Source organism: Bacillus cereus group sp. MYBK216-1, assembly GCF_051916495.1.
Classification (GTDB): domain Bacteria; phylum Bacillota; class Bacilli; order Bacillales; family Bacillaceae_G; genus Bacillus_A; species Bacillus_A thuringiensis_K.
The window spans coordinates 1-115,343 of the sequence record NZ_JBQAGT010000008.1; the positions used below are offsets into that span (position 1 = coordinate 1).

Below are 115,343 nucleotides of genomic sequence, written 5' to 3' on the forward strand. Positions count from 1 at the left end.
CATAAAAGAATTAAGGCAAAATTAAAGGGTATGAGCCCAGTACAATACCGGGCTCATACCCTAGAGGCTGCCTAATGAAACGACCTGTCTAACTTTCGGGGGTCACTTCAACAGGGATACGGCTTTCTTTATAGGGAGATAAGGGATTAAAGAAATGATGAAGTCTTATCTCTTTTATATGAGTAAAGGGTCTAGAGTGAATGTTGTCCTTTTCATTATTTATTTAACTCCATTGCGACTTGTTTACCATTTACGAAAACCTCTACTACCGCTACTACAACTTCCATTACTTTTTTCATCTCTCATCTCTCCTTATTTTTTGTTTCATTTCTTACTCTCAGTATAAGGAAATACAGTAATTACAACTATCGAATTGGATGACAAGAGACTTACATTGTTGTAAGGATAATAGTTTAGTTTGTAATAAAGTGAAACTGTAATCAGTGGGGGGGGCTTACTGCCCGTTAATGCGGGGGAAATTTAATTCAAGGTTAAGATTCGGAATTTTCCGTTGTTTTGAACTATAATTAGAAAGAGGGGGGGATAATATGAAAAGAATTCTTGTTATTAGTGATATTCATGGAGAAATAGAAAAGTTCGAACAGTTGTTGAAAGAAGCTCAATATAATGCGAAAAAGGATCAATTAATCTTACTGGGAGATTATGTAGATCGTGGTCCAAATGCGCGTGCTGTAATTGAAAAGGTAAAAGGATTGAAAGAAGAGGGAGCACTCATTTTAAAAGGAAATCATGAAGATATGATGATTAAGGCGTTAACGACAAATGAGGAACGTTCATGGAACCATTGGGTAAAAAGAAATGGTGGAGATAAGACATTATATAGTTATGGATTTGTAGAAGAAGATATTGCGGTTAATGAGAAAGACTTCCAAAAACCGATTTTACAATCTTCTGTATTAGAGGAACATATAAAGTTTATTCAAGAATTAGATCATTACATTGAAACAGAAGAGTATATATTTGTACATGCTGGGGTTGAGCCGATGAAACGAGTTTCTGAATCTGAACCATATACGTTAATGTGGATCCGTAATGAATTTCATAATGGATATAGCGGTGAAAAGGTTGTTGTATTTGGGCATACGGAAACAAAGACGCTTCATAGTAGTGAGGATTGCGGAGTGTATTTTGGTAGTAATCGTATTATTGGAATTGATGGCGGGGCTGTGTATGGTGGCCAGCTAAATTGTTTGGAGTTGCCAAGTAAAAAGGTATATGTAATAAAAAATTGAAAGAGATAAGAGGAATCTTATTTCTTTCAATTTTTTATTAAGGTAAATTTAAGACAAAGTTTTTATAATAAAAATTCAAAATTTGAGAAGGAAATAGTTGAAAATGAAATTACGTAATATAACTACATTCTTTTGTTATGAAGAGAAGAAATGTAATAATAAATAGAATTGAACTATTTGATGGAAGGTGAGAGCATGCGCTTACTTGTAATAGAAGATACTACTTCGTTATTAGAATCTATCGTACAAATTTTGCGTGATGAATTTGAAGTAGATACGGCAATAAATGGAGAAGATGGATTGTTTTTAGCGCTTCAAAATATATATGATGCAATTTTGTTGGATGTGATGATGCCAGGGATGGACGGATTTGAAGTGATTCAAAAAATACGTGATGAAAAGATTGAAACACCAGTCCTGTTTTTGACAGCGAGAGATTCTTTAGAAGATCGGGTGAAGGGATTGGACTTTGGTGGAGATGACTATATCGTTAAGCCATTTCAGGCCCCTGAATTAAAAGCGAGAATTCGCGCTTTACTACGCAGAAGTGGTAGTTTAACAACGCAGCAAACAATTCGCTATAAAGGGATTGAATTGTTCGGAAAAGATAAAGACGTTCAAGTAGATGGACAAGGTATTAAGTTGACATTGAAACAATATGAGCTACTAGAGTATCTCATTCAAAATAGCGGGAAGATTTTAATGCGTGAACAAATTTTTGATCGTGTTTGGGGATTTGATTCAGATACGACAGTAGCGATTGTAGAAGTGTATGTGCATCATTTACGTAAAAAATTAGAGCCATTCGGTTATCAGAAAGATATTCAAACCGTTCGAGGTATTGGATATATATTAAAAGAACAATGAGAAAAGGAAGTATGTTTCAAAAGACACGCATTCGTTTGACTATAGTGAATTCATTAGTATTTATCCTATTAATAGGTATATTAGGCAGTATTATTTATTCATACACATATAAGCGTATTTATAATGAAGTGGATCAATCTATAAAAATGATGGCCCAGTATAGAGAGAAATTAGATGTTAAAATACCACCAAGAAAACGCATGGAGAATATCCAGATTGGAGATCCGCGAGTAACTAGAATAACTTGGAATGGGAAAATAGTGAAAATAGAGGGCGATAACCGTAAATACCGTTCTATTTTTGAAGAGAATTTGGAAAAGTTTTCTCCAAAAAAATTAGGGGAGTTACAAGATATTGAAGTACAAGGACGATATTTTAGAGCATTTTCGCTTCAAAAAGATGGAGAAATAGTTCAAATCGTGCGAGATATAACAGCGGAAGAAAGAATGTTAAATACTTTATTTTTAATCCTCGTTATAGGTTGTAGCATAGGAAGCCTCTGTGCGATAGGTATCGGCTTTTTCCTAGCTGGCAGAGCACTTGTACCTATTCAAAATTCATGGGAGAAACAGCAGCAATTCGTTTCTGATGCATCACATGAACTAAGGACACCGCTTGCAGTTATTCAATCAAAAACGGATGTGTTATTCCAATCACCATCCGCTACGATAGAAGAAAAAGCGATAGATATTTCTACAATTTCAAAAGAATGTAGGCGGTTATCGAAACTCGTTAGTAATTTATTATTGCTAGCACGTTCTGATTCTAATCAAATTGAGATGGATAAGAAAACATTTGAACTTGATAAATTGTTAGAAGAAATAGTAGCTCCATATAAAGAGATTGCTTCTTATCAAGAAAAAGAAATGATACTAAAAGTAGAACGTGGTGTATCTTTTATGGGGGATAGAGAGCGGATTCATCAAATGATGGTCATACTGTTAGATAATGCGATGAAGTATACAAACGAAGGTGGGCATATTCAAATCGATTGTACGCAAACGAGTAGTTCAATTCGTATACAGGTGAAGGATGACGGGATAGGAGTGAAAGAAGAAGATATTCCGAAATTATTTGATCGTTTTTATCAAGGAGATAAAGCAAGAAGTACGTCAGAAGGAGCTGGATTAGGTCTTTCAATCGCAAATTGGATTGTAGAAAAGCATTATGGAAAAATATCAGTAGAGAGCAGGTGGGGAAATGGCACTAGTTTTGAAGTGATTTTCCCTAAAAATCAAAAAATATAAGTAAGAAGACGATCTTGTTTTTACAAGGTCGTCTTTTTTAAAGGGAAAGTTAAGAAACTATTTATATTATGTATGGCATAAAGAACGTTCGTTACATGAAGAAGAGACTAGGTGTATGTGAGTGGATTTTATCAATCATAATGTTATCTCAAGCAGAGATGAGATGTATGTATAGTATTAAAAAAATTATGGGAATGCTGAAAAAGAAAGTGTAAGAGGGAGGAATTAATTTTGAAAAAGAAAATGATGATGGTATTCACTATTGGAGTAATGAGTTTAAGCATATTAGGGGGTGCCTCTCCTTCTGAAACACAAAAAGGAAAGACAGATTACACGCAGCGCAGTAAAGAACAATTGAACAATGGTAAGATACATGCAGTGCATACAGAAGAAAAAGCAGAGGAACTAGGTATTGAAACGGAAGGAAAAGAACAAATTACATTAGAAAAAGAAATTCATGAAACAGAAGTAGGAAGGGAAGCAGAGCAGTTAGGTATTTCGATTGAAGGAAAAGATGTTGGGACGCTGTCAGAAGAAATCTATGAAACAAAAGTAAAGCAAGAAGCGTTAAAGCTAGGTATATCTATAGAGAATACATCAATTGTAGATTTAATTACTCAAATTAATACGATTAAAATTAAAGATGAAGCAGATAAATTAGGCATTTCTACAGATGGAAAAGAAATCGAAGACATCGCGGAAGAAATCTACGGAACGAAAGTAAGAGAAGAAGCAGGAAAGTTAGACATTTCTCAAAAAGGAAAAGAAATTGAAGAGTTAGCACAAGAAGTGTACGAACAAAAAGTACAGGAAGAAGCAAAAAAATATCATATTGATTTGTACGGTAAAGATATATATCAAATATTAAAAGAAATTAATGAACAAAAGGTGCTACAAATGGCAGATGAGCTTAATATGGATAAAATGAATATGAATATTCAAGAGTTAGCGGAAAAGATAAAAAAAAATCAGCCTGAAAAAGGAAAAGAACTAAATTTTGTACCGATGATTAGAACGGATGCTGACGCATTTTATTCTTATTTAACGAATTAATAAGGGCGTGAAAGTGATAAGAAAATTGAAGTGGTATATATGTACAGCTTTACTAGGTGCAGCAATATGGAGTGTATATACAAATGGAATTCCAAAGTATGTAGAGAAGTTTACATTCTCAAATATACAAAGAGGAAAAGAAACGGAGTTTTGTAATAACGATGAAAAAGTCATCTTATCAAATGTTCCATTAATTCAGCAGTTACCAGAATTGGATAGAGGCTGTGAAGTGACAAGTTTAGCGATGATGTTACAATATGCTGGTGTTTCAGTGGATAAGATGACATTAGCAAATGAAATAAAAAAAGTTGATTTTATAGACGATGGTGTGCGCGGGAATCCGAATGAAGGATTTGTAGGTAATATTTATACATTTTCTGAATCAGGATATGGTGTATATCATGGGCCACTTTTTCAGTTAGCGGAAAAATATTTACCTAATAAAGCTGTAGACTTAACTGGGAAGAATATAGAAGAGATTTATAAGAGTGTAAAAGCAGGACAACCGGTAGTCATGATCACAAATGCAACATTTGCACCATTAGATGAAGATGAATTTACTACATGGAAAACAAATAGTGGAGATGTTTCTATTACGTATAATGAACATTGTATTGTACTTATTGGGTATGATCAGGAATCTGTATATATTCGAGATCCACTTGAGGATAGCTTAGATGTAAAAGTGCCGAGAGAAATCTTTGAACAGGCATGGGTGCAAATGGGGAGTCAGGCAATTAGTTATGTAAAGAACTCCAAATAAATTAGGAGGAAGAGTTTTAGTAAGATGACTATAAGGCGAAGGATAGAGATTGAAGATTATAAGAGAAATTTTTTAGAGTAGAAGCTGTTGAGAAATAAGAGAACTTTAGTATATATAATGCTAAAGTTCTCTTATTTTTATGATTAAAATCCTTATTAAGGAGTGAATATGTAAAAATGCATAATTGACGAAAAATTTACATGTTATCATTATATATTGTTTTATACATGTTAATTGTATAAAATGACACAAGTATCCACATTACATAAAGGAGGCTTATTATGCAAAAAATATTTAACGGGGTTAAATGTATGAGTATCAATAAAAAATTAATCATTTCATTTTTTATTATTTTAACTATACCAGGAATTATTATCGGTGGTGTTTCATATCAAACTGCCAAAACAAATTTTGAACATCAAATGACAGCTAAAGCAAAGGAGAATATTTCGATTTTAAATACTGTTATTTCTCAAAATATAGAAGAGAAATTTGTTGATGCGACGTACTTTGCAGACATCTTAACAGAGGATACATATCCAAATGGACAGGAAGAAATAGTAAGAACGAAGTTAGCACAATATATAAAGCTTCATCCAGAAGTAGAAGGTATTTATATTGGAACGCAGACGGGAAAGTTTATAAGAGAACCATTTATCCAAATGGCTGATGGGTATAATCCAACAGATAGATCTTGGTATAAAGAAGCACATGAAAATAAAGGGAAAGTAATTGTTACTGCACCATATCAATCAGCATCTACAAAAAATATGGTAGTGACCATTGCGAAAGAAGTAAAAGATGGTAAAGGTGTTATAGGAATTAATTTAAACTTAGATAACATCTTAAAAATTTCCAAAATGATTAACATTGGTGAAAAAGGTTATGCAGTTATTTTAGATCAAAATAAGCAAATTGTTAGTCATCCATCTAGAAAACCAGGTGCGAAAGTTACTGATCCTTGGGTTAAACCAATTTATGAAGATAAACAAGGAAATGTGTCTTATACAGAACAAGATGATAAAAAGAATTTAATCTTTGCAACAAATGAAAAAACAGGCTGGAAAGTAGTTGGAGTTATGTTCGATGAAGAAATTAACCAAGCTGCCAGTCCAGTGTTTTATAAGACTTTAATTGTTATTGCTATCGCTATTGCATTTGGTAGTGTATTAATTTATTTCATTACAAGGTCTATTACAGGGCCATTACGAAAAATAGCTGAATCAGCATATAAAATTAGTAAGGGAGATTTAACAGAGAAAATTACAATCCATTCTAAGGATGACATAGGGAAATTAGGGACTTCATTTAATGAAATGTCTACGTCTTTACAAGATGTTATTACCCAAATTAGCTTTTCAGCAGAACATGTCGCGGCATCGGCTGAGGAGTTAACAGCGAGCGTACAGCAAGCAAATGATGCGACAGATCAAATTACAATTGCAATGGAACAAGTATCAGGTGGGGCTGAATCACAAAGTCAAGGTGTTGAAGAAGGTGCGGCTACATTACAACAAGTAAATACAGCAATTCAAGATGTAACCGGAAGCGCAGAGTCAATTTCTATTTCCTCATTACATGCGAGAGAAAGAGCTGAAGAGGGAGAAGATTTAGTTGAACAAACTGCAAAACAAATGCAGTCTATTTCTAGGTCGGTATCCGAGTCAGATGCTATTATTAAACTTCTTGATGAGAAATCAAAGCAAGTAGGAGCTATTTCTGAAGCAATTCAAAACATAGCTACTCAAACGAACTTATTAGCTTTAAATGCGGCTATTGAAGCAGCAAGAGCAGGTGAACAGGGTCGAGGATTTGCTATTGTAGCAGATGAGGTTAGAAAATTAGCAGAGCAATCAGGAGAGTCATCTGGAGAGATTGCAAATTTAATTGCAGAAATTAAGGAGGATATTGAACATACTGTTAAGGCAATGGATAATGTGAATGGAGAAGTTCAACAAGGGCTTGATGTTGTAACAAAAACGAAAGTAAGTTTTACGGAAATTTTAAGTTCTACTACACATATTGTTTCTCAAGTTAATCAAATGGTAGAAACAACGAAGAGAATTGCTGGAGATGCAAATGAAGTGACAAATGCTATTGATGAAATTGCAGCGGCTGCAGAAGAAAATACAGCTAGTATGCAAAGTGTTGCAGCTTCAACAGAAGAACAGGTTAATTCAATGGAGGAAATTAGTTCAGCTTCGCAAAACTTAGCTGGGATGGCCGAAGAACTACAAGCGATGACTAGTAAATTTAAAGTATAATAACAGCAGATAAGTAAGGTGAAAATAATATCACCTTACTTATTTTTCTATTCAGCAATTAGGGGAGTCATTAACGGGATGAAAAAAAGAAAAAGACTATGGAATTTGTGGAAAACGATTACATTGTTAGTTTGTACAGTTGTAATTTTTTCTTTACTTGTGACAGATATATTAATTAGTCATAATGTAGAACGGGCGACGGAGGATAGCCAAGCAGAGAAAGCAAAAACAATTGCACACATTGTGGCGAATGATTCAATTGTAATCAATGGCTTGGTTGGGAAAGCGGATACTCCTGCAATCCAAACGTATACAAATAGGATATTAAAAAACACAGGTGTTCAATTTATTGTAGTTATGGACATGGATGGAATAAGAAAATCTCATCCAGATCCTCAAAAAATAGGTCATCATTTCATTGGTGGGGATGAAGGGCCTGCATTGAAAGGAAAAGAACATGTATCGTTAGCAGAAGGAACTTTAGGTATTTCCATGCGAGTATTTGTACCAATATTTTCTGAAACAGGTGAACAACTTGGAGCAGTGGCTGTTGGTATTTCAGCAGATAATGTAAAAGAGAGAGTTAAGGAAAGTAGACATATCATTTATATTGGTGTCGGAGTTGGGGTATTAGTCGGAATTATAGGAGCAATATTACTAGCTAGACATATAAAGAAAAGTTTATTCGGTCTTGAGCCGCACAGGATAGCAAAAATTCTTGAAGAAAGAAATACGATGCTACAATCTGTAAAGGAAGGTATTATTGCTGTAGATAAAGAGGCTAGAGTAACGTTAATTAATAATGAAGCGAAACGTCTATTTAAAAAAAGCGGACTTGAAGAAGATTTTATCGGTAAAGATGTTGAGTTGTATATGCCAAATTCACGTATAAAAGAAGTATTGAAAACGGGAGAAGTACAATTAAACGAAGAACAAAATATTTACGGAATTACGATTGTGACGAATCGAGTTCCTTTATATGTAAAAGGAGAAATAGTTGGTGCAATTGCAACATTTCGTGATAAAACAGAGATTAGAAAACTAGCAGAGGAACTAACTGGTATTAGACTATATGCAGAAGCATTACGGGCACAATCTCATGAGTTTATGAATAAGATGCATGTCGTATTAGGGCTTACACATATGAAACAGTATGAAGAATTACAGAAGTATATAAGCGGCATGGTATCAGAGCATCAATATGAAATTGGTGGAGTTATGAAAAGAATAAAAAGTCCAGTATTTGCTGGTTTTTTACTAGGTAAGCTCAGCTATGCTAGAGAGAAAAATATAAAATTAATTATAAGTGAAGATTCTTATATGCCGGAAATAGATGATGAAAGTATTACTCATGAACTTATTACGATTGTCGGAAATTTAATTGATAATGCATTAGAGGCAGTTACGAATTGTGAAAACAAGCAAGTTGAAGTTAAGATACAACATCGGGATATACTAACTATTACAGTACAAGATACGGGAAAAGGTATACAAGAAAAAGAAATAGAGGAATTATTTACGAAAGGTTATTCCACAAAGGGAGATAACCGCGGTTATGGTTTGTATCTTGTAAAAGAAAGTATACAGCGAATAAATGGGGAAATTCATATGCATTCATTAGTAGGAAAGGGAACAACGATAACGATTGAAATACCTAAAGGTAGGGATGAGAGGCAAATATGATTAAAGTTTTAATTGTAGAAGATGACCCGATGGTAGCAATGTTAAATACGCATTATTTAGAGCAAGTAGGAGGGTTTGAACTTGTTCAAGCAGTTAACTCAGTAAAGTCGGCGATAGAAATATTAGAGAAATCACGAGTAGATTTAGTATTACTTGATATTTTTATGCCTGAAGAGACTGGGTTTGAGCTTTTAATGTATATCCGGAACCAAGAAAAAGAAATCGATATTATAATGATTTCAGCTGTACATGATATGGGAAGTATTAAAAAAGCATTACAATATGGTGTAGTAGATTATTTAATTAAACCATTCACATTTGAACGATTTAAAGAGGCATTAACTATATATCGAGAAAAACTTACTTTCATGAAAGAACAACAAAAAATTAGTCAATCGGAATTAGATTCGTTAATTTTACAAAAAGAAAAAAGAGAGCCTACTGTCACTAAAGAGCTTCCGAAAGGTTTAACGAAGCAAACGTTGCAATTAATTTGGCAGAAGATCGAGTCTCTGAATGGAAGAGTATTTACAACAGATGAAATGGCACAATTAGTTGGAATTTCAAGAGTTTCTATTCGAAAATATGTAATGTTTCTGACTGACATTGGGGTGTTAGAAAACGAAATGATGTACCAACATGTGGGAAGACCTGTAAGTAAATTAAGATGTGTTGATCAAAAGAAAATAGAGTTTTACGTATAAGCGACTTAATATAAGTCGCTTATACTTTTTTTAATTACAAAATCAATTACAAAACTTACAAAAACTATTTTTACTATTGAAAGCGTTTTAATATTGTTATTAAGAAAACGAGGGGGTGCCATATGGGAATTCAAAAGAATGTGGAAGCGGTATCATTTTCTGAAGGAAATGAAGTACAAAGAGAATCTTTCGCTTCTAAAATTATGAATGTAAAAATCGGTGTTATACCTTTACCGTTATATGTAGTATTGGCTGCTATTATTTATGGGGCATCTGTATATAATAAATTGCCAGCAGATATGATTGGTGGATTTGCAGTTATTATGATCATGGGGATTTTCTTAGGCGATATTGGGATGAGAATTCCAATTTTAAAAAATATCGGCGGTCCAGCAATACTTTCGTTATTTATTCCATCATTACTTGTATTTTTTAACTGGATGAATCCAGCTTCAATGGAAGCTGCGACTATGTTAATGAAAAAATCGAACTTTTTATATTTATATATTTCTTGTTTAGTAGTCGGAAGTATTTTAGGAATGAACCGTAAAGTGTTAGTACAAGGTTTCGTTCGCATGTTTATTCCTTTAGTAGTAGGGACGTTAGCTTCTGTAGCAGTAGGATTATTGGTCGGTTCATTATTTGGATTTGAAATGAAGCAGACATTCTTCTTTATCATCGTACCAATTGTGAGTGGCGGTATCGGGGAAGGGATTTTACCATTGTCGCTAGCTTATAGTGATATTTTAAATGAATCATCAGCAACGTTTGTATCACAGCTTATTCCAGCAGCTATTATTGGAAATATGTTCGCAATTGTAAGTGCAGGGTATATGAAGCGTTTAGGTGAAAAGAAACCGGAGCTTAGTGGTAACGGTGTATTAGTGAAAACAGACAATCAAGCAGAATTATTAAAAGAACAAAATACAGAGAAACCAATTGACTTCTCATTAATGGGAGCAGGTTTATTAATTGCGTGTACGTTCTTCATCTTCGGAGGATTTGCTTCTAAGTTCATCGGTATTCCTGGGGCAATTATTATGATTTTCTCAGCGGCACTTGTGAAATACTTTAAATTAATGCCAGCAAAAATGGAGCAAGGAGCATTCCATTTATATAAATTTATTTCGAAGAATTTAACTTGGCCTTTAATGGTTGGATTAGGATTGCTGTATATTCCGTTAAAAGACGTAGCAGCAGTTCTTTCAGTAGGATATGTTGTTGTGTGCGCATCGGTTGTTCTTACAATGGTAGCATCAGGTTTTCTTGTAGGGAAAGTGATGAAGATGTATCCAGTTGAATCGGCGATTGTAACTGGATGTCATAGCGGTTTAGGCGGAACTGGAGATGTTGCTATTTTATCGGCTTCAAATCGTATGGAATTAATGCCGTTCGCGCAAATTTCGACTCGTTTAGGCGGGGCGGCAATGGTTGTAACGGCGACAATATTATTAAAGATGTTTTCATGATCAAACAAGCTAGCTATATTCATATAGCTAGCTTGTCAAATTAAGGGGAGATTATAAGTATGTTAGCAAATCAAATTAATGAAAGATCATTGTTATTGCATAAAGAATTAGTAGGGAAAATTGAAATTACAAGTAAAGTTGAGGTAAATTCAGCGTATGATTTAAGCCTGACGTATACACCAGGTGTAGCGGAGTCTTGTAAAGCAATTGCGGCAGATGAAGAAACAGTGTATGACTATACAGCACGTGGCAATATGGTGGCAGTTGTTTCAGATGGAACAGCGGTACTCGGCTTAGGAAACATTGGACCAAAAGCGGCTATGCCTGTTATGGAAGGAAAAAGTATTTTGTTTAAGAAATTTGCGAATGTAGATGCTTTCCCATTATGTTTAGGCACAACGGATGTAGATGAAATCGTTACCCTTGTAAAAAATTTAGAGCCTACATTTGCAGGGATTAATTTAGAAGATATTGCAGCACCGCGTTGTTTTGAAATTGAAAAACGATTAAAAGAAGAAACGAATATTCCTGTATTTCATGATGATCAACATGGAACAGCTATTGTCGTTTTAGCAGCTGTTATTAATGCATTAAAAGTTGTTAGCAAACAAATGGATAATGTGAAAATCGTTATTAACGGTGCGGGCTCGGCAGGAATTGCAATTGGAAAATTATTATTAAAGGCTGGTGCAAAGCACATTACGTTAGTTAGCCTAGAAGGTATTGTTTGTGAAGGTGAAACATGGATGAACGAAGCGCAAATTGAAGTTTCAAAAAAGACAAATCGTGAACATGTGCGTGGAACGTTAAAAGAAGCGATTCACCAAGCTGATATTTTTATTGGCGTATCTGCTCCTAACGTATTAACGAAAGAACTTGTGCAGACGATGAATGAGAAAGCAATTGTGTTTGCAATGGCTAATCCAATTCCAGAAATCTTCCCTGAGGATGCATTAGAGGCTGGGGCAGCTGTAGTAGGAACTGGACGCTCGGATTATGCGAATCAAGTAAATAATGTATTGGCGTTTCCCGGAATATTCCGCGGTGCGTTAGATGTGCGCGCAACTGATATTACAGAAGAGATGAAATTAGCGGCAGCATATGGGATCGCTAACATCATTACTGACGAAGAACGTAATGCGAATTATGTAATCCCAAATCCATTAGATAAAAGAGTTGTTCCAAGTGTTGCAGAAGCAGTAGCGAAAGCAGCTATTGATTCAGGCGTGGCGCAAATTACGAAAATACCACGTTATTAATAGCTAAAAGCAGTGCCTAAAAGGCACTGCTTTTTTGAGATAAGAAATCAAAATAATGAAGAAGTGTAGAATTATTTATGTTTCTTCACTATTTATTTAATTCCATTGCAACTTGTTTACCATTCACTAAAACCTCAGTTACTGCTACGATCACTTCTATCATTTTTTTCATCTCTCATCTCTCCTCGTTTCATTTCTTACTTTAAGTATAAGAGAAGAGAGATAATTCAACTATCGAAGTACATGACGTAGAAATTACATTGTTGTAAGAAAGTGGTTTATTTTTGTCACTTTACTCAGCAGTGATTACAAACTGATCATAATATTTTTCATTCACATATATATTTAATAACCATAATCCAGATGAAGGTAGTGACATAGTGAGAGGGAGTTCGTTTGTAGTAGAATCGATTGTATTTGAAGTAGTCCAAGTTTGTTTGGAAGTTTCTTTTTGAAAGAGTACTTGTGTCGGAGTTACAGATCCTTGTTTTAGCGCAATAATAGACAATTTTCCAGTTGGTATTTCAGAATCTAGAAAGTACCACATTATTTCATTTTGTTCATTTGCGATAATAGGATTATCAGCCATTGCGATTTTTCCTTCGACGCCTTTTAAAGGTATTTTTCCGTCTATGAATGAGGGGGCTTCTTCCCAATTTACATCTTTTAAAACACTAAGGTGAAAGAAGGAAGGTGCGTTCACTTGGGTGGATGACGTTGCGACAGCTTCAGTTTTAGATGCTTTTGAATCAGATTGTGCTTGTGTGCATCCAGTGATGAGAAAGGAGAGAAGTAGCATAGTTCCGATTTTTTTCATGGTGCCACACTCCTAGTTTTTATTGTTAGTGTAATTGTATTTGCTAGAAGGCGGGACAATTCCTTTAAAGTATAAAAAGAGGTCGTAAGTTTTGTACGACCTCTTTTGACATTTTTTATCCCGTAAAAGCCCGATTGGTGTAGGTTAATAATTAGTGGGAGATAGCCCCAACTAATTAAAGTTTCACATTATACTTGTTCAGTTGTATAGGGTGGTTCGGTTTCTTTTTGAGGCATCGTCAAAAAAATAACGGACAGAACGATACATACGCCGCCTAATAATTGATATGTTCCAAAAGATTCATTTAGCCAAGTGATTGAAACGATGGCAGCTACAAGGGGTTCAATGCTAGATAAAATGCTTGTTTCTGTTGCTGCTAAATATTTAAGACTACCGATATATAGAAGGAAAGAAAGGGTACCACTAATAATGATAAGAATAAGCATAGAAAAGGTTTTTAGTGTAAGAGTTTGTGAAAATTGATTCCACCCGAATGAACGATTATAAATAAGTAGTACAATTCCTCCGATTAACATCCCCCAACCAATTACTACAGTTGTCCCGCATTCTTTAATGAGAGAAGCCGGATGAAGGGTATAAAATGCAAATCCGATTGCTGTTAATAGTCCAAAAATAATAGCTTCTTTGGATAAAACAATATTTTCAATTGAGCCATTTGTAATAATAAAGTATGTTCCTATTAGCGCGGCTATAATTGCGAATAGTTGCATGGGAGCAGGGAATTTTCTTTGTTCAAATGCAACATACATGGTAATAAGAACAGGACCTAGAAATTGAAATAGCGTTGCTGTGACTGCATTACTAATATGAACCGTTTCGATAAAGGCGTATTGCGCACCAAGCATGCCGAGAATAGAGAAAATAATAAGTTGTATAGAATATCTAGGGTGTTTCCAAATTTGAAATATGTTTTGTTTCTTTATAAGTAAGAAAGACAAAATAAATATTCCTGCAAGCAACAATCGAATTGTTAAAAAATCAATTGAGGATACATTAGTATGCTGAAATAGCCACTGAATCATTGGACCAGATAATCCCCATAATGTAGCCCCTGTAATAATCATAATGAGTCCGATACGTTTAACATTGTTCATTATCATGTTTCTCCTCTCCAGTATTTGATTTTTTATGTGTGACATGATAAAAGGAATTATATATAACTTCTGGTACTGTAAAAAGTATCAGATTTTAGTTTTATTAAGGGGTCAGATATTATGTTAGAATTAACGCCTAATTTAAATATGAATAGTAAAAAGGCATTATATGTGCAATTGTATGAGTATATAAAAAAAGAAATTAAAGATGGATCGATTGTCCCTTTTACGAAATTACCAGCTAAGCGAAAGTTAGCGATACATTTACAAGTAAGTAAAAATACAGTAGAGGCAGCGTACGAACAATTACTTGCAGAAGGTTATATTGAGCCGATATCGAGAAAAGGTTATTTTGTATGCAAGATTGAGCAAATGGTTCATGTAGAGGATAGCGGAGAGAGAATAGAAGAAGTACCGTTTCAGGAGAAGAGTTATAAATTTGACTTTACACAAACAGGAATTGATACAAATGCTTTTCCATTCAATATGTATCGGAAAATTGTAAATGAAGTATGGCAGCCGCATAATAACGAACTTCTCTTTCTAGGACACCCTCAAGGGGAAGCGAGCTTAAGAGAAGAGATTACGAATTATTTGTATGAATCTAGAGGTGTGCGTTGTTCAGCTAGTCAAATTGTATTAGGAGCGGGAACACAAATATTAGTGAAACTATTGTTTCAATTGTTAAAGGGAAGCAATTATGCAGTTGAAAACCCAGGGTATCATAGGAAGATGGTTGTTTTTGAACAGGGAGAAGCAAGAGTCCAAATGTTATCTTTAGATAGAGATGGAATTTGTATTGCAGATTTAGAAAATAGCAATGCGAATGTTGTATTTGTTACACCTTCCCATCAGTTTCCAAATGGAATGATTATGCCTATTACGAGAAGGATGCAGCTTTTACAATGGGCAAAGAAAGAAGAGGGCAGGTATATTATTGAAGATGATTATGATAGTGAATTTCGCTATTCTGGAAAGCCTATACCGGCGCTGCAAGGGTTAGATACAGAGGGGAAAGTTATTTATATGGGGACGCTATCTAAAGCATTATTGCCATCGCTACGGATGAGCTATATGGTGTTGCCGAAGAAATTAATTAAAAAGTATCAACAGCAATATTTATTTTATACACAAAGTGTTTCAAGAATGGACCAAGAAGTGATTAGAAGATTTTTAAATGAAGGCTATTGGGAAAAACATATTCATAAAATGCGTGTCGTCTACCGAAAGAAGAGAGATCGACTTGTTTTTGAAATAGAGAAGTATTTCTCTAATCGTGTTGAAGTGATAGGAGAAGATTCGGGATTACACATTTTATTAAAAGTGCATAATGGAATGCGGGAAGAAGAATTAATTCAAGAAGCTGCGAAATATAGTATCAAAATATATCCTGTGTCTACGTACTATAAAGATGGTACGGCGCCTGAGAATGTAGTTTTGCTTGGGTTTGCGATATTATCAGAGGAAGAAATTGCGAAAGCGATTCAATTATTACACAAGGCATGGTTTACAAGAAAGTAAAAAACATCCTCCAAACATGAGGATGTTTTTTATTATTTATTTTCATCTAAGAATAAGACCATATGCTCTTCGTCCCAATATTGTCCGTTATATTTTAATGAACGTTCTTGTACACCGAATGTTTTAAAACCTAATGACTCATAAAGTTTTTTTGCTCCATCGTTGCCAACAACAACATCAAGCATAACTTGTTCTACTTCTAAAGATTTAGCAAGTTCAAGACATTCTTTAATAAGTGCTTTTCCTGCTCCAAGTCCGCGTGCTTTTGGAGAAACATATACAGAACCGATTTTAGCTTTATGTTCTTGTTTTACATATGGTTTCGTTTCCAGTGTTGCAACCCCGATTAATTTCCCATCTTTAAATGCACCTAGCGTATAGTTTTCATCTTGTGCTAATTTTTGTGCTTTATATTCAATCGCACACTCTTTATTAATAATATCTTCATAAGAAGAGCTGAATGCTTCAGGGTTTTGCTTTAATCCTTCTACGCGAAGTTCTAAGTAAATTTCTGCTTCGTCTTTTGTTAATACATGGATATCCAATTATATCACCCTCCAAATCTTTGACAAATGTATCTTTATTTTATATTGAAATAAGAATAATTTCAAAAGCTTAGCTTATATAAGCTGTTTTTATGAACAAAATAACACCAGTAGTGTTTACTACTACTGGTGTTTTCACACGCATATTATTCAAAAGGTATATCGATTATAAAGTTTGTTCCCGCTCCTAATTGGCTTGTTACTAGAATAGAACCGTTATGCAATTCTACAATTTCTTTTGCAACAGCTAGCCCGATACCTTTTCCGCCTGTAGCTCGTGTTCTGGATTTATCAACACGATAAAAACGGTCAAAAATATGCGGGATATCTTGTTCAGGAATACCTTCACCTTCATCTTGTACACTTATTGTAAAAGAATCTGTTTCCATGAGTACACGTATCGTAATGGATGTGTTTTCTGGCGAATGTTGATAAGCGTTGTGTAATAAATTTAACATAACTTGTTCCATACGTCTTTCGTCTATGCAAACTTCTAAATCATCTTTGCAATATACATGAAGTTGCATTTGCTTATTTGTTAATGTTGTTTTTGTTTTTTCTACCATTCGTTCTAAAAATGGCTGAAGAAGCACTTTTTGTTTTTTTATAACAAATTGGTGTTGTTCTAATTGTACAAGCATAAATAAATCTTGGACGAGATCGGTTACACTATCCGTTTCATCCTCAATGATTTGTAAGTATTCTTCTCGCTCCTCTTTTGTTAAAGAGTCTCTCTTTGCTACCTTCGCATAACCTTTCATATAGGTCAATGGAGTTAATAGTTCATGAGCGACACTAGCGAGAAATTCATTGCGCTCTTTTTTCATATACGTAAGTTCACTCGATAAATCTTCAATTGTTTTTGCTAAACTTCCGAGTTCATCATTTCGTTTAATACCTAATTGAATTGGCTTGTTTAATTTTGACATTTTTTCTGTCGCTCTCTTCATTTTTACAAGTGGTTCTGTAATAACGCGTGAAAAAACAAAGACAGAAATTGTTGTTAAAATAATTGTTAAAACGCTAATGATAAGAAATTGGTTCATGAGTTTAAGTAACATATTTTCTAGGAAAGATGTTTTTAATAACATATATAGCTTTCCTTGAAACTTTGTTGTGTTAAGTGGGCTTACTGCTGTGATGAACTTTGATTTTTTCCAGTTCCTTTCAACGACCAACCCGCCGTCTGGGACAGTTTCTGTTTTACAAGTAAGTTGTTTTTGCATATCTTTTGTTACGGGTTCTGAGGTGGAAATAATTTTGCCGTTATGGTCAGTAATAATGATAGCTATATCGGAGTTAGAAATTGATTCCGATTCAACTAAGTGTGCAGCCTCATTCGTAATATCGAACTCAGGGTACACAGGACGTTTAGGATTTTTATTATGTTCAGCGTGTTTCATTTCTTTATAATATTCATCCCGTCTCTCGCGGCTTTTAATTTTTTTACTATAGCGATTACCTTTCTCTAAAAGAGCATCTGTTTCCTCTTCAATACGTATTTTTGAAAGGCTTTTATAAAAAGATACGAAAGCAATTGTTTCAATACATAAAGCTAATATTAAAAAGTATGTCCCAATTTTAAGGGAAAGTTTACTCATTTTTTCACCATACCTTATCCATAATAAAGAGTCAGTGGTATACGATTTCCCACTGACCGAAGTAATTATTCACTTTTCCATTTATATCCGACTTTATAGACCGTTTCTAGGTAATCTTCAATCGGAAATCCTTTTTTGCGTAGTTTATCACGGATATTACGAATGTGTGAATCAATTGTTCTATATTCGATATCTGTTTCATAGCCCCAAATTTTTTCGATTAAATCATCTCGGCTATAAGCTCGGTTTGTATTTTGCAAAAATAGTCCGAGTAACGAAAATTCGATAGGAGTTAGCGAGATTTTTTCATCATAAACTGTGACAGTATGTTTCGTTTTATCCCACTCAATACCATTGAAACTAACAAAACCATCTTTTTTTGTACGGCGTAATATAGCCTCGATTCGTGCGACTAATACATGCTCATCAAATGGTTTTGTAATATAATCATCTGCGCCCATCGTGAGGCCTTTCACCATATCGTAGTTTTGGTTGCGAGCTGTTAACATAATGATAGGAACGTTGGAAATTTGACGGATTTGATAGCAAGTATCCCATCCATCCATACTTGGCATCATAACATCTAATAAAATAATATCGAATTCTTTTTGTTCGATTAAATTTAGTGCTTCAAGGCCAGAGGTAGCTTTCATGCAAAAATAGCCGCGAGGGCTTAAGAACAGATCTAATAATCGTAACATACGTTCTTCATCGTCTACTAATAAAATTTTTACCATAATCTTGTGCACCCCAAACTGTTCATTCTACTTATATAGTTTACATGAAAATAATAAAAAACTCTTTTTATGTGATTGAGTGGAAGAGTTATTTTTCGCTCAGAGTAATTGACATAAAAAATGCACTAGTTTTGCACAACTATTTTTTATAATAGAAAACGTAGCGACACAAAATACCCTATGTTGCGACATAACGTCATGTCATTTTATTTATAAAATGACAATTCCATTCTATTGTGTATGTGAGATAGAGAGGGTTTTCGTATTCACCTCGCATCGGATAAGAAAAATTTCCTATCTCACACTTTTTTTAAAAAGGAGATCATACACATGAATCCAAAAGAAGAAATTTCAAAAAAAGAAAAGCAAGATCGTAATACGGTTGTCATGTGCGTTGCCGTATCTATGGTTATTATTATAAGTTGCGTAAATAAAATTTTGGGGATTTTATAATATAAAAAAAGCTGATTGCTTCTTAAGAAGCAATCAGCTTTTTTCATTGTTAGGGGAGTATTTCTATTATGCCTTTCGAGAGGACTCCGTAAGTGAAGGTGGTGAGGTGAATCGAAAAAAATATTCTATTTTCAAAAAAAAGAGGGAACATACGTTCTTTTTTGCTATAATATCCTTAACAAGGGGGTGAATAAAATGACAAAGGAAAATCCATCAAACTATAAAACTCTTCAAATTTGGATTAAAAAAGGGCATCGTATGTATTCTTATTTTCAAGAATGTTGTCATAATGCTAAGAACATGTACAACACCACAAACTTTTATATACGTCAGGTGTACACTGGATTAACACAAGAAAAAGAGTTGCAGCCTTTGCAAAAAGAAGTTCTGGATAATATTCATAAAAATATTGGTAAGATGAATGACACACAACTTCTTGCCTATCAGAAGAAATTGGAAAAAGAGAATTTAAAGCCTAAAGAAGAACAGAAAGAGATTAAATGTAATTTGTTTTCAGAACCTAATTTTGAAAAACCTTATGTAGATTACAACTTTCTAGATGCACTATTTAAGGCTATGATTCAAAATGATTATCGAGCTTTGCCTACGCAATGTAGCCAGTCAATCATGAAAGGTTTGTTCCAAAATTGGAAATCTTTTTTTGCTAGTTTAAAAGACTATAAAAAGAATCCAAACAAATATGCTGGAATGCCTAGGATTCCAAAGTATATTCGTTCTTCTGAAAAAGAGATTCTGTATACAAACCAAGATTGCATCATTAAAAACGGTAGATTTTTAAAGTTTCCAAAGACGAAATTGCAATTAAATATTGGGAAACTAGGTTTCACTGAAGGTAAACTGAAACAAGTTCGTGTGATTCCAAAATACAATGAATATGTAGTGGAATTGGTAATTGATGTTCCTTCTGAACAACAAATGATTGAAGAGAATGCTCGTTATATGAGTATTGATTTAGGGATTGATAACCTTGCAACCATCGTAACAAACACAGGTATGAAACCTGTCCTTGTTAAGGGCAAACATGTCAAAAGCATAAATCAATATTACAATAAAATGAGGAGTCATTTTACAAGTATTCTTAGAAATGGAAAACAAACTAATAAAGGACCTTTTACTTCTAAAAGGATAGAAAAACTTCATCAAAAACGTTACTTGAAAATAAAAGATGTCTTCCATAAAGTTAGTCACCACATCGTAAAACTAGCTCAAGAAGAAGAAGTTTGTAAAATCGTTATTGGTCAAAACAAAAGTTGGAAACAAGAAACGAATATGGGAAAAAGAAATAACCAATCGTTTTGTTATATCCCGCATAATTTACTGATTCAAATGATTACATACAAAGCAAATGCTGTAGGCATTCAAGTTGTTGTAACTGAAGAATCATATACATCGAAAGCAAGTTTTCTGGATAACGACTTCATTCCAACGTATGGAGAAAATGACCAAAATACAACTTTTTCAGGAAAACGAATAGAGCGCGGCATATATCGTTCAGCAAATAAAACTTTAATTAATGCAGATGTAAATGCTGCGGCTAACATTTTACGAAAAGTAATCTCAAATGCATGGACAAATGGGATAGAGGGGTTAGGCATGAAACAGCTCGCTAATGTGTTAACTCCCCTGACGTTAATCATCCGTTAGGTCGAAACGTTAGAAACCCCCACTTCAAGCTTTGCTAAGTGGGGGAGTGTTCATATGATAAACCAAGGTAAAATTGCTAATCCAGAAGTTACAATTGCTGTAGTAAATATTAAAAGCATAGCTCGTTTGTTTTGTTTCATGTCACATTCTCCTCTACATATCAAGTACATGCGATCAGCGTGGGATGTAGTTCCCCACTGAGTAAAGTTTCACTTTATATTTTTAGTATAATGAATGGAAAGGTTTGGTACGATCGATAAAGGTGACATGAAGATTACATTGTTGTAATGAAAAAACATCTTTCTTATTAAGAAAGATGCTTTTGGAAAACTCCCCCACTGAGTAAAGTTTCACCTTATATTGAAGTATTAATCATTTAAGAACAGAACCATATGTTCCTCGTCCCAATATTGACCGTTATGTTTTAATGAACGCTCTTGTACGCCGTAAGTTTGGAAACCTAATGACTCATATAATTTTTTTGCTGCATCGTTACCAACTACAACATCGAGCATAAGTTGTTCTACATGTAATTTATCGGCATTTTCAATAATTGCTTTAATTAGAGCTCGTCCTGCTCCGAGACCACGTGCTTTTGGAGAAACAAAAACGGAGCCAATTTTTGCTTTATGTTCTTGTTTAATAAATGGTTTTGTTTCTAAAGTAGCGATACCAATTAAATCATTATCTTTGAAGACACCTAGAGTATACTTATCCGGATTGCTTAATCGTTTAGCCATAGCAGCCACAGGATTTTCATGTTTAAGAACATCTTCATAAGAAGAGCTAAAAGCTTCCGGATTCTTCGTTAAACCTTCCATACAAACTTTTAAATATATTTCTGCGTCCTCTGTTGTTAATAAGCGAATTTCCATAGTTGTAACCTCCCTGGTGGATTTCAAATAAATCCATTACTTTTATAAGATTGAGTATATGTTTTGTTAGTATTCTCTTTTAATTTGTAAAAGAATGAAAAGATATATGCTACAATGTTCTGTTTTAATTATGTAATGAAATTATATATTAACTTTGTTAACTATTCAAGTGTTTAATATGTTACATTTTTATAACTAAAATAACTCCTCGATTGAGGAGTTATTTTTTAAACATTGGATTGATAGCCATCAATTCGTTTTGGATGTGTGTAAATATTACAAGATTCATTTCTAATAAACCCTACGACTGTAATGCCTAAATCATGGGCAAGTTGCAATGCCAGTTTTGTTGGAGCGGATTTAGATAGAACAATTTCACATCCGATTTTTGAAACTTTGAGTAAAATTTCGGATGAAATACGTCCGCTAAATGCGATGATTTTTCCTTTAATCGATATATCGTTACGCAAACAATGACCATATATTTTATCTAATGCATTATGTCTTCCAATATCCATTCTTGATAGGAGGATATTGTTTCGATCACATAGCGCGGTATTGTGAACACCACCAGTTTGGCGAAAGGTAGTGGAAGATTGTTGTAAAGTATTCATTAAGTAAAAGCATTCTTCAGGAGTAATTTTTACATGTATATCATGTAAGTCTTTTGCTTTTGCTGCGTCGTTTACGAAAATAAAACCTTGTCTACCTTTTCCGCAGCAAGAAGTGATGTATCGTTTATTATATAAAGTTTGATAGAGCGGATTCACTTTTGATGATTTTACATGGACAATTCCGTTATCTTTTTGAACCCATAGTTCTTCAACATCTTTATAGGAAGAAATAATCCCCTCAGAAATTAAAAAACCAATTACCATATCTTCAATATAATTTGGTGTGCATACGACTGTTACATATTCTTCACCATTCAACTTAATAGTAATAGGAGATTCTGTAACAATCTCATCAAGCTGTTTTGAAAATGTACCAGATTGATAGCGTACAATTGTATAAGTCTCTTGCGTAGGCCCCATATTAAATTCCCCTTTTATATGTATTTCTCTCCCATATTTATCATAAAACAATGGAAAAAATAAAAACACCTATTAACAAGAAGATCACAGATTATTTTGGTTATTATTGTATATGTACGATATAATAGAACTGTAGAATAGTGATAATTTCAAGCTTTCGTAGTTATACCTTATAACATCTAGAATCGACTTCATAAGAAAGTATTTGGGTAGAGCGTTTCAAAAATATGTACAGTAATGCGATTTTGAAAACGGATTCATAATTGTTTTGTACAGTTGGTTGTAAGGAGAGGGGAAACTATGGCAGAACAGACAGTCCGTGTAACCGTCGATGGTAAAGAATTTTCTGCATCAGGTGAAAAGACGATACTACAATTATTTAACGAGAGTAATTTGGAACATCCTCAAATTTGTCATGTACCAGAAGTAGATCCAATTCAAACTTGTGATACGTGTATTGTAGAAGTAAATGGGAAGTTAATGCGTGCTTGTTCAACGAAATTAGAGAATGGTATGCATATTGAAAGACAGTCCCAGCGTGCAAAAGAGGCACAGACTGAGGCAATGGATCGGATATTAGAGAATCATTTATTGTATTGTACTGTTTGTGATAACAATAATGGTAACTGTAAAGTCCACAATACAGTACATATGATGGGGATTGAGGAACAGAAATATCCGTATGAGCCGAAAGTAAGTGCGTGTGAAGTGGATATGTCACATCCATTTTATCGATATGATCCAAATCAATGTATTGCTTGTGGGCAGTGTGTAGAAGTATGTCAAAACTTACAAGTGAATGAAACTATATCGATTGATTGGAGCTTAGACCGTCCACGTGTTATATGGGACAATGGTGTAAGTATAAATGACTCATCTTGTGTAAGTTGTGGGCAGTGTGTAACAGTATGTCCATGTAATGCGTTAATGGAAAAAACAATGCTGGGTGAAGCTGGATTCATGACAGGATTGAAACCGGATGTGTTAGACCCGATGATTGATTTTGTAAAGGATGTAGAACCTGGATATAGTAGTATTTTAGCAGTTTCAGAAGTAGAGGCTGCGATGCGTAAGACGAAAGTGAATAAAACAAAAACAGTTTGTACATTTTGTGGTGTAGGTTGTTCATTTGAAGTATGGACGAAAGACCGCCACATTTTGAAAGTACAGCCTGTTTCAGATGCGCCGGTTAACGGTATTTCCACATGTGTAAAAGGCAAATTTGGATGGGATTTTGTAAATAGTGAAGATCGCATTACGAAGCCATTAATTCGCCAAGGAGATATGTTTGTTGAAGCTTCATGGGAAGAGGCTCTTGAAGTTGTTGCATCCAATATGCAGCATATTAAATCAGAATATGGAAGTGATGCATTTGGATTTATTTCTTCTTCGAAAGTAACGAATGAAGAAAATTATCTTATGCAAAAACTAGCCCGTCAAATATATGGAACGAATAATGTAGACAACTGTTCCCGTTATTGTCAATCTCCAGCAACAGACGGTTTATTTAAAACTGTCGGTATGGGCGGGGACGCTGGAACAGTGAAAGATATTGCGGAAGCAGGCCTTGTCATTATCGTTGGAGCAAATCCAACAGAAGGACATCCTGTACTTGCAACGCGTGTAAAACGTGCACATAAATTACATGACCAAAAATTAATTGTGGCGGACCTTCGTAAACATGAAATGGCAGAGCGTGCGGATTTATTCATTCATCCTCGCCAAGGAACTGATTACGTATGGCTCGCTGGTATTACGAAATATATTATTGATCAAGATTGGCACGATAAAAAGTTCATAGCTGAAAATGTGAAGAATTTTGATGAATATAGCAAAATGGTAGAAAAGTATACGCTTGATTATACAGAAGAAATCACGGGGATTTCGAAAGAAAATCTGAAAGAAATGGCTCGTATGGTATATGAAGCAGATGGTACTTGTGTGCTTTGGGGAATGGGTGTAACGCAAAATACGGGAGGAAGTACAACTTCAGCAGCAATTTCAAATCTATTGCTTGTTACGGGTAACTATCGTCGTCCTGGTGCAGGAGCATACCCATTACGCGGACATAATAACGTACAAGGCGCTTGTGATATGGCAACATTACCAAACTGGCTTCCGGGTTACCAAGCGGTTTCAGATGATGCGCTCCGTGCGAAATTTGAAAAAGCATACGGTACTACAATTCCGAAAGCACCAGGCTTAAATAATATTGCAATGTTACTTGCGGCAGATGAAGGAAAACTGCGTGGTATGTATGTTATGGGTGAAGAAATGGCTTTAGTAGATTCGAATGCCAACCATGTACAACATATTTTAGCGAATTTAGATTTCCTTGTTGTTCAAGATATGTTCTTATCGAAAACAGCTCGTTTTGCTGATGTTATTTTACCGGCAGCACCAAGCTTAGAAAAAGAGGGAACATTTACGAATACAGAGCGCCGTATTCAAAGATTATATGAAGTATTGAAGCCGCTTGGTGATTCAAAACCAGACTGGTGGATTTTACAAAAAGTAGCTCGTGCACTTGGCGGGGACTGGAATTATGAAAGTCCAAGTGAAATCATGGATGAAATCGCATCGCTTGCACCTTTATATTCTCAGGCAACATACAATCGTTTAGAAGGATGGAATAGTTTATGTTGGGGTAGCCATGATGGTAGCGATACACCGCTATTATATGTGCATGGATTTAACTTCCCAGATAAACTAGCTCGTCTATCATTAGATGAATGGGTACCACCAGTTGTAGCGCCAGATGAGTATGATTTACTTTTAAATAATGGACGTATGTTAGAACATTTCCACGAAGGAAATATGACGAATAAATCGGCTGGTATTTTATCTAAAGTATCTGAAGTGTTCGTTGAAATCTCGCCTGAACTTGCCCTAGAGCGCAATGTGAAAGATGGTGGCCTTGTAGAATTAGCATCACCATTTGGGAAAATTAAAGTACAGGCACTTGTTACAGATCGTGTAACGGGGAAAGAGCTATATTTACCGATGCATGCAACGGTAAATGAAGAGGCAATCAATATTTTAACTGGAACGGCGACAGATCTTTATACGTGTACACCAGCGTACAAACAAACGATGGTAAAGATGCGTGTACTACGTGAAAAAGGGAATCGTCCGTTACCATCTTCAAACCCGAGAGATAAAAAGCGTAATCCGCAAAACGGTGTTGAAATCGAGCAAAAATGGCAAAGAAAACAATACGTATCACTTGTGGACTAGGGGGCGGAGATAGTGGCGAAAGAAATTACTATAATTAAAAAGAAAGTTGTAACAGAGGAAGAACAGAAACAGCAATTAGCAGATGAACTTCTAAATGAGCTATCTAATAATCGTGAAGCAGTAGAAGAAACGATGCAGCTTTTAGCACAGTTGCAGAAGGCTGGTATATTAGATGCAGCGATTAGTTTACTTGCTGCGAAGGAAGATGTTTCAAAAATCGCTGTGGAGCAATTAAATCGTGAACCAGTTAAAAATGCACTCAACAATATGATGGGGGCAGGAGAAGCGTTATCTTCAGTTGACCCAGAAATAACGAAGCAAATTACGTCCAGTTTAGTTACAGGATTGCAATTTGCAACAGATGAATTAAATAGTGGTAAAAAAACAAAAGTGATGGATTTCTTTAAAGTATTAAAAGATCCAGATATCAATAGAGCTATTACATTCGGTTTTAGTTTCTTGAAAGCATTTGGACAAGGGCTAGAGAAAAAATAGAATAAATGAAAAAGTGATGGGAAGTAGCCATCACTTTTTTCATTATATGTATAAGAGTGTTCATGTTAAGCGGAATATATTATTATTAAAAAGATGGATTAGAACTGGAAATATGGAATCCATCTCAAATATCGTTTTAGAATGTGGAGGAATATATGCAACACCGTAAAAAACTATCTATACCAGGAGTAATAGGACATTCCTTTCAAACAGTTAAATTTGCTTTTTGGAATGTATTAACTTTTCAACTTGCTTATAAATTATTAGCAGCGATTGTGTTTGTTCCACTATTTGGAATCATTTTTAATAAGTTATTGTATTTTGGTGGTTATGCAAATGCGACAAATGATGAATTATTAGCGTTTTTAAAGACGCCTTATGGGATCTTAGCAATCGTAATTTTATCATTGTTAGCACTGTTTCTTATCTTTACAGAATTTGCGGTGCTTATTATTATTTCGTATTTCGCTCATAAAAGACAGAAGGTGAAATTACGTCCGATTTTATATAAAACGGTAACGTATTTACCTACTCTTTTCACATATTGCTTACCAGGATTTATTTTATATGCTGTCGTATTGTTGCCTCTTTTAAATATGGGATATGAAACGGCATTAATCCCACAAATTCAAATTCCTAACTTTATTACAGGAGAACTGTTTAAGACAACGATGGGACAAGTTGGTTATTACACGTTCTTTGCTGTAGTCGCGTATTTGAATCTTCGATGGATTTTCGTTCTACCTATTGTTGTTTTAGAGCAAAAACCATTTCGCGTGGCAGCACGTAAAAGTGCAACTTTAGTAAAGGAAAGCTTTTTTAAAGTACTATTCTTTTTAGTAGGGTTTTTTATTTCAATTGGAATTGTATATGTCGTGTTTTTAGGAATATATTTATTGTGTCTATGGGGTGTTTATGAATTTACAAACCCGAAAGGAACATTTGCATTATTAGCTGAATCAACGATTTCTGTATTTTTAACGAGCACATTGTATTTATTCAGCTTTATCGTGACGCCATTTTATATTATGGCGATTACGCGATTATACTTACAAAAGGTACCGGTTGAGGATGTTTTATTAGAAGAAGGATTAGATTATTCGAAAACGAAAGCAGATAAATGTTTCTTCCAAAAACATCGTTGGAAATTTATTGGCGTATATATTGTAGGGATTATTACTGCGGGAATGGTAGTTGCCTTCATTGTGACCTTTATTACAAACACATATAAAGAGCCAATTATTATGGCTCATCGTGGTTATATTTCAAAAGGTGTAGAGAATACGAAAGAAGCTGTGCAGGGAGCTATTGATGCGAAAGCAGATTATGCTGAAATTGATGTACTGCAAACGAAAGACGGTGAACTAGCAGTTATACATGATTTGAAGCTAAAACGTCTTGCCAATGCTAATGTTCATGTTTCGGATTTAACGATGGACGAGTTAAGACAGCTTACTCTTAGTCAAGATGGGTTTTCAGGACAAATAAGTACACTTGATGAAATCATTAAGCTGGCTAAGGGAAAAATCAAACTTAATATTGAAGTGAAGCTTCATGGTGGCGAAAAAGATTTTGTAAATAAAGTATTAAAAACGATTAAAGATAATGAATTTGAGAAGCAATGTGTTATTCAAACGTTACATTACCCGCTTATTAAAGAGTTTAAGCGTGCAAATTCAGATATAAAAGTCGGATATATACTGTATGCAAGTAGAGCCAACTTAAAGAATGTGAAGGCTGACTTTTACGTAGCAGAAGAATATATGTTAAATAAGAAGCTAGTAAAAGAAGCAAGGAAGTTAAACAAGCCAATTTACGTATGGACGGTAAATGATATGGAAAGTTTAAAGGGATATTATAAATTAAACGTAGATGGTATCATTACCGACTATCCTGAAGATGCACGTGAAACAATTAAGATGTTAAAAGAGCAAGAAGCGGAAGAAAGTGATCTGTTTGATAAAATTACTGAAACGACAGACGATTTATTTTCTAAGTTATTTATAAGTTACCCAGCTGCTAGCTAAATGCTAGCAGTTGTTTTTTTGTGAAAAGAATATATTTCTAAAGTATTGAGTAAAGTAATAACTGTATATGTATACGTTATCGCTTAGGTTTCTTACATTGTTACATTATTGTCAAATAATAAATGATTGCTGTTTATTTTGAAGAGGTATAATAAAAATAGAGTGAAAGATAATGGAATGACACGAAACCCCTAATAGAATCAATGTTTTTTATATTTACACTATTCTAAATATAAAAACTTTAGGAAAATGGTATGTTAGCGTTTTCATAACTTTTAAGTTATGCTAGAATAAGGACATAAGTTATTAATTATTACAAAAAGAAAAAAGACTTTCTTTTTTCTGTTAATTATAAGGGGGCATTTCATTATGCGTATTGGGGTACCAGCAGAAATTAAAAACAACGAAAACCGTGTGGCAATGACACCAGCAGGTGTTGTACATTTAATTCGTAACAATCACGAAGTATTCATTCAAAAGGGTGCAGGTTTAGGATCTGGTTTCACAGATGCTCAGTATGTTGAAGCAGGAGCAAAAATTGTTGATACAGCTGAAGAAGCTTGGAACATGGAAATGGTTATGAAAGTTAAGGAACCAATTGAAAGCGAATACAAACACTTCAGCGAAGGTTTAATCTTATTCACATACTTACACTTAGCTCCAGAACCAGAATTAACAAAAGCATTAATCGAAAAGAAAGTTGTTTCTATTGCATATGAAACAGTACAATTAGAAAACCGTTCTCTACCATTACTTGCACCTATGAGTGAAGTAGCTGGTCGTATGGCTGCACAAATTGGTGCACAATTCCTTGAGAAGAACAAAGGCGGTAAAGGTATCTTACTTGCAGGTGTTCCAGGGGTTAAACGTGGTAAAGTAACAATCATCGGTGGTGGACAAGCTGGTACAAATGCTGCTAAAATTGCAGTTGGACTAGGTGCGGATGTAACAATCATCGACTTAAGCGCAGAACGTCTTCGTCAATTAGATGACATTTTCGGAAACCAAGTAAAAACTTTAATGTCTAATCCTTACAATATTGCAGAAGCTGTTAAAGAGTCTGATCTTGTAATCGGTGCAGTATTAATCCCAGGTGCAAAAGCTCCAAAACTTGTAACAGAAGAAATGATTAAATCAATGGAACCAGGTTCTGTTGTTGTAGATATCGCGATTGACCAAGGTGGTATTTTCGAAACAACTGATCGTATTACAACTCATGATAACCCAACTTATGAAAAACACGGCGTTGTTCATTATGCAGTTGCAAACATGCCAGGTGCGGTTCCACGTACATCAACTCTTGCATTAACAAACGTAACAGTACCATATGCAGTACAAATTGCTAACAAAGGCTACAAAGAAGCTTGCCTAGGCAACACTGCATTATTAAAAGGTATTAACACATTAGATGGCTATGTAACATTTGAAGCAGTTGCAGAAGCTCACGGTGTAGAGTACAAAGGTGCTAAAGAATTATTAGAAGCAGAAACAGTATCTTGCTAATAGAAGCATTATACAAAACAAAATCGAACAATATATAAAACAACATGATAAGAGCTAAGAGTGAAGATCTCTTAGCTCTTCTTGGCAAAAGGGGGCATACATCGTGGCCAACCTATTTAAAAAGAAATCCGTTACGCAATTGTTAGGGGAAAGTAAAAGTAAAACTTTGACGAAAACGCTAGGGGCATTTGACCTAACAATGCTAGGGATTGGTGCGATAATTGGTACAGGAGTTCTAGTATTAACTGGATTAGTAGCAGCAAGAGATGCTGGTCCAGCAGTTATTTTTTCATTTATGATTGCAGCCATCGTTTGTGGATTTGCAGCATTATGTTACGCAGAGGTTGCTTCTACACTTCCTGTTTCAGGTAGTGTGTACACATACTCATATGCAACAATTGGTGAGTTTGTAGCTCATTTAATGGGATGGACATTACTATCCGTATATGTTGTAACGACTGCCGCAGTAGCTGGCGGATGGACTGGTTACTTCCATAACTTAGTGAGTGGATTAGGGCTTGAAATTCCAAAAGCACTGCTAACGATTCCGTCTCAAGGTGGTATGGTGAATTTACCAGCAGTTATCGTTACATTAGTTATAACTTGGTTATTATCAAGAGGTACGAAAGAAAGTAAACGTGTGAATAACATAATGGTATTAATTAAAATTGGTATCGTTGTTTTATTCATTGCAGTTGGTGTATTCTACGTGAAACCAGAAAACTGGATACCATTTGCACCGTACGGTTTAAGTGGAGTTTTCGCGGGGGGAGCAGCAGTATTCTTTGCTTTCTTAGGATTTGATGCATTAGCAACTTCTGCTGAAGAGGTAAAAAATCCGCAACGTGATCTACCGATTGGTATTATCGCTTCGTTAGTCATTTGTACAATCATTTATGTTGTAGTTTGTCTCGTTATGACGGGTATGGTTTCTTATAAAGAGCTAGATGTACCGGAAGCGATGGCGTATGTGTTAGAAGTTGTAGGACAAGATAAAGTAGCTGGTATAATCGCAATTGGAGCTGTAATTGGTATTATGGCAGTAATCTTTGCTTACATTTATGCAACGACACGTGTATTCTTCGCTATGAGCCGTGACGGTTTATTGCCAGAATCTTTCGCGAAAATTAATAAAAAGACAGAAGCACCAACATTTACAGTTTGGTTAACAGGAATTGGTAGTGCTTTAATTGCTGGATTTATCGATTTAAAAGAATTGTCAAATTTAGCGAATATTGGAGCGTTGTTAACATTTGCGATGGTTGGTGTGTCAGTTATTATTCTTCGTAAAACACATCCGAAATTACAACGTGGATTTATGGTACCACTTGTACCGATCTTACCGATTATTTCAATTGCATGTTGTCTATTCTTAATGGTAAACCTACCATTAAAAACATGGATGTACTTCGGTGTTTGGTTAGCAATCGGAGTAGTTGTATACTTTGTTTATTCGAAAAAACATAGTCATTTAAAAGACGATGGAAGTTCGCAGGATAATTTAGAACAAGCTAATTAAAAGGGATATAAGTATAGTAAGCCTTGTGCGTCTAGGGAGCGCGCAAGGCTTTTTCTTTTGTTGAAATAAAGGGAATGTATATTACTTTGTTGAATTTTTATGTCGGAATATGAAAAAAGGGTGTGCGAATTGTGCATCCTTTTTTGTATGAGAATATAGAGAGTGCGGAAAATATGTATACGACTTATTAAAATGTGAACGGAATGTTCATAAAAAAAATTCAGATTTCATTGACACATATGAGTGGGTGCTCATATAATAAGAGTATAAGATATATGAATGATTGTTCATATGTTCAATTAAAGAGGTGAGCTATAATGGCTGGAAATAAAGTAGAAACACCACAAGAGACATGTTCTCAAACGATAATTCATGAAGAAGTTGTAGAGCAAGTAAAACAAACAATTCCAACTGATGAAAGTTTAAGTAAAGTAGCAGAACTATTTAAAGTATTAGGTGACCGTACACGTACGAGAATATTACATGCGCTATTTGAAGCTGAAATGTGCGTTTGTGATTTAGCTTATTTATTAGGAATGACACAATCATCTATTTCGCATCAGCTTCGTGTGTTAAAGCAAGCGAAACTTGTGAAGAATCGTAAAGAAGGAAAGGTTGTTTATTATTCGTTAGCTGACCAGCACGTAATTCATATCTTCGAGCAAGCGTTTGAACACGTAAACGAAGAAGAATAAAAAGAACGCGAGGAGGGAGAACGATGGCTGAAGCATTGGTGAAAAAGAAACTGATGTTAGAAGGTTTAGATTGTGCGAACTGTGCAATGAAAATTGAAAAAGGTGTTGGGAATATAGAAGGAGTAAATTCTTGTTCTGTAAACTTCGCAACAAAGACAATGATCTTAGAAACAGCACAAAATAAAGAAAACGAAGTTGTTACGGAAGCAAAACAACTCGTTACAAAATTAGAACCGCATATTAAAGTTCAAGAAGAACAAAAAAATAAAATTGCTAAAGAAGTATTTATATTAGAAGGTTTAGATTGCGCGAACTGTGCAATGAAAATTGAAAATAAAGTGAAGGAAATGCCAGCTGTCTCAGAAGCAACTGTTGATTTCGTATCGAAGAAATTACGAGTAGAAGTTGCGAATAAAAGAGAACTAGAAGCGACTGTAGCAAATATAACAAATGTCGTTCAAAAGTTAGAACCAGATGTGAAAGTTGTTCGTGAAGAGAAGAACGGTCATGACCACGGACATAGTCACGATCATGGTGAAGCGAATGTGAAAAAGATGGTAGGGAGATTAGTAGTCGGCGGAATTTTGACAGCAATTGCTGCATTAGCGGGCTTACCACAAATGGTAACAATTCCGTTATTCGTCCTTGCTTATTTATTAATAGGTGGAGATATCGTTTGGAGAGCGATAAGAAACATAACTCGTGGCCAAGTATTTGATGAAAACTTCTTAATGGCAATTGCAACTGTAGGAGCTTTTGCAATTCAACAATATTCTGAAGCTGTAGCAGTAATGCTATTTTATCAAGTAGGAGAACTATTCCAAAGCATTGCGGTAAACCGCTCTCGAAAATCAATTACTTCATTAATGGATATTCGTCCTGATTATGCGAATGTAAAGGTTGGAAATGAAACGAAACAAGTATCACCAGAAGATGTACAAATTGGCGATTATATTGTCGTTAAGCCAGGTGAGAAGGTGCCGTTAGACGGAAAAGTAATTGAAGGAACATCAATGGTAGATACTTCAGCATTAACAGGTGAATCTGTACCACGTGAAGTAGAAGTTGGAAATGATGTATTAAGTGGCTTTGTGAACCAAAATGGTGTGTTGACAATTGAAGTTACAAAAGAATTCGGTGAATCCACTGTATCAAAAATTTTAGATTTAGTTCAAAATGCAAGCAGTAAAAAAGCACCAACGGAAAACTTTATTACGAAGTTTGCACGTTACTACACTCCAGTTGTAGTTATTACAGCGGCGATCATGGCGTTTATTCCACCACTTATTTTAGAAGGAGCTACATTCTCTGAGTGGATTTATAGAGCTTTAGTGTTCTTAGTAATCTCTTGTCCATGTGCGTTAGTTGTATCCATTCCTCTTGGATTCTTTGGAGGTATTGGTGGTGCATCTAAAAGTGGTGTGTTAGTAAAAGGTAGTAACTATTTAGAAGCTTTAAATGATGTAAAATATATTGTTTTTGACAAAACAGGAACATTAACAAAAGGTGTTTTCAAAGTTACAAAAATGGAACCGAGCGAAGGTACTACAAGTGAAGAGTTATTAGAGTATGCGGCATTTGCTGAAGTATATTCTAACCATCCAATTGCCCAATCTATTCGAAAGGCATATGGAAAATCAATTGATGAAAAAATAATCGATGATTATAACGAAATTTCTGGTCACGGTACAGTCGTAAAAGTACAAGGAAAAGAAATTTTTGCAGGTAATGCAAAATTAATGAGAAAAGAAAATATTGAATTTAAGCAACCAGAAACAGTAGGTACATTAGTTCACGTTGCTGTAGATGGAAGATATGCAGGTTATATTGTTATCTCTGATGAGGTAAAAGAGGATTCTAAACAAGCGATTCAAAAGTTAAAAGAACTAGGTATTAAAAAGACAGTAATGTTAACTGGTGATGCAAAACCAGTTGGTGAAGCTGTCGGTAAAGAATTAGGCTTAGATGAAGTTCATGCGGAATTACTACCGCAACAAAAAGTAGAAGAGATTGAAAAAATTGATGCAGCGAAACACGGAAAAGAAAAAATTGCCTTCGTTGGTGACGGTATTAACGATACACCAGTATTAGCCCGTGCAGACGTTGGTATTGCGATGGGTGGTTTAGGATCAGATGCAGCAATTGAAGCGGCAGACATTGTTATTATGACTGATGAGCCTTCAAAAATTGCGACAGCTGTAAAAATTGCAAAACGTACAAGAAGTATAGTGTGGCAAAATATTATCTTTGCTTTAGGTGTAAAAGGGATCGTTTTATTACTTGGTGCCTTTGGTATTGCAACAATGTGGGAAGCTGTTTTCTCAGATGTTGGTGTGACACTACTTGCAGTGTTAAATGCAATGCGTGTATTACGAGTGAAAGATTTATAAAAAAGAGGACGCGACCCGCGTCCTCTTTTTTATTGGTGATTTTGTTGAAATTGACTCAATAAAATAATACCAAATATTATTTTAATTTTAAATAGCGTGATATTAAAATTTAAAAATAAAATACATTCGTCTTATTATTTTAATATATTTTTTACAAATATCCATATAGTATTGAAAAAACAGAGAAGGGGAAACTTCTCTGTTTACTTTTGTATGTTTTTTTCAACTTGTTCTCGAACTGTTTGAATGTAATTCATTTTATGATCCCAGCACTCTTGGCTTAAATCGACAGGGTATTCTTCAGGATTTAAAGTTCGCATATATTCTTCCCAAAATAGAGAGAGACTCTGCTCGTTATATTGTTGAATATCTAATATACTTGGCAGTTCATATGTTCTTTCACCGTTAACGAAAATGTCTTTATGCAGTTCACGGGCTTCAAAGTTTGTTACGAATTTACTTATATATGTGTGAACTGGATGGAACATTTTTAAGCGCTCTTCTTTTCCAGGTTCTTCAGAATCTAATGCAATATAATCGCCTTCTGCATGATCGTTAACTCGATTGATAATACGATAAATTCGTTTCAGTCCTGGAGTGGTAATTTTTTCAGGATTAGATGAAATTTTAATCGTATCATTTAATTTTCCGTCAGTATCCTCAATCGCAACTAGTTTGTAAACAGCTCCTAATGCAGGTTGCTCAAAGGACGTAATTAATTTCGTCCCAACGCCCCATACGTCAATTTTTGCTCCTTGAGATTTAAGGTGCATAATTGTGTATTCATCTAAATCGCTAGAAGCGATAATTTTTGTATTTGTAAACCCTGCTTCATCTAGTAGTTTTCGTGCCTTTTTCGATAAATAAGCCATATCACCACTATCAAGACGTATGCCATAGAAATCAATACGATCCCCAAATTCTTTTGCAACACGAATTGCATTTGGAACACCAGATTTCAATGTGTCATAAGTATCAACGAGAAAGACGCACTTTTTATGAGTTTCAGCGTATTTTTTAAACGCGACGTATTCATCGCGATATGCTTGAACGAAAGAGTGAGCGTGTGTGCCGGCTACAGGGATCCCAAAGCGTTTCCCAGCACGAACGTTGCTTGTAGAGGAGAAACCACCAATAAAGGCAGCACGCGTCCCCCAAAGGGCAGCATCGAACTCATGGGCACGTCTTGTGCCGAACTCTAAAAGCTCATCATTACTTGCAGCATGTTTCATACGAGCTGCTTTTGTTGCAATTAATGTTTGGTAATTCACAATATTTAAGAGGGCAGTCTCAATAATTTGTGCTTCACCAAGTGGTGCATCAACACGTAATAAAGGCTCGTTATTAAATACAACTTCCCCTTCTTGCATACTGCGAATCGTCCCAGTGAATTTCATATTTTGTAAATAATGAAGGAATTCTTCTTCAAATTGTAATTCTGCTAAATAAGCGATATCGCTTTCAGTGAAACTGAAATTTTCTATGTACTCTACAATTTTCTCAAGGCCAGCAAAAACAGCGTAGCCGTTCTCAAATGGAAGCTTTCGAAAATATAAATCAAAAACAGAACGGCGATTATGAATACCATCTTTCCAATATGTATAAGCCATGTTGATTTGATATAGGTCTGTATGTAAGGCATAACTATCGTCTTTATAATGAGTCATCGCGAGAACACCTCCATAATTTGGTTATAGTATACCAATTTTTCACCATTCGTAGCAAAGAAGAGATATTGATGTGAAGTCAAGAGAGAAAAAAATGAAATTATGCATATTTTTTAGAAAATTTATATTTATCAATTTATATTTCTCCAGATTTTATGTATTATTAGAGTAATGGGGGTAATGAGAATGGAGGAGGACAATGCAACAAACATTAGAAAAAATAGGCAAACAAGTCTTTTATAAACGGCTACAGCAAAAAATGACACAAGAAGAATTATGTCAGGGCATTTGTTCTGTCTCATACTTAAGTAAGATTGAAAATGGAAAGATTGAAGCATCAGAAGAAATTCTACAATTGCTCTGCACAAGACTAGAAATTGCTGTGACGGATTTGAGAGATGTAGAAGAAGATGTGAAGGGGAAGCTGGACGAATGGTTGAATGCACTAGTTCATTTGGACAAGCAACAAGTAGAACGTATATATGAAGAGTTGCAAGGTGAAATGAAGCATGTGTTGGATTTTGAAATTATAAATTATTATAAACTGCTGTATACACGTTATTTAATTATGAAAAGGGATTTTCCTGCTGTCGAAAAAGAGTTAGAGAGCTTAAAGAAGATGTACAAAAAGTATTCACCATTCCAAAAATTATTATATACGTATAGCAAAGGGTTATATTATTTTTTACAACATAGATATAAGAAGGCATTGGAGTATTTGACTCGAACAGAAGTAATGGCAAAGGAACAAGGTTATCATGAGAATGGAATATATTTTAATTTGGCTCTTGTTTATAATGAATTAGAAGTTGAACATATGACTTTACATTTTGCTAATGTAGCAATGGAAGGATTTAAGAATGAATATAAATTCCGTTATGTGATAAATTGCCAGTTACTTATTGCATTGAGTTATATACAAAAAAAACAATATAATGAAGCACTATCTATTTATAATAATATTTTGAGGGAAGCAAATTCTTTTGCTGATAAAGAAAGTATAACAGCTATTGCTTTAAATAATTTAGGCTTCTTGTACTATAACTTAAAAGATTATGCAAAAGCAAAAGATTATTATTTACAATGCCTAAAGTACAAAAAGGAAGAGGATTTAAATTATATTGATGCAGTGTATGAGATCGCTTTGCAGTGTATTGAATTAAAAGAATTTGAAGAAGCGAAAGATTGGATTAATAAAGGGATAGATGTTGCCAAGAGGGATGAAAAGTATAAAAGTATGCTATATATACTTTCAATGCTTAAGAATAAATACTTTGAAACGAAAGATGTTTATAAAAGATTTTTAGAAGTTGAGGCAATCCCATTTTTTAGAGGCGAAGAAAATAAAAAGGAATTAAAAATGGTGTATTTAGAACTAGCAGGATATCACGAGGAATTACTAGAATTTAAGGAAAGTAATAACTACTATAAATTAGCAATTAATTTATTAGAAGAAAAGGGAGGAAAATAATATGAAAAAAATAATTATTGGTGCTTTGGCTTTGGTAGCTGTATTAGTGGTATTGGAACCGCAATATGCTTGGACATCGGATATTTATGGTCAAGGAGAAAAAGTAGTAGAATTAATAAATTCTTAACAGAAACCCCTTTCCAACAGGAAAGGGGTTTTTCAATATTTGTTCCTCAAAATTCTACAAAACTTGAGAAATAAATTAATTGAATTTTTAGTATATTAATAGTGAAAACATAATGCTAATATAAAACTACTCTTTTTCAAAAAAAATTTTATTAGGGGGAAGGTTCATGAAAAAGAAAAGTTTAGCGTTAGTGTTAGCGACAGGAATGGCAGTTACTACGTTTGGAGGGACAGGCTCTGCATTTGCGGATTCTAAAAATGTACTCTCTACGAAGAAGTACAATGAGACAGTACAGTCACCTGAGTTTATTTCTGGTGATCTAACTGGAGCGACTGGTAAGAAAGCAGAATCTGTTGTGTTTGATTACTTAAACGCAGCAAAAGGTGATTACAAGTTAGGGGAAAAGAGTGCGCAAGATTCTTTCAAAGTGAAACAAGTGAAGAAAGATGCTGTAACTGATTCAACAGTAGTACGTATGCAACAAGTTTACGAAGGAGTGCCTGTATGGGGTTCTACTCAAGTGGCTCACGTAAGTAAAGACGGTTCTTTAAAAGTATTGTCTGGAACAGTTGCACCTGATTTAGACAAAAAGGAAAAGTTGAAAAATAAAAATAAGATTGAAGGCGCAAAAGCAATTGAAATCGCGCAGCAAGATTTAGGGGTAACGCCAAAATATGAGGTAGAACCAAAAGCGGACTTATATGTATATCAAAATGGCGAAGAAACAACATATGCATACGTTGTAAACTTAAACTTCTTAGATCCAAGTCCAGGAAACTACTACTATTTCATTGAAGCAGACAGCGGTAAAGTATTAAATAAATATAATAAATTGGATCATGTAGCAAATGAAGATAAATCACCAGTTAAGCAAGAGGCTCCTAAACAGGATGCAAAAGCAGTAGTAAAACCTGTAACAGGAACAAATAAAGTAGGAACTGGTAAAGGTGTATTAGGAGATACGAAATCACTTAATACAACGTTATCTGGTTCATCTTACTACTTACAAGATAATACGCGCGGAGCAACGATTTTCACATATGATGCGAAAAATCGTACTACATTACCAGGAACTTTATGGGTAGATGCAGATAATGTTTTCAATGCAGCGTATGATGCAGCGGCAGTAGATGCTCATTACTATGCAGGTAAAACATATGACTATTATAAAGCTACATTTAATAGAAACTCTATTAATGATGCAGGAGCACCATTAAAATCAACAGTTCATTACGGAAGTAAGTATAATAATGCATTCTGGAACGGCTCACAAATGGTATACGGAGATGGTGATGGTGTAACGTTCACTTCATTATCTGGTGGAATTGATGTAATTGGCCACGAATTAACGCATGCTGTTACAGAGTATAGCTCAGATTTAATTTATCAAAATGAATCAGGGGCATTAAATGAAGCTATTTCAGATGTTTTTGGTACATTAGTAGAGTATTATGATAACCGTAACCCAGATTGGGAAATTGGTGAAGATATTTATACGCCTGGTAAAGCTGGAGATGCGCTTCGCTCTATGAGTGATCCAACGAAATATGGTGATCCAGACCACTACTCTAAGCGTTATACTGGTACTAGTGACAATGGTGGCGTTCATACAAACAGCGGTATTATTAACAAAGCAGCTTATTTATTAGCGAATGGTGGTACGCATTACGGTGTTACTGTGAATGGCATTGGTAAAGATAAAGTAGGAGCGATCTATTACCGTGCAAATACGCAATATTTCACTCAATCTACTACTTTTAGTCAAGCGCGTGCTGGATTAGTACAAGCTGCAGCGGATTTATATGGTGCTAGCTCTGCAGAAATAGCAGCAGTTAAGCAATCATATAGTGCTGTTGGTGTAAACTAAGACTTTAAGAGATAGTTATTAATAAAATACCTCAAAAATAAAGAAGGAGCCTATGCTCCTTCTTTATTTTTTTCTCCATTTTTTCCACAAATAAAACAATCCAATAGCGCCTGCGATTGTTACAATCCACTTTGCTTCATTTGTTCCATTTATAACGTGATATGCAGAATATACTTCAATCAATAAGGCCGGTATTTTCCCTATTGTGCTGGCAATACTGAAGGAGAGTAATGACATCTTACCTAGAGCCGCAAATAAAGTCACGATACTTGATGGGATGAAAGGTATCAATCGAAACGATAGAACGAGTAGAAAGGCCTCTCTACCTTCTACATAAAGAAGACGCTCTACCTTTGGATACTTATTTACTTTATCGTGAGTGAACTTTTGAAGGCCCATGCGGTAAATATAAAACGAGATAATAGCCCCTAATGCTTCGCCTACGATCGAAATAACAGTACCATTTGTTACGCCAAAGAGCTGTATATTAATGGCGGTTAAAAAAATACTAGGGATAAAACCTAAAAGACTAATGATGATGTTAATTAAGATACTAAGTGGAATTGCGATTGAATAGTATTCTGTTAAGAAATTTTGAATCGTTTCAGCCATTGTTTAAAATCCTTTATCTTTTTTTGCATTACACCATATTTCGATTATATAGGCAAGGATAAATTTACATAATGTAGAAAACGTTGATAAAACACCGTTAATATACTATATAAGGGTATTGGGTATATTAAGTCAGGGGTATATTTTTATTTTTAATAAACCACCGTATAAACCCTTTAGATATGGGGTTTATACGGTGGTTTTAGGGATGGATTAAATCGGGAAATAATCATAAAAATATAGGGGTATATTTATAGAAGGGGAGAAAATAGCGATTCTATGAAAATCGGTTGATAATATGGCAAAATAGGTGAGGAATTTAAAAAATGTGTATGTTTTTTCGTGTGAAATTGACTTTTAGTGAAGTTGAGATAATAATCATGGAAGAGGTGATATGATGAAACGAATAAGCAGTCTTTTCTTCAGTAGTTTATTGGCATTAATGCTGATCTTAAGCGGATGTGCAGGAAAAGAACAAAAGCCAGAGAAACAGACAGGGAATCAAGCTACATCGGTAGAAAAAATCAGTGATAATATTTTAGATGAAATGGAAGGACCACCTAAAAATGGTCATACGATTGAAAGACATGTAGGCAAGTCAGAAGAGGATTTGAAGAATCGCTTGAAGACAGATAAAGTGTCAGCTGCAAGTACATACTATGATAAAGAAACAGCGACGAAAGCTGTAAAAGATAGCTTGAAGCAACACGACAAGGAAATTCAAGATTGGTTAAAAAATTCTAAAGAGGCTCGTCTCGTATTAAATACAACTCATTCATTCCCGGTTGGAAAAACGGTAATAAAGAAAAATATGAGTGTAAAAGACAAGTTAGTAAAAACTGTTACTGTTTTAGCAAGAGATAAGTCAGGGGAATTAGGGTTTAAGATTATTACTTCTTATCCATCTGATAAATAAGAAGGGGGAGTACATTATGTATACGACATTACAATACTTTCTTAAATCGTACTGTACGTTAAGTATTCATGAGGATGAAATAGTAAGCGTGATGGAAGAGTTTATTGAACAAGAAGACGAAGAAATCGTTTTGAAATTACGTGATGAATTAATAAATATGAAGAAAAAGAACGCGTGGGAAGTGGCGTGTGTATTAGCTGCGAAGCAAGGAAATCGTATGTGGTCTTTAGAAGAAACGAAAGACCATCTTGAAACTTTTTTACTATTACTGCAAAAGAAAAAGGCGTGATTTAATCACGCCTTTTTCTTTATGTTATTCGGTTAATATTATCTATTCTTTTGGAGCGCTTTTATATACGCTTTTTGAAATTTGTCCATTTGATATTACTTCCCCGTTTTGTGTTACTTTTTTATACGTAACTGCTGTGATTTTATCACTAGTTCTACTAATTACTTGAGAAGAAACTTCAACATTTTTACCAGTATTTGTACCGAAAATGCGTGTAGTAATACTACCTCCATTTGAAAATGCTTGAATATAAATATGATTGCCTGTATTATTTTTAAATTTTAAATCTGGACCATAATCTGCTACTGCTGCATCTTGCCCAAGTGGTAAATAATTTACCGGCATTGAATGATTGCTTCGAGAAACAATGCCTAAATCTGCCCTTAAAGCTGCGCTGTATAATGTACTACTGACTTGGCAAACTCCTCCGCCTGCACTTTGTATTACTTTACCTTGTGAATATACTGCTGCAGATTTATAACCATGTGCAGCATCAGTTACGCCAACGCGGCCGTTAAAACTAAATGTTTCATCAGGTGCGACAATAACCCCACTTAAAGTATTAGCTGACTTATTTACGTTAAATGATTGATTTCCGTTACGGCCAGCCATTGGAGTAGAATATTCAGCAATGACTTCTTTAATACCCATTTTCTGTATGTCTTCTGTAGAACGTTCTGGTTTTATGAATGTAACTGGTAATGTAACATCTGATTTACCAGTAGTAATAGCTTCGTTTGTTAAACTGTTTAGTTTTCCTTTATCAATTTTTTCTCCGTTTTGGCTTTGACTAACATTTACTGTTGAGCCTTCAATACTTAATTCTGCATTAACAGGATTTTTTAATGTTTCATTATATTTATCTTTTATAAAGGTTTCATAAGCTGTTGTATTTAATTGTGGTGTTAATTTATAGTCCCGTTTTAATTCACCGTTTTCAGCTTGCTTACGCATTTTGTAACGATTCATTACGTTTCCTTCTTGTTCTTTGAATATTTTGTCAATAATATCTTTCTCTTTATAATTTACCCCTAAATCTTTCCATGTGTAAGTTTGTTTATCGTTTTGGAATATGTAGGTAAGGGATTTTTGATCTAATTCAGTTACCTTTTGATTAATAATTGCTTGAATGTCTTTCTTATTTTTTCCATCGAGAGAAATACCTTCAAATGTAGTATTTGGTAATGCAGTAGTATCTAATTGATTATTTAATTTGGATACATATTGATATCCCCCAACACCGCCTACACAAAGTAATATGCCCCCGGCAATTGCAGAACCAATCAGTATTTTACTTAGCTTCATTTATTTCCCCCCAGAAATTTATGTATAAATATATGTATTACATTTTTTGTATAAAAATGATGAAAATAACATTATGTACGTACTAGTATACTATTATTTTCACTGCGTGTGTAACGTTTTCATAAAAAATGTTACACGGCTGTAATAATTGTCACTTCTTGTCACAATGTGTATGAAAAATATGTTGAAAAATATAATAAAAAGGCTGTCTAGAAAGATCTAGCAGCCTTTTTATTATAATTTTTTATGTTCATTTTTATTCGTAACACCGAGATGTTTTTGAAGGGTAGTTGAAATAGTATCGACGCTTTTTTCATTTGGAACGTAATAATAAATACCACCTATATATTTATCTGTACCTTCTACTTGCATTTTTTCCATCTTTAAATTTGAATCCATTGAATTTTTTGTAATTGTCATCATATCATCAAAAGTTAAATTGGTTTTTAAATCTTTATCGACAGCGTCTAGTAGGCCACCGATTTTATTAATGGAATTAAGAGATAGTGCCTTTTCAGCAATGGCCTCTAATACAAGCTGTTGTCGTTGGCCACGCATATAATCACTATCGATGTGACGAGTTCTAGCTAGTGCCAGTGCCTCTTCTCCATTTAAATGTTGACGTCCTTTTTTTAGATGAATTGCATCTGCTTCATCTTTACTATTTTGCTCTGTGAACTCAACTGGAACGTCTACAGTAATACCACCAAGAGAATCAACAATTTTAATAAATGATTTAAAATTGAATTTTACATAGTAGTCAACTGGAACATCTAAAAAGTTCTCTACCGTATCAATTGTGCTGTCTACACCACCGAATACGTGCGCATGTGTGATTTTATCGTATTTATCACGTGATTTAATGTAGACGCGTGAGTCACGTGGAATGCTTACAAGTTTAACGGATTTATCGTTTTTATTAATTGTTGCAAGTAATAACGCATCTGTTCGAGTTGCTTTTCCATAACCTTTTTCCCTAATATCACTTTCATCAACACCCATAATTAGTACAGAAATATTATCGGTCATAGGTTTAACAGCTTTTTCACGTTTACTGGACTTATCTCCTCGACCTAGTTCAGCATAAGCATTATTTAAGACGGACTTTGCTTTACTGTATATATGGAAGGAGTAGCCTCCTGCTCCAAGTGCTACAATTAGTAATGGAATAAGAAGGAACCAAAGTAGGCGTTTTTTCTTTGAGCGTCCTTTTTTGGCTCGCGTATTGTTGTTCGTGTCGGATTTCATCATTTTTTCTCCTTTAAAACTATCAAAGTGTATACATTTAGAAGTGTACTCAAACACATAAAAAATATTTTACGCTAAATAAAAGCGATTGTACATGTATAAAAAATAGATGTCTTGATTATTTATCCCGCATTAACGGGCAGTAAAACTCCCACCTCAAAGTCCAGCGAATGCAAGGAAGTTAGGTGGGAGTTAACTGCCCGTAAAAGCCCGATTGGTGAAGGCTAATACTCAGAGGGGGGATAGCCCCCTCTGAGTAAAGTTTCACTGTATAAGACATCTATTCGTTATTGTATACAAAAGATAGGGATAAGAAAATGATAAAATTTTACCTAATTACAACATAATGCTTACGATAATTGCAGATAAAATACTAACGAGAGTAGCTCCATATAGTAATTTAAGGCCAAACCTCGCAACAACGTTTCCTTGTTCTTCGTTTAGTCCTTTTACCGCACCTGAAATAATACCAATGGAAGAAAAATTGGCAAAAGACACAAGGAAAATAGAAATAATACCAACTGTACGGGGAGAAAGGCTATTAGAAATTTTACTAAGGTCCATCATTGCGACAAATTCATTCGTTACAAGCTTTGTTGCCATAATACTGCCAGCTGCGACAATTTCAGAACTTGGTACACCGATAAGGAATGCGATAGGTGCAAATACATAGCCGATTAATTGTTGGAACGTAATACCGAATATAATGAGGAACAGGTCATTAATACAACTAATTAATGCGACGAACCCGATGAGCATAGCGCCGACAACAATGGCTACACGAAAACCATCAAGAATGTATTCTCCAAGCATTTCAAAAAAGCTTTGTTTTTCACCTTTGATTTCTAAAATATCTTCGTCATCTTTAACGTCGTAAGGGTTAATGATGAGTACGATAATAAAACCGCTAAATAAATTGAGAACGAGTGCAGTTACTACATATTTAGGTTCAATCATTGTCATATAGGCACCTACGATAGACATAGATACGGTTGACATAGCAGAGGCACAAAGTGTATAAAGACGGTGTTTTGGAATTTGAGCTAATTGCTTTTTCACTGTAATGAAAACTTCGGATTGGCCGACAATGGCAGAAGCAATAGCGTTGTAAGATTCTAATTTCCCAAGACCATTTATTTTACTAAGAAAGTACCCGATCCAATGAATGAAAAATGGTAGTATTTTGAAATGTTGTAATATACCAATTAAAACAGAAATAAAGACGATTGGTAATAATACATTAAGGAAAAATGGCATTTCACCTTTATTTGCAAGTCCACCAAATACGAAATTTATTCCATCAGCAGCATACTCGAGTAGTTTGGTAAACAAACTGGAAATGATTCTAATAAGTATGAGGCCGATTTCTGTATTTAATAGTAAATAGGTTAAAATTAACTGTATAATGAGCATGATAAAAATTGGTTTAAATTTAATATGCTTCTTATTATTGCTAGCGATATAAGCGAGCAAGAAAACAACAATTAGTCCGACGAAAAAAGTAATGAATTTCATGGTAAGCCCCCTAAAAGAGATATTCTGCTATATATGTTTTTCATTTCAAGGGAGAATATGCATCTTTGGTAAAGAAAGGAATAGAGAGAGTATGAATATATGTAGAGTGCATCACGTTGCAATTATTTGTTCGAATTATGAGACGTCAAAGGATTTTTATACTAGAATATTAGGGTTTAAAGAAATGAATGAAGTATATAGAAAGGAACGAGATTCTTATAAATTAGATTTATGTGTAGGAGAAGAGTATCAAATCGAATTATTTTCATTTTCAAATCCACCTGAGCGCAAAAGTTTTCCAGAAGCAGCCGGTCTTAGACATTTAGCATTTGCTGTTACAAATATAGAAGAAGCTATGAAGCATTTAAATCAATGTGGTGTTGAGACCGAACCGATCCGTATTGATGAAATAACGGGGAAGAAATTCGTCTTTTTCCAAGACCCTGATGCTTTACCTTTAGAATTGTATGAGGTTTGAAAATTGGTGGATTTTATATAGAGTTGCTGTCCAATAATTGAAGAAACTAAAGTGAAACTTCTTTTTAAAAAGGAGGTGTAACTTTAGCTAAGAAAGCTAAAGAGCATATGTGGATATTTTAAAATTATTGATGGTAGTCCTTCTTATTGGGTTAACAGCATTTTTTGTGGCTGTTGAATTTGCAATTATTAAGGTACGTAGCAGTCGTATTGATCAACTCGTTAGTGAAAAAAGACGAGGTGCACTGGCAGCAAAAAAGGTAACTACAAATTTAGATGAATATTTATCGGCCTGTCAGCTAGGTATTACAATTACTGCTTTAGGGCTCGGGTGGTTAGGGGAACCAACTATTAAACATTTACTCGAACCGTTGTTTTTAAAATTGCAATTCTCACCTGCAATTTCTAGTACAGTTTCATTTATTATTGCCTTTGCAGTAATTACATTTTTACATGTTGTCATTGGGGAACTTGCTCCAAAGACATTTGCTATACAAAAAGCAGAACAAGTTAGCTTATTGTTATCGAAACCACTTATTTATTTTTACCGAGTTATGTATCCGTTTATTTGGGCTTTGAATGGTTCAGCGAGGGTTGTAACTGGTTTATTCGGATTACATCCAGCTTCTGAACATGAAGTAGCTCATTCAGAAGAAGAATTAAGGTTAATCTTATCTGAGAGCTATGAGAGCGGAGAGATTAACCAAAGGGAATTTAAATATGTAAATAATATTTTTGAATTTGATAATAGAGTAGCAAAAGAAATTATGGTACCTCGTACGGAAGTTGTAGGCTTATATGAGGACGAACCATTTGAAACACATATTAAAGTAATCGCGCAAGAAAAGTACACGAGATATCCTGTATTTGGTGAAGATAAAGATGAAATTATTGGGATGGTTAATGTAAAAGATTTATTTATTCGGTATATGGATGGTAATCGGGACGAGGAGTGCTCGATTATGCCATATACAAGGCCAGTTATTGAAGTGCTAGAAAATATTCCGATTCATGATTTACTATTACAAATGCAAAGAAAACACATTCCATTAGCTGTATTGTATGATGAATATGGTGGTACAGCAGGGATTGTTACACTAGAAGATATTTTAGAAGAAATTGTTGGAGAAATTCGAGATGAATACGATGAAGATGAGAATCCACCTATAGAGCATGTAAGTGAAGGTTATAAAATCGTAGAGGGAAAAGTGCTTATTAGTGAAGTAAATGATTTGCTTGGCATACATTTAATTGCTGATGATGTAGATACAATTGGTGGCTGGATTATGGTACAAAAACAAATCGTTGCTGAAGGAGATATTATTGAGAAACACGGTTTTTATTTTAAAGTCCTTGAAAAGGATATGCATCAAATTAAACGAGTGGAAATAAGGAAAGTAGAAGAATGATTTTCTATAAACTTTAATAAAAAGGATATACAGAAAAATAAATGTTTGCGCTTTCAAAAAAGGTGCTATATAGTGAAGGTGGATACTGAAAAATTCTTCTGAATGATACTCGTGTTTTTAGAGGGCGGATTTTTTGGATAAGGATTTAGAATGAAAAAGTATAGGTGATAAAAATGATAGCAACGAAGGATATACGTATAGAAAAAGATTTTTTAGGTGAAAAAGAAGTACCAAGTGCAGCTTATTATGGTGTACAAACATTACGTGCCGTAGAAAACTTCCCAATTACAGGATATCGCATTCATCCATCACTCATTACAGCAATGGCAATTGTGAAAAAAGCGGCGGCGCTTGCGAATATAGACACTGGTTACTTAGCTAAAGACATTGGACATGAAATTGCAGAAGCAGCGCAAGAAATTGTTGATGGAAAGTTTCATGATCAATTTATCGTGGATCCTATTCAAGGCGGAGCCGGAACTTCTATTAATATGAATACAAATGAAGTAATTGCGAATAGAGCGTTAGAACGTATGGGATATGAAAAAGGTGCGTATGCGAAAATTAGCCCAAACACTCATGTGAACATGGCCCAATCAACGAACGATGCGTTTCCAACAGGGATTCATATTGCAACTCTTATGATGTTAGAAAAGCTTCTTATAACAATGGAAGAACTTCATTCTGCTTTTCGTAAAAAAGCAAAAGAGTTTGATCACGTTATTAAAATGGGACGCACACATTTACAAGATGCAGTTCCAATTCGCCTTGGACAAGAATTTGAAGCGTATAGCCGAGTGCTTGCGCGTGATATAAAAAGAATTAAACAGTCTCGTCAACATTTATATGAAGTGAATATGGGCGCGACGGCTGTTGGTACAGGATTAAATGCAAATCCTACGTATATTGAACAAGTGGTAAAACATTTAAGAACGTTTAGTGGACTCCCACTTGTTGGTGCAGAGCATTTAGTTGATGCAACGCAAAATACAGATGCATACACAGAAGTATCTGCAGCACTTAAAGTATGTATGATGAACATGTCTAAAATTGCAAACGATCTTCGTATTATGGCGTCTGGACCACGTGTTGGGTTAGCTGAAATTCAATTGCCAGCACGTCAGCCAGGTTCATCGATTATGCCAGGTAAAGTAAATCCAGTTATGGCAGAAGTGATTAACCAAGTCGCATTCCAAGTAATCGGAAACGATCATACAATTTGCTTAGCATCAGAAGCAGGACAATTAGAGTTAAATGTAATGGAGCCTGTACTTGTATTTAATTTAATTCAATCTATTAGTATTATGAATAATGGATTCCGTGTATTCCGTGAATATTGTATTGAAGGAATTACAGCAAATGAAGAATTGCTGAAGCGATATGTTGAGAAAAGTGTTGGAATTATTACAGCAGTTAATCCTCATATTGGTTATGAAGCAGCATCTCGTATTGCACGTGAAGCAATTGAAACAGGAAAATCTGTTAGAGAGTTATGTTTAGAACATGGTGTACTGACTGAAGAGGAATTGGATATTATTTTAGATCCATTCGAAATGACTCACCCTGAAATTGCTGGAGCTTCTTTATTAAAAAATAAAAAAATGTAATGTGAAAAACACCGATCCATTTGGATCGGTGTTTTATTTTTAAAAGATATTAAATACAGCGTTTAATTGAAGTAAGCTAATAACAGCTAAGAAGATTAAACTGTATTTCATTGCTGTTTTAAATAGAGCAGATTCTTTACCAACTAGTCCAACTGCGGCACAAGCAACTGCTACAGATTGTGGTGAAACCATTTTTGCCATTGTACCACCTACTACGTTTAAGGCAACGAGTGTAGAAGGAACGATGTTTAACTGGTCTGCTGTTACTGCTTGAAGTGGTGCGAATAAAGAACCACTTGAAACTACTGAACCTGTAATGAATACGCCAATCCATCCTAAGATTGGAGAAAGAACTGGGAATGCATTACCAGTAGAAGAGAATGCAAGTCCAAGTGTAGATGACATACCAGAGTAGTTCTCTACGTAAGCCAAAGCGATAACGCTACAAATTGTATATACTGGAGCTTTTAATTCTTTCATTGTTTCAATCATTAATTCTTTAACCATTTTACCTTTTACGCGGTAAACAATAAGTGAAACGATAATTGCTAGTACAATCGCAGTAGTTGTAGAAGAGAATACATCAAATTTGAAAACAGCTGCGAAAGGTGTATCAGCTTTTGTAATTGGTGTAGTTTTCATAACAGCATTATGAAGACCAGGGAACTGAATGTTAAATACTAAGTTTGCTAACGCACCATCTGGAGCAAATAAAGCTTTAATCGGTTTTAAGTTAAAGATTGTTACAAATGCAGTTAAGAATACGAATGGAGACCAAGCATATAAAATTTGATTGAATGTATGTGATACTTTAGTTTCTTGTTTTTCTTCTTTAGTAGAAGATTTTGGTTGCCAAACACGTAAGAATAATGCAAGAGCAATCATACTTACAACTGCTGCGAAAATATTAGTAAGTTCTGCACCTAAGAAGTAAGTTACAGCGAATTGAGTAATAGCGAAAGAAACACCACTTACAAGAATACCTTGCCAAGTTTCTTTAATACCTTTAATTCCATCGACCATTGAAACAAGTAAGAAAGGTAAAATAATACTAATGAAAGGTAAAATAAGAACAGTTTGACGACCAATAGTTAATGCGTCAAGTTGAGTTAATTGTGCTGGCACTGTAACTGGAATACCCATAGCACCCATAGCACCACCAGCAATATTAGCTACTAAACAAATACCTGCTGCTTTTAATGGATTAAAGCCCATACCCACAAGTAGTGCAGCTGTAATAGCAACTGGAACCCCTAGACCAGCTGCGCCTTCTAAGAAAGCACCGAAAGAATAAGCGATTAATAATACTTGTAAACGTTGATCATTTGTAATGCTTGAAATACTATCGCGAATAATATTGAATTGCTCTGTTTTAACAGTTAATTTGTAAAGGAAAATTGCGGCGATAACGATAGTACAAATTGGATAAAATCCAGATAAAACACCGAATCCGGCAGATGCTACAGCTACTGTTGCTGGCATTTTATAAACAAATATTGCAAGGATAATAGCGACGATCACACTATAAAGACCAGCCATGTAACTTTTCATTTTGAATCCCATTAAACAAATGATGAAACAAAAGATTGGAAGTGCTGCGATTAGTGCAGATAACCAAATATTGTTTAATGGGTCATAAATTTGTGTCCAAGTACTCATAATAATGACAACTCCTATCTATTATATGTGAAGAAATTCACATTATTTGTGAAACTATTCACAATCAACTTACATGCTTAGTATATTCTCCTTCAACACTATTGTCAACGTAAAAAAGTATAATTATTCCATAATAGTGTTAAAAGAAAAGCTTTGTTCATAAAGTAGACAAAAAACACACTCAAATGAATTTAAGTGTGCTGTATAAACTATTTGCATATTATTTTGCTTATTCAGATGGCATGTTCTCTGGTGTATATTAGATGCTGTCTTTTATATCGAGTATAAAGTTTAATATATGCATTTATCTGTCCTGTTTGATTTAGTGAGGGAGGCACGTTGAGTGGATTTAATAGGAAGTTTTGCACAACAGTCCAACCGCTTGCAATACGAATAAAAAATTAGAAACAAATTTTTAATATCACATCATCTCTTTTTACTGAAAATTCCTTTTAACGTAACAAAGAGGTTAATTATAGTTCAACTACATTACGATAGGTTATCAATTATAGACGGTATTTTACAATACCGTTACTGTGCATTTCAATGAGGTGAAAATATAACAAAAAGCCTGATAAAACAACGTTTGCAAGCAAAGTATTCGTAGGCCATTATTTTGCTTTTTCGTTATATCATATAGTATAATATTCAAAATCAGCAAGGATTTTTTCCTGAATTTTTGCTGATAAAGATGGAAAAATTTTTCGGCTTTATAGGTTGATAAAGTTATGTCGTAACAGGAAATATAAGAACAGATATATAAATAAATAAAAAGAACATAAAAACGCAAATAAAAACGAAAATGAGGGGAACTTTATGAGCCAAAATCAATTCGAATGTCGTATTTCAGAAGAAGATGTACAAATGTTAAGAGCGTTAGCTCACCCACTTCGTCTACGTCTAGTAATGGAACTTATGCAAAGAGGAACATGTAATGTAACACAACTACAGGAAGTATTAGAAATTCCGCAATCAACGGTTTCACAACATTTAACGAAGTTAAAGCAAAATAAAGTAGTGCGCTTTGAAAGACGAGGATTAGAAGTGTATTATCAAATTCATAATGATAAAGTAAGTGCGGTAGTAAAAACATTATTTTCATAAAATTTGAATATTGTGGAAAAAGACGTATGTAATATACGTCTTTTTTTATTTGTCAGAAAGGTAGCGAGAGAGTAAATATTAGCATGTGAGGAAGAAATGACTATTAATCAACATGCTGCCTTACCGAATATATTCTAAAAGGAAAAGAAAAAATAGAAAGGAGTGTAGTAAGCAAAAGGAGGGATAGTAGTATGGATGTGAAACGTGTGAAACAAATCTTATCTTCTTCAAGTAGAATTGACGTTACATATGAGGGCGTACCAGTATGGATTGAGAGCTGTGATGAGCAGAAGGGGAGTGCTCAAGTGTATGATGTATCTAATCCTGGTGAGAGCGTTCATGTGGACGTGACAGCTTTAGAGGAGAAATAATAAAAAAGACGCTTCTAATTTTAGAAGCGTCTTTTTTTTATTCCATCATATGTGCAATTTTCTTAGAGAACATCAGAAGTACTAATCCCAGTACAATTACGATAATACCGATGCTTGCGAATACTTCTAAATATCCTAAAGATTGAGTGAAAGCGGCTAATTGTCCTGCTAATAAGTTTGCGAAGCCAGTACCAGCTAACCATACACCCATTAATAATGATGCTAATTTAACAGGAGCGATTGCACTTACCATAGATAATCCGATTGGTGATAAGAATAACTCACCGATTGTGTGGAACATGTAAGTGAATACAATGAATAGTAAATTTGCTTTCATTGTAATGTTACCTTCATCGCTACCAGTTTTTAAAACAGCTAAAGTTAGAACTAAATATCCAATCCCTAGTAAAATCATGCCTAATGCCATTTTTGTTGGGATTTTCAAATCACCATTTTTTGTTTTTGAAAGCTTAATCCATAACGCAGAAACAGGTAATGCTAGTAAGATAATGAATAGTGGGTTTACAGATTGGAACCAAGGTGTTGGAATTGTAAATCCACCGATTGTACGATCTACGAACTTATCTGTGTAAAGTGTTAAAGAACTACCAGCTTGCTCAAATCCTGCCCAGAAGAATACTACGAAACAAGTTAAAATTAAAATTGCAGCAGTACGTTTTTTCTCTTGTGTTGTTAAAGGTTTTTTCTCAATTGCTTTTGCATTTTTTTCTTTAGATTGTTTACCTACAACAGTTGTTCCGATAGACCCTAAGTAACGAGGTGCTAAGAAATTAAAGGCAAGCTGCCCAATAATCATACCGATACAAGCTGTTAAGAAACCGTATCTATAATCTGCGAAGTAACCGCAAATGAATGGAGCGATAAGAGCTCCTAAGTTAATCCCCATGTAGAAGATAGTGAAGGCACTATCACGACGAGAATCATTTTCGCTATATAATTGACCTAATAAAGTCGAAATATTTGGTTTGAAGAATCCGTTACCAATAACTAATAATCCTAATCCTAAGAAAAGTCCAGTTTTTGTGTTCATTGAGAATAATACAAAGTTACCAATTGCCATGATGATACCACCAATAGTAATGGCATGTCGCTTCGTAATGAAATGGTCAGTTAACCAACCACCAATAATAGGTGTGAAATATACAAGCATTGTGAAAATACCGTAAATTTGAACTGCAACTGCTTTATCAAATCCTAAACCGCCGCTTACTAAGCTCGTTGTTAAATAAAGAACTAATAAGCCACGCATTCCGTAATAACTAAATCTTTCCCACGCCTCTGTAAAGAACAACAAGTATAACCCTGGTGGATGTTTTTTTGGTGATTGTTGCTCTCCAGCTTTGTCTAATTTTAAAGCTGCATCCATTTTTGTTTCCCCCTAATCCTGTATAACGGATATTTATGTAATCATTTTAATTTACAAAATATTTAGAAGTCAATAGAATTATATGGAAATAGAAAGAAAATTTCTAAAAAAGTTCTATTTTTCTTCAACCGTTACTGTATTTTGCCCTGAAAACGAGATGATAAGCGTTTTCAAATGTAATAATTGAATTCTAAAAGAAAATAAAATAGTGATTAATCAGAAAAATTAGATTAAAAAAATATTCTGATATAAAGAAAATATACTCTATTTACTTTTATAATATAACATATTGGGAATAAAAATACAAAACGAAATAATGTGACATTTAAGTGAATTGAAAAATAACCAGCTCCATAGAAGGGAGCTGGTTAAGGAAATATTATTTAACAAAGCGCTTTTCGATGTCATCTAGTAATAGGTTAGCAGCCATTACACCGCCAGCTGTATTCCAAATAACATCGTCGACTTTGTATGCTTTACCATTCTTTACGGCATTTAAATTTTTAAATAGAGGATCGTTTATATATTCTTTTTCTAGTTCAGATCCTTTTTTCTCATTTCCTTTATCGAATGTGAAGTAGAATAATACGTCACCATCCATAGCAGAAATACGCTCTTTAGATACGTTACGCTCTGCAAAATCATCTTTATTTTGATCTCCAGGACGTTTAAATCCAAGTTCTTTTAAAATAACACCAGAGAATGTATCGCCATGATAAATACGAACATCACCAGGCATGAAACGAACCATAGAGATTTCTTGATTTACTTTATCGCCAAGTTTGCCTTTTAAATCTTTCATACGTGATTCGTAATCAGCTACAACTTTTTGACCTTCTTTTTCTTTATTTAATGCTTTTGCATAAAATTTGAAGTTATCTTTCCATTCACCACGTAATGTTTCTGAGAACACAGTAGGTGCAATTGCTTTTAGTTGTTCGTACACTTTTTCGTGGCGCATTTTGTTACCGATAATTAAGTCTGGTTTTAAAGAAGCGATTGTTTCAACGTTAACTTGTCCTTCATCACCAACAACTTTTACATCTTTCATTTTATCCTTAATATGTGGATACCATGGGTCACCAGTCCAAGACTTTACAGCACCAACTGGTTTCACACCTAATTCAAGTAAAGCTTCAGTTCCTTCATTTGTTAAGATAACTACACGTTTTGGATTAGCAGGAACTTCTGTTTTACCCATTGCATGTTCTACAGTAACCACTTCTTTTTTAGTATCTTCTTTTGGAGATTCTTCTTTGTTATTTGATTTTCCACAAGCGCTTAAAAGCATTGAAAATGCTAGTAAAAATACAAATACTGTAAACGATTTCTTCCGCATGAAATTCATTATGTACCCCCTATATGTTGAGAATATTTTTCAATAGCAAGCATGATATTAAGCCTTTATCTTTTAATTGTCAATATATATGGGTGAAAATAATTCTCATTTCCGTTGACAATGAGAATTAAGTTGAAATACACTAACAACGTATCATTATACATTGAAGGGGAAACGCTGCATGTTATTAAAAACAAATCGAGCAAAATGGATTGGATTATTTGTTGGAATCATTGCAGTCGTCATTTGTATTTGGGGAAGTATTATTTTCGGATATACAAATACGAGTTGGAAACTAGCATTGGATGCTTTTTTCCATTTTAACGGTTCCAATGAACATATTATTATTGAAAATGTACGTCTGCCTAGGGCGTTAATTGCAGCTAGTGTTGGTGCTAGTTTAGCCATTGCTGGTTGTCTTATGCAAACTTTAACGAAGAATCCACTTGCTTCTCCAGATTTTATTGGATTAAATTCAGGTGCTGCGTTCTTCATAGTTGTAGCAATTGTAATCTTTTCCGTGACATCATTATCAGCTTTCACATGGATTGCTTTTTTAGGAGCGGCGGTTGCAGCTGTACTTGTATTTGCTTCTAGTTCTTTAGGAAAAGAAGGGACTACTCCTCTTAAGTTAACGTTAGCAGGGGTCGCAATTAGTGCGTTATTTTCATCATTAACACAAGGATTACTTGTGTTAAATGAAAAAGCACTTGAAGAGGTATTATTTTGGCTTGCTGGATCTGTGCAAGGGAGAAAGTTAGAAATTTTACAATCTGTATTCCCGTATTTATTAATAGGATGGATTGCATCTCTTATGATGGCAGGGAAAGTAAATACATTGATGATGGGAGAAGACGTCGCGAAAGGACTTGGACAACGAACAATTTTAATGAAATCGTTCGTGTTACTTATTATTGTACTGTTGTCTGGTGGTTCAGTTGCGGTTGCTGGCCCAATTGGATTTATTGGAATTATTACTCCGCATTTTGCTAGATTTCTTGTTGGAGTTGACCACAGATGGAGAGTGCCCTATAGCGGATTGTTAGGTGCAATACTACTAATATTGGCTGATATAGCAGCAAGATATGTCATTATGCCACAAGAAGTACCAGTGGGAGTTATGACAGCATTTATTGGAGCACCGTTCTTTATTTATATTGCACGTAAGAGAGGGCTTAGCAAATGAAGAAATATATTCCGTTTCGTATAGGAAAAGGCGAGCTCTCGTTTTTAATGTATAAACGAGCTTGTCTCGTCTTGTTAAGTTTACTAGTTGTTTTAATAGGATTATTCTTTGCGAGCGCAGGTATGGGAGACATGAAAATTGCTCCTTATGACGTATGGCAAGCAATTACCGGAAATGGCGATGCGATGTCTAACATGGTTGTAAATAAGTTTCGTATGCCACGTATTTTAATTGCTATCCTTGTAGGAATTGCGCTTGCGGTAGCGGGCTGTATTTTACAAGGGCTCGTTCGAAATCCACTTGCTTCTCCTGATATCATCGGGATTACGGGCGGGGCAAGTGTCGCAGTTGTATTATTTTTAGCGCTATTTAGTGATAAAAATAATGCACTAACGGTAAGTATTCATTATATGCCGCTCGCAGCTTTTGCAGGAGCAACGATTGTAGCGGTTTTTGTATACTTATTTGCATGGAAAAATGATGGATTATCACCAATTAGTCTCGTTTTAATTGGTGTTGGATTTTGGGCATTAACGAAGGCGGCAACGACTTTGTTTATGTTATTAGCACCAATTTATCAAGCGAGTCAAGCGAATGTATGGATTACAGGTACCGTTTACGGATCTTCTTGGCAAAATGTTATGGTACTTGCGCCTTGGGTTCTCATTTTAACAGTAATATCATTTATCGCAGCTAGGCATTTAAATGCACAAGAGCTAGGGGATGATATAGCGGTAGGACTTGGGGTTCCTTTAACAAAGTCGCGTGTATTTATGTTATTACTTAGTACAGCTTTAATTGGTGGTGCGGTAGCTTTTGCCGGAGGGATTGGATTTGTCGGTTTAATGGCACCACATATTTCACGAAGATTAGTTGGTTCTTTATACGGTGCATTACTCCCAGTTGCAGCTATTGTCGGTGCAATTCTAGTACTTGCTGCAGATTTAATAGGGCGTACAATTTTCACACCACTTGAAATTCCAGCAGGGGTATTTACATCAGCAATTGGTGCACCTTATTTTATTTATTTACTTTATAAAAGTCGGAATTCATAAAGGGAGATGAATATGCAAAAAGCATTGGAGACGAAACGCTTGACGTTGTCTTATGGTGAAACAATTATTATTGATGAGCTGAACTTAGAAATTCCAAAAGGAGAAATTACAATTTTTATTGGTTCTAACGGTTGCGGGAAATCAACTTTATTACGTTCACTAGCCAGATTATTAAAGCCAACAAATGGTGATATTTTGTTAGATAATCAAGCAATTCAAAGTATGCAAACGAAGCAAATTGCTCGTCAAATGGCGATTTTACCGCAAGGACCACAAGCACCAGAAGGACTTACAGTATTACAACTTGTAAAGCAAGGGCGTTATCCATATCAAACATGGCTGAAGCAATGGTCAGAAAAAGACGAGGAAATGGTACAGAAGGCACTTGCAGCAACAGGTATGACAGAATTTGCTGAGCGAGATGTGCATGCCCTTTCAGGTGGACAACGTCAACGTGCTTGGATCGCAATGACACTTGCACAAGATACAGATATTATTTTACTGGATGAGCCAACTACATACTTAGATATGACTCACCAAATTGAAGTGCTAGATTTATTATTCGAATTAAATGAAACAGAACAAAGAACAATTGTTATGGTATTACATGATCTAAATTTGGCATGCCGCTATGCAGATAACATTGTAGCAATTCAAGATAAACAAATATATGCACAAGGTAAACCTGAAGAAGTGGTAGATGAGAAACTAGTACGTGATGTATTCCGAATGGAGTGTCAAATTAGTACGGATCCGTTGTTTGGAACACCACTTTGTATCCCGCACGGAAGAGGAAGACGTGTAGTTAAAGAAGTTGCCCAGGCAATGAGATAAAAAAACGATGAGTGATTCATCGTTTTTTTTTATTTTGTACAAGAAAATAAGAGAAAGAGAGGAATTCGTAAGCGACGTTTATACTCTTCTTCATTTTGAAAATAGGTTGAATTTGGTGTAGCTTCTTTTAATGATGTAATGGTAAATCCAGCTTGCTGTAATAATGTGAAATACTGTTCCGTTGTACGATGATATTTAATAACTTCTTGGTCAATCCATGGTTCAACCCGTTTGCCTAGTTTAAAGTAATCATCGACGAGCCAACTCGTTCTTTTACCACTTGTTTGTAAGCTTTCAAACGAAGAAGTAATTACGGGATGTTGAACGCTAAAGGTAAAGGTGCCATTTGTTTTTAAAGTTTGAAACACTTTTTGAAAAATGGTATCAAGATGTTCAATATAATGTAAGGCGAGTCTAGATGTTACTAAATCAAAAGTGGAAGAGGGGTAGGTATAATCTTTGAGGTTTAAAAAATGAACAGATCCATTTTTATTTTCTAGTTGTTTTTTAGCTTTTTCATACATAAGTTCGGAGCCTTCAATGCCGGTGTAAGAGTGGCATCCCTTTTCTAATAATTCCGCGCCAAACTTAGCGTCACCACAGCCTAAATCGAGAATTTGTTTTCCTTGTACATGACCAATGAGCTGAAAGAATACTGGTTTTTCAATGGATTCATTTGGGCTATTTTCTCGGTATCTTCGTTTCATATATTGTTCGAAAAATGCTGTGTTATTGTATACATCAGATTCTGTAAATGCCATGTTTGAAACCTCCCGAAATATTTTTTTAATTCTATCAAATATGAAAAGTAAATGATAGATTTATTGTAATGAATCATATATAATCTAAAATTGTAAGCGGTTACTTTAAACTATTTTTCTATAATAAATTCTGAAAACGTGTTAAGCTAGTAGAGGGATTATTGGAACTATTAAGACAATAAATCGCTTACATGAACGATGGGAGGCTTCACGATGTCTAGTAAAACACTTGCGAAATTTTTAGAAGAAAATTTAGAGGATTTAAAATCAAAGGGGCTTTATAACGTAATTGATCCGCTTGAGAGTTCAAATGGACCGATCATTACAATTGGCGGAAAAGAATATATTAACTTATCTTCAAACAACTATCTTGGATTAGCAACAGATAGCCGTTTGCAAGAAGCAGCAATTGGTGCAATTCATAAGTACGGTGTTGGGGCAGGAGCTGTTCGTACAATTAACGGTACTTTAGATTTGCATATTAAATTAGAAGAGACAATTGCAAAGTTTAAACATACAGAAGCAGCAATTGCTTACCAATCAGGATTTAACTGTAATATGGCAGCGATTTCAGCCGTTATGGATAAAAATGATGCAATTCTTTCAGACGAATTAAACCATGCTTCTATTATTGATGGTAGTCGTCTATCAAAAGCCAAAATTATTGTTTATAAACATTCGGATATGGAAGATTTACGCCAAAAAGCAATCGCGGCGAAAGAATCAGGTCTTTACAATAAATTAATGGTAATTACAGACGGTGTCTTCTCAATGGACGGAGATGTTGCGAAATTACCAGAAATTGTTGAGATTGCAGAAGAATTAGATTTAATGACATATGTAGACGATGCACACGGTTCAGGCGTACTTGGAAAAGGTGCAGGAACTGTAAAGCACTTCGGTCTATCTGATAAAGTTGATTTCCAAATTGGTACATTATCAAAAGCAATTGGGGTAATTGGTGGATATGTAGCAGGGAAACAAAACTTAATTGACTGGTTAAAAGTTCGTTCACGTCCATTCTTATTCTCTACAGCATTAACACCAGCTGATGCAGCTGCATGTATGCGATCCATTGAAATTTTAATGGAAAGCACAGAGCTACATGATCGTTTATGGGAAAATGGCCGCTACTTGAAACAAGGATTAAAAGAACTTGGCTTTAACATTGGGGAAAGTGAAACGCCAATTACACCTTGTATTATTGGTGACGAAGTGTTAACACAAGAGTTTAGTAAACGTCTAAATGAGGAAGGCGTATACGCAAAATCTATCGTGTTCCCAACTGTAGCTAAAGGAACAGGTCGTGTTCGTAATATGCCTACAGCAGCTCATACGAAAGAAATGTTAGATGAAGCAATTCGTAAGTATGAAAAAGTAGGAAAAGAAATGGGCATCATTTAAGTAACGACATCTTTTGAATAGCTTGCAAATGAGGAGTGGGGAAAATGAAAAAAATTCTAGTAACCGGTTCTTTAGGGCAAATTGGTTCTGAATTAGTAATGAAACTTCGTGATGTATACGGCGCATCAAATGTTATTGCAACAGATATTCGTGAAACAGATAGTGAAGTAGTAACATCTGGTCCATTTGAAACGTTAGATGTAACAGATGGACAAAAACTACATGATATCGCAAAGCGTAATGAAGTAGATACAATTATTCATTTAGCAGCTTTACTTTCAGCAACAGCAGAAAAAAATCCGTTATTTGCATGGAATTTAAATATGGGTGGACTTGTAAATGCATTAGAAGCAGCTCGTGAATTAAACTGTAAGTTCTTCACGCCAAGTTCTATCGGTGCATTCGGTCCATCGACGCCAAAAGATAATACACCGCAAGATACAATTCAGCGTCCTACTACGATGTATGGGGTGAACAAAGTAGCAGGAGAATTACTATGTGATTATTATCATCAAAAGTTTGGCGTAGATACGCGCGGTGTCCGTTTCCCAGGTTTAATTTCTTACGTAGCTCCTCCAGGAGGCGGAACGACTGATTATGCAGTTGAAATTTATTATGAGGCGATTAAAAAAGGTGCATACACCTCATACATTGCTGAAGGAACATATATGGACATGATGTATATGCCTGATGCTTTACAAGCAATCATTTCATTAATGGAAGCTGATCCAAGTAAGCTAGTGCATAGAAATGCATTTAACATTACAGCAATGAGCTTCGAGCCAGAGCAAATTGCAGCGTCAATTCGTAAACACATTCCGACGTTTACAATGGATTATGCAGTAGATCCAGCTCGTCAAACAATCGCTGATAGCTGGCCAAACTCTATTGACGCAACTGCAGCAATGAAAGAGTGGGGCTTTAAAGCAGAATACGATTTAGACAAAATGACAACTGACATGCTGGATAAGTTAAAAAAAAAGCTCACAGCTGGGTTAGTGATGAATTAATAGGAAGGGTCGATTCTTAGGAATCGGCTCTTCATCATTTTGGGAGGGAGAGAAGTCTTGTGCAAAGAGTTGACGTTGTATATGCACTAATACATGACGAAGAAACAGATAAAATATTAATGGTACATAATGTAGAACAAAATGTTTGGTCATTGCCAGGCGGGGCTGTGGAAAAAGGTGAAATATTAGAGGAAGCACTAATAAGAGAAGTGAAAGAAGAGACAGGTTTAACTGCTACGTTAGGTGGACTTGTTGCGATCAATGAAAAATTCTTTGAAGAATCAGGGAATCATGCACTATTTTTTACATTCCGAGCGAATGTAGTAAAAGGTGAACTTATTGCGGAAGATGAAGGTGAAATTTCTGCAATAGAGTGGGTGGATCGAAAAATTGTGAATGAGCGTTTCCCATACTATGACGCAGGATTTGAATCTTTATTAGAAGTAGCCATTCCGTACAAGTTTCAACCAGAAACAAAGTAATTGAACGAAAAAATAGGAGCCACAAGGCTCCTATTTTCTATTCAATCGTCTTCAGTAATAGTTTTTTCAGCAATGGTTTAATCTTCAATCGTAAATCTTCAGCATGATTTGCAACTAAGAAGTGATGGTTATAAATGTTTTTCATCAATTGATAAGTTGCTTCTTTCGCTTCGCCTTCTTCGATGAAGATACCGATTACTTCCATACCACTTTTACGCGCGAGTTTAACAGCTTCATGCGTATCTAAAATTCCGTCTTGTTGATAGTCTAGCGCAGAAGGCTCACCGTCTGTGAAGACTAGTAAGAATTTATGTTTCTCAGGTCTTTTGGCAAGTTTTTCAGAAACGATACGAATAATATATCCGTCGCGGTTATCTTCTTCTTCACGAAGTTGCATAATTTCTGGACCAACGTTTGGTAACGTTGAGTTTTTATAATTTACAACTTCATGGATAACGTTTGGTTTATCTTCAGGTTTAGCGCTAGAGGCATCTTCCCAAAATCCGCTAATAGCGTGTGGGATTTTTAAAGATTTTAAAGCTTCATGGAATAGTACAACACTCTTCTTCGTTTCTTCCATTTTGTTATACATAGAACCAGAACAGTCAACTAACAGTTGGAATGCAACATCGAGTTCTTGTGACTCTTGTCCTTTTTTATAAAACATACGCGGTTGTTTTTCGGTATAAATACGAAGGAATTTCTTACGAAGTCTTCCGTAATATTTATCGCTATTCGCATTCGTTTTATTTTCAATTGTTTTTTCGATAATTTTCTTTAATTCTTTTACATCTTTATTAACGACTGATTTGATAGCTTGGTAATCTTTTTTCTCATCTGAGTTTGGTTTGCGAGCTTCTTTAAATGTATGAGAAGCACCTACATTATACTTACCGTATGCACCGTCGTGCTGGCTAGAAGCGTGTGAAGCCCTTGCTTCTTCTGTATCAGCGCCATCAAAGTTGGATTGTGTACTTTTTTGTGAAGTACCTTGTACAGAACCAAGTGCTTGGTCGCCATCTTCTGATTCACGGGCAGTATCACCCATCATATTAGTTTTTGTTCCGCTTTCTAATTCAAAGCGTAAAAAGTTCTCGTTTTCGTTATTTTTATTTTCACGATGCCATGTGGAGAAACTTTCATCCATTTTGTTTTTATTTTCATCGTCATCTATAAGCTGCGTATCATCATTTGCTAAATCTTCGACGCGACAGTTCTTTTCGTCTGCAAGGACAGATAAGTAAAGTGGAGCATGTCCGAAATAGTTGTTAAGCATATCACTTTCAAGAAGCGCCTCTAAGCGATAGCGAATTTTCTCAACGATATACATAATATCTTCTGTGTTACGTGCTTGGAATGTTTCATGTAAAATCGCTTCAATTTGCTCAAAATATTCATTATTAAACATTTCATATTTATCGCTCGTTAATGAAAGATAGCATAGGCAAAATAGACGATCACCGTGATAATTACGAACGCGGTTTATTTCATTTTGAGAGCCGAAATAGTTGCGGTACATTTCTTTTCGACGTTTAAAAACATGCTTCGTGCCAGGACGTAAGTTCTTTACGATTTCCTCAACGCGTAAATCTTCTAATAGAACAAATAATTGTGTTAAAAACTTTTTTAGGGGCGATTCTTGCAATTCAATCGCATAAGAACGAATTAAAGTCATGTCCGAGTAATGTTTATTACCAAGTGCTTTTAAGAACACTTCGCTTTTTAATCCGATTACTGTATCTTCTTCTTTTCGATCATCCCAAAAGTGACTAATGACAACTTTCTTTTCAATTTCGTCGTAGTATGCTTTATAGCCATATTCAAGATAGGCATCGTCTTCTTTTAGAAGGGCATACATTAAATTTTCCATTTGTAGAAACAGCGACGCATCAATTTTTTTGTCACTAAAAATTTGTCTCATAAATTATCCCTCAAAGAAATAACTTTCTGCTAATTCACGGACAGTCATTTGTTCTGTTTCATCATTAAGTTTTGCAATTATGCTTCGTTCAATCGCTCGCATAACAGGAATATATACACCTAAATCACATGCGTCGATAATACCACGAATACTTGCTGCTTCTTCACTTACACGTCCATCGCGAGCTAAAGGCATAAGGTCGCTTGCAAATGCAACAAACTTTTCAATTGTTGCAACATCATTTAATTTTGATTCTGCTAATAATAGTTCTTTTAATGTGTCACCTTGAATGTAAGGAACTTCAATAATAACGAAACGGTTTTTTAATGCTTCATTTAGCTCACTTGTTCCAACGTAACCTTCGTTAATCGCAGCAATTACACGGTATTCGTCATCACCGAATACAACCTCTTGTGTAAATGGGTTTGTAATCATTTTACGGTAATCTAATGCGCCGTGAAGTAGCGGTAAAGTTTCAGGTTTTGCCATATTGATTTCGTCAATATATAGGAAGTGACCGTTCTTCATTGCTTTCATAAGAGGACCGTTAACGAATGAAACTTCAGATGCACCATCTTTCGTTTGTAGTGTGTTGTATCCTAAAATACCCTCTACATCTAAGTCGACAGAGCAGTTAATGCTATGCATTGGTTTTTGGAATAAAGAAGAAAGAGTTTCCGCTAGTACTGTTTTACCACTACCAGTCGGTCCTTTTAATAGAATGTTCTTGCCAAGAAGAAGTGCTGTAATTGCATCTTCAATAATGCTATTATCAGACGCTTTATATATTTTCGTTCCGATTAAATGTGCATTTTCACCAGCTTCTTGTTTATTCTTTTCATGAATCGTAGAAAGCTGTTGTTTTAAATCAGCATGTATATGAAATTGTTCTAACATGTATTTCCCACCTAACATTATTTTCATAAAGTAATACATCTTATGATAACTTGTTTTAATATGGTATGCAAAGAAAAGGAAGGAGGATAAAGGGAAAAGAAAAAGCAATCAAGATGAAGTTGATTGCCTACAGTAAAGGAGAAATGAGCCTCATGAAAGACTCCAATATGCGTTTTTTTATACTTCTTTTTTGGAAAGAGTTCCATTTAATTTCAGTTGAATGTTTAAAATCTTCTTCAAAATCACGTTTAATATCGTGAACTGTTTTTGATTCATAAAGTACGCTAATAATTTCGTAATTCAATTCAAAGCTACGTACATCCATGTTCGCTGTTCCAATAGTTGCAATTGTATCATCAACGAGTACAATTTTTGCATGCATAAAACCATCTTTATAACTGTAAATAGAAGCACCAGCTTTTAAAAGCGGAGTGAAATAGGATTGAGATGCTTGATCACTAATGATGCTATCACTTTTACCTGGATATAAAATCCGTACATCTATTCCGGCAATTGCACTTAAGCGTAATAATGTTAAAGTTTCTTGATCTGGAATAAAGTAGGGGGTAGCGATCCAAATGGATTTTTTTGCAGAGCCCATAACAGCTAATAATGTATTACGAATACTTTTATCATCGGAGCTTGGTCCACTTGCTACGATTTGAACAGCACCTTCTGCATTTGAAATCTCTTTACCTGGGAAGTATTGTCTATTCATGAATTGATCCCAGGAATAAGTATTTAAACCACTAGAGGCATAGAGCCAGTCTTCTAGAAAGATTGCTTGTAATTTATATAATGCTTTTCCTTCTATCTTTAAATGACTATCACGCCAAACAGGAAATTTCTTGGAACGGCCAAGATATTCATCACCGACGTTGAGTCCTCCGGTAAAACCAATTTTTCCATCTACAATAACGATTTTTCGATGGTTACGATAATTGACCGTTTCAAGTAACCAAGCTGAAAAAATAGGGTCAAATTCTACTATTTCAATCCCAGCTTCTTTCATAGGTTGCAAAAATCGTCTTCTTAACGTATTACTTCCAAGACCATCATAAAGGAAACGTACAATAACACCATCTTTTGCTTTTTGTATTAAAGCATCTCGAACTTTTGTACCAATTTCATCAGATTTATAAATGTAGTATTGAATATGTATATGATGTTTTGCCTGATCTATAGCTCGCAAAATTTCTGAAAATGTTTGATCTCCGTTTGTTAAAAGTTTTGTAGTTGTTCTATCTGCGACAGGACCGCCTCCAAATTTTTGTATGACTTCTGTTAAATGTATGGAACGTTCATTTAGTGGGACTGTGAGTAATAACTCTAGTCTTCTTCCTTCTAATATTTCACGGAATAATTTTCTTTGTTCTTCTGAACGATGGAGATGTTTTTTTCTTCTCCAGCGGCTGCGCCCGAAAATAGCGTATAAAAGCACACCTATAATAGGAAGAAGTGCTAATACTAAAAACCACGCTAATGTACTTTGTGGAGATCTATTTTCTATAAAAATAACGAATGAAATTCCTACGATTGTGATGGACCATAGGGCACCGACAAATGTATATAACGAAATATACGATGTATTTAATAGGAACAGAACGATAGATACAATTATAAATATTAATAGTAATTGAACGATAGGCTTCTTCATTTCTATATAATTCCCCTAATCTTTTTTCAATATAGACTTCTTAAATAGAAGATGTAATATGACATCTTTATTATAAGGTGTTTTGCTTTTTTTACAAAATATAGACATTTCACCTATACTTTCCGCATTTGTCCTACATACAGTGTACTATCCCATTTTTTATCCCACTCTTAACGCATATGAAAATGAAAAAATCGAAAAGGAGCGGAGAAGCATGAATTATATAGAAAATAATGGATTTTATTATCGAAATCATCATCATGGAGGACACAATCATGGTGGGCACAATCATAACGGCGGACATCATCACTATGATCACCATCATCATCACGGAGGCGGATGGGGCTGGGGTGGTGGTAGTTCATGGGGAGGCGGATTTTTCCCTGGAAGCTTTGCAGGAGGAGTGTTAGGCGGACTGACAGCTGGTGCATTAACAGGTGCAACAAGTGGAGGATATTATCCAGCTCCATATCCAGTAGCTTATCCATCACCATACCCTGTAACGTATCCAATGCCATACCCAGGTTATCAGCAAATACCATATTCGTATTAAACTAAAAAAGAGGCTATCCTCTTTTTTAGTTTAATACGGTATTTATTTATAAAATACTTCCAAAATTAAGGTGAAAATATGTTAATATTTTGTTATTGTAATTCAAAAACATATACATTGATATAGAGTTTTATATTATTATTCGTGAATAGTTATGTAGTATGGTCTAATTTCTATTTCGTTATTAAAAACAAAGAGATCAGATGTGAGTGGTATTAGTTGGAAACAAGGCTTGCATAGAGCCACTTAAAGAGATTGCAGTATAATAAGGCGCGAAATCATTAGGGAGATGAGAAGCTACTAGTTATAATTGGAACGGTATAATATTGCTTTTTATTACAAATAATATTATGTTATTTTAATCGGTCTATTTAAAAAGATAATTTATGTAATGGGCTAGTATTAGAAAATGAAATATCTCTATTTCTATGAAGAGAAACAGGTTGTGTTTTAGTCAGATAGAAGCAAGGAGAGATGCGCATGCTAGAACAGAGAGGTCATGCATTATATGACTCTTCATTGCGAGATTTAAAGTTAGCATTAGATGAGTCTTCAATTGTTGCAATTACAGATCGAAAAGGTCTTATTACATATGTAAATGATAAATTTTGTGAAATCTCTAAATACAAAAGAGAAGAATTAATTGGAAAAGATCACCGTATTTTAAATTCAGGACATCATCCAAAAAACTTTTTTCAAGAATTATGGAAACGTATTTTGAATGGGAAAGTATGGACAGGTGAGATTCGGAATCGAGCAAAAGATGGTACATATTATTGGGTCAAAACAACAATTGTTCCATTTTTAAATGAAAAAGGAGAGCCATACCAGTTTATCGCAATTCGAAATGATATTAGTAGTAGAAAAGAAGCGGAACATAGATTGCGGCTAAGTGAAAGTCGTTATAGGGAACTTGCCTATCATGATGCCTTAACGAGTTTGCCTAACCGTTTACAATTAATAACGACCGTTAATAAATTGATTGCAGATAAAAAAGAATTTGGTATGATTTACTTTGATTTGGATCGTTTTAAATTAGTAAATGATACATTAGGTCATATGATAGGGGATTTACTTTTAAGCGAAGTTGCTTCAAGGTTGCATTATGTACTAGGAGAGAAAGATGTTCTGGCTAGGCTAGGTGGCGACGAATTTGTGCTGTTAACAAAAAATCATAGACAAGATGATATGAGTCAGTTAGCGACATCTGTGTTGTCATGTTTTCAGGCACCATTTATGCTGGAAGGCCATGAAGTATACATTTCAGCTAGTCTAGGACTTTGTTCTTATCCACAAGACGGACAAGATGTGGAAACTTTATTGAAAAACTCTGACTTAGCTATGTATAGTGCAAAAGAACAGGGGAGAAACGCTGCATGTTTCTTTACAGATGAGCTACGTGCGAAAATAAATCGTAGAATGAAAGTTGAGTTTGCTTTGCAAAAGGCAATTCGTGACGAAGAGTTAGATGTAGCATTGCAGCCTATTATTGATTTGAAAACGAAGAGATATTCTGGTATAGAAGCTCTAGTACGTTGTATGACAGAAGACGGACCTATTTCACCAAGCGAATTTATCCCTGTAGCTGAAGAGTCTGGACTTATTATAAAGCTAGGAGACTGGGTATTAGAAAAATCATGTCGCTTGTTTAAAACATTGCCAAATTATCAAGAAGGACTAAAGTTATCTGTGAATTTATCTATACAACAATTAATGCAGAAACGTTTTATTTTGTCCGTACGTAGCATTTTAAAGAGAACTGGTTTTCCTCCGAACCGTTTAATATTAGAAATAACGGAAAGCATTGCAGTCCGCCATTTTGATTATATTATTGCTACATTACAAGAATTAAGAAATATGGGTGTTTTAATTGCTTTGGATGATTTCGGAACTGGCTATTCTTCCTTATATTATTTAAAACAACTACCACTGGATATTGTAAAAATTGATCGTAATTTTATTCGTGAATTTCATTATGATCACGCACAACCAGAACGAACGATTGTAAAATCCGTTATCGAAATTGCTCATAGTTTAAATTTAGCAGTAGTTGCTGAAGGAGTAGAAACAGTAGAGCAAGAGAGTTTGTTACAATCAATGAGCTGTGATTATGTACAGGGATTTTATTATGCGAAACCTTTATCTGTAGGAGAGCTAAAAGAAAAGTTAATTACAGATTTTTAATAAAAAAGAGAAGCCAGCAGCTTCTCTTTATTTAATCCGTTTTTTGTGAGTCTTTCATTAGTACTGGATAGAGAATAAGGCCTAATACGAATAATCCAATTCCTAAGAAGAATGTTTTTAAATCAGCAGTTCCCGTTTTGATAACCCAAATAGAGTATACCAACGCCAATGTAGTAATGATTCCATCTTTTACTCGAGATCCTGGCAGTATATCATACGTTTCTCCTGTAATAACTAATTTTAATTGGTACAAGGTAGAAACAAGGTATGGAATTAAATAGGCTAATGTTGCTACGACGATAGCGAAACTATACGCTTCTGAAACAGTACCAGAAATCGTTGAAAATAAGAAAATTTGCGTCATTACATTTGTAATCAATAATGATTTTGAAGGACTACCTTTTTTATTTGTTTTCCCGAAAAACTTAGGGAAAAGTCCATTTTTTGCTGCCTGGTAAGGTACTTCTGAACTAACAACGATCCAGCCAACTGTAGATCCAAATAAAGATATAAGAGCGAGTAAAGCCATTATATATGCGCCTTTATTTCCAATTGCTAAATTTAATGCGTCTACTAATGGTTTTTGAGACTCTTTTAAAGCATCTTGCGGAAGAGCTCCCATTGTAAGTAAAGTAATTGACATGTAAATAAGAAGAGCGATAATTAATCCGAAAATCGTAGCTTTTTTTACATCGCGCTGTGATTTTGCACGATTAGAAAGCATAACTGCTGATTCAATACCGATAAATGCCCAGAGTGTTGCAATAGCAGCTGAATTGATTTGTCCACCTAATGAGATTGATTGTCCTGCTTCATTCATAAAGGTTTGACCGTCTCCGAAATTAGAAGCATTGAAAATGAATAATGTAATTACAATAAACATTGTAAATCCGATAATTTTTGCAATGGTAGCAAGTAGATTCATATTTCCAGCTCGATCAATATTTTGAGAAAGAATATATTGAATTCCCCACAGCATAAGGCTACATACGAGGAAAGTTAACCCTTTTCCGAGTTCTAGTGAAAATCCGTTTATTGAAAAAAGAATTTGCTTACTTTGTAAAACTGGAAAGAATGTTGATAAATATCCAGCGAAGGAAATAATAACAGATGCTGTTGCAGCCCAGTTAGCAGCCCAATATCCCCATGCCATACTATATCCTGCAACTTTACCAGCTTTTTTTGAAGGAAACATTGCTTGAGCATAGCTTTGTGGTCCAGCTTTTAATTCTGGTTTACGAATCGCTAAATTTCCAAATACAAGTGCAATCATAAATACGCCAAGGCCTGTAATACTCCATGCGAGTGTAGAACCCATTGGACCTGATACTTGTGCTAAATTTGCTGGAAGCATAAATACGCCACCGCCAACCATATTCCCGATAACAAATGCTGTTAAAACCCATAATCCCCATTTTTTCGTTTCCATTTTTGTTAACTCCTTTGTAGTAAGTTTTGCTTAAACATCATTTTTCACTAGCTTTTTGACAATAAAAAAAGAGCCATGTAGATAAAAAAATACCTACATGGCTCTTTCGCCAAAGCGTAGGTACAACGGGAATAACCCTTGTACCTACGCGTAATTTTTCCGCTAGGTTTCAAGGGTTACGTATGATGATGATGTTTTTGTGCAAATGTAACTACAGTTGTTGTATAAGTAAGCATAGTTCTTTGCTCCCTTTCTCCTCTGATTTTGAAGTTAGTATACTACATGTTTTTTTGAATGAAAAGAAAAATATAAAAAATTTTATAAAAATACGTTTTAAAGATTAAATATTTACCTATATTTTTCTTGTAATGGAAAATAAGTGAGAGATTGGCAGAAGAGTGAAGCATGTTATAATACATATAGAATTATAAGGTGACAAGGGGCTATTGTAGATGATGAGTAAGTATGAACAAATTTATACAGAAATCAGTAAATCTATTGATAATAAACAATTAAAAGAGGGATGCAAAATCCCATCAGAAACAGAATTAATGAAGCAGTATGAGGCAAGCCGAGGCACGGTAAGAAAAGCGGTAGATTTACTGCAAGAGCGTGGATATGTACAAAAAATTCACGGAAAAGGTGTGTTTGTTTTAAAGCGAAAAAATATTGAATTTAATTTTGGTGGTATTGTAAGTTTCCAAGAAGAAAATGAACGTTTAGGGCGTCATTGTATTACAGACGTCGTAGAAATGGAGAAAATTGAAGCGACGAAAGACGTAGCAAAGTTATTAAACGTGAAAGAAAAAACAGTGATTGACCATATTAAACGTGTACGAAATATTGATGGAGAAAAAGTAATTTTAGATATAAACCATTTTGTATCGGAATATATTCCAGGCTTAACGAGAGAAATTGCAGCTACATCGATTTATAAATACATTGAGAAAGAGCTTGGGCTACATATTAGTTATTCACAGAGGGTAATTGAAGTACAGCCATGTACAGAGGATGACAGAAAGTATTTAGATTTAAATGGAACAGACTATGTTGTCGTTGTGAAAAACTTTACACATTTGTATGATGGAAGTCAGTTTGAATATACAGAATCACGCCACCGCTTAGATATTTTTCACTTTTCGGATGTGGCACGTAGGAAGTAAAGAGGTGGAACAAAATATTGTTTCATCTCTTTTTTTTATAAAAAAAACACAAACTCGTACATACGAGTGTTGACTAACTTATATATACGAGTTAATATGTAATTGTAAACGGTATCAAAAAAAGAAAAGAGGGACGGGAATATGGGGAAAGACTATCGTAAAACAGCAGAGGAAGTGTTGCAGTATATTGGTGGGAAAGACAATATTGAACAAGCTGCGCACTGTGTGACGAGGCTCCGTATCGCTTTAAAAGATGAAAGTAAAATAGATAATGATAAATTACAGTCTGTTTCATTAGTGAAAGGAGCTTTTCATAACGCTGGGATATTTCAAATTGTAATTGGTCCAGGGGATGTAGATCGAGTATATGCGGAATTGATAACGCTTGCGGGTATGAAAGAATCGACTGTAGCTGACGTAAAAGATTCAGGTAACCAAAAGTTAAATCCAGCTCAAAAGTTTGTAAAAATATTTTCGGATGTATTTATGCCAATATTACCAGCGATCGTAACAGCTGGTTTACTAATGGGTATTAACAACCTATTAGGCGCAAAGGACTTATTTTTTGATGGGAAAAATTTATTAGATGTTTATCCAAACTTAGGCGGGCTTTGGGATTTAATTAATATGATGGCCAATACAGCATTCGTATTCTTACCAGCACTTGTCGGGTGGTCAGCAACGAAGCGTTTTGGTGGTAGTCCAATACTAGGGATTGTTATGGGATTAATGCTTGTGCACCCGGCCTTATTAAACGCTTGGGATTATGGAAAAGCAGCGACTGGTTTAGAGGGGCAAAAGATTGAGTACTTCAATATTCTAGGACTGTTCCAAATTGAGAAGGTAGGATATCAAGGACAAATTTTACCTGTTTTAGTAGCAGCATTTGTATTAAGTAAAGTAGAAATTTTCTTAAAGAAACATGTACCAAATGCAATTCAATTATTAGTTGTACCAATTACAACAATCGTTGTGACAGGTGTGTTAGCATTAGGAATTATCGGTCCGGTTACACGTCATATTGGAGATTTATTAACAGTAGGATTAGTAGGTGTATATGAAACAGTACCAGTAGTTGGAGCAGTATTATTTGGAGCATTATATGCACCGCTTGTAATTACAGGTATGCATCATATGTTTATTGCAATTGATTTACAATTGATTGCACAACATGGCGGTACATTTATTTGGCCGATGATTGCTCTTTCTAACATTGCCCAAGGTAGTGCGGCACTTGCGATGTTCTGGATTTCTAAAAATCAAAATGATAAAAGTATGGCATCAACATCAGCCATTTCAGCATACTTCGGTATTACAGAACCAGCGATGTTTGGTGTGAATTTACGAAATAAGTTCCCGTTTTATGCAGCGATTATAGGGTCTGCTGTGGCAGCGATATTCATTACATTAAATGGTGTATTAGCACCTGCTATCGGAATTGGCGGATTGCCAGCATTTATTTCTATCATTCCGAAATCGATTCCAATGTTTATTGTCGGAATGATTATCGCAGTTGTAATCCCATTTACTTTAACATGGTTATTTGCAAAAAGAGTCAAACAGAAGTAGGAGGAAGTTAAACATGAAGGATTGGCATAAAAGTGTAGTCTATCAAATTTATCCGAAGAGCTTTAATAGTTATTACAATAGGGAAACCGGGGATATAAAAGGGGTTACAGAGAAACTAGATTATTTAAAAGAACTCGGAGTGGATTATATATGGTTAACACCGATATACCAATCACCACAAAATGATAATGGATATGATGTAAGTGATTACTACAGCATTGATCCATCTTACGGAACGATGGAAGAGTTTGAAGAACTTTTAGCAGAAGCGAAAGTACGTAACATTGAGATTATGCTTGATATTGTTGTAAATCATAGTTCGACTGAACATAAGTGGTTTAAAGAAGCGAAGGAAGATAAAAATAGTCCATATCGTAATTACTATATTTGGCGTGATGAAAAAAATAATTGGCAGTCTAAGTTTGGTGGATCTGCTTGGAAATATGATGAGAAGACGGAGCAATATTATTTACATTTATTTGATGAAACACAAGCTGATTTGAATTGGGAAAATGAAAAACTTCGTGAAGAAGTATATGATATGATGCGCTTTTGGCTGGATAAAGGGGTAACGGGATTCCGATTAGATGTCATTAATTTAATTTCAAAAGACCAATGCTTCTTAAACGATGAAGGTAATACTGCGACAAGTGATGGACGCAAGTATTATACAGATGGCCCGCGTGTTCATGAATATTTACAAGAGATGAACCGCAATGTTTTTGCAGGAAAAGATGTAATTACAGTTGGAGAAATGTCTTCTACGACAATTGATAATTGTATTAAATATTCTAATCCTGAGCGCAATGAACTGAGCATGACGTTTAGTTTCCATCATTTAAAAGTAGATTATCCGAATGGTGATAAGTGGAAGAAAGCAGAGTTTGATTTCATTAAATTAAAAGAGATTATGTCTAACTGGCAAATTGAAATGCAAAAGGGCGGAGGATGGAATGCGTTATTTTGGTGTAATCATGACCAGCCTCGCATTGTGTCACGCTTTGGTGATGATGGAAAGTACCGAAACGAATCTGCAAAAATGTTAGCGACAGCTATGCACATGCTGCAAGGAACGCCTTATATTTATCAGGGGGAAGAAATCGGTATGACGAATCCTAAATTTGAGTCCATCGAGCAATATCGTGATGTGGAATCGTTAAATATATACGATATAAAGCTAAAAGAAGGGCTATCAAAAGAAGATATTATCGGGATTTTAAAGCAAAAATCTCGTGACAACTCTCGCACTCCGATGCAGTGGAATGAAGAAATAAATAGCGGGTTTACAACAAGTACACCTTGGATTTCAGCGGCTAAAAATTTTAAAGAAATAAACGTAGAGAAGGCACTAGCCGATAAAGAGTCTGTATTTTATCATTATAAAAAACTAATTGAACTAAGAAAAACATATGATGTTATGACAGAAGGAGAATATGCTATTTTAGATAAGAATCATCCTAAGATTTGGGCATATACACGTACTGTAAATGATGAGATATTACTTGTTATCAATAACTTCTATGGAGAAGAAATAAAGTATTCTGTACCAGCTCATGTTCAATTAGATGGAATGAAACAAGAGGTACTACTGTCGAATTATAAAGATTGCAGCAAGGATATTACAAAACTTAACTTAAGACCATATGAATCAATTGTGTATCGATATACGAAATAAAAAGGTTGTATGCCCGAGCGGCATACAACCTTTTTATTTTAAGACACCACTATACAAAATATTTACATCTACCTCAGGTTTGAATTTTACTTTTGCATAATCTTTATTCCAATTTTTTTTCTTCCATAAGTCAGGGTGATAGGCGATAAGGTGTCTTCCGATACCGAAAGCATCACAGTTAGCTTTTTGTAGCTTGTTAGTTATCTTTTTAGCTTCTTTCGTAAGCTGTTTAGACAATTCTTTATTTAGTTTTTTTCTTTCATCCATTTTATAAAGGTTATCTCTTGGAGCTTCAAGCGCTATCACTTTTAGTTGTAGTTTAATGTGAGCATAAACATTTCCTTTTTTATCTGTCGTTATTTTTAAGTCTCGTTTTAACTTTCGATTGCTAATTTCCATTGTTAAATAATCAGATGTCTTCTCTGATTTCTCGCTAGTAAGCTTTTGGGTTATACGCGCACTTGTTCCCATTTTTCCGGTTAATAATACGAATAAAACCGATTGTTTCAAAGGTAAATGCCCAGTTAATTTATCATTGTTAAATAAAGCTAACCCGTTTGTAATTACTTCTTTTCCTTTTATTTTTATGGAAGGGAGTATAAAGTCTTTACCGGGGTCTAACATTTTTGTAGCAGCTGTTTCTAAAGTTTCTTTTGGAAATACACTCATATCTTCTAAGCTTTTCACTTTTTTCTTTAAAAAATCTCCAATTAATAAATTTCCTACTTTCTTTTTTTCGAGTACCTCGGACGTTTCACCATCTACTGCAATAAGCTTTACTAAAGCAGTTGGATTTGTTGGATCCCGAAAACTGACATCTAAATAGGGTAGTATCCCTTTTTTTAGAATTTTGGTTCCTAGTAATTGAACACCATATTTAAAATAGCGAATATTTCCAGTCACATTTTTTTTTAGGGAATCGCTTGTATCTCTTATGTTATGCCCGGTTGCTGAATGTATTTCATTCTCGAATGAAGATTGTTCTCCGCTTGAACTTTTTACGAGCTCGATTGTTTGCTGGAGTTTATTCTCTTCCGTAATATCAGCTCCAATACTATAAGCTAATCTCGCTTCTCTTAATGGTTCTTGATCCCAACAGCCAGAAAGGAGGGAACTAGTACATAATATAAAAAGTAATTTAACTCTTTTTTGGAACATATTGTTCTCCTTTCTTCTTTCTTATTACTGAATAAAGTAGAAATAAAAGAGGGAGGACAACGATGAAAATATAGGTAAACTTATCAGTGAAAGTTGCAATTACTTTTAATTCTTCAGGTGTATCTATAAATAAGGCTACACTAAAAGCAATTATACCAACGATTGGAACAGCTTTTTTATGATTAGCAAGGTTGAATATGTGTCCAATGCCGATAGAAGCAGCACAATAATAACTAGCAATAGAGGCAGCGACAGTTATCATCCAAATTGGTATGAAGATTAGGTCCGTTCGGTCTATAATTCCAATATGCAAGGAGCGTAATAAGTAAGCAACTGGCTCTGGAATAAGCTCAACTTGTTTTGGACTAAATACGATAAAGCAAATCCAAACGGTAAAAGTATAAAAAAGTGTTACAAATCCATTAGCGATAGAAATGGCCTTCAGTTTTGCCACAGAACTCCCGTTTACTTTTGGAAAGGCAATAAGAATAATTTCAAAACCATACATGGCTGTAATTGTTTCTTTCGATGCTTGAATAATATTCCACCACCCAGCCTCTGTAAGTGGGAAAATATAAGAAAAATCAGCTCGGGAAAACCCTAGGGCAATTAAAAGGGCCATTGGAATAATGAGAATAGAGGCCATGACATAAAATCGTACGATGACTTTAAATGTATTATAAGCGACATAACAACAAGCTACTGTACATAATATGAGAATTGCAGACCACGGAGTTGCTTGTAAAACCCATACTTTAATGACATTACAAGCATTTAACATAACCGTCATACCGATAAGTGTAAAATAAAAAACATAAGCAAAACCTAATAGTTTTCCAAACTTATTACCAAATAGCATACAAACACTTTCATACATATTTGCATCAGGAAATCGTTTTAAGAAAAGCCACATAAGTAAAATAATAAGTTGAATTGCCAGACCAGCGATAAGAGCAGAAATCCATCCACCACCTTTTGCTATTAGGTGAAGACGGTTCGGTAGAGAAAGTATGCCCACTCCGATTTGGCATTGAATAACGAAAAAGGTAAATTGAACTAGTGAAATTTTACTTTGCGTGTTTGTCACCGTCCTCATCCTCTCTCGTTACATGTTGGCGTTGCATTTTTTTCGGCTTTGGATCATGTGGTCTTTCCCAAAATGACCAAATTGGTAGTCTTACGAAAGAATCTTTCATATCTTTTATCCGCATCGGGGCAACAGGAGAAAGATATGGTGTATGAAATGAATGTAGCTGACATAAATGAACAAAAGTTATAATGAGACCGAATGATATTCCTAAATATCCGAATATAGCAGCAAGAAGCATTAATGGAAAACGAAGAATGCGAACTGCTGAGCTCATATCATTTGATGGAACGAGAAAAGATGAAATTGCAGTTAAAGCTACAACGATAATCATTGTGTAAGAAACAAGCCCAGCCTTTACAATTGCATCACCAATTACTAAACCACCTACAATACCGATTGTTTGTCCCACTCGGCTCGGCAAGCGAATACCAGCTTCGCGTAACAATTCAAAGATTAATTCCATTAAGAGAGCTTCAAAAATAGGAGGAAGCGGTACTTTCTCTAATGAAGCTTTAATTGTATACACAAGTTCGAGCGGTAACACATCAGGATGAAAAGCGACAGTTGCAATATATAAAGCTGGCAAGAGAAAGGCAATTAAAAAACTTACTAAGCGAATCATTCGGACGAAAGAACCTACAATCCAGCGGTTATTATAATCATCTGGTGATTGATAAAAAGCGAATAACGTAACAGGTACGATGAGCGCTGTTGGGTCCCCATCAGATAAAATTGCAACCCGTCCTTCCATTAAATTAGCAGCGGTCCTATCTGGACGCTCTGTATTTAATTGCTGCGGAAATGGCGAGAAGGACGTATCCTCTATGAATTCTTGTATGTATCCTGGAGGCATAAGTGCATCTGTCTTAATTTTTTCTAACCTTCTTTTCACTTCGGCAACTAGATCGTCATTGGCTATATTTTGCATATAAGCAATTGCCACTTTCGTGTGCATCTCTTCACCGATTGTAAAGTACTTAACAACTAAATTTGGACTCTTAATGAGTTTGCGAATAGAGGTTAAATTCGTTGCTAGATCCTCTACAAAACCAGTATGTGGACCGCGCACAATTCCTTCATTATCAGGCTCTGCTATATCTCTCTTTAAAGATAAAGCTGTTTCGAAAATACAAAAACTATTGACATGTTCATGAAAATATAAGGATTTACCTTGTAATAAAACCTGTACTCCATAATTTAAATTCGTTTCTTTTTTCATATTTAATGTGGAAAAGGCTTTATCTAAGGACAGATCCGATCGAGTTAATAATGGTTCAAGAGCTAATTGATGAATTAAATTTGGATCTGCTAAAGATTCAATATATAAGATTGTTCCTTTTCCGTTTTGAAAAGGGAGATCTAATTTTTTTATATCATCAGAATGAGAAAGTTTATTTTCAATGTAATTAATGTTCTCCGGAAGTGATGGAAACATATGCTTTTGTTTTTTACTCTCTTGTTGTTCTTTTTTCTCTGTCATACTTTCCACCTCTTTTAGAATAAAATTACTTCTGTTAATTTTTGCTTTTTGTGAGAAATTTATGCTTGGATTATTTTTTTAAGAAGAGAATTGAAAGTTACGTTACATTGTCTTTTGTGCATTATTCAATTTCATAGCAGTACTTCTCACGTTTGTGTCGAATTAAGAAGATATATAGGAGGGATATATATGGAAATAGCTGTAGAACGTGTTTTTACAAAGGAAATTTTAGCAAGAGCGGCAAGGGAATTTCATGTAACAGTAGAAGAAAAGCCACTTGGAGATTTTGAAAATTATATTTTTAAGGCAAAGGGTGATAATGATGAAGATTACGTATTACGTTTAACACATTCTTCTCATCGCTCTAAACAAGAGGTAGAGGCTGAACTAGATTTTTTACGATATGTTGCAGAGAATGGGGCAAAGGTAGCAGGACCTCTTGATTCAACGTCTCGAAATCTCGTAGAAGAAATCGTAGCAGAGGATGGAACGTTCTTTTTCGCGTCTTTATTTACATATGCAAAAGGCGAGCAAGTAAAAGGGGAAGGATCACCTTATTGGGGAGATGCTTATTTTGAAGCATGGGGAAAAGCGATTGGACAACTGCATCGCCTAACAATGAACTATCCTAAAACGAATCATCGTGATACGTGGGAAGAAGACGAAAGTGGGATTATTAATGAATTAGAAGATGATCAAGTGAAAAAGATTGCAGCGGTATTAATGGATGAAATTAAGGCTCTTCCAGTTGAAAGAGAAACGTTCGGTCTTATGCACGGTGATATTCATCCAGGTAATTTTCATTATGATGGTAAAGAGCTAACAATCTTTGATTTTGATGATGCGGCTTATAATTACTTTATACATGATTTAGCGATGGTTCTATACTACTCTGTTCTATTTACACCGTGGACAGCAGAAGAGAAAACAGATTTTGCTCGTAAACAGTTACAAGTGTTACGAAAAGGATATGAGTATGAGCACAGGCTGGCGGATAGTTGGTATGAATCGTTACCACTATTTTTACGTTTACGTGACATAGGTCTATACGGTACACTCCAAAAGAAGTTTAAGGGGAAAGATATGCCAGATAACTTCCAAAAATTATCTGAAGAGTTATATGAAAGAATTATAAGCGAAGAAGCAATTGTGAATATATAATACATTTTGTTCAAAACAAAGTATACAAAATAAATGTATACTTTGTTTTTTTATACAAAAATATGTTTGTTTTATTAAAATAATATTGTCCTAGATTCGGTATGCACTTATAATTTTATATATATTCTGAATATTCTTTATAAAGAAGGAGGGGGAATGTTGGAAACTTTCGTAAATTGGTTAAATAATATTGTTTGGAGTCCAGCACTTGTTTATTTATGTTTAGGAGTAGGTTTATATTTTTCCATTCGAACAAAGTTTTTACAAGTAAGACACGTAGGAGAAATGGTGAAGCTGACATTTCAAGGAGAAAAATCAGAGGCTGGTGTTTCTTCATTTCAGGCGTTAGCACTTTCTTTATCAGGGCGCGTTGGGACAGGGAATATCGCTGGGGTAGCAACAGCGGTTGCATTTGGTGGACCAGGGGCTGTATTTTGGATGTGGGCAGTAGCCTTCTTAGGAGCAGGTTCTGCTTATGTAGAATCGACATTAGCGCAAATATATAAGACGAAACATCAAGGACAGTTCCGAGGTGGTCCTGCTTATTACATCGAAAAAGGTTTAGGAGTTAAATGGTATGCTTTAGTGTTCGTTGCAGCAACAATTCTTGCAACAGGACTTTTATTACCGGGTGTACAAGCAAATAGTATTGCTGTAAGTTTAGAAACGGCTTTTGGTATTAATACTACCGTATCAGGGGCTATATTAGTTGTCGTATTAGCTCTTATTATTTTCGGTGGAGTGAAGCGAATTGTTAACGTAGCGCAAGTTGTCGTACCGTTTATGGCAATAGGCTATATTTTAGTAGCTTGCGTCATTGTTGCTATGAATATTGAAAAATTGCCAGAAGCATTTATGTTAATTATAAGAAGTGCATTTGCATTAGAAGCTGCTTTCGGTGGTATTATCGGTTTAGCAATTTCTTGGGGAGTAAAACGTGGTATTTATTCCAATGAAGCAGGGCAAGGAACTGGACCACATGCAGCAGCAGCAGCTGAAGTATCACATCCAGCTAAGCAAGGTTTAGTGCAAGCATTTTCCGTTTACATTGATACATTATTTGTTTGTTCAGCAACAGCATTTATGATGATTATTACAGGCATGTATAACGTATTTGATGCAAGCGGAAAAAACTTTATCGTTAATAAATTAAATGGTGCTCAGCCAGGACCAGGATATACACAGGCGGCGGTAGAATCTGTTTTCCCTGGATTTGGAAACGGTTTCGTTGCAATCTCGTTATTATTCTTCGCGTTTACAACAATTATGGCGTATTACTACATTGCAGAAACGAATATTGCGTACTTAAATCGAGATAAAGATCGTCCTTGGTTGTCTATGGTACTAAAATTTGTTTTTTTAGGAGCTGTATTCTACGGCTGTATTAAAACAGCAGCAACGGCGTGGGCTTTAGGTGATATCGGTGTAGGAATTATGGCATGGGTAAATATCATTGCGATTTTACTATTACAAAAACCTGCATTAGTCGCATTAAAGGATTATGAAAAACAGAAAAAAGAAGGAAAAGATCCAGTATTCGATCCGCAGCCATTAGGAATTAAAAATGCTGATTTTTGGGAGCATGAATACGGGAAAGATAAGAAAGAAGAAGTATCTTAACAGAATAGAAATGAAGAAGCAAAGGGGAAACTCTTTGCTTTTTTTTATGGACAAATTGAAGCTAAAAGTTATTTTTGGGACTATTTTTGAATATAAAAAGAATGTACATGCATTGTTAGGGGAAGGGGGAGTATGTTGATAGAATTTCGTAATGTAAATAAATATTATGGTAACTTTCAAGTTTTGAAAAATATTAATGTGCAAGTGAAAAAAGGCGAAGTGGTAGTAGTTGTCGGGCCTTCAGGATCAGGAAAAAGTACGTTGCTTCGGTGTATAAATCAATTAGAGCCAATTACAGATGGAGAATTAATTGTACAAAATACAGAGGTACACAATAAAAAAACGGACATGAATGAATTGCGGCGAAATATTGGGATGGTCTTTCAACATTTTTATTTATATCCACATAAAACGGTTCTTCAAAATATTACATTAGCACCGATTAAAGTAAATAAAGTTTCCAAAGAAGAAGCAGAGAAAACAGCAATGTTTTATTTAGAGAAAGTAGGAATTCCAGAGAAGGCTAACGTATATCCACATCAATTATCCGGAGGACAACAGCAACGGGTGGCAATTGCTAGAGGACTTGCAATGCAGCCGGAAATTATGCTATTCGATGAGCCTACGTCTGCTCTTGATCCAGAGATGATTGGAGAGGTACTTGATGTTATGAAAGCACTGGCTAAAGAAGGGATGACAATGGTTGTTGTCACGCATGAGATGGGATTTGCGCGAGAAGTAGCGGATCGGATTTTATTTATGGATGATGGCAAAATCATTGAGGATACAACACCGGCGCAATTCTTTGCGAGTCCTGAACAAGAAAGAGCGCGTCTATTTTTAAGCCGAGTGTTAAACCATTAAAGGAGGAGTTTTATGCTTAAAATGAAAAAGTTGTTTATGTTAATCATATTCTCGTGTTTATTCGTACTTGTCGTTGCTGGGTGTGGAAGTAAAAAAGATGAGGCGAAGGAAACAAATACGAAGCAAGGCAGGGCTGTTGAACAAATTAAGAAACGAGGGAAATTAGTAGTCGGGGTAAAGAATGATACGAATTTATTTGGATTAAAAAATCCTTCAACAGGGCAGGTAGAAGGATTCGATGTTGATGTCGCGAAGGCACTTGCGAAAAAGATTCTTGGAGATGAAAAGAAGCTAGAGCTGAAAGAAGTAACGTCTAAAACACGTATTCCAATGCTGAAAAATGGTGATATTGATGCAATTATTGCAACAATGACAATTACGGAAGAACGCAAAAAAGAAGTGGATTTTTCAGATGTATATTTTAAAGCAGGACAATCGTTACTTGTGAAAAAAGGAAGCAATATTAAGAGCGTTGATGATATAAAACAAGGCGTTAAAGTATTAGCTGTAAAAGGATCAACATCTACAAATAACATTCGTCAAAAGTCACCAGAAGCGACTGTATTAGAGTTTGAAAATTATAGTGAGGCATTTACAGCGTTAAAGGCAGGTAAAGGTGATGTGTTGACGACAGATAATGCGATCCTTTACGGAATGGCAAAACAAGATTCTAATTATGAAGTAGTAGGAAAAATTTTTACAGATGAACCATACGGAATTGCAGTGCAAAAAGGGGCAGATGATTTAACGAAAGAGATTAATACTTTAATTAAAGACATGAAAGCAAGCGGGGAGTATGACAAATTATATGAGAAGTGGATTGGACAAAAACCAGAAAAGTAGATAGTAAAAGTGAGAGGATGAGAGTACTCATCCTCTTCTTGTAAAGAAAGAGGGGAGAATATGTGCCTGATTTTTCTATATTAACGAATAACATTGATATGTATTTAGAAGGATTTAAATATACAGTTATGTCTAGTGTAATTGCATTGATAGGCAGTTTTATTTTAGGAGTAATTTTGGCAGTAATGCGTATTGCACCTATTCGTATTTTAAATTGGATAGGATCAGCTTTTGTGGAGTTTGTAAGAAATATTCCACTCGTATTAATTGCATTTATATTCTATTTTGCTTTACCTGTAATAGGAATTACTTTAAATGGTTTTGTAGCAGGAACAGTTACGCTTACGGTATATACGGCAGCTTTTATTGCGGAAGTAATTCGCGCTGGTATTTTATCAGTTGCGAAAGGGCAAATGGAAGCTGCCCGCTCTTCAGGGCTAACGTATGTGCAGGCGATGTATTATGTTGTCTTACCCCAAGCTGTGAAAATTGTAATTCCCCCTTTAGGAAACCAGTTTCTCAATTTAGTTAAAAACTCTTCAATACTTGGAATCATTGCTGGTGCTGATTTAATGTATCAAGGAGATTTAATTTCAACGAAGACGTTTGTTACGTTTGATGTTTATATATTTGTCGGGATGTTTTATTTAATATTAACAATTCCGCTCAGTATGCTAGTGCGTTATTTAGAAAAACGCTTGGCAAAGGAGGCGGTGTAAATGGATTTCAAGGGAGCAATTACAGGAGATCATATTCTATTTTTATTAAAAGGGTTACTTATAACATTAGAGGTAGCGCTCATAGCAATTGTACTTAGTTTTATTATTGGAAGTGTAATCGGTATATTGCGCTACACGAAAATACCTGTCGTCTCACAAGTATTAGGAGTTATAGTTGAACTGATTCGAAACTTACCACTACTGTTAATTATATTTTTCACGTATTTTGCACTTCCAGAAGCAGGCTTGAAATTAGAAATTATAACAGCTGCAATTGTTGCTTTAACAATATTTGAGGCAGCAATGATATCTGAAATTGTTAGAAGTGGTTTATTGTCTATTGAAAAAGGGCAGGTTGAAGCCGCACGATCTTCGGGATTAACTTATGTGCAAGCGCTTTGGCATATTATTTTGCCACAAGCATTAAGGAGAATGGTTCCGCCGCTTGTCAGTCAATTTATTTCATTGCTGAAGGATACGTCGCTAGCGGTTGTTATATCACTCCCTGAGCTTATGCATAATGCTCAAATTATTAGCGGGCAAAATGTGAATTACATGATTCCAACATTTATATTAGTAGCTTGTATGTACTTTATCGTAAATTATAGTTTATCAATTTTATCGAGAAGATTAGAACTTCGTTGACTCTTACAATATATGTAAGGGTTTTTTCCTTGTTTCTCCTTATTTTCCTCTAAATAGAATCTAAATCTTGCAATAATTAGATTTTTTATATTATTTTATCAGAAAAGTTTTAATTTTATATAGAAAATGTAATCGCTTTCGTGTATATTTTTATTATCAGAAAATTTTAACAAGATATAGGGGTATTGGTAGGGGGAGGATTTAGATGCAGCAACCAACGAATGAGAAATTACATCGCACGATGAAGAGTAGACATTTATTTATGATCGCACTTGGTGGTGTAATCGGAACTGGTTTTTTCTTAGGTTCAGGTTACACTATTAATCAGGCTGGACCAGGGGGAGCCATCCTTTCATATTTAGTAGGCGGATTTATTATGTATTTAACAATGCTTTGTCTTGGAGAGTTAACGGTAGCGATGCCGGTTTCAGGATCTTTCCAAAAGTATGCAACGAAGTTTATTGGACCAGGAACGGGCTTTATGATTGGCTGGTTATACTGGCTTGGCTGGGCAGTAACAGTGGGTCTAGAATTAACGTCAATAGGTTTAATGATGAAAAGATGGTTTCCAAATGTTGATGTTTGGGTATGGTGCCTTGTATTCGGTGTTATTTTATATGCTTCAAACGCAATTTCGGCAAAAAGTTATGCTGAATTAGAATTTTGGTTTTCTAGTATTAAAGTAATTACAATCCTTGCATTTGTCGTTCTTGGTGGTAGTGCATTATTAGGATTTATATCATATGACGGAAAAGAAGCAGCACCTCTTTTCTCTAACTTTGTAAGCGATGGTGGACTTTTCCCGAATGGACTAGCTGCCGTACTACTTACAATGATTACAGTTAACTTCTCATTCCAAGGAACAGAGTTAATCGGAATTGCAGCGGGAGAAAGTGAAAATCCAGAAAAAACAATTCCACGTGCGATCCGTAATACAGTATGGCGCATTATGTTATTCTTCATTTTAACGATGACAATTTTAGTAGGATTAATTTCTTGGAAAGAAGCAGGCGTAATTGAAAGTCCATTCGTAGTCGTATTTGATAAAATTGGTATTCCATACGCAGCTGATATTATGAACTTCGTTATTATTACTGCGTTATTATCTGTAGCGAACTCTGGATTATATGCAGCGACACGTATACTATGGTCACTTGCAAATGAGGGAATGGCACCAACTTCCTTCCAGAAAGTAAATAAGCGTGGTATTCCAATTACAGCGCTAGTCGTAACGATTGCGGTAGCAGGTCTTTCTTTATTCACAAGTTTCCTTGCAGAAGATACAGTATACATGTACTTATTATCTATAGCTGGTTTATCAGCTGTTTCAAGTTGGATCATTATTGCTCTATCGCAACTTCGCTTTAGAAGTCAGTATATAAAAGGCGGAGGAAAGTTAGAGGACTTAAAGTATAGAACACCACTATACCCAATTGTTCCAATTTTAGCTTTAATTACAAATAGTATCGTTGTTATTAGTTTAGCATTTATTCCTGAACAAAGAATGGCGTTATACTGTGGTATTCCATTTATCATTTTCTGCTATATATATTATTATATTAGTAAGAAACGGCAGAAACCGATGAAAGTGGAGATGGAAAAAACAAATGAAACTAACAATCAAACACGATGATATAGAAGCAGATTTATCGTATGATCAATTAGCGATTGGAAAAGAAAACGGGTATTCACCGTTACAATTACTCGTTTCTTCTATCGCAGGGTGTAGTGCAATTGTCTTTCGAACGATTTTAGAAAAGAAACGTATTACATATGATACGTTTACAATCGAAACTGAAATTGGTAGAAGTGAAGCTTTATCGAAGCCAGTTGAAAGTGTTCATTTGCACTATAAAATTAAAGCAGAAAACATTACAGAAGAGCAGCTGGACAAGGCGCTGCAGCTTGCAGTGAAAAATTGTACGATTGTTCAATCTGTAAAAGATAGTATAAAGGTTACGGAAACAATTGAGCTAATAAAGTGAAACATAAAAACGTGAGAGCCGTATTCTCACGTTTTTATGTTTTTAGAAAGAGGGGAAAGTGTAGTGGACTGTTTAGGTTGTAAATTAGCAAACGAAGAGGAAAAAATATATAAAGTATATGAAGATGATTATGTAACTTGCTTTTTAGATCATGCGCCTTTCTACCCAGGACATACTTTAATTGTGCCAAAGCAGCATGTTGTAGAAGTAGACGAATTAGATGACGTTGTAGCAAAATCCATTATGGATGCTTCTAAGCTTATTGCAAAAGCGATTAAGATAGTATATAAACCTGACGGAGTTACAGTTTGTCAAAATGGTGGAGTATTTAACGAGTTAACACATTATCACATGCATGTCGTACCAAGATATAAAGAGCGCTCATTTGCTGAGTTTTATACGGTGCAACCAGAGGAAAAGAAGAATCATAACTTGGAAGAGGCAAAGAATTTGTTAAAAGAAGCGATAGAGCATATGCTGCTTACTGAAAAGGCGTAAGAGGGATATTCCTAGGGAAACAGTCAAGAAAATTCTAATATTAAAAAGCCCAATTTCTCAGTTAAAATAGAGAAATTGGGCTTTTGTTTATTTTGTTATTAAATTTTATATATAAATAGATTTTATAGTGTCACAAATTATATCGCCCATTCGTTATATAGAGTGAGAGGAGGAATTATATGAAAGTTACAAACACCAATTATGAAAAGATGGAAGAGCTATACGAGTTGTACGAACAAAAAATTTATTACGTAGCTTATTCTATTTTGAATAATATTCAGCAGGCAGAAGATGCAGTTCAAGAGACGTTTATTACTCTTTATAAGAACTTGGAAAAGCTCCATAACTTGGCTACTCAAGAGCTTAAACGTTACATTTTGAGGGTCGCGAAAAACAAGGCAATTGATAGTTACCGGAAAAATAAACGACATGAAACATTTTTAGAAGAATATGAAAGAGAATCAGTAGAGGCAGTAGATGAAAATATTGAAGAGTGGGAAAAACGTAAAATGTCTGAGCTTCAAATTGATGCATTGCTAAAAGAGTTAAATGAATCTAACAGACAGGTGTTTAAGTACAAAGTCTTCTATAACTTAACGTATCAAGAAATTTCAAGTGTTATGGGGATAACGGAGGCAAATGTCCGCAAGCAGTTTGAACGCGCTCGAAAACGAGTCCAAAATATGATAGGAGGTATACAACATGACGAATTCAAAGAACTCCAAAGAAATATATGAACTTGCTGAAAAAATTGCTTTAGAAGATTTTGATAAACTTGAAGAACAACATGAATTTTCACATACATATACGCGCAAAAAGAAATTGTTTTTGGAGGAAATGAAGCTGAAAGATGGACAACCGCAGAAAAAGCGTAAAAGACATCGTATGTTAATCGCTGCTGCTTGCTTATTGATCGGCATGCCGACAACCGTTTTTGGAGCAGTGAAAGTCTATAATATGATCGTTCAAAAACAAAATTATGAAGTAAATGTTTCCTTAACAAATAAGGATTCGAAAAAGAGTGATCAGTGGTATAAGTTGAAGGTTGGTAAATTGCCAGAAAATATGGAAGCAATTGATGACTCTGCTATGAAATATTCATTTAAAGATAACTATGCAAAGGGTGGATTTTCATTCGTTCTTTGGAGAGTAGGAGGGAATTTAGATTTTCCAACCCTGTACTCGAAAAATTATGAAGAAAAAGAGATAAATGGTAAGAAGGCAGTAATTGTCCATAGAGAAAATGGTAATAAAGATTTAATGTTTAATAGAGTAATTTTTCTCTATTTTGAGGAAGAAGGAATTATGTTACAAAGTTATATTGGAAATGATATAAACGAAGAACAAATGATAGATGTGCTAGGGAGCATTTCACTTGAGCCCACGTCAAAAGAAAAGTCATCATATATAAGCGATTATGATAAAAAGTATTTTAGCCAAGAAAGTAAAACAACTAAGGTAATTCCTTTGAAGAAGGATAGCAAACGACTATTTCATATAGGGCAAAAGGTTCCAGTAACGATATCTATGGATAACAGTCAAATTGAATATGTGATAGAAAAAGTTGAAGCCTTTGATTCAATCAAAGATTTTAAACAAGAGAACTTTAATGAAATGGGCTTAGGAATACTAAGCAGGAATCAAGCTTTGGATCAAGCTGGACAATTGATACCATATAGAAGGGATAAATATAAAATTGGAAATGGTAAAGATTCAATTGATCAATTAGTAGAATCAAAATTAATTCATCCTAAATTTGTCTACCTGACAACAACAGTGAAAAATATAGGTAAACAGGCGACAGAAGAAATCTATATGACTCCATCTATAAAAGTTCTTGAAGATAAAGGAAATGCATGGCAGTATGCTGGGAAAGATGGAATCGCAGAAAAAAATATTATGACAGGCGAAGTTGATTATTTAGAGCCTCATGGAGATGGAAAAAGCTTTTACAATATTGGCAGTATCACACCAGGAGAAACGGTAAAAGTTAATTTAGGTTATTTTGTAGATGAAGATAAATTAGATTCAATCTTTTTGGATGCTTTCAATTACAGAGGGATTGGTGACACTGAAAATATGAATTCGAAAAATCGTTGGTGGTTTGATATTCGTCAATCGTAAACATAATAAAAACAACTAGATTAAAAAGCTGCTTATATTTAGCAGCTTTTTTCGTCTCCATACATATGTAAAACTTCTTTCGCACGCATACGTAAACCATCTATCAATTCTATCGGTTCTAAAACTTTTGCATCTTTTCCGAGTCTATAAAATAAAGGGGTAATAAAATTGATTTCTCCTTTATCAATTGTTGAATGTATATATCCTGTCCCGTTTTCGTTTGTTACAACGAATTCTTCAAGGTAAGGCACGCTTTTACATTGGCGTACGCCTTCTGTTGACAGTAAAACATGTAACTGAGTAGGATTATGTACTACGTGAGAGTTAGAGGCAAACCACTCTTCTAAATTCATGAATGTATCTTCATTTTCTTCCGTTGATAATATAGAAAGAATACGATCGACGCGATACAGTAATGTTTTTTCTACATTAAAATCATAAGCAGGTAAATACCATAAACCATCATGCGCATATACACCGATAGGATGAACGTGTTTTGTTTTGATCCTTGATTTAGATTCGTATTGAAAGTGTAAATTTTTATTTTCAATAGCCGCTGTTAACACTTCGTTTAAAAGTGGTGTCTCAATTGTTCTTTTCGGATTCCAAAAGGCGATATAAGAACGTATTTTGTCAACTTTAGCTTTCGCATCATGTTGTAGGGAGCTATATAGTTTATGTGTAACGGAATTTATTTCTGTGTTAAAAGGCAAGTCTCTGTAGTAGCTTAAAGATTGAAAGGCAAAAAAGATGGAGACTGCTTCTTCTTCGGTAAATAAAATAGGTGGAATTACTCTATTCGTTAATACTTTATATCCTCCGTTGCGACCTTGTTCAGCGTAAATGGGTAATCCCATATCACTTAAATCTAAAATGTATCTATGGACAGTACGAACAGAAATATTAAATTCATCAGCTATTTCTTGCGCTGTAAATGCTTTTTTCGCAGAAGCAAATATAAGAATATCTAATAAGCGTTTAGCTTTTGACAAATGTATCACCTTTTTTCTTTTTAAACATGACATAAATTGTCGTGTTTTATTGTTAGTATATTGTTTACAGCATAATGTTATCAAGATGAGATGTAAGGAGGAAAAAATATGTCACGTGAAATAGTTTTATTTATTGCGGCGAGCTTAGATGGATATATTGCGAAAGAAGATGATGATTTACAGTGGTTAATGGAAACCGAAGGGGAGGGAGATAACGGTTATACAGAAATGTACGAAACGATTGATACAATAATTATGGGAAAAAGAACGTACGATTATGTAGTAGAGCATATAGAACCATTCCCGTATTTAGATAAAAAATGTTATGTTTTTTCTAACTCAGAAAAAGGTTCAAACGAACACGTGGAGTTTGTAAATGAAGATGTAGTGGAGTTTACAAAAAGGTTGAAAGAGCAAGAAGGATCTAAAATATGGATGGTCGGTGGAGGGGGTCTACTAAGAGAGTTCTTTAAGAATAATCTAATTGATGAATATATCGTTACGATTACACCGCATATATTAGGTTCTGGAGTTCCGTTATTTCAAGACAAGAACCCGGAAATCAATTTAACTTTAACGGATACGAAACGTTTTGGACAATTTGTAAATTTATATTATAAAGTTAAATGATAAAGAAACACGACTACTGATGGTAGTCGTGTTTTTGTATAGATGCTAATGAAATGATAAAGCAAGACCCGTGATTAACTTCGCTCGTTACACTAATATTCCCGCCGTGTAGTTCTACAATTTCTTTTACGATAGATAGTCCTAAACCAGTTCCACCTGTAGCTCGTGATCTTGCTTTATCAACTCGATAAAAACGGTCGAAAATGTGAGGGAGGTCTTCAGGCGGAATACCTTCGCCTTCATCTTCAATTGTAATGGAAATACGTTTATGTTCTTTTGTAACAGAAATATTTATATGAGAATGTTCTTTTGAATGTCTATAAGCGTTATTTAAAATGTTTATTATCACTTGTTCAAATCGCTGTTCATCTAAGTTTACTAGCAGTGTAGGAGGACAAGAGAAAGAAACTTTAATGTATCTTTCTTTATATATGGCGTTCACTTTTTTAGCTATGCGAGTAAGGAAGGTGTGTAAATGCACTTCCTTTACTTGAATAGAAAAGTTATGCTGTTCCATTTGTGCAAGTGAAAATAAATCTTGAACTAAGTTTGTAATGTAATCAGACTCATCTTTTATAATAGATAAATATCGCAAACGTTGCTCTGGGGGTGTGCTTTCTTTTAAAGCAATGTCAGCGTAACCTCTTACGTATGTTAACGGTGTTCGTAATTCGTGAGCAACACTTGCTAGAAATTCACTTCGCTCTGTTTTCATATAATGTAAATCATTAGCAAGCGTTTGAATAGATGATGCTAGTTCACCAATTTCATCATTTCGAGTAGTCGTTAACGAAACTGATAAATCGCCTTTACTCATTTTTTCAGTGGCATGTTTCATGTGTAACAATGGTTTTGTTAACAACCGTGATAAGAGAAAGATAGTGATGGCTGTTAATAGAAACGTAATGACGCCGGCAATAATGAATTGTCTTGTTAGCCCATTCACCATCTCTTCAATGGATTCTGTCCCAAGAAACATGTACACATAGCCTTCATGTTTTCCATCTACTACAATGGGACTAACTGTACATATATAATTAGATGTTTTCCAATGATTCTCTATAATTGCGCCTTCATGATCTGTCCGTGTTTGCATCTTTTTAATATGCTTTTTTATAGTAGTATTTATTTCGTTGGATTTAGCTAGTACATCCTTATTTGCATTTGTAATAACAACAGTCGTTTCGGCTTCGGATTCCATTAGTGCAACATGGGAGATTGTTTGCTTATCAAAATACTTTTCAAGCACATCTCTGTGACTATTTCCGCGCTTTAATAAAGCTGTCATTTCTTCATTTACTCTATTGTTGACAAGGCTATAATAAAGCAAGACAAATAGAACACTTTCGATTAAAAGTGTAACAATTAAAAAATAAAATCCGAGTTGAATAGATATTCGCTTCATCGTTTTGCTCCTTAATCTAAAGTATCAATCCACCGATACCCGACTCCATAAACTGTTTTTAAATGGTGATCAATAGGGAAATTTACTTTTCGTAATTTATCACGTAAATTACGAATATGTGAATCGACTGTGCGATCTTCTGTATTTGTGTTTAACCCCCAAATTCGTTCGATGAGCTGATCACGGTTTAATACGTAGTTCACATGGCGTAAAAATAATCCGAGTAAAGAAAATTCAATTGGTGTGAGAAGGAGTTCTTCATTATGGACAGAAACGAAGTGTTTTGTTTCATCCCATACAATACCGTGATATTGGATTTGTTTATGTTCATTTGTACGTCTTAAAACAGCTTCAATTCTTGCGAAAAGTTCCTCCTCATGGAAAGGTTTCGTTACGTAATCATCGGCTCCAAGTTTTAATCCTTGAACGACATCTACTGTTTGATCACGAGCTGTAACCATAATAATAGGAATGTTACTAAAAGATCGGATTTTTTTGCACGTTTCCCATCCGTCCATCTTTGGCATCATAATATCGAGTAAAACAAATTTAAAGTTTCGATTTTCTATATGTAAAATAGCTTCTTCTCCTGAAGTCGCACATACGCAGTTATATCCAATTGGGGTAAGATAAAGCGTTAATAATTCAAGCATTCTCGGTTCATCGTCTACGAGCAGTATATCAATCATAGAGAGCCCTCCATATTTATAATCGTTACTTAAAGTGTAATGCAAAATCATGAAGAAATGGTGCAGATTATGATGCGTCTGCATAATTTCTTCAGAATTGCTTGTTATTGTGGAGTTGAAATTACATTTTAGGTAATCATATTGGCTCAAAAATGATTAATGCGGAGGCGGTATAGTGAAAAAAATGACCCGAATTTTTGGGATAACAATAATTACAGCAGTGGGTCTTGCTGCATGTGGACAAACGAATACAGACCATAAAAACCATGAAGCTACAAAAGAGAAGAAAACAGAGCAAAAGGAAATGAAAATGGTTCAGGAAGTAACTACGCCGAAAGAAATGAACCAAGTGGCATCGAATGATTTATTAACGACAAGTCTAAAAAATGTGACGAGGTTAAATACAAATGATCCCCTGCAAATGGCAGTGTTAACTTCGCAAACGATATGGCCAGCAACCCATAAAGAGAACCAGCCAGGTGCTGTTATTTTAGTACCAGCAAGCGAGTGGCAATTAGGCATTGCGAGCGCGGACCTTATTCATCATCCGAATAACGGGCCGATTTTATTTATAGAAAAAGAAAAGGTACCCGAAATGACGTTAAAAGAAATAAAACGGCTAAATCCGCTCGGAACGAAAGATGGAACACAAATTATGGTAATGGGGGATGTAGGTGCTAGCACGCTTGCACAATTAAAAGATTATAAAGTAAAGCAAATAAAGGAAACGGATCCAGCTATATTCGCTAAAGATGTGGATAAAGAATACACCGATATAACAGGAAGCTACCCAAATAGTGTTATTATCGGTTCGTCTGAAGAAGAAGGACGTTTATATACAACACCCGCTGTAAACTGGATTTCTCATATGCCGGAACCACTACTGTATACAGAAAAGGATAAAGTGCCAGAAGCGACAATAGAGGCATTAAAGATGAGAAAAGATAAAGCAAATATATATTTACTAGGACCAGAAAAAATTGTTTCAAAAGAAGTAGAAAAAGAGTTAAGCAAATACGGGAAAGTAACGCGTATTAGCGGTGAGAATCCAACAGAAAATTCTATCGCATTTGCGAAGTTTAAAGATGAAAAAACAAAATTTGGCTGGGGATTCATAAAACCTGGTCACGGTTTATCATTTGTTTCAAGCAAAACACCAGATTTAGCAGTTGCTGGGGCACCATTTTCACATATGGGTAAACATGCCCCTGTTATCTTTTTAGAGGAAGGAAAAGCTTCACAACCAGTGTATGACTTCCTTGCAAGTATTCAGCCGAAGTTTAAAGATGACCCAACACTTGGACCGTATAATCACGGCTTCTTATTAGGAAGTACGAGTGATATTTCATTCGAAACACAAGGAATATTAGATGAGAGATTAGAGATTGTGCAAGAAAGTGGTCAAGGGCATGATGGGCATTAATAAAAGGAGTAAAGGCGCTACTGAGGTAGCGTCTTTTTCTTTAGGAAACTTTTACATAGCAAAAAATCTTCTACTCGTTATATAATAGCTTTCGTGCAGTCGGCTAGATTTTCTTATGGAGAAAATCAAATTATAAAGGAGTAGAGGAGTGGTATTTTGTTTCAAACGATAAAAAATGACTGGTTTTCTAATGTGAGAGGGGACGTGTTATCAGGAATTGTCGTTGCTTTAGCATTAATCCCTGAAGCGATAGCCTTCTCTGTTATTGCAGGCGTGAATCCGACAGTTGGACTATACGCAGCCTTTTGTATTGCGGTTACCATTTCATTTGTTGGCGGAAGAACTGGAATGATTTCAGCTGCAACAGGTGCAATGGCATTATTAATGGTAACGCTTGTTAAAGATCATGGTTTGCAATATTTATTTGCTACAACAATATTAACAGGTATCGTCCAAATTATTTTTGGCGTGTTCAAACTGAGCTCATTTATGAAGTTTGTTCCGAAATCTGTTATGAGTGGTTTTTTAAATTCACTTGGAATTTTAGTTTTTACAGCGCAATTACCGCATTTTAAAAATGCAACTTGGCAAATGTATGCACTCGTTGTATTAGGACTTGCAATTATATATGTATTTCCACGTATTACAACGGCTGTACCTTCTACGCTTATTTCAATTATTATTGTGACGAGTATTGCACTTATGAGCGGATTACAGTTGAAAACAGTAGGGGATATGGGAAGCTTGCCGAAAGAATTACCGTTCTTTAGTATTCCTGATGTGCCATTTACATTAGAAACATTAGGGATTATTTTACCTTATGCAGTTATGCTTGCAATCATTGGTTTACTAGAGTCTTTATTAACAGCTTCAGTTTTAGATGATATGACGCATACGGAAAGTAATAAGCATAAAGAGGCACGCGGACAAGGGATCGCAAACGTTGTTGCTGGTTTCTTCGGAGGAATGGCAGGTTGTGCAATGATTGGTCAATCTGTTATTAATATTAAATCAGGTGGACGCGGACGATTATCGACGTTTATAGCGGGCGGGTTTTTAATTGTATTACTATTCGTTTTAGGTGATTATGTTGTTCATATTCCGATGGCAGCATTAGTTGCAGTTATGATTATGGTTTCGATCGGAACATTTGATTGGAACTCTGTAACAACGATTCATAAAGTACCAAAAGGGAATGCATTCGTTATGATCGTAACAGTAGTAGTCGTTCTTATTACCCACAATTTAGGGTTAGGCGTAGTCATTGGGACAGTAATTAGTGCCGTATTATTTGCATTCAATATGGCAAAGATTCACGTGAAACATTTATATATTGAAAATAAGAAAATATACGAAATTCACGGTCAACTTTTCTTTGCGTCTACGGCAGATTTTATAAATGCTTTTTCATTTAATGAAGATGTGAAAGAAATTGAGATGAACTTTACTCATGCGCATGTATGGGATGATTCAGCAGTGGCATCAATTGATAAAGTTATCATGAAGTATGAACAAAGTGGTGTGAAAGTGAGTATAACGGGATTAAATGAACGTAGCTCAAAACTTGTTGCAAATTTAGCTACTTATAATAAAAGAATTGCTAGTTAAAAGCCTCCTTTTTAGGGGGCTTTATTATATAATACGAGTAGGATAACGAAAAGGGGATTCAGCATATGTACAAACAAATTATATTAGCATGTGACGGTTCTGAACATGCACTTCGAGCAGCGGAGCATGCAACATATATTGCGAAATGTAGCGAAGAAACAAATGTTGAAGTTGTGTACGTAGTAGATAATAGAACGGCAAAATCAGATATTATACAAGGTCAAACAGATTTAGAAACAATATCAGCTAGTCGAAAAGATAAATTAAAAGAGATTGAAGGTTTATTAAAGAAAGAGAACATTTCTTATACAATTACGATATTACATGGTGATCCTGGAGATACGATTGTTCAATATGTAAATACAGGAGATATAGATCTTGTTATCGCTGGAAGTAGAGGATTAAATACATTGCAAGAAATGGTGCTTGGAAGTGTAAGTCATAAAATAGCAAAACGAGTGAAATGTCCGGTGATGATTATAAAATGAAATAGAATGTAACGAAGACCTTAGTATAACTGAGGTCTTTTTTATGTATAAATGACTCTTATTTGTGGAAATACTAGATATATAAGTTGAAAAGATGTTAACTTACAAATTTGTAAGTTAGTTGTTAGAGAAATCGATGTTATGAAATTTTTCCCATTGGTAAAATAAAAGTATCAAAGGGGAGATAGGGAGGATGGAAGCAATGAAATCATTTCAAAATTTGTCATATAGTCAAGGGGTAAGTTTAATTTGTCTAGGGGGATTTGCTGCATCTGTTACGTTAGCTGTTTTAATAAAGGTGTTTCATCAAATCTTTTAATATTAGAGTAGGGAAGGAATTGGTTGTTATTATTAGTAGGAACAGCAATGAAAATAAAAAATAGCTCTTAGCATGTATGTAGATGCTAAGAGCTATTTTTTATGCTTGTTATATGTTATTTAAGCTTGTTTTGATTTTACTGACCCTGTCTTTAAAGTAAGAGCAAGGAAGAACATTGCAAGTACGCAAGATGCGAGTAATAAGATGAATCCGCCATCCCATCCGAATGCATCTACGATAAAGCCCATAGCTGCACTAGCGAAAGCAGCTCCGCCTAAGTAACCGAAGAATCCAGTTAAGCCTGCTGCAGTTCCAGCAGCTTTCTTTGGTGCTAAATCTAGAGCGTGTAGACCAATTAACATAACCGGTCCGTAAATTAAAAATCCAATTGCGACAAGTGCGATACTATCAACCATTGGATTACCAGGAGGGTTTAACCAGTAAACAAGAACTGCGATAAATACACCAACCATAAATAAAATACCAGCAGGTGCACGACGTCCTTTAAATAGTTTATCACTCATCCATCCGCAAAGAAGTGTACCTGGAATACCAGCCCATTCATATAGAGCGTAAGCAGTACGTGAGCTACTATGAGTAAAGCTTTTTTCTTCTACTAAATAAGTAGGAGCCCAGTCTACAACGCCGTAACGTACGAAATATACGAAAACGTTCGCAATAGCGATGTACCATAAAAACTTATTGTTTAATACATATTTAAACAAAATTTCCTTTACTGAAAGCTCGCGTTCGCGATCTTTTACTTTTTCATCTGGTGGATATTCCCCAGTATGTTCTTCAATAGAAGGTAGTCCACAAGATTGAGGCGTATCTTTCATCGTAATTAATACATAAATACCAACTAAAATTGAAAGAATACCTGGGAAGTAAAAAATACTTTTCCAGTCATCTGCGAAGAAGTATAAGCCTAATGTTACAAGGGAAGGCATAAGCGCTCCGCCAACATTATGAGCGACGTTCCAAATAGACATTTTTGTACCACGTTCGCTAATAGAGAACCAGTGAACCATCGTACGACCACAAGGAGGCCATCCCATACCTTGTACCCATCCATTTAAAAACTGAAGTACAAACATAAGTATAATGCTCGTTGTAATGAAAGAAAATGAGCCGAAAATAATATTAATGATACCTGATAAAAATAGCCCAGCTGCTAAAAAGTAGCGAGGATTACAACGATCGGATACGATACCCATAAGAAATTTACTTAATCCGTAAGCGATAGAAACTGCTGAAAGGATAACCCCAAGTTCCCCTTTACTAAAGCCTTGCTCGATTAAGTATGGCATTGCTAGTGAAAAGTTTTTTCGAACAAAGTAGTAACCTGCATAACCGATGAAGATACCTAAGAATACTTGTAAACGTAATTTACGGTATTCGCTATCAACGCGATCAGCTGGTAAGCGTTCCGCGTGGGGCGCAGGTTTAAATAATTGTGTGAAAAACATAAAATGAAAATCCTCCCCTAATTAATTCGAAGCGTTTTAAGACAGAGAACATAAAAAGGCCATGAAATATAAAAAAGTTTCCTTTTTTATGATTCATAGCCGTGTACTCCGTTTCTCCGTGACTGTCAATATTAACTTCGTCGAAAATTATACAACTTTGTGACAAAAATGTAAACGTTTTTATGAATAAAAGTATTGACGGATTTTGTTCGTGGGATTAATATTTAAATACATTAAATATTTTATTGTTTAAATAAGAGGTGGATAACATGCCAAATGATATGACGCATATCGATAAAATTCAAGCTCTTGCCTTTTCGATTGGAAAGAAAATGCAGACGGAGTTATTAGAACAAATGCAAGCGACAGGACTTACACCACCGCAGTTTTATATTTTAAAGATTTTAGATCATTATGGGGCTTCAAGAGCGACAACATTAGCGAAAAAGATGTATGTGAAGCCTAGCGCGATTACAGTGATGATTGATCGTCTAATCGATCAAGAACTTGTAGAACGCTATCACGACAAAGATGACCGTCGCGTTGTCATCATCGAGTTAACGAAAAAGGGGAAATCTAGAGTAGAAGAGGCAATGACAGCTCGTAACGAGCATATTGCAAAATACTTTTCACATTTAGAGTTGCAAGAAAGAGAAGATTTATTACGTCTCTTTGAGAAGTTAGAAACCATTATTTGTGGGACACAAGAGAAAAAAGAGAATAACTAAGAGGAATTGAGGAGATTACATGGAGCAACAAGAAAATCAAAATAGAAAGTTGTTGTTAATCGGTTTAATTATCGCGATGCTATTTGCTGCATTAGATGGAACAATTGTTGGTACAGCAATGCCACGTATCGTCGGTGACCTAGGTGGATTAAGTTTAATGACATGGTTAACAACAGCTTATATGTTAACATCAACGACAGTTGTACCAATTGCAGGTAAATTAGCGGATTTACTTGGTCGTCGTAACGTATATATAACAGGGCTAGTTATTTTCATGATTGGTTCGGCGTTATGTGGTATGGCAAATGGTATGACAGAATTAATTATTTTCCGTGGTATTCAAGGTCTTGGTGGCGGTATTATGATGCCAATGGCTATGATTATTATTGGAGATATGTTCACGGGGAAAGAACGTGCAAAATGGCAAGGTATTTTTGGTGCGTTATACGGCCTTGCTTCTGTAATTGGACCACAAGTTGGTGGTTGGATTGTAGATGCAGTGAACTGGAGATGGGTATTCTACATTAACTTACCGGTTGGCATTTTAGCAACAATCTTTATTGCAATGGGATTAAAATCGCATAAACAAACAGGACCAATTAAAATTGATATCGCTGGAATCTTTACGATGATTCTCGGTGTTGTAAGTTTATTACTTGCGCTAACGTTTGGCGGAAAAGATTATGCATGGGATTCTTGGCAAATTATCGGTTTATTTGCACTAGCTGTAATTGGTATTGTTAGCTTTGTTATCGTTGAAACGAAAGCTGAAGAGCCAATTTTACCAATGCATTTCTTTAAAAATCGCACATTTACAATACTGAATGCGATTGGATTCTTTATGAGTATTGGAATGTTCGGTGCGATTATGTTCGTACCATTCTTCATGCAAGGTATTGTAGGAGTAAGTGCTGCTGAATCAGGAACAATTATGACCCCAATGATGATTACAATGATTGTGATGAGTATTATCGGTGGGCAACTTGTATTAAAAGTTGGTGTAAAACCACAAATTATCGCAGGTATGCTTATTATGGCCGGTGGTTTCTGGTTATTAACAACGATGGATATGCACACAACGAAGCTTACAGCTACTTCTTATATGATGGTTATCGGTTTAGGAATGGGTCTTGTAATGCCGACATTAACATTAGCGTTACAAGAAAGCTTCCCGAAAAAAGACCTTGGTGTTGTAACATCATCAAGTCAGTTCTTCCGACAAATCGGTGGTACATTTGGTATTACAATTTTAGGATCAATTATGAATAACACTTCAGGTACGACATTAACAAAGAATTTAGTACCTGTATTAGATACATTCCCGAAAGAAGCGGGTCAAATGGTAACGAAATTTAAAGATATGATTCACACAGATCCACAAGGTTTATATTCGATGCTATTTAGCCCAGAGGCATTAAAACAAATGCCAGAAGCGTTCGCTAACAGCATTGTACCTATTTTGAAAAACTCTTTAGTAGACTCGCTTCATACTGTATTCTTAACAGGATTAGTATTTATCGTAGTAGGTGCCATCTTTACGATTTTCTTACAAAAAATTAAACTATCAGATCGTAAAAAAGATGCTGAAGAGCCTGCTGTAGAAGAAAAAGAAAAAACTGTATCATACTCATAATGAAGAAGCATCGCCTTATGGCGGTGCTTCTTTGAGTATAACCTTAAAAGCTTTTTAGTGAGAAATGATTGACGTATTTTTAGAAATACGTTATATTATTTTCTGTAAACGGTTACATGAAGTGAGGAGAAAAGAGAATGAGTACGATCAAAGACGTTGCGAAATTAGCGGGAGTATCTGTTGCGACCGTTTCCAGAGTTCTAAATAAAAATGGATATGTTCACGAAGATACATTAAAAAAGGTAGAACGTGCAATTGAGATGTTAGATTATAAGCCTAGTACAGTAGCGCGTTCACTGTATAATAAAAAGTCTCGTTTAATTGGCTTAGTTGTTCCAAATATCGTGAATCCATTCTTTCCGGAAGTTGCACGTGCCGTAGAAGATGTAGCACATAAACAAGGTTACACAGTTGTCCTTTGTAACTCTGATGAAAGTTTAGAAAAAGAGAAACAATATATTGATGTGCTTAGACAAAATAATGTAGATGGATTTATTGTAGCAACGAATCCACAAAATAGTGTTAATTACATGAATGTATCTGTTCCAGTTGTTGCGATTGACCGTATGTTTAATGAGCGTATTCCTACTGTATATGCAGATAACTATGCAGGAAGTCAGGCTGCGACAAAGTTGTTACTAGATAAAGGATGTAAACATATTGCACATATTCGCGGTCCACGTGATGTGAGTACTGCAAATGAACGCTTTGAAGGTTTTGTAGACGTTATTACGCAAAATAATCTTTCGTATATGATTGCAGAGAGTACGTTTGATCCAGCAAATAGTGAGCGTGTAGCGATGGAATTATTAGAAGAATACCCGCATATTGATGGTATTGTTGCTGGGAATGATTTAATTGCGATTGGTATTGTAAAGGCTGCACTTCAAAAGGGGATTGCCATTCCAGATGATTTACAAATTATCGGATTTGATGGAATTTCTTTAACGGAAATGATGTATCCATCTATTACAACAGTTGCACAACCGATATATGAAATGGGGAAAATTGCAACAGAGTTGTTGCTAGAGCAAATGGAAGGAAATACATTAGAAGAGAAACACTATCGTTTACCGATTGAAATTATAGAACGAAATACAACGAAGTAAGGAGATGAAACAGATGCCAAATATTGCAGTAGTAGGAAGCATTTCAATGGACTTAGTGGCTGTTTCAAAGAAACGGCCGAAAGCAGGAGAAACAGTAATTGGTGAAGAGTTTCATACAATCCCAGGAGGGAAAGGGGCAAACCAAGCAGTTGCTGCAGCTAGGTTAGGAGCAAATGTAGCAATGGTTGGAGCCGTAGGAAATGATGATTATGGAACAGTAGTTAGAACAAATTTAGAGGACGAACGCGTTTTTATCGATTATGTGGTACCGGTTACAGATAGAACGACAGGAATTGCTCATATCGTTTTAGCAGAAGAAGATAACAGTATCGTTGTCGTACAAGGGGCAAATGCTTTTGTAAACAAGTCAGTGGTAGATCGCTCCAAAGACCTTCTTGTAAAAGCGGATATGGTTGTTCTTCAACTGGAAATTCCACTTGAAACAGTAAAATATGTATTAGCTATTTGTGAGGAACATAACATTCCTGTTATGTTGAATCCAGCGCCAGCACAAGTTTTATCAGAAGATATTTTAGAAAAAGCAACTTATATTACGCCAAATGAACATGAGTGCCGCATCGTATTAGATGATTTTACATCACCAATTGAAGATTTATTGGCGAAGTATCCAAATAAATTATTGATGACAGAAGGTTCTAAAGGTGTCCGTTTCCATAATGGAACAGAGATTGTACATGTTCCTAGCATTGCTGTTGATGTAGTGGATACAACTGGAGCTGGTGATACATTTAATGGTGCGCTAGCAGTTGCACTTTCTGAAGGAGAGACACTTCAAAAAGCAATTCGTTTCGCGAATATTGCTGGTGGTCTTTCTGTAACAAAACTTGGAGCACAGGGCGGTATGCCAACGAGAGATCGAGTACGTGAAGTGCAGGTGATTGTTGGATGAAAAAGCATGGTGTATTAAACAGTGAAATCGCGGCAGTCCTTGCTTCACTTGGGCATACAGATATGGTTGTAATTGCTGATTGCGGGTTACCGATTCCGGATGGAGTAAAACGAATTGATTTAGCTGTTGAGATTGGAAAACCGAGTTTTTTAGAGGTGTTACAAGTTGTAGCTGATGATATGGCAATTGAAAAAGTGACGTTAGCAGAAGAAGTCATTATAAAGAATGCGGAAGTAAATAAAGAAATCGAGCAGAAATTAATAGAGCCAGCATTTGAGTATGTATCTCATGAACAATTTAAAGAGCATACAAAGAAAGCGAAGGCGATTATTCGTACAGGTGAGGCTACGCCTTATGCAAATATAATTTTACATGCAGGCGTGATTTTTTAATAAAGGGAAGTGATGGGAATGCATATTGAAATGAAAAACATTTCAAAGGCGTTCAATGGAAATCCTGTTTTGAAGAATGCACAGTTTATGATTGAAACAGGAGAAGTCCATGCATTGATGGGGGAAAATGGAGCGGGTAAATCAACGCTCATGAAGATTTTAACAGGTGTATACAAAAAAGATGGTGGGACAATCACAATTGATGGGCAAGAGCGCACCTTTAAAAATGCGAAAGAAGCTGAAGAGTACGGCATCGCATTTATACATCAAGAACTAAACATATTGCCGAATTTAACAGTAGCTGAAAATATGTTTCTCGGTAAAGAGTTAATGTATGGGAAAACAGGTATTTTACGCACTCGACAAATGAATGCGATTGCGCAGCAGCAACTAGCGGAGTTAGGGTTGCATGTAAGAGGCGCTATGTTAGCAGAGGAATTATCGGTTGGACAACAGCAAATTATCGAAATTGCGAAAGCATTAATGACAAACGCGAGCGTTATTATTATGGATGAACCTACTGCGGCACTGACGGATCGTGAAATCGAAACGCTCTTTACAGTAATCAATAAGTTACGTAAAGAAGGTGTTTCATTCGTGTACATTTCGCATCGTATGGAAGAGATTTTCTCAATATGTGATGCTATTACGATTTTGCGTGATGGAGAATACGTCGGAAAGAGATTAATTCCAGAAACATCATTTGATGAAGTAGTGAGTATGATGGTGGGGCGCAGCATTGGTGAACGTTATCCAGAGCGAAATAGTCAAATTGGTGATGTCATTTTTGAAATGCGTAACGGAACGAAGAAAGGGAAATTTGAAAATGTTTCGTTTCAAGTGAGGAAAGGTGAAATCCTTGGTGTAGCTGGTTTGATGGGGGCTGGTCGCACTGATATTATGAAAGCGATATTTGGTTATGAACCTTTAGACTCTGGACAAATTTTTATAAATGGACAAGAAGTAAAGATTGATAGTCCAATAGATGCAATTAGACAAAGAATTGCTTTTATTACAGAAGATAGAAAGTCTGAAGGATTAGTGCTAGATTTTTCAATTCGAGAAAATTTAGCTTTACCGAATTTAGAAAGTCTTTCAAAGGGAAGTGTTCTAAGCAACGAGCTAGAACAACAGTTTACAGAGGATATGATGAAGCTTCTTAATGTGAAAGCATCTAGCGGAGAGCAGGCAGTGAAATCTCTTTCTGGTGGAAATCAGCAAAAGATTGTAATCGCAAAATGGTTAGGCATTCATCCGCAATTACTCATTTTAGATGAGCCAACAAGAGGTGTTGATGTTGGAGCGAAAAAAGAAATTTACTCTATTATGAATAAGCTTACAGAGCAAGGCGATGCCGTTATTATGGTATCATCTGAGCTTCCGGAAGTTTTAGGGATGAGTGATCGAGTTCTTGTTATTCATGAAGGAAAAGTCCGCGGCATTTTAGGGAAAGATGAGGCATCACAAGAGTCTATTATGGCACTAGCTACAGGGGGAGAGTAAGGATGGCTAAGAAGGGGAATGTATTACAACAACTCGGTTCTTTAATCGGTTTAGTATTAATTATCGTCGTAATTACAGCTTTAAATCCAGCGTTTATTGAAATTCCAAATTTATTTAATATACTGCGTCAAGTATCGATTAATGCGCTTATTGCATTCGGAATGACCTTCGTAATTTTAACAGGGGGTATTGACTTATCGGTAGGTTCTATTTTAGCATTATCAAGTGCACTTGTTGCTGGAATGATGGCAAGTGGCATGGATCCGTTCCTTGCAATGGCAGTTGGACTATTAGCAGGTCTTGTAATGGGAATTGTAAACGGTATCATCATTGCGAAAGGAAAAGTAGCTCCATTTATTGCAACTTTAGCAACAATGACTATTTTTCGTGGGTTGACGCTTGTTTATATGGACGGACGTCCGATCACTGGTCTTGGTGATCATTTAATGTTCCAGATGTTTGGCCGCGGTTATTTTCTTGGTATTCCTGTACCAGCTGTTACAATGATGATCGCTTTCGCAGTACTGTACTTCATTTTGAAGAAAACGACATTTGGTCGCCGTACATTTGCAATTGGTGGAAATGAAGAAGCAGCAGCACTATCAGGTATTAATGTTACGAGAATTAAAGTAATGATTTACGGTCTTTCCGGAATTTTGGCAGCGCTTGCAGGTATTGTCTTAACATCACGATTAGATTCTGCACAGCCGACTGCAGGTACTTCTTATGAATTAGATGCAATTGCAGCAGTTGTATTAGGTGGAACAAGTCTTTCTGGGGGAAGAGGATGGATTGTTGGTACATTCATCGGTGTACTTATTATCGGTGTACTAAATAACGGTTTAAATTTATTAGGTGTATCTTCTTTCTTCCAACAAGTTGTAAAAGGACTTGTAATCTTACTAGCTGTATTAATTGATCGCAGAAAAGAAGCGTAATGGAGGGACAGTTCATGAAGAAATGGTTACTTATACTCGTTGCATGTATTATGGTCATTACTGCTGGTTGTTCAATGGAACCGCCAGAATGGGCAAAGGATTCTAGCGATAAAGGTCGAAATAAAACTATTAAAGTTGGATTCTCTGTTTCAACTTTAAATAATCCCTTTTTTGTAACTTTGAAAAAGGGTGCAGAAAAGAAAGCGAAAGATAGTGGCATCGAATTAATTGCTGTTGATGCACAAAATGATGCAGCAAAGCAAACGAACGATGTTGAAGATTTAATTCAAAAGGGTGTTGATGTAGTTGTTATTAATCCGACCGATTCAGATGCTGTTGCTTCAGCAGTAAGTGCGGCAAATGCAGCAAATGTTCCTGTTATTACAGTAGACCGCGTTGCGAATTCAGGTAAGGTTGTTTCTCACATTGCTTCTAACAATATCGAAGGTGGTCAAATGGCTAGTGATTACATTCGGGAATTAGTTGGCGAAGGAGCAAACGTTGCTGAGTTAGAAGGAATCCCTGGATCTTCCGCTGCTCGTGAACGTGGGAAAGGATTCCATAACGTAGCCGATAAGTCTTTAAAAGTAGTTGCAAAACAAGCGGCTGATTTTGATAGGGCGAAAGGATTATCTGTTATGGAAAACATTTTGCAAGCAAATAGCGATATTAAAGCCGTGTTTGCTCATAACGACGAGATGGCATTAGGTGCACTTGAAGCGTTGAAGTCTGCTGGAAAAACAGATGTAGTCGTTGTTGGATTTGATGCAACAGAAGATGCTGTGAAAGCGGTTAACGATGGGCGTATGGCTGCAACAGTCGCTCAAAAACCAGAATTAATCGGAGAGAAGGCGATGCAAACAGCAAAAGAGATAACACAAGGTAAAAAAGTGGACAAATCTATTCCGATTGAATTAGAGCTTATTAAGAAAAATAAATAAATATAAAATGAAAATTAGGAAGGAAGAACAACAAATGAAATTCTTTATTGATACAGCAAACATTAACGAAATTAAAGAGGCAAATGCATTAGGCGTATTAGCTGGAGTAACGACAAATCCATCACTTGTAGCAAAAGAAGGCGTAGATTTTCACGAGCGCATTCGTGAAATTTGCAACGTTGTAGAAGGTCCTGTAAGTGCAGAAGTAATTAGCTTAGAAGCTGATAAAATGATTGAAGAAGGAAAAGAATTGGCGAAAATTGCTCCAAACGTTGTTGTAAAAGTTCCAATGACAACAGAAGGTTTAAAAGCAGTAAAAGCATTCTCTGACTTAGGAATTCGTACAAACGTTACATTAGTATTCTCAGCAGTTCAAGCGTTACTTGCAGCTCGTGCTGGTGCAACATACGTTTCACCATTCTTAGGTCGCTTAGACGATATCGGTCATAACGGTATGGACTTAATTCGTCAAATCGCAGAAATCTTTGCGATTCATGGCATCGAAACAGAAATCATTGCAGCATCTGTACGTCACAGTGTTCACGTAACTGACGCAGCATTAAACGGTGCACATATTGCAACAATCCCAGCAAACGTAATTGCTTCATTAGTGAAGCACCCATTAACAGATCAAGGAATTGAGAAATTCTTAGCTGATTGGGAAAAAACACAAGAGAAATAATAGAAAATCAAGAATCCTAGTTTAATTGACTAGGATTCTTTTTTATTTAAAAGAATTTTCATGCAATTTTGCATATTGTCTTTTAAATTTGTTATATAAGATATTTAATATATATCACATAACTCTTTATTTTTCATATTTCGATATAAAGTGGAACTTTAATCAGTGGGGGCTTTGTTCATCACCACACTGATTATTAGTTAAACCAAGGGATAAACAGATAGAGGGTCTGACCAGAAAACTGGAGGGCATGATTCTATAACAGAAAGTTTAATGTTTATAGAATTATGTCTTTTTATATAGGGAGGGTAGTAAACAGAGATTTCGACAAAAATGCACCGATTTATCTGAATTTTAAGTTTTATAAAAGGAGAGAAATGGAATGAGAAGAAAAGCCCCATTTAAAGTGTTGTCATCATTAGCAATTGCAGCAATTATCGGATGCACATCTGTAATGAGTGCGCCGTTAGCATATGCAGAAACGCCAGCAAAAGAGAAAGAGAATGTGTCTACAACGCCAATTGATTACAATTTAATTCAAGAAGATCGTTTAGCGGAAGCTTTGAAAGAAAGAGGAACAATTAATCCAGCATCTTCTAAAGAAGAGACGAAAAAGGCTGTCGAGCAATATATTGAAAAGAAACAAGGAGATCAGGCGAACAAAGAAATTCTTCCAGATGCTCACTCACAAGAAACGTCTGATTTCACAAAAAAAGTAAAAGAGAAAAAGATGGAAGAAAAGGAAAATGTAAAAAAGACTGAAAAAAATGTTAGCCTTGAGCAAAAGCCAGAACCAAATAAAAAGCAATTGAATGGGCAAGTTCCAACTTCAAAAGCAAAGCAAGCTCCATATAAAGGATCTGTTCGATCGGATAAAGTATTAGTGCTACTCGTTGAATTTAGTGATTATAAACATAATAATATTGATCAAACACCAGGTTATATGTATTCGAAAGACTTCAGTAGAGAACATTATCAAAAGATGTTGTTCGGTAAGGAGCCTTATACATTATTTGATGGTTCAAAAGTAAAAACGTTTAAACAATACTATGAAGAGCAGTCTGGTGGTAGTTATACGACAGACGGATATGTAACGGAGTGGCTAACAGTTCCAGGAAAAGCATCTGATTATGGAGCTGATGGTAGCAGTGGTCACGATAATAAAGGTCCGAAAGGTGCACGTGATTTAGTGAAAGAAGCTTTGCATGCAGCTGCTGAGAAAGGACTAGATTTATCTCAGTTTGATCAGTTTGATAGATATGATACAAACGGGGATGGGAATCAAAACGAACCTGACGGTGTAATTGATCATTTAATGGTAATCCATGCTGGTGTTGGTCAAGAAGCTGGTGGCGGTAAATTAGGTGATGATGCGATCTGGTCACATCGTTCAAAATTAGCAGTAGATCCAGTAGCGATTGAAGGTACAAAATCAAAGGTAGATTACTTTGGTGGAAAAGTAGCAGCACATGATTACACAATTGAACCAGAAGATGGAGCTGTAGGTGTGTTTGCGCATGAATTTGGACATGATCTTGGATTACCAGATGAATATGACACGAAATATACTGGAAATGGTTCACCAGTCGAAGCTTGGTCATTAATGAGTGGAGGTAGTTGGACAGGGAAAATCGCAGGAACAGAGCCGACTAGTTTTTCACCACAAAATAAAGACTTCTTACAAAAGAATATGGGTGGCAACTGGGCAAAAATATTAGAAGTAGATTACGATAAAATTAAGAGTGGTGTGGGAGTTCCTACATATATTGATCAAAGTGTTACGAAATCAAATCGTCCCGGCGTTGTACGTGTTAACTTACCAGGTAAAAGTGTTGAAACGATTAAACCGGAGTTTGGAAAGCATGCATATTATAGTACAAGAGGCGATGATATGCATACAACGTTAGAGACACCATTCTTTGATTTAACGAAAGGAACAAATGCAAAATTCGATTATAAAGCAAATTATGAGTTAGAAGCAGAGTGCGATTTCGTCGAAGTACATGCAGTAACAGAAGATGGAACGAAAACACTAATTGATAGACTTGGAGAAAAAGTAGTCCAAGGAGATAAAGATACAACAGATGGGAAATGGATTGATAAATCATATGATTTAAGTCAATTTAAAGGCAAAAAAGTGAAACTACAATTCGACTATATTACAGATCCGGCTGTAACATATAAAGGTTTTGCGATGGACAATGTAAATGTAACTGTTGATGGACAAGTTGTATTTTCTGATGATGCAGAAGGACAGTCTAAAATGAATTTAAATGGTTTTGTTGTTTCTGATGGGACAGAGAAGAAAGCTCATTATTACTACTTAGAGTGGAGAAACTATGCGGGATCAGATAATGGTTTAAAAGCAGGAAAAGGTCCAGTGTATAATACAGGTCTTGTCGTTTGGTATGCAGATGATAGTTTCAAAGATAACTGGGTTGGGATGCATCCAGGTGAAGGATTCCTTGGTGTTGTTGACTCTCATCCAGAAGCGCTAGTTGGTAATTTAAACGGCAAACCAGCATACGGTAATACGGGCATGCAAATTGCAGATGCTGCATTTTCATTTGATAAAACACCAGCATGGAGTGTAAATTCATTAACACGTGGTCAGTTTAACTATTCTGGATTACAAGGTGTTACAACTTTTGATGATTCAAAAGTATATAGTAACAAGCAAATTGCAGACGCAGGAAGAAAAGTTCCAAACCTTGGACTTAAATTCCAAGTTGTTGGACAGGCAGAAGATAAATCGGCAGGCGCTGTTTGGATTAAACGTTAATAACATAAAAGCACATTCTTCATATGAAGAGTGTGCTTTTTAATTTGTACAGTAAGTTATTATTTTAGTTTATCCCGCATTAACGGTCAGTAAGATCCCCACCTCAAAATTCAGCGGAAGTAAAGAAATTAGGTGGGAGATCAACTGCCCGTAAAAGCCCGATTGGTTCAACTAATAATCAGTGGGGATGAACAACCCCCCACTGATTAAAGTTTCACTTTATGTAATACAAGTGTTTATTCATGTGTAGTGTATCAAATTATGTGAGGAAAGGAAATATTTCCGAGGAAATTGTCGAAGTATCGTCAGTATTTATAAACTTTCTGTTTAAAAGAAGAGATGTATTATTGCCTTTACGGCTCAATTTATTTACATTGTTATTTGGTTATACACAAAAGTAATATATTGAGCAAAAAGAGTTCTATTCGATAGGGCTCTTTGGTTTTGTATTTGATATACAAATATTAACCTCGATTGTTTGGAAATGTATCTTCTTGTTTAGCGTCATTTGGACTTTAACTGCAGTTTTTGTTTTTCGTTTATATGAAGAGCGAGATGAGCCATTACCTTTTATATTTAAATTAATTGGCATTATTCCAACGCTTCCATTATATTACGGATTATATCAATATGCATTTTAAAAAAGACAACGATGGATTATCCCATCATTGTCTTTTTTACTTTGCTTCTTACATAAATCATACCAGCAAATGTTAATAAAAATGCTGTCCCGATAATGAAGCTGATGCTAGGTGATGCTCCGATTGCGCCGACTGTAAAGGAGCCAGCAACAACTCCTAATGAGAAGAAGGCATAAAATAATCCGAATGCCTTTCCGCGATTATCGTCTGTAGTATTTTCAACGAGTAAAGCGTTAATAGATGGAAAGAGGATTGCGAATCCAATTCCATAAATCATCATTACAATAAAGAGCATACCTTTTGTAGCAAATAATCCGAGTAAAGATAATGCGAATGCCATAACTGCAATTCCGATTAGCATTAGTTTCGAACGATTAAATCGATCGTAAATACGATTTGTTGGAAGCAAGAAAAAGAGGATAGCAGTAATACCAAATACACTTAACATCATGCCTGTTGTAGATGCTTTAAGCGCTAATGCCTCAACTTTTACTGGTAACATATAAGTGACAATTCCTTGTGAAAACATTAATGTGAAAGCACCAATATATGCTTGTAATAACGGTTCTGATTTTAACAGTTCAATCATATCTTCTTTGTTCATCATTTGCGTTCTTGATGTATCTTTTCTTGATACGTTATTTGGTAAGAAGAATAGAGATACGATTGTACCAAGAGCCATTAAAATAGAAATAGTAATGAAGACCCATTCTACGCCAGCTGTTGCTTTCATAATACCGCTGAAAGCAGGTCCTACGATTGCCGCTGTTCCAACAGCAGCACCAGATAGAGCCATTGCTTTTCCTTGTCTTTTTGCATTTGTTTGTTTTGATAAAAATGTAAAGGCAGCAGGAATTAAAAAGCCATCACTAAATCCATGCATAAAGCGAACAACTAATAGTTGTTCACCACTTTGAACAACGGTGTATAACAAGACTATGAAACTCGTAATTCCCATGCTTATATAAAGGATTTTTTTTGCACCAAATTTATCGACAGCTGCTCCAGCAATAATATTACCGATCATATTAGCGAATGAGTACATACCGACAACTAGCCCGATAATAAGAGGGGTTCCTCCAAGGCTTTGAGCGAAAGTACTCATAATAGGTAATTGTGAAAATGTATCTAAAAAAGCCACGATAACGATAAAGTAAATAAAATATTTCAAGCGATATTCACCTCTCCTATGCTATTATGGCACAATGCTAATTTCACCTGCAATGAAATTGAATTAACAGATGTGGAAAAAAGTACAAAGTGACAAAATATTGAACGTTATTTGTAAAAAATTAGTAGAGATGCGATTGTTTTTTTGAAATATATGGATAGAAGTATTATAATAGAATTGTAAACTTCACCAGGTTAAGTATATACATAGAGAGGGATGTATAAAATGAAAGCACTACTTTGGCATAATCAACGTGATGTACGAGTAGAAGAAGTACCAGAACCAACAGTAAAACCAGCAACAGTGAAAATCAAAGTTAAATGGTGTGGTATTTGTGGGACAGACTTGCATGAATATTTAGCAGGGCCTATTTTTATTCCAACAGAAGAACATCCATTAACACATGTGAAAGCACCTGTTATTTTAGGTCATGAGTTTAGTGGTGAGGTAATAGAGATTGGTGAAGGAGTTACATCTCATAAAGTGGGAGACCGCGTTGTTGTAGAACCAATTTATTCTTGTGGTAAATGTGAAGCTTGTAAACATGGACATTACAATGTTTGTGAACAACTTGTTTTCCACGGTCTTGGCGGAGAAGGCGGCGGTTTCTCTGAATATACAGTAGTACCAGAAGATATGGTTCATCACATTCCAGATGAAATGACGTATGAACAAGGTGCGCTTGTAGAACCAGCAGCAGTAGCAGTTCATGCAGTACGTCAAAGTAAATTAAAAGAAGGGGAAGCTGTAGCAGTATTTGGTTGCGGTCCAATTGGACTTCTTGTTATCCAAGCAGCTAAAGCAGCAGGAGCGACTCCTGTTATTGCAGTTGAACTTTCTAAAGAACGTCAAGAGTTAGCGAAATTAGCAGGTGCGGATTATGTATTAAATCCAGCAACTCAAGATGTGTTAGCTGAAATTCGTAACTTAACAAATGGTTTAGGTGTAAATGTTAGCTTTGAAGTAACAGGTGTTGAAGTTGTACTACGTCAAGCGATTGAAAGTACAAGCTTCGAAGGACAAACTGTAATTGTTAGTGTATGGGAAAAAGACGCAACAATTACTCCAAATAACTTAGTATTAAAAGAAAAAGAAGTTATTGGTATTTTAGGATACCGTCACATCTTCCCAGCTGTTATTAAATTAATTAGCTCTGGTCAAATTCAAGCAGAGAAATTAATTACGAAAAAAATTACAGTCGATCAAGTTGTTGAAGAAGGATTTGAAGCACTTGTAAAAGATAAAACACAAGTGAAAATTCTTGTTTCACCTAAATAAGATAGAATCGAAAAGAGTAGCCCTTTTCTAGAAATAGAAGAGGGCTACTTTTTTTCTATACTGAAAGGTGATAGACTTTCCTTTGACTAAATGTATTTTTGTTTGGAAGGGAGAATCTAATGCTTTCATTTTTGTTAACTTTAAAGCGAATGTTAAGAGCCTGTTTACGAGCGTGGAAAGATAAAGAATTTCAAGTATTATTCGTATTAACAATTTTGACTTTAATATCGGGTACGATTTTTTATAGTACAGTTGAAGAATTACGTCCTATTGACGCTTTATATTTTAGTGTGGTCACGTTGACGACTGTCGGTGATGGGAATTTTAGTCCGCAAACTGATTTCGGAAAGATATTTACAATCTTATACATATTTATTGGGATTGGATTAGTGTTTGGATTTATTCATAAGTTAGCAGTTAATGTACAATTGCCAAGTATATTATCGAATAGAAAAAAAGAGTAAAGCATTCAGATGCTTTACTTTTTTTTTACATTAGTTTAGACAAGCCTTAATAATAGTTTATTAAAATGAAAGTGTATTCATTCATTATATTCACTGTGTATAAAGTTATAATGATATGAACATTTGCATATTTTAATTTAGTGATAGAAATTTCGTGAAAGGTGGGATATTCTAGTCATAGGTTAACCGGACGACATCATAGGATCCTAACAAAATGTTTACAATAATTCAATTATAAAATGGAGGATTTTATATGAAAAAGAAAGTACTTGCTTTAGCAGCAGCTATTACATTAGTTGCTCCATTACAAAGTGTTGCATTTGCTCATGAAAATGATGGGGCACAGAGATTTGGAGTTATTCCGCGCTGGTCTGCTGAAGATAAACATAAAGAAGGCGTGAATTCTCATTTATGGATTGTAAACCGTGCAATTGATATTATGTCTCGTAATACAACACTTGTAAAACAAGATCGAGTTGCACTATTAAATGAATGGCGTACGGAGTTAGAGAACGGTATTTATGCTGCTGACTATGAAAATCCTTATTATGATAATAGCACATTTGCTTCACATTTCTATGACCCTGACAATGGGAAAACTTATATTCCGTATGCAAAGCAGGCAAAGGAAACGGGAGCTAAATATTTTAAATTAGCTGGTGAGTCTTACAAAAATAAAGATATGAAACAAGCATTCTTCTATTTAGGATTATCTCTTCATTATTTAGGGGATGTAAATCAACCGATGCATGCGGCAAACTTTACGAACCTTTCATATCCACAAGGGTTCCATTCTAAATATGAAAACTTTGTAGATACGATAAAAGATAACTATAAAGTAACGGATGGAAATGGATATTGGAACTGGAAAGGTACGAATCCAGAAGATTGGATTCATGGAGCGGCAGTAGTTGCGAAACAAGATTACGCTGGCATTGTAAATGATAATACGAAAGATTGGTTCGTGAGAGCTGCTGTATCACAAGAATATGCAGATAAATGGCGCGCTGAAGTTACACCAATGACAGGTAAGCGTTTAATGGATGCACAACGTGTTACTGCTGGATATATTCAGCTTTGGTTTGATACGTACGGAAATCGTTAAGTATTTAAAAAAGGTCAAATCTCAGAATAGAGTATTTGGCCTTTTTATCACTATACAATACATGGAGGTATGAAACGTGAAAGGTAAATTGCTAAAAGGTGTACTTAGCTTAGGTGTTGGTTTAGGGGCTTTATATAGCGGAACGTCAGCTCAAGCAGAAGCGTCTACAAATCAAAATGATACATTAAAAGTGATGACGCATAATGTATATATGCTATCAACAAACTTATATCCGAACTGGGGACAAACTGAGCGTGCTGATTTAATTGGGGCGGCAGATTATATAAAGAATCAAGATGTAGTTATATTAAATGAAGTGTTTGATAATAGCGCCTCAGATCGTTTATTAGGGAATTTGAAGAAAGAATATCCAAATCAAACAGCGGTATTAGGTCGTAGTAGTGGTAGCGAATGGGACAAGACGTTAGGAAACTATTCATCTTCAACTCCTGAAGATGGTGGCGTTGCGATTGTGAGCAAATGGCCAATCGCTGAAAAGATTCAATACGTATTTGCAAAAGGATGCGGGCCAGATAATTTATCGAATAAAGGATTTGTATACACGAAAATTAAGAAAAATGATCGTTTCATTCACGTGATTGGTACGCATTTGCAAGCGGAAGATAGCATGTGCGGAAAAACTTCACCTGCATCTGTACGTACAGACCAATTAAAAGAAATTCAAGACTTTATTAAAAATAAAAATATACCAAAGAATGAGTATGTGTTAATTGGTGGTGATATGAACGTAAATAAAATAAATACAGAGAACAAGAATGATTCAGAGTATGCATCTATGTTTAAAACATTGAACGCTTCTGTACCATCTTATACTGGACATACAGCGACTTGGGACGCGACGACAAACAGTATTGCAAAATATAATTTCCCTGATAGTCCTGCTGAGTATTTAGA

At 35.2% G+C, this 115,343-nt stretch carries 99 protein-coding genes and 3 pseudogenes (1 of these 102 running past the window's edge); 74 read left to right on the forward strand and 28 right to left on the reverse strand.

The window, feature by feature from the left end:
* From ACTFRH_RS23315 to ACTFRH_RS23370, 12 genes and pseudogenes are all read left to right on the forward strand, one after another.
* Positions 1–75 (forward strand): IS3 family transposase (locus ACTFRH_RS23315; protein ID WP_142309144.1); only part of this gene is annotated, 75 nt, incomplete at its 5' end.
* Positions 76–548: 473 nt separating this feature from the next.
* Positions 549–1,253 carry a metallophosphoesterase family protein gene (locus ACTFRH_RS23320; protein ID WP_000821987.1) on the forward strand — a complete coding sequence of 235 codons (705 nt, stop codon included), beginning with the start codon at positions 549–551 and terminating at the stop codon, positions 1,251–1,253.
* A gap of 195 nt (positions 1,254–1,448) precedes the next feature.
* Entirely contained in the window at positions 1,449–2,120 is a 672-nt protein-coding gene (locus ACTFRH_RS23325; RefSeq protein WP_001238549.1) for a response regulator transcription factor, read from the forward strand.
* The gene (locus ACTFRH_RS23330; RefSeq protein WP_080545850.1) at positions 2,117–3,367 is read left to right on the forward strand and encodes a sensor histidine kinase; all 1,251 of its coding nucleotides are present in this window, start codon (positions 2,117–2,119) and stop codon (positions 3,365–3,367) included. The genes ACTFRH_RS23325 and ACTFRH_RS23330 overlap by 4 nt, the downstream gene beginning before the upstream one ends.
* Positions 3,368–3,598: 231 nt before the next feature.
* A complete protein-coding gene (locus tag ACTFRH_RS23335; protein WP_000728557.1) occupies positions 3,599–4,420 on the forward strand; it encodes a hypothetical protein in 822 nt (273 codons plus the stop codon).
* Positions 4,421–4,427: 7 nt separating this feature from the next.
* A complete protein-coding gene (locus ACTFRH_RS23340) occupies positions 4,428–5,183 on the forward strand; it encodes a C39 family peptidase (RefSeq protein WP_003299938.1) in 756 nt (251 codons plus the stop codon).
* Positions 5,184–5,605: 422 nt separating this feature from the next.
* Positions 5,606–6,508 (forward strand): annotated as a pseudogene (locus ACTFRH_RS23345) (HAMP domain-containing protein); the annotation flags it as partial.
* Positions 6,509–6,628: 120 nt separating this feature from the next.
* Entirely contained in the window at positions 6,629–7,447 is an 819-nt protein-coding gene (locus ACTFRH_RS23350) for a methyl-accepting chemotaxis protein (RefSeq protein WP_440048818.1), read from the forward strand.
* Positions 7,448–7,525: 78 nt separating this feature from the next.
* Positions 7,526–9,130: a sensor histidine kinase gene (locus ACTFRH_RS23355; protein WP_000746396.1), complete on the forward strand. Its 1,605-nt coding sequence runs from the start codon at positions 7,526–7,528 to the stop codon at positions 9,128–9,130.
* Entirely contained in the window at positions 9,127–9,834 is a 708-nt protein-coding gene (locus ACTFRH_RS23360) for a response regulator (protein ID WP_000598666.1), read from the forward strand. Before ACTFRH_RS23355 ends, ACTFRH_RS23360 begins: the two co-directional genes overlap by 4 nt.
* 122 nt (positions 9,835–9,956) lie before the next feature.
* Entirely contained in the window at positions 9,957–11,303 is a 1,347-nt protein-coding gene (locus tag ACTFRH_RS23365; RefSeq protein ID WP_000512725.1) for a 2-hydroxycarboxylate transporter family protein, read from the forward strand.
* A 59-nt stretch (positions 11,304–11,362) separates the two neighbouring features.
* A complete protein-coding gene (locus tag ACTFRH_RS23370; RefSeq protein ID WP_000880787.1) occupies positions 11,363–12,562 on the forward strand; it encodes an NAD(P)-dependent malic enzyme in 1,200 nt (399 codons plus the stop codon).
* 292 nt (positions 12,563–12,854) lie between these two features.
* On the opposite strand, the gene ACTFRH_RS23375 is transcribed toward ACTFRH_RS23370, so the two are convergent.
* Positions 12,855–13,379 carry a DUF4871 domain-containing protein gene (locus tag ACTFRH_RS23375; RefSeq protein WP_000719689.1) on the reverse strand — a complete coding sequence of 175 codons (525 nt, stop codon included), beginning with the start codon at positions 13,377–13,379 and terminating at the stop codon, positions 12,855–12,857.
* Between the two features lie 188 nt (positions 13,380–13,567).
* Complete coding sequence (locus tag ACTFRH_RS23380; protein WP_001067022.1) at positions 13,568–14,494, reverse strand: DMT family transporter; 927 nt, start codon at positions 14,492–14,494, stop codon at positions 13,568–13,570.
* A 120-nt stretch (positions 14,495–14,614) separates the two neighbouring features.
* On the opposite strand from ACTFRH_RS23380, the gene pdxR reads away from it, so the two are divergent.
* Positions 14,615–16,015, forward strand: coding sequence for a MocR-like pyridoxine biosynthesis transcription factor PdxR (gene pdxR, locus ACTFRH_RS23385; RefSeq protein WP_000891869.1), 1,401 nt, complete (start codon positions 14,615–14,617; stop codon positions 16,013–16,015).
* Positions 16,016–16,047: 32 nt separating this feature from the next.
* Here the strand turns inward: pdxR and ACTFRH_RS23390 are convergent, their stop codons facing one another.
* The 3 genes from ACTFRH_RS23390 to ACTFRH_RS23400 form a co-directional block, all read right to left on the reverse strand.
* The gene (locus tag ACTFRH_RS23390; RefSeq protein ID WP_000351212.1) at positions 16,048–16,560 is read right to left on the reverse strand and encodes a GNAT family N-acetyltransferase; all 513 of its coding nucleotides are present in this window, start codon (positions 16,558–16,560) and stop codon (positions 16,048–16,050) included.
* Between the two features lie 146 nt (positions 16,561–16,706).
* Complete coding sequence (locus tag ACTFRH_RS23395; protein ID WP_000041020.1) at positions 16,707–18,161, reverse strand: HAMP domain-containing sensor histidine kinase; 1,455 nt, start codon at positions 18,159–18,161, stop codon at positions 16,707–16,709.
* Positions 18,162–18,226: 65 nt separating this feature from the next.
* The gene (locus ACTFRH_RS23400; RefSeq protein ID WP_000238960.1) at positions 18,227–18,898 is read right to left on the reverse strand and encodes a response regulator transcription factor; all 672 of its coding nucleotides are present in this window, start codon (positions 18,896–18,898) and stop codon (positions 18,227–18,229) included.
* A gap of 330 nt (positions 18,899–19,228) precedes the next feature.
* Between ACTFRH_RS23400 and ACTFRH_RS23405 the strand changes: the two genes are divergently transcribed.
* Complete coding sequence (locus tag ACTFRH_RS23405) at positions 19,229–19,351, forward strand: hypothetical protein (RefSeq protein ID WP_001068392.1); 123 nt, start codon at positions 19,229–19,231, stop codon at positions 19,349–19,351.
* 195 nt (positions 19,352–19,546) lie between these two features.
* Positions 19,547–21,016: an RNA-guided endonuclease InsQ/TnpB family protein gene (locus ACTFRH_RS23410; protein WP_440048814.1), complete on the forward strand. Its 1,470-nt coding sequence runs from the start codon at positions 19,547–19,549 to the stop codon at positions 21,014–21,016.
* A gap of 368 nt (positions 21,017–21,384) precedes the next feature.
* Here the strand turns inward: ACTFRH_RS23410 and ACTFRH_RS23415 are convergent, their stop codons facing one another.
* Together ACTFRH_RS23415 and fdhD are read right to left on the reverse strand one after the other, a co-directional pair.
* The gene (locus ACTFRH_RS23415; protein ID WP_000405883.1) at positions 21,385–21,891 is read right to left on the reverse strand and encodes a GNAT family N-acetyltransferase; all 507 of its coding nucleotides are present in this window, start codon (positions 21,889–21,891) and stop codon (positions 21,385–21,387) included.
* A 227-nt stretch (positions 21,892–22,118) separates the two neighbouring features.
* Positions 22,119–22,925: a formate dehydrogenase accessory sulfurtransferase FdhD gene (gene fdhD, locus ACTFRH_RS23420; protein ID WP_000529231.1), complete on the reverse strand. Its 807-nt coding sequence runs from the start codon at positions 22,923–22,925 to the stop codon at positions 22,119–22,121.
* Between the two features lie 300 nt (positions 22,926–23,225).
* Here fdhD and fdhF point away from each other — a divergent pair, with 300 nt between their 5' ends.
* From fdhF to ACTFRH_RS23455, 7 genes are all read left to right on the forward strand, one after another.
* Positions 23,226–26,162, forward strand: coding sequence for a formate dehydrogenase subunit alpha (gene fdhF, locus ACTFRH_RS23425; RefSeq protein ID WP_000840685.1), 2,937 nt, complete (start codon positions 23,226–23,228; stop codon positions 26,160–26,162).
* Positions 26,163–26,174: 12 nt separating this feature from the next.
* Entirely contained in the window at positions 26,175–26,657 is a 483-nt protein-coding gene (locus tag ACTFRH_RS23430) for a DUF1641 domain-containing protein (RefSeq protein ID WP_001040507.1), read from the forward strand.
* Between the two features lie 155 nt (positions 26,658–26,812).
* On the forward strand, positions 26,813–28,684 hold the full coding sequence (locus ACTFRH_RS23435) for a glycerophosphoryl diester phosphodiesterase membrane domain-containing protein (protein ID WP_001164702.1): 1,872 nt from the start codon (positions 26,813–26,815) through the stop codon (positions 28,682–28,684).
* A gap of 369 nt (positions 28,685–29,053) precedes the next feature.
* Positions 29,054–30,187, forward strand: a complete 1,134-nt coding sequence (gene ald / locus ACTFRH_RS23440) for an alanine dehydrogenase (protein ID WP_001219744.1) — start codon at positions 29,054–29,056, stop codon at positions 30,185–30,187.
* Positions 30,188–30,290: 103 nt separating this feature from the next.
* Positions 30,291–31,706 carry an amino acid permease gene (locus ACTFRH_RS23445; protein WP_001284891.1) on the forward strand — a complete coding sequence of 472 codons (1,416 nt, stop codon included), beginning with the start codon at positions 30,291–30,293 and terminating at the stop codon, positions 31,704–31,706.
* Positions 31,707–32,023: 317 nt separating this feature from the next.
* Entirely contained in the window at positions 32,024–32,401 is a 378-nt protein-coding gene (locus ACTFRH_RS23450) for an ArsR/SmtB family transcription factor (RefSeq protein ID WP_000918378.1), read from the forward strand.
* 23 nt (positions 32,402–32,424) lie between these two features.
* A complete protein-coding gene (locus ACTFRH_RS23455) occupies positions 32,425–34,791 on the forward strand; it encodes a heavy metal translocating P-type ATPase (protein WP_000796564.1) in 2,367 nt (788 codons plus the stop codon).
* 203 nt (positions 34,792–34,994) lie between these two features.
* Here ACTFRH_RS23455 and ACTFRH_RS23460 read toward each other — a convergent pair whose 3' ends face one another.
* Positions 34,995–36,458 (reverse strand): nicotinate phosphoribosyltransferase, encoded by a 1,464-nt coding sequence (locus ACTFRH_RS23460; protein WP_000150187.1) that lies wholly within the window; start codon positions 36,456–36,458, stop codon positions 34,995–34,997.
* 199 nt (positions 36,459–36,657) lie between these two features.
* Between ACTFRH_RS23460 and ACTFRH_RS23465 the strand changes: the two genes are divergently transcribed.
* The 3 genes from ACTFRH_RS23465 to ACTFRH_RS23475 all read left to right on the forward strand — a co-directional run bounded on the left by ACTFRH_RS23465 (position 36,658) and on the right by ACTFRH_RS23475 (position 39,923).
* Positions 36,658–37,929 carry a helix-turn-helix domain-containing protein gene (locus ACTFRH_RS23465; protein WP_001187959.1) on the forward strand — a complete coding sequence of 424 codons (1,272 nt, stop codon included), beginning with the start codon at positions 36,658–36,660 and terminating at the stop codon, positions 37,927–37,929.
* Between the two features lies 1 nt (position 37,930).
* The gene (locus ACTFRH_RS23470) at positions 37,931–38,056 is read left to right on the forward strand and encodes an NprX family peptide pheromone (protein ID WP_000720172.1); all 126 of its coding nucleotides are present in this window, start codon (positions 37,931–37,933) and stop codon (positions 38,054–38,056) included.
* Positions 38,057–38,222: 166 nt separating this feature from the next.
* Complete coding sequence (locus ACTFRH_RS23475; RefSeq protein WP_000730378.1) at positions 38,223–39,923, forward strand: M4 family metallopeptidase; 1,701 nt, start codon at positions 38,223–38,225, stop codon at positions 39,921–39,923.
* Between the two features lie 63 nt (positions 39,924–39,986).
* Here the strand turns inward: ACTFRH_RS23475 and ACTFRH_RS23480 are convergent, their stop codons facing one another.
* The gene (locus ACTFRH_RS23480; RefSeq protein WP_000852223.1) at positions 39,987–40,535 is read right to left on the reverse strand and encodes a TVP38/TMEM64 family protein; all 549 of its coding nucleotides are present in this window, start codon (positions 40,533–40,535) and stop codon (positions 39,987–39,989) included.
* Between the two features lie 397 nt (positions 40,536–40,932).
* On the opposite strand from ACTFRH_RS23480, the gene ACTFRH_RS23485 reads away from it, so the two are divergent.
* Both ACTFRH_RS23485 and ACTFRH_RS23490 read left to right on the forward strand, forming a co-directional pair.
* Positions 40,933–41,451, forward strand: coding sequence for an RNase A-like domain-containing lipoprotein (locus ACTFRH_RS23485; RefSeq protein WP_000822689.1), 519 nt, complete (start codon positions 40,933–40,935; stop codon positions 41,449–41,451).
* Positions 41,452–41,467: 16 nt separating this feature from the next.
* The gene (locus tag ACTFRH_RS23490; RefSeq protein ID WP_000288805.1) at positions 41,468–41,740 is read left to right on the forward strand and encodes a hypothetical protein; all 273 of its coding nucleotides are present in this window, start codon (positions 41,468–41,470) and stop codon (positions 41,738–41,740) included.
* 42 nt (positions 41,741–41,782) lie between these two features.
* Here the strand turns inward: ACTFRH_RS23490 and ACTFRH_RS23495 are convergent, their stop codons facing one another.
* From ACTFRH_RS23495 to ACTFRH_RS23505, 3 genes are all read right to left on the reverse strand, one after another.
* Positions 41,783–43,045, reverse strand: coding sequence for a VanW family protein (locus ACTFRH_RS23495; RefSeq protein WP_000777358.1), 1,263 nt, complete (start codon positions 43,043–43,045; stop codon positions 41,783–41,785).
* A gap of 234 nt (positions 43,046–43,279) precedes the next feature.
* Positions 43,280–44,296, reverse strand: a complete 1,017-nt coding sequence (locus tag ACTFRH_RS23500) for an LCP family protein (RefSeq protein WP_002163841.1) — start codon at positions 44,294–44,296, stop codon at positions 43,280–43,282.
* Between the two features lie 333 nt (positions 44,297–44,629).
* On the reverse strand, positions 44,630–45,808 hold the full coding sequence (locus tag ACTFRH_RS23505) for a NupC/NupG family nucleoside CNT transporter (RefSeq protein ID WP_000668863.1): 1,179 nt from the start codon (positions 45,806–45,808) through the stop codon (positions 44,630–44,632).
* A gap of 91 nt (positions 45,809–45,899) precedes the next feature.
* Here ACTFRH_RS23505 and gloA2 point away from each other — a divergent pair, with 91 nt between their 5' ends.
* From gloA2 to aspA, 3 genes are all read left to right on the forward strand, one after another.
* Positions 45,900–46,286: an SMU1112c/YaeR family gloxylase I-like metalloprotein gene (gloA2, locus tag ACTFRH_RS23510; protein ID WP_001017680.1), complete on the forward strand. Its 387-nt coding sequence runs from the start codon at positions 45,900–45,902 to the stop codon at positions 46,284–46,286.
* 109 nt (positions 46,287–46,395) lie between these two features.
* A complete protein-coding gene (locus ACTFRH_RS23515; RefSeq protein ID WP_000353331.1) occupies positions 46,396–47,694 on the forward strand; it encodes a hemolysin family protein in 1,299 nt (432 codons plus the stop codon).
* A 173-nt stretch (positions 47,695–47,867) separates the two neighbouring features.
* Positions 47,868–49,301 (forward strand): aspartate ammonia-lyase, encoded by a 1,434-nt coding sequence (aspA, locus tag ACTFRH_RS23520; RefSeq protein WP_440048815.1) that lies wholly within the window; start codon positions 47,868–47,870, stop codon positions 49,299–49,301.
* Between the two features lie 39 nt (positions 49,302–49,340).
* On the opposite strand, the gene ACTFRH_RS23525 is transcribed toward aspA, so the two are convergent.
* Entirely contained in the window at positions 49,341–50,960 is a 1,620-nt protein-coding gene (locus ACTFRH_RS23525; RefSeq protein WP_000109096.1) for an L-lactate permease, read from the reverse strand.
* An 816-nt stretch (positions 50,961–51,776) separates the two neighbouring features.
* Between ACTFRH_RS23525 and ACTFRH_RS23530 the strand changes: the two genes are divergently transcribed.
* Positions 51,777–52,064 (forward strand): ArsR/SmtB family transcription factor, encoded by a 288-nt coding sequence (locus ACTFRH_RS23530; protein WP_000081428.1) that lies wholly within the window; start codon positions 51,777–51,779, stop codon positions 52,062–52,064.
* A 191-nt stretch (positions 52,065–52,255) separates the two neighbouring features.
* Positions 52,256–52,435 carry an acid-soluble spore protein H gene (locus ACTFRH_RS23535; protein ID WP_000382679.1) on the forward strand — a complete coding sequence of 60 codons (180 nt, stop codon included), beginning with the start codon at positions 52,256–52,258 and terminating at the stop codon, positions 52,433–52,435.
* 37 nt (positions 52,436–52,472) lie between these two features.
* On the opposite strand, the gene ACTFRH_RS23540 is transcribed toward ACTFRH_RS23535, so the two are convergent.
* Positions 52,473–53,822, reverse strand: coding sequence for a peptide MFS transporter (locus ACTFRH_RS23540; protein WP_000338314.1), 1,350 nt, complete (start codon positions 53,820–53,822; stop codon positions 52,473–52,475).
* A 379-nt stretch (positions 53,823–54,201) separates the two neighbouring features.
* Entirely contained in the window at positions 54,202–55,170 is a 969-nt protein-coding gene (locus ACTFRH_RS23545; RefSeq protein WP_001010268.1) for an ABC transporter substrate-binding protein, read from the reverse strand.
* A gap of 172 nt (positions 55,171–55,342) precedes the next feature.
* Here ACTFRH_RS23545 and ACTFRH_RS23550 point away from each other — a divergent pair, with 172 nt between their 5' ends.
* The 3 genes from ACTFRH_RS23550 to ACTFRH_RS23560 are packed head-to-tail and all read left to right on the forward strand — an operon-like array spanning position 55,343 to position 58,236.
* Positions 55,343–56,347, forward strand: coding sequence for a FecCD family ABC transporter permease (locus tag ACTFRH_RS23550; protein ID WP_000925225.1), 1,005 nt, complete (start codon positions 55,343–55,345; stop codon positions 56,345–56,347).
* A complete protein-coding gene (locus ACTFRH_RS23555) occupies positions 56,344–57,402 on the forward strand; it encodes a FecCD family ABC transporter permease (RefSeq protein WP_000760057.1) in 1,059 nt (352 codons plus the stop codon). The genes ACTFRH_RS23550 and ACTFRH_RS23555 overlap by 4 nt, the downstream gene beginning before the upstream one ends.
* 12 nt (positions 57,403–57,414) lie before the next feature.
* Positions 57,415–58,236 carry an ABC transporter ATP-binding protein gene (locus ACTFRH_RS23560; RefSeq protein ID WP_001167953.1) on the forward strand — a complete coding sequence of 274 codons (822 nt, stop codon included), beginning with the start codon at positions 57,415–57,417 and terminating at the stop codon, positions 58,234–58,236.
* A gap of 29 nt (positions 58,237–58,265) precedes the next feature.
* On the opposite strand, the gene ACTFRH_RS23565 is transcribed toward ACTFRH_RS23560, so the two are convergent.
* Entirely contained in the window at positions 58,266–58,997 is a 732-nt protein-coding gene (locus tag ACTFRH_RS23565; RefSeq protein ID WP_000885967.1) for a class I SAM-dependent DNA methyltransferase, read from the reverse strand.
* A 213-nt stretch (positions 58,998–59,210) separates the two neighbouring features.
* Here ACTFRH_RS23565 and ACTFRH_RS23570 point away from each other — a divergent pair, with 213 nt between their 5' ends.
* From ACTFRH_RS23570 to ACTFRH_RS23580, 3 genes are read left to right on the forward strand one after another with little or no spacing between them, the layout of a single operon-like run.
* Positions 59,211–60,401 (forward strand): glycine C-acetyltransferase, encoded by a 1,191-nt coding sequence (locus ACTFRH_RS23570; protein ID WP_000095906.1) that lies wholly within the window; start codon positions 59,211–59,213, stop codon positions 60,399–60,401.
* A 44-nt stretch (positions 60,402–60,445) separates the two neighbouring features.
* Positions 60,446–61,411 (forward strand): L-threonine 3-dehydrogenase, encoded by a 966-nt coding sequence (locus tag ACTFRH_RS23575; protein ID WP_000723128.1) that lies wholly within the window; start codon positions 60,446–60,448, stop codon positions 61,409–61,411.
* 59 nt (positions 61,412–61,470) lie between these two features.
* Complete coding sequence (locus ACTFRH_RS23580) at positions 61,471–61,893, forward strand: NUDIX hydrolase (protein WP_001189943.1); 423 nt, start codon at positions 61,471–61,473, stop codon at positions 61,891–61,893.
* 37 nt (positions 61,894–61,930) lie between these two features.
* On the opposite strand, the gene ACTFRH_RS23585 is transcribed toward ACTFRH_RS23580, so the two are convergent.
* The 3 genes from ACTFRH_RS23585 to ACTFRH_RS23595 form a co-directional block, all read right to left on the reverse strand.
* Positions 61,931–63,814: a vWA domain-containing protein gene (locus ACTFRH_RS23585; protein WP_001248851.1), complete on the reverse strand. Its 1,884-nt coding sequence runs from the start codon at positions 63,812–63,814 to the stop codon at positions 61,931–61,933.
* A 3-nt stretch (positions 63,815–63,817) separates the two neighbouring features.
* Entirely contained in the window at positions 63,818–64,711 is an 894-nt protein-coding gene (locus ACTFRH_RS23590) for an ATP-binding protein (RefSeq protein ID WP_000892970.1), read from the reverse strand.
* 127 nt (positions 64,712–64,838) lie between these two features.
* The gene (locus ACTFRH_RS23595) at positions 64,839–66,368 is read right to left on the reverse strand and encodes a cardiolipin synthase (RefSeq protein WP_000743015.1); all 1,530 of its coding nucleotides are present in this window, start codon (positions 66,366–66,368) and stop codon (positions 64,839–64,841) included.
* Between the two features lie 214 nt (positions 66,369–66,582).
* Here ACTFRH_RS23595 and ACTFRH_RS23600 point away from each other — a divergent pair, with 214 nt between their 5' ends.
* Complete coding sequence (locus tag ACTFRH_RS23600; protein ID WP_001106370.1) at positions 66,583–66,921, forward strand: hypothetical protein; 339 nt, start codon at positions 66,583–66,585, stop codon at positions 66,919–66,921.
* Positions 66,922–67,401: 480 nt separating this feature from the next.
* Positions 67,402–69,105, forward strand: a complete 1,704-nt coding sequence (locus ACTFRH_RS23605) for a putative bifunctional diguanylate cyclase/phosphodiesterase (protein WP_000893344.1) — start codon at positions 67,402–67,404, stop codon at positions 69,103–69,105.
* Between the two features lie 31 nt (positions 69,106–69,136).
* Here ACTFRH_RS23605 and ACTFRH_RS23610 read toward each other — a convergent pair whose 3' ends face one another.
* The gene (locus tag ACTFRH_RS23610; protein WP_000448449.1) at positions 69,137–70,534 is read right to left on the reverse strand and encodes an amino acid permease; all 1,398 of its coding nucleotides are present in this window, start codon (positions 70,532–70,534) and stop codon (positions 69,137–69,139) included.
* Positions 70,535–70,986: 452 nt separating this feature from the next.
* Between ACTFRH_RS23610 and treR the strand changes: the two genes are divergently transcribed.
* From treR to treC, 3 genes are all read left to right on the forward strand, one after another.
* Complete coding sequence (gene treR, locus ACTFRH_RS23615; protein ID WP_000987236.1) at positions 70,987–71,697, forward strand: trehalose operon repressor; 711 nt, start codon at positions 70,987–70,989, stop codon at positions 71,695–71,697.
* A 141-nt stretch (positions 71,698–71,838) separates the two neighbouring features.
* Positions 71,839–73,266 carry a PTS system trehalose-specific EIIBC component gene (treP, locus tag ACTFRH_RS23620; RefSeq protein WP_000513935.1) on the forward strand — a complete coding sequence of 476 codons (1,428 nt, stop codon included), beginning with the start codon at positions 71,839–71,841 and terminating at the stop codon, positions 73,264–73,266.
* Positions 73,267–73,279: 13 nt separating this feature from the next.
* Entirely contained in the window at positions 73,280–74,941 is a 1,662-nt protein-coding gene (gene treC, locus ACTFRH_RS23625) for an alpha,alpha-phosphotrehalase (protein ID WP_000656138.1), read from the forward strand.
* Between the two features lie 33 nt (positions 74,942–74,974).
* Here the strand turns inward: treC and gerKC are convergent, their stop codons facing one another.
* Genes gerKC through gerKA form a run of 3 tightly spaced genes read right to left on the reverse strand, consistent with a single transcriptional unit; the run spans position 74,975 to position 78,669 of the window.
* A complete protein-coding gene (gerKC, locus tag ACTFRH_RS23630) occupies positions 74,975–76,099 on the reverse strand; it encodes a spore germination protein GerKC (RefSeq protein ID WP_000486845.1) in 1,125 nt (374 codons plus the stop codon).
* Positions 76,080–77,186, reverse strand: coding sequence for a GerAB/ArcD/ProY family transporter (locus tag ACTFRH_RS23635; protein WP_000185767.1), 1,107 nt, complete (start codon positions 77,184–77,186; stop codon positions 76,080–76,082). The genes gerKC and ACTFRH_RS23635 overlap by 20 nt, the downstream gene beginning before the upstream one ends.
* Entirely contained in the window at positions 77,167–78,669 is a 1,503-nt protein-coding gene (gene gerKA / locus ACTFRH_RS23640) for a spore germination protein GerKA (protein WP_000136664.1), read from the reverse strand. The genes ACTFRH_RS23635 and gerKA overlap by 20 nt, the downstream gene beginning before the upstream one ends.
* A 189-nt stretch (positions 78,670–78,858) precedes the next feature.
* Between gerKA and ACTFRH_RS23645 the strand changes: the two genes are divergently transcribed.
* From ACTFRH_RS23645 to ACTFRH_RS23695, 11 genes and pseudogenes are all read left to right on the forward strand, one after another.
* Entirely contained in the window at positions 78,859–79,830 is a 972-nt protein-coding gene (locus tag ACTFRH_RS23645; protein ID WP_000401633.1) for a phosphotransferase enzyme family protein, read from the forward strand.
* Between the two features lie 159 nt (positions 79,831–79,989).
* Positions 79,990–81,450 carry an alanine/glycine:cation symporter family protein gene (locus tag ACTFRH_RS23650; RefSeq protein ID WP_000447398.1) on the forward strand — a complete coding sequence of 487 codons (1,461 nt, stop codon included), beginning with the start codon at positions 79,990–79,992 and terminating at the stop codon, positions 81,448–81,450.
* A pseudogene (locus ACTFRH_RS23655) lies at positions 81,395–82,314 on the forward strand (amino acid ABC transporter ATP-binding protein). The gene ACTFRH_RS23650 and the pseudogene ACTFRH_RS23655 overlap by 56 nt, the downstream one beginning before the upstream one ends.
* 12 nt (positions 82,315–82,326) lie before the next feature.
* Entirely contained in the window at positions 82,327–83,157 is an 831-nt protein-coding gene (gene glnH / locus ACTFRH_RS23660) for a glutamine ABC transporter substrate-binding protein GlnH (protein ID WP_000916458.1), read from the forward strand.
* A gap of 62 nt (positions 83,158–83,219) precedes the next feature.
* Positions 83,220–83,876 carry an amino acid ABC transporter permease gene (locus ACTFRH_RS23665; protein WP_001112667.1) on the forward strand — a complete coding sequence of 219 codons (657 nt, stop codon included), beginning with the start codon at positions 83,220–83,222 and terminating at the stop codon, positions 83,874–83,876.
* Positions 83,877–84,521 (forward strand): amino acid ABC transporter permease, encoded by a 645-nt coding sequence (locus tag ACTFRH_RS23670; protein WP_000345957.1) that lies wholly within the window; start codon positions 83,877–83,879, stop codon positions 84,519–84,521.
* A 205-nt stretch (positions 84,522–84,726) separates the two neighbouring features.
* A complete protein-coding gene (locus ACTFRH_RS23675; protein ID WP_001187097.1) occupies positions 84,727–86,154 on the forward strand; it encodes an amino acid permease in 1,428 nt (475 codons plus the stop codon).
* Entirely contained in the window at positions 86,129–86,506 is a 378-nt protein-coding gene (locus ACTFRH_RS23680) for an OsmC family protein (RefSeq protein ID WP_000778819.1), read from the forward strand. Before ACTFRH_RS23675 ends, ACTFRH_RS23680 begins: the two co-directional genes overlap by 26 nt.
* A gap of 63 nt (positions 86,507–86,569) precedes the next feature.
* Positions 86,570–87,004, forward strand: a complete 435-nt coding sequence (locus tag ACTFRH_RS23685; RefSeq protein WP_000340516.1) for an HIT family protein — start codon at positions 86,570–86,572, stop codon at positions 87,002–87,004.
* 179 nt (positions 87,005–87,183) lie between these two features.
* Positions 87,184–87,741: an RNA polymerase sigma factor gene (locus ACTFRH_RS23690; RefSeq protein WP_000869302.1), complete on the forward strand. Its 558-nt coding sequence runs from the start codon at positions 87,184–87,186 to the stop codon at positions 87,739–87,741.
* Positions 87,707–89,128 (forward strand): DUF4367 domain-containing protein, encoded by a 1,422-nt coding sequence (locus ACTFRH_RS23695; protein ID WP_000185140.1) that lies wholly within the window; start codon positions 87,707–87,709, stop codon positions 89,126–89,128. Before ACTFRH_RS23690 ends, ACTFRH_RS23695 begins: the two co-directional genes overlap by 35 nt.
* A 38-nt stretch (positions 89,129–89,166) precedes the next feature.
* Here ACTFRH_RS23695 and ACTFRH_RS23700 read toward each other — a convergent pair whose 3' ends face one another.
* The gene (locus ACTFRH_RS23700; protein ID WP_003299997.1) at positions 89,167–90,153 is read right to left on the reverse strand and encodes a helix-turn-helix transcriptional regulator; all 987 of its coding nucleotides are present in this window, start codon (positions 90,151–90,153) and stop codon (positions 89,167–89,169) included.
* Between the two features lie 75 nt (positions 90,154–90,228).
* Between ACTFRH_RS23700 and ACTFRH_RS23705 the strand changes: the two genes are divergently transcribed.
* Positions 90,229–90,750 (forward strand): dihydrofolate reductase family protein, encoded by a 522-nt coding sequence (locus tag ACTFRH_RS23705; protein WP_000085765.1) that lies wholly within the window; start codon positions 90,229–90,231, stop codon positions 90,748–90,750.
* A 13-nt stretch (positions 90,751–90,763) separates the two neighbouring features.
* Here ACTFRH_RS23705 and ACTFRH_RS23710 read toward each other — a convergent pair whose 3' ends face one another.
* Complete coding sequence (locus ACTFRH_RS23710) at positions 90,764–92,155, reverse strand: sensor histidine kinase (RefSeq protein WP_000822564.1); 1,392 nt, start codon at positions 92,153–92,155, stop codon at positions 90,764–90,766.
* Between the two features lie 11 nt (positions 92,156–92,166).
* Positions 92,167–92,844 carry a response regulator transcription factor gene (locus ACTFRH_RS23715; RefSeq protein ID WP_000565479.1) on the reverse strand — a complete coding sequence of 226 codons (678 nt, stop codon included), beginning with the start codon at positions 92,842–92,844 and terminating at the stop codon, positions 92,167–92,169.
* A 175-nt stretch (positions 92,845–93,019) separates the two neighbouring features.
* On the opposite strand from ACTFRH_RS23715, the gene ACTFRH_RS23720 reads away from it, so the two are divergent.
* From ACTFRH_RS23720 to ACTFRH_RS23735, 4 genes are all read left to right on the forward strand, one after another.
* Positions 93,020–94,267 (forward strand): cell wall-binding repeat-containing protein, encoded by a 1,248-nt coding sequence (locus tag ACTFRH_RS23720; protein ID WP_000738853.1) that lies wholly within the window; start codon positions 93,020–93,022, stop codon positions 94,265–94,267.
* A 156-nt stretch (positions 94,268–94,423) separates the two neighbouring features.
* Positions 94,424–95,875, forward strand: coding sequence for a SulP family inorganic anion transporter (locus ACTFRH_RS23725; RefSeq protein WP_440048816.1), 1,452 nt, complete (start codon positions 94,424–94,426; stop codon positions 95,873–95,875).
* Between the two features lie 65 nt (positions 95,876–95,940).
* A complete protein-coding gene (locus ACTFRH_RS23730; protein ID WP_000277998.1) occupies positions 95,941–96,363 on the forward strand; it encodes a universal stress protein in 423 nt (140 codons plus the stop codon).
* Between the two features lie 202 nt (positions 96,364–96,565).
* Positions 96,566–96,682: a DUF4027 family protein gene (locus ACTFRH_RS23735; protein WP_000834733.1), complete on the forward strand. Its 117-nt coding sequence runs from the start codon at positions 96,566–96,568 to the stop codon at positions 96,680–96,682.
* Between the two features lie 119 nt (positions 96,683–96,801).
* Here the strand turns inward: ACTFRH_RS23735 and glpT are convergent, their stop codons facing one another.
* Positions 96,802–98,151, reverse strand: a complete 1,350-nt coding sequence (gene glpT / locus ACTFRH_RS23740) for a glycerol-3-phosphate transporter (protein ID WP_000466383.1) — start codon at positions 98,149–98,151, stop codon at positions 96,802–96,804.
* Between the two features lie 269 nt (positions 98,152–98,420).
* Between glpT and ACTFRH_RS23745 the strand changes: the two genes are divergently transcribed.
* From ACTFRH_RS23745 to ACTFRH_RS23795, 11 genes and pseudogenes are all read left to right on the forward strand, one after another.
* Positions 98,421–98,879 (forward strand): MarR family winged helix-turn-helix transcriptional regulator, encoded by a 459-nt coding sequence (locus ACTFRH_RS23745; RefSeq protein ID WP_001132366.1) that lies wholly within the window; start codon positions 98,421–98,423, stop codon positions 98,877–98,879.
* A 19-nt stretch (positions 98,880–98,898) separates the two neighbouring features.
* A complete protein-coding gene (locus tag ACTFRH_RS23750; protein WP_000437640.1) occupies positions 98,899–100,512 on the forward strand; it encodes an MDR family MFS transporter in 1,614 nt (537 codons plus the stop codon).
* Positions 100,513–100,649: 137 nt separating this feature from the next.
* Positions 100,650–101,621, forward strand: a complete 972-nt coding sequence (gene rbsR, locus ACTFRH_RS23755) for a ribose operon transcriptional repressor RbsR (protein WP_000104057.1) — start codon at positions 100,650–100,652, stop codon at positions 101,619–101,621.
* A gap of 13 nt (positions 101,622–101,634) precedes the next feature.
* Complete coding sequence (gene rbsK / locus ACTFRH_RS23760) at positions 101,635–102,531, forward strand: ribokinase (protein ID WP_001132879.1); 897 nt, start codon at positions 101,635–101,637, stop codon at positions 102,529–102,531.
* On the forward strand, positions 102,528–102,923 hold the full coding sequence (gene rbsD / locus ACTFRH_RS23765) for a D-ribose pyranase (protein WP_000716135.1): 396 nt from the start codon (positions 102,528–102,530) through the stop codon (positions 102,921–102,923). The genes rbsK and rbsD overlap by 4 nt, the downstream gene beginning before the upstream one ends.
* Positions 102,924–102,941: 18 nt before the next feature.
* On the forward strand, positions 102,942–104,426 hold the full coding sequence (gene rbsA / locus ACTFRH_RS23770) for a ribose ABC transporter ATP-binding protein RbsA (RefSeq protein ID WP_033703508.1): 1,485 nt from the start codon (positions 102,942–102,944) through the stop codon (positions 104,424–104,426).
* Positions 104,427–104,428: 2 nt separating this feature from the next.
* Positions 104,429–105,364, forward strand: a complete 936-nt coding sequence (locus ACTFRH_RS23775) for an ABC transporter permease subunit (RefSeq protein ID WP_001074641.1) — start codon at positions 104,429–104,431, stop codon at positions 105,362–105,364.
* 14 nt (positions 105,365–105,378) lie between these two features.
* On the forward strand, positions 105,379–106,305 hold the full coding sequence (gene rbsB, locus ACTFRH_RS23780; RefSeq protein WP_000758976.1) for a ribose ABC transporter substrate-binding protein RbsB: 927 nt from the start codon (positions 105,379–105,381) through the stop codon (positions 106,303–106,305).
* A gap of 34 nt (positions 106,306–106,339) precedes the next feature.
* Entirely contained in the window at positions 106,340–106,987 is a 648-nt protein-coding gene (gene fsa / locus ACTFRH_RS23785; RefSeq protein WP_000667661.1) for a fructose-6-phosphate aldolase, read from the forward strand.
* 382 nt (positions 106,988–107,369) lie between these two features.
* On the forward strand, positions 107,370–109,769 hold the full coding sequence (gene inhA2 / locus ACTFRH_RS23790; protein ID WP_001252978.1) for a M6 family metalloprotease immune inhibitor InhA2: 2,400 nt from the start codon (positions 107,370–107,372) through the stop codon (positions 109,767–109,769).
* A gap of 428 nt (positions 109,770–110,197) precedes the next feature.
* Positions 110,198–110,410: pseudogene (locus ACTFRH_RS23795) on the forward strand (hypothetical protein); the annotation flags it as partial.
* Positions 110,411–110,426: 16 nt separating this feature from the next.
* On the opposite strand, the gene ACTFRH_RS23800 reads toward ACTFRH_RS23795, so the two are convergent.
* Entirely contained in the window at positions 110,427–111,581 is a 1,155-nt protein-coding gene (locus tag ACTFRH_RS23800) for an MFS transporter (RefSeq protein ID WP_000873268.1), read from the reverse strand.
* A gap of 225 nt (positions 111,582–111,806) precedes the next feature.
* Between ACTFRH_RS23800 and bdhA the strand changes: the two genes are divergently transcribed.
* From bdhA to sph, 4 genes are all read left to right on the forward strand, one after another.
* A complete protein-coding gene (gene bdhA / locus ACTFRH_RS23805; RefSeq protein WP_000645819.1) occupies positions 111,807–112,859 on the forward strand; it encodes a (R,R)-butanediol dehydrogenase in 1,053 nt (350 codons plus the stop codon).
* Positions 112,860–112,978: 119 nt separating this feature from the next.
* Positions 112,979–113,323, forward strand: a complete 345-nt coding sequence (locus ACTFRH_RS23810; RefSeq protein ID WP_000948209.1) for a potassium channel family protein — start codon at positions 112,979–112,981, stop codon at positions 113,321–113,323.
* 253 nt (positions 113,324–113,576) lie between these two features.
* Entirely contained in the window at positions 113,577–114,428 is an 852-nt protein-coding gene (gene cerA / locus ACTFRH_RS23815; protein WP_000730995.1) for a phospholipase CerA, read from the forward strand.
* A gap of 76 nt (positions 114,429–114,504) precedes the next feature.
* Positions 114,505–115,343, forward strand: the 5' portion of a protein-coding gene (gene sph / locus ACTFRH_RS23820; RefSeq protein ID WP_000676791.1) for a sphingomyelinase C. Its footprint extends 163 nt past the window's final position; only the first 839 of its 1,002 coding nucleotides appear in the window; the start codon lies at positions 114,505–114,507; its stop codon lies beyond the right edge, outside the window.

Excerpts from the sequence above, each read along its gene's own strand:
- ACTFRH_RS23320 (WP_000821987.1), top strand. The coding sequence starts at position 549 with ATGAAAAGAATTCTTGTTATTAGTGATATTCATGGAGAAATAGAAAAG.
- ACTFRH_RS23325 (WP_001238549.1), top strand. The coding sequence starts at position 1,449 with ATGCGCTTACTTGTAATAGAAGATACTACTTCGTTATTAGAATCTATC.
- ACTFRH_RS23330 (WP_080545850.1), top strand. The coding sequence starts at position 2,117 with ATGAGAAAAGGAAGTATGTTTCAAAAGACACGCATTCGTTTGACTATA.
- ACTFRH_RS23350 (WP_440048818.1), top strand. The coding sequence starts at position 6,629 with ATGGAACAAGTATCAGGTGGGGCTGAATCACAAAGTCAAGGTGTTGAA.
- ACTFRH_RS23355 (WP_000746396.1), top strand. The coding sequence starts at position 7,526 with ATGAAAAAAAGAAAAAGACTATGGAATTTGTGGAAAACGATTACATTG.
- ACTFRH_RS23360 (WP_000598666.1), top strand. The coding sequence starts at position 9,127 with ATGATTAAAGTTTTAATTGTAGAAGATGACCCGATGGTAGCAATGTTA.
- ACTFRH_RS23365 (WP_000512725.1), top strand. The coding sequence starts at position 9,957 with ATGGGAATTCAAAAGAATGTGGAAGCGGTATCATTTTCTGAAGGAAAT.
- ACTFRH_RS23370 (WP_000880787.1), top strand. The coding sequence starts at position 11,363 with ATGTTAGCAAATCAAATTAATGAAAGATCATTGTTATTGCATAAAGAA.
- ACTFRH_RS23375 (WP_000719689.1), bottom strand. The coding sequence starts at position 13,379 with ATGAAAAAAATCGGAACTATGCTACTTCTCTCCTTTCTCATCACTGGA.
- ACTFRH_RS23380 (WP_001067022.1), bottom strand. The coding sequence starts at position 14,494 with ATGAACAATGTTAAACGTATCGGACTCATTATGATTATTACAGGGGCT.
- pdxR (WP_000891869.1), top strand. The coding sequence starts at position 14,615 with ATGTTAGAATTAACGCCTAATTTAAATATGAATAGTAAAAAGGCATTA.
- ACTFRH_RS23395 (WP_000041020.1), bottom strand. The coding sequence starts at position 18,161 with ATGAGTAAACTTTCCCTTAAAATTGGGACATACTTTTTAATATTAGCT.
- ACTFRH_RS23400 (WP_000238960.1), bottom strand. The coding sequence starts at position 18,898 with ATGGTAAAAATTTTATTAGTAGACGATGAAGAACGTATGTTACGATTA.
- ACTFRH_RS23405 (WP_001068392.1), top strand. The coding sequence starts at position 19,229 with ATGAATCCAAAAGAAGAAATTTCAAAAAAAGAAAAGCAAGATCGTAAT.
- ACTFRH_RS23410 (WP_440048814.1), top strand. The coding sequence starts at position 19,547 with ATGACAAAGGAAAATCCATCAAACTATAAAACTCTTCAAATTTGGATT.
- ACTFRH_RS23415 (WP_000405883.1), bottom strand. The coding sequence starts at position 21,891 with ATGGAAATTCGCTTATTAACAACAGAGGACGCAGAAATATATTTAAAA.
- fdhD (WP_000529231.1), bottom strand. The coding sequence starts at position 22,925 with ATGGGGCCTACGCAAGAGACTTATACAATTGTACGCTATCAATCTGGT.
- fdhF (WP_000840685.1), top strand. The coding sequence starts at position 23,226 with ATGGCAGAACAGACAGTCCGTGTAACCGTCGATGGTAAAGAATTTTCT.
- ACTFRH_RS23435 (WP_001164702.1), top strand. The coding sequence starts at position 26,813 with ATGCAACACCGTAAAAAACTATCTATACCAGGAGTAATAGGACATTCC.
- ald (WP_001219744.1), top strand. The coding sequence starts at position 29,054 with ATGCGTATTGGGGTACCAGCAGAAATTAAAAACAACGAAAACCGTGTG.
- ACTFRH_RS23450 (WP_000918378.1), top strand. The coding sequence starts at position 32,024 with ATGGCTGGAAATAAAGTAGAAACACCACAAGAGACATGTTCTCAAACG.
- ACTFRH_RS23455 (WP_000796564.1), top strand. The coding sequence starts at position 32,425 with ATGGCTGAAGCATTGGTGAAAAAGAAACTGATGTTAGAAGGTTTAGAT.
- ACTFRH_RS23460 (WP_000150187.1), bottom strand. The coding sequence starts at position 36,458 with ATGACTCATTATAAAGACGATAGTTATGCCTTACATACAGACCTATAT.
- ACTFRH_RS23465 (WP_001187959.1), top strand. The coding sequence starts at position 36,658 with ATGCAACAAACATTAGAAAAAATAGGCAAACAAGTCTTTTATAAACGG.
- ACTFRH_RS23470 (WP_000720172.1), top strand. The coding sequence starts at position 37,931 with ATGAAAAAAATAATTATTGGTGCTTTGGCTTTGGTAGCTGTATTAGTG.
- ACTFRH_RS23475 (WP_000730378.1), top strand. The coding sequence starts at position 38,223 with ATGAAAAAGAAAAGTTTAGCGTTAGTGTTAGCGACAGGAATGGCAGTT.
- ACTFRH_RS23480 (WP_000852223.1), bottom strand. The coding sequence starts at position 40,535 with ATGGCTGAAACGATTCAAAATTTCTTAACAGAATACTATTCAATCGCA.
- ACTFRH_RS23485 (WP_000822689.1), top strand. The coding sequence starts at position 40,933 with ATGAAACGAATAAGCAGTCTTTTCTTCAGTAGTTTATTGGCATTAATG.
- ACTFRH_RS23490 (WP_000288805.1), top strand. The coding sequence starts at position 41,468 with ATGTATACGACATTACAATACTTTCTTAAATCGTACTGTACGTTAAGT.
- ACTFRH_RS23495 (WP_000777358.1), bottom strand. The coding sequence starts at position 43,045 with ATGAAGCTAAGTAAAATACTGATTGGTTCTGCAATTGCCGGGGGCATA.
- ACTFRH_RS23500 (WP_002163841.1), bottom strand. The coding sequence starts at position 44,296 with ATGATGAAATCCGACACGAACAACAATACGCGAGCCAAAAAAGGACGC.
- ACTFRH_RS23505 (WP_000668863.1), bottom strand. The coding sequence starts at position 45,808 with ATGAAATTCATTACTTTTTTCGTCGGACTAATTGTTGTTTTCTTGCTC.
- gloA2 (WP_001017680.1), top strand. The coding sequence starts at position 45,900 with ATGAATATATGTAGAGTGCATCACGTTGCAATTATTTGTTCGAATTAT.
- aspA (WP_440048815.1), top strand. The coding sequence starts at position 47,868 with ATGATAGCAACGAAGGATATACGTATAGAAAAAGATTTTTTAGGTGAA.
- ACTFRH_RS23525 (WP_000109096.1), bottom strand. The coding sequence starts at position 50,960 with ATGAGTACTTGGACACAAATTTATGACCCATTAAACAATATTTGGTTA.
- ACTFRH_RS23530 (WP_000081428.1), top strand. The coding sequence starts at position 51,777 with ATGAGCCAAAATCAATTCGAATGTCGTATTTCAGAAGAAGATGTACAA.
- ACTFRH_RS23535 (WP_000382679.1), top strand. The coding sequence starts at position 52,256 with ATGGATGTGAAACGTGTGAAACAAATCTTATCTTCTTCAAGTAGAATT.
- ACTFRH_RS23540 (WP_000338314.1), bottom strand. The coding sequence starts at position 53,822 with ATGGATGCAGCTTTAAAATTAGACAAAGCTGGAGAGCAACAATCACCA.
- ACTFRH_RS23545 (WP_001010268.1), bottom strand. The coding sequence starts at position 55,170 with ATGAATTTCATGCGGAAGAAATCGTTTACAGTATTTGTATTTTTACTA.
- ACTFRH_RS23550 (WP_000925225.1), top strand. The coding sequence starts at position 55,343 with ATGTTATTAAAAACAAATCGAGCAAAATGGATTGGATTATTTGTTGGA.
- ACTFRH_RS23555 (WP_000760057.1), top strand. The coding sequence starts at position 56,344 with ATGAAGAAATATATTCCGTTTCGTATAGGAAAAGGCGAGCTCTCGTTT.
- ACTFRH_RS23560 (WP_001167953.1), top strand. The coding sequence starts at position 57,415 with ATGCAAAAAGCATTGGAGACGAAACGCTTGACGTTGTCTTATGGTGAA.
- ACTFRH_RS23565 (WP_000885967.1), bottom strand. The coding sequence starts at position 58,997 with ATGGCATTTACAGAATCTGATGTATACAATAACACAGCATTTTTCGAA.
- ACTFRH_RS23570 (WP_000095906.1), top strand. The coding sequence starts at position 59,211 with ATGTCTAGTAAAACACTTGCGAAATTTTTAGAAGAAAATTTAGAGGAT.
- ACTFRH_RS23575 (WP_000723128.1), top strand. The coding sequence starts at position 60,446 with ATGAAAAAAATTCTAGTAACCGGTTCTTTAGGGCAAATTGGTTCTGAA.
- ACTFRH_RS23585 (WP_001248851.1), bottom strand. The coding sequence starts at position 63,814 with ATGAGACAAATTTTTAGTGACAAAAAAATTGATGCGTCGCTGTTTCTA.
- ACTFRH_RS23590 (WP_000892970.1), bottom strand. The coding sequence starts at position 64,711 with ATGTTAGAACAATTTCATATACATGCTGATTTAAAACAACAGCTTTCT.
- ACTFRH_RS23595 (WP_000743015.1), bottom strand. The coding sequence starts at position 66,368 with ATGAAGAAGCCTATCGTTCAATTACTATTAATATTTATAATTGTATCT.
- ACTFRH_RS23600 (WP_001106370.1), top strand. The coding sequence starts at position 66,583 with ATGAATTATATAGAAAATAATGGATTTTATTATCGAAATCATCATCAT.
- ACTFRH_RS23605 (WP_000893344.1), top strand. The coding sequence starts at position 67,402 with ATGCTAGAACAGAGAGGTCATGCATTATATGACTCTTCATTGCGAGAT.
- ACTFRH_RS23610 (WP_000448449.1), bottom strand. The coding sequence starts at position 70,534 with ATGGAAACGAAAAAATGGGGATTATGGGTTTTAACAGCATTTGTTATC.
- treR (WP_000987236.1), top strand. The coding sequence starts at position 70,987 with ATGATGAGTAAGTATGAACAAATTTATACAGAAATCAGTAAATCTATT.
- treP (WP_000513935.1), top strand. The coding sequence starts at position 71,839 with ATGGGGAAAGACTATCGTAAAACAGCAGAGGAAGTGTTGCAGTATATT.
- treC (WP_000656138.1), top strand. The coding sequence starts at position 73,280 with ATGAAGGATTGGCATAAAAGTGTAGTCTATCAAATTTATCCGAAGAGC.
- gerKC (WP_000486845.1), bottom strand. The coding sequence starts at position 76,099 with ATGTTCCAAAAAAGAGTTAAATTACTTTTTATATTATGTACTAGTTCC.
- gerKA (WP_000136664.1), bottom strand. The coding sequence starts at position 78,669 with ATGACAGAGAAAAAAGAACAACAAGAGAGTAAAAAACAAAAGCATATG.
- ACTFRH_RS23645 (WP_000401633.1), top strand. The coding sequence starts at position 78,859 with ATGGAAATAGCTGTAGAACGTGTTTTTACAAAGGAAATTTTAGCAAGA.
- glnH (WP_000916458.1), top strand. The coding sequence starts at position 82,327 with ATGCTTAAAATGAAAAAGTTGTTTATGTTAATCATATTCTCGTGTTTA.
- ACTFRH_RS23670 (WP_000345957.1), top strand. The coding sequence starts at position 83,877 with ATGGATTTCAAGGGAGCAATTACAGGAGATCATATTCTATTTTTATTA.
- ACTFRH_RS23675 (WP_001187097.1), top strand. The coding sequence starts at position 84,727 with ATGCAGCAACCAACGAATGAGAAATTACATCGCACGATGAAGAGTAGA.
- ACTFRH_RS23680 (WP_000778819.1), top strand. The coding sequence starts at position 86,129 with ATGAAACTAACAATCAAACACGATGATATAGAAGCAGATTTATCGTAT.
- ACTFRH_RS23690 (WP_000869302.1), top strand. The coding sequence starts at position 87,184 with ATGAAAGTTACAAACACCAATTATGAAAAGATGGAAGAGCTATACGAG.
- ACTFRH_RS23695 (WP_000185140.1), top strand. The coding sequence starts at position 87,707 with ATGACGAATTCAAAGAACTCCAAAGAAATATATGAACTTGCTGAAAAA.
- ACTFRH_RS23700 (WP_003299997.1), bottom strand. The coding sequence starts at position 90,153 with ATGTCATGTTTAAAAAGAAAAAAGGTGATACATTTGTCAAAAGCTAAA.
- ACTFRH_RS23705 (WP_000085765.1), top strand. The coding sequence starts at position 90,229 with ATGTCACGTGAAATAGTTTTATTTATTGCGGCGAGCTTAGATGGATAT.
- ACTFRH_RS23710 (WP_000822564.1), bottom strand. The coding sequence starts at position 92,155 with ATGAAGCGAATATCTATTCAACTCGGATTTTATTTTTTAATTGTTACA.
- ACTFRH_RS23715 (WP_000565479.1), bottom strand. The coding sequence starts at position 92,844 with ATGATTGATATACTGCTCGTAGACGATGAACCGAGAATGCTTGAATTA.
- ACTFRH_RS23730 (WP_000277998.1), top strand. The coding sequence starts at position 95,941 with ATGTACAAACAAATTATATTAGCATGTGACGGTTCTGAACATGCACTT.
- ACTFRH_RS23735 (WP_000834733.1), top strand. The coding sequence starts at position 96,566 with ATGAAATCATTTCAAAATTTGTCATATAGTCAAGGGGTAAGTTTAATT.
- glpT (WP_000466383.1), bottom strand. The coding sequence starts at position 98,151 with ATGTTTTTCACACAATTATTTAAACCTGCGCCCCACGCGGAACGCTTA.
- ACTFRH_RS23745 (WP_001132366.1), top strand. The coding sequence starts at position 98,421 with ATGCCAAATGATATGACGCATATCGATAAAATTCAAGCTCTTGCCTTT.
- ACTFRH_RS23750 (WP_000437640.1), top strand. The coding sequence starts at position 98,899 with ATGGAGCAACAAGAAAATCAAAATAGAAAGTTGTTGTTAATCGGTTTA.
- rbsR (WP_000104057.1), top strand. The coding sequence starts at position 100,650 with ATGAGTACGATCAAAGACGTTGCGAAATTAGCGGGAGTATCTGTTGCG.
- rbsK (WP_001132879.1), top strand. The coding sequence starts at position 101,635 with ATGCCAAATATTGCAGTAGTAGGAAGCATTTCAATGGACTTAGTGGCT.
- rbsD (WP_000716135.1), top strand. The coding sequence starts at position 102,528 with ATGAAAAAGCATGGTGTATTAAACAGTGAAATCGCGGCAGTCCTTGCT.
- rbsA (WP_033703508.1), top strand. The coding sequence starts at position 102,942 with ATGCATATTGAAATGAAAAACATTTCAAAGGCGTTCAATGGAAATCCT.
- ACTFRH_RS23775 (WP_001074641.1), top strand. The coding sequence starts at position 104,429 with ATGGCTAAGAAGGGGAATGTATTACAACAACTCGGTTCTTTAATCGGT.
- rbsB (WP_000758976.1), top strand. The coding sequence starts at position 105,379 with ATGAAGAAATGGTTACTTATACTCGTTGCATGTATTATGGTCATTACT.
- fsa (WP_000667661.1), top strand. The coding sequence starts at position 106,340 with ATGAAATTCTTTATTGATACAGCAAACATTAACGAAATTAAAGAGGCA.
- inhA2 (WP_001252978.1), top strand. The coding sequence starts at position 107,370 with ATGAGAAGAAAAGCCCCATTTAAAGTGTTGTCATCATTAGCAATTGCA.
- bdhA (WP_000645819.1), top strand. The coding sequence starts at position 111,807 with ATGAAAGCACTACTTTGGCATAATCAACGTGATGTACGAGTAGAAGAA.
- ACTFRH_RS23810 (WP_000948209.1), top strand. The coding sequence starts at position 112,979 with ATGCTTTCATTTTTGTTAACTTTAAAGCGAATGTTAAGAGCCTGTTTA.
- cerA (WP_000730995.1), top strand. The coding sequence starts at position 113,577 with ATGAAAAAGAAAGTACTTGCTTTAGCAGCAGCTATTACATTAGTTGCT.